91 protein-coding genes, 2 tRNA genes, 1 rRNA gene and 1 riboswitch (1 of these 95 running past the window's edge) are annotated in these 115,343 nt (G+C 48.4%); of the genes, 75 read left to right on the forward strand and 19 right to left on the reverse strand.

Annotated features, from left to right (window positions below; all coding sequences use genetic code 11):
* The first annotated feature begins 64 nt into the window (after nucleotides 1-64).
* The 3 genes from rrf to FYJ65_RS03400 all read left to right on the forward strand — a co-directional run bounded on the left by rrf (nucleotide 65) and on the right by FYJ65_RS03400 (nucleotide 395).
* Nucleotides 65-181 (forward strand): 5S ribosomal RNA (gene rrf / locus FYJ65_RS03390).
* A 7-nt stretch (nucleotides 182-188) separates the two neighbouring features.
* Nucleotides 189-263: transfer RNA gene (locus tag FYJ65_RS03395), tRNA-Glu, on the forward strand.
* Between the two features lie 49 nt (nucleotides 264-312).
* Nucleotides 313-395, forward strand: a tRNA-Leu gene (locus FYJ65_RS03400).
* Nucleotides 396-551: 156 nt separating this feature from the next.
* Here FYJ65_RS03400 and FYJ65_RS03405 read toward each other — a convergent pair.
* The gene (locus tag FYJ65_RS03405; RefSeq protein WP_154553954.1) at nucleotides 552-755 is read right to left on the reverse strand and encodes a hypothetical protein; all 204 of its coding nucleotides are present in this window, start codon (nucleotides 753-755) and stop codon (nucleotides 552-554) included.
* 346 nt (nucleotides 756-1,101) lie between these two features.
* Here FYJ65_RS03405 and FYJ65_RS03410 point away from each other — a divergent pair, with 346 nt between their 5' ends.
* From FYJ65_RS03410 to FYJ65_RS03445, 8 genes are all read left to right on the forward strand, one after another.
* Complete coding sequence (locus tag FYJ65_RS03410; protein WP_154553955.1) at nucleotides 1,102-1,413, forward strand: HIRAN domain-containing protein; 312 nt, start codon at nucleotides 1,102-1,104, stop codon at nucleotides 1,411-1,413.
* A gap of 213 nt (nucleotides 1,414-1,626) precedes the next feature.
* Complete coding sequence (locus FYJ65_RS03415; protein ID WP_154553956.1) at nucleotides 1,627-3,576, forward strand: FAD-dependent oxidoreductase; 1,950 nt, start codon at nucleotides 1,627-1,629, stop codon at nucleotides 3,574-3,576.
* Complete coding sequence (locus FYJ65_RS03420; protein ID WP_154553957.1) at nucleotides 3,569-3,841, forward strand: 4Fe-4S dicluster domain-containing protein; 273 nt, start codon at nucleotides 3,569-3,571, stop codon at nucleotides 3,839-3,841. The genes FYJ65_RS03415 and FYJ65_RS03420 overlap by 8 nt, the downstream gene beginning before the upstream one ends.
* Before the next feature lie 226 nt (nucleotides 3,842-4,067).
* Nucleotides 4,068-4,844 (forward strand): basic amino acid ABC transporter substrate-binding protein, encoded by a 777-nt coding sequence (locus FYJ65_RS03425; protein WP_235898189.1) that lies wholly within the window; start codon nucleotides 4,068-4,070, stop codon nucleotides 4,842-4,844.
* Between the two features lie 100 nt (nucleotides 4,845-4,944).
* Nucleotides 4,945-5,619, forward strand: a complete 675-nt coding sequence (locus FYJ65_RS03430) for an amino acid ABC transporter permease (protein WP_235898190.1) — start codon at nucleotides 4,945-4,947, stop codon at nucleotides 5,617-5,619.
* A complete protein-coding gene (locus FYJ65_RS03435; protein ID WP_277671835.1) occupies nucleotides 5,606-6,328 on the forward strand; it encodes an amino acid ABC transporter ATP-binding protein in 723 nt (240 codons plus the stop codon). The genes FYJ65_RS03430 and FYJ65_RS03435 overlap by 14 nt, the downstream gene beginning before the upstream one ends.
* 36 nt (nucleotides 6,329-6,364) lie before the next feature.
* Nucleotides 6,365-7,660: an L-cysteine desulfidase family protein gene (locus tag FYJ65_RS03440; protein WP_154553960.1), complete on the forward strand. Its 1,296-nt coding sequence runs from the start codon at nucleotides 6,365-6,367 to the stop codon at nucleotides 7,658-7,660.
* Nucleotides 7,661-8,059: 399 nt separating this feature from the next.
* The gene (locus FYJ65_RS03445; protein ID WP_154553961.1) at nucleotides 8,060-9,010 is read left to right on the forward strand and encodes a 2-hydroxyacid dehydrogenase; all 951 of its coding nucleotides are present in this window, start codon (nucleotides 8,060-8,062) and stop codon (nucleotides 9,008-9,010) included.
* Nucleotides 9,011-9,115: 105 nt separating this feature from the next.
* On the opposite strand, the gene FYJ65_RS03450 is transcribed toward FYJ65_RS03445, so the two are convergent.
* Nucleotides 9,116-9,643: a nitroreductase family protein gene (locus FYJ65_RS03450; protein ID WP_206157294.1), complete on the reverse strand. Its 528-nt coding sequence runs from the start codon at nucleotides 9,641-9,643 to the stop codon at nucleotides 9,116-9,118.
* A gap of 121 nt (nucleotides 9,644-9,764) precedes the next feature.
* On the reverse strand, nucleotides 9,765-10,661 hold the full coding sequence (locus FYJ65_RS03455) for an oxamate carbamoyltransferase subunit AllH family protein (RefSeq protein WP_154553963.1): 897 nt from the start codon (nucleotides 10,659-10,661) through the stop codon (nucleotides 9,765-9,767).
* Nucleotides 10,662-11,017: 356 nt separating this feature from the next.
* Here FYJ65_RS03455 and allB (FYJ65_RS03460) point away from each other — a divergent pair, with 356 nt between their 5' ends.
* The 5 genes from allB (FYJ65_RS03460) to FYJ65_RS03480 all read left to right on the forward strand — a co-directional run bounded on the left by allB (FYJ65_RS03460) (nucleotide 11,018) and on the right by FYJ65_RS03480 (nucleotide 18,522).
* The gene (gene allB / locus FYJ65_RS03460; protein WP_154553964.1) at nucleotides 11,018-12,391 is read left to right on the forward strand and encodes an allantoinase AllB; all 1,374 of its coding nucleotides are present in this window, start codon (nucleotides 11,018-11,020) and stop codon (nucleotides 12,389-12,391) included.
* A 33-nt stretch (nucleotides 12,392-12,424) separates the two neighbouring features.
* Nucleotides 12,425-13,786: an NCS1 family transporter gene (locus FYJ65_RS03465; RefSeq protein WP_154553965.1), complete on the forward strand. Its 1,362-nt coding sequence runs from the start codon at nucleotides 12,425-12,427 to the stop codon at nucleotides 13,784-13,786.
* A gap of 332 nt (nucleotides 13,787-14,118) precedes the next feature.
* Nucleotides 14,119-15,522, forward strand: a complete 1,404-nt coding sequence (gene allB / locus FYJ65_RS03470) for an allantoinase AllB (RefSeq protein ID WP_154553966.1) — start codon at nucleotides 14,119-14,121, stop codon at nucleotides 15,520-15,522.
* Between the two features lie 65 nt (nucleotides 15,523-15,587).
* Nucleotides 15,588-16,961 (forward strand): NCS1 family transporter, encoded by a 1,374-nt coding sequence (locus tag FYJ65_RS03475; RefSeq protein WP_154553967.1) that lies wholly within the window; start codon nucleotides 15,588-15,590, stop codon nucleotides 16,959-16,961.
* A gap of 217 nt (nucleotides 16,962-17,178) precedes the next feature.
* The gene (locus tag FYJ65_RS03480; RefSeq protein ID WP_154553968.1) at nucleotides 17,179-18,522 is read left to right on the forward strand and encodes a radical SAM/SPASM domain-containing protein; all 1,344 of its coding nucleotides are present in this window, start codon (nucleotides 17,179-17,181) and stop codon (nucleotides 18,520-18,522) included.
* 67 nt (nucleotides 18,523-18,589) lie between these two features.
* Here the strand turns inward: FYJ65_RS03480 and FYJ65_RS03485 are convergent, their stop codons facing one another.
* On the reverse strand, nucleotides 18,590-19,483 hold the full coding sequence (locus tag FYJ65_RS03485; protein WP_154553969.1) for an alpha/beta hydrolase: 894 nt from the start codon (nucleotides 19,481-19,483) through the stop codon (nucleotides 18,590-18,592).
* A gap of 412 nt (nucleotides 19,484-19,895) precedes the next feature.
* Here FYJ65_RS03485 and allE point away from each other — a divergent pair, with 412 nt between their 5' ends.
* From allE to nudC, 17 genes are all read left to right on the forward strand, one after another.
* A complete protein-coding gene (gene allE, locus FYJ65_RS03490) occupies nucleotides 19,896-20,681 on the forward strand; it encodes a (S)-ureidoglycine aminohydrolase (RefSeq protein WP_154553970.1) in 786 nt (261 codons plus the stop codon).
* Between the two features lie 104 nt (nucleotides 20,682-20,785).
* Nucleotides 20,786-21,838, forward strand: coding sequence for an ureidoglycolate dehydrogenase (gene allD / locus FYJ65_RS03495; protein ID WP_288809591.1), 1,053 nt, complete (start codon nucleotides 20,786-20,788; stop codon nucleotides 21,836-21,838).
* A 54-nt stretch (nucleotides 21,839-21,892) separates the two neighbouring features.
* Nucleotides 21,893-24,904, forward strand: a complete 3,012-nt coding sequence (locus FYJ65_RS03500) for a bifunctional FdrA/YlbE family protein (protein WP_154553971.1) — start codon at nucleotides 21,893-21,895, stop codon at nucleotides 24,902-24,904.
* Between the two features lie 77 nt (nucleotides 24,905-24,981).
* Nucleotides 24,982-25,914, forward strand: a complete 933-nt coding sequence (gene arcC / locus FYJ65_RS03505; RefSeq protein ID WP_154553972.1) for a carbamate kinase — start codon at nucleotides 24,982-24,984, stop codon at nucleotides 25,912-25,914.
* A gap of 51 nt (nucleotides 25,915-25,965) precedes the next feature.
* A complete protein-coding gene (locus tag FYJ65_RS03510; RefSeq protein ID WP_154553973.1) occupies nucleotides 25,966-27,576 on the forward strand; it encodes an L-lactate permease in 1,611 nt (536 codons plus the stop codon).
* Between the two features lie 17 nt (nucleotides 27,577-27,593).
* On the forward strand, nucleotides 27,594-27,791 hold the full coding sequence (locus FYJ65_RS03515; RefSeq protein WP_154553974.1) for a hypothetical protein: 198 nt from the start codon (nucleotides 27,594-27,596) through the stop codon (nucleotides 27,789-27,791).
* Nucleotides 27,792-27,803: 12 nt separating this feature from the next.
* The gene (locus FYJ65_RS03520; RefSeq protein ID WP_154553975.1) at nucleotides 27,804-29,045 is read left to right on the forward strand and encodes a Zn-dependent hydrolase; all 1,242 of its coding nucleotides are present in this window, start codon (nucleotides 27,804-27,806) and stop codon (nucleotides 29,043-29,045) included.
* A gap of 27 nt (nucleotides 29,046-29,072) precedes the next feature.
* Nucleotides 29,073-30,110, forward strand: a complete 1,038-nt coding sequence (locus FYJ65_RS03525; RefSeq protein WP_235898191.1) for a FadR/GntR family transcriptional regulator — start codon at nucleotides 29,073-29,075, stop codon at nucleotides 30,108-30,110.
* Between the two features lie 133 nt (nucleotides 30,111-30,243).
* Complete coding sequence (locus FYJ65_RS03530; RefSeq protein ID WP_206157295.1) at nucleotides 30,244-30,723, forward strand: ribosome maturation factor RimP; 480 nt, start codon at nucleotides 30,244-30,246, stop codon at nucleotides 30,721-30,723.
* A gap of 9 nt (nucleotides 30,724-30,732) precedes the next feature.
* Nucleotides 30,733-31,902 carry a transcription termination factor NusA gene (gene nusA / locus FYJ65_RS03535; protein WP_154553977.1) on the forward strand — a complete coding sequence of 390 codons (1,170 nt, stop codon included), beginning with the start codon at nucleotides 30,733-30,735 and terminating at the stop codon, nucleotides 31,900-31,902.
* 9 nt (nucleotides 31,903-31,911) lie between these two features.
* Nucleotides 31,912-32,208: an RNase P modulator RnpM gene (gene rnpM / locus FYJ65_RS03540; RefSeq protein ID WP_154553978.1), complete on the forward strand. Its 297-nt coding sequence runs from the start codon at nucleotides 31,912-31,914 to the stop codon at nucleotides 32,206-32,208.
* Nucleotides 32,189-34,960 (forward strand): translation initiation factor IF-2, encoded by a 2,772-nt coding sequence (gene infB, locus FYJ65_RS09985; RefSeq protein ID WP_154553979.1) that lies wholly within the window; start codon nucleotides 32,189-32,191, stop codon nucleotides 34,958-34,960. The genes rnpM and infB overlap by 20 nt, the downstream gene beginning before the upstream one ends.
* 2 nt (nucleotides 34,961-34,962) lie before the next feature.
* Nucleotides 34,963-35,334 (forward strand): 30S ribosome-binding factor RbfA, encoded by a 372-nt coding sequence (rbfA, locus tag FYJ65_RS03550; RefSeq protein WP_154553980.1) that lies wholly within the window; start codon nucleotides 34,963-34,965, stop codon nucleotides 35,332-35,334.
* Nucleotide 35,335: 1 nt separating this feature from the next.
* A complete protein-coding gene (locus FYJ65_RS03555; RefSeq protein WP_206157296.1) occupies nucleotides 35,336-36,310 on the forward strand; it encodes a DHH family phosphoesterase in 975 nt (324 codons plus the stop codon).
* Nucleotide 36,311: 1 nt separating this feature from the next.
* Complete coding sequence (gene truB / locus FYJ65_RS03560) at nucleotides 36,312-37,241, forward strand: tRNA pseudouridine(55) synthase TruB (RefSeq protein WP_154553982.1); 930 nt, start codon at nucleotides 36,312-36,314, stop codon at nucleotides 37,239-37,241.
* Nucleotide 37,242: 1 nt separating this feature from the next.
* Nucleotides 37,243-38,166: a bifunctional riboflavin kinase/FAD synthetase gene (locus FYJ65_RS03565; protein WP_154553983.1), complete on the forward strand. Its 924-nt coding sequence runs from the start codon at nucleotides 37,243-37,245 to the stop codon at nucleotides 38,164-38,166.
* A gap of 46 nt (nucleotides 38,167-38,212) precedes the next feature.
* On the forward strand, nucleotides 38,213-39,058 hold the full coding sequence (gene nudC / locus FYJ65_RS03570; RefSeq protein ID WP_154553984.1) for an NAD(+) diphosphatase: 846 nt from the start codon (nucleotides 38,213-38,215) through the stop codon (nucleotides 39,056-39,058).
* 860 nt (nucleotides 39,059-39,918) lie between these two features.
* On the opposite strand, the gene FYJ65_RS03575 is transcribed toward nudC, so the two are convergent.
* From FYJ65_RS03575 to nadA, 3 genes are all read right to left on the reverse strand, one after another.
* The gene (locus tag FYJ65_RS03575; protein WP_154553985.1) at nucleotides 39,919-42,849 is read right to left on the reverse strand and encodes an ABC transporter permease; all 2,931 of its coding nucleotides are present in this window, start codon (nucleotides 42,847-42,849) and stop codon (nucleotides 39,919-39,921) included.
* 9 nt (nucleotides 42,850-42,858) lie between these two features.
* On the reverse strand, nucleotides 42,859-43,563 hold the full coding sequence (locus FYJ65_RS03580; protein WP_154553986.1) for an ABC transporter ATP-binding protein: 705 nt from the start codon (nucleotides 43,561-43,563) through the stop codon (nucleotides 42,859-42,861).
* A gap of 747 nt (nucleotides 43,564-44,310) precedes the next feature.
* Entirely contained in the window at nucleotides 44,311-45,228 is a 918-nt protein-coding gene (gene nadA, locus FYJ65_RS03585) for a quinolinate synthase NadA (protein WP_154553987.1), read from the reverse strand.
* A 190-nt stretch (nucleotides 45,229-45,418) separates the two neighbouring features.
* Between nadA and FYJ65_RS03590 the strand changes: the two genes are divergently transcribed.
* From FYJ65_RS03590 to FYJ65_RS03605, 4 genes are all read left to right on the forward strand, one after another.
* The gene (locus tag FYJ65_RS03590; protein WP_154553988.1) at nucleotides 45,419-46,738 is read left to right on the forward strand and encodes an L-aspartate oxidase; all 1,320 of its coding nucleotides are present in this window, start codon (nucleotides 45,419-45,421) and stop codon (nucleotides 46,736-46,738) included.
* 63 nt (nucleotides 46,739-46,801) lie between these two features.
* Nucleotides 46,802-47,656 (forward strand): carboxylating nicotinate-nucleotide diphosphorylase, encoded by an 855-nt coding sequence (nadC, locus tag FYJ65_RS03595; RefSeq protein ID WP_154553989.1) that lies wholly within the window; start codon nucleotides 46,802-46,804, stop codon nucleotides 47,654-47,656.
* Nucleotides 47,657-47,709: 53 nt separating this feature from the next.
* Nucleotides 47,710-48,261 (forward strand): transcription repressor NadR, encoded by a 552-nt coding sequence (locus tag FYJ65_RS03600; RefSeq protein WP_154553990.1) that lies wholly within the window; start codon nucleotides 47,710-47,712, stop codon nucleotides 48,259-48,261.
* 155 nt (nucleotides 48,262-48,416) lie between these two features.
* Entirely contained in the window at nucleotides 48,417-50,006 is a 1,590-nt protein-coding gene (locus FYJ65_RS03605; RefSeq protein ID WP_154553991.1) for an ABC-F family ATP-binding cassette domain-containing protein, read from the forward strand.
* A gap of 245 nt (nucleotides 50,007-50,251) precedes the next feature.
* Here FYJ65_RS03605 and pepT read toward each other — a convergent pair whose 3' ends face one another.
* Together pepT and FYJ65_RS03615 are read right to left on the reverse strand one after the other, a co-directional pair.
* A complete protein-coding gene (gene pepT, locus FYJ65_RS03610; protein ID WP_154553992.1) occupies nucleotides 50,252-51,463 on the reverse strand; it encodes a peptidase T in 1,212 nt (403 codons plus the stop codon).
* Nucleotides 51,464-51,499: 36 nt separating this feature from the next.
* Entirely contained in the window at nucleotides 51,500-52,516 is a 1,017-nt protein-coding gene (locus FYJ65_RS03615; RefSeq protein WP_154553993.1) for a M42 family metallopeptidase, read from the reverse strand.
* Between the two features lie 230 nt (nucleotides 52,517-52,746).
* On the opposite strand from FYJ65_RS03615, the gene FYJ65_RS03620 reads away from it, so the two are divergent.
* Both FYJ65_RS03620 and FYJ65_RS03625 read left to right on the forward strand, forming a co-directional pair.
* The gene (locus tag FYJ65_RS03620) at nucleotides 52,747-54,237 is read left to right on the forward strand and encodes an MFS transporter (RefSeq protein WP_154553994.1); all 1,491 of its coding nucleotides are present in this window, start codon (nucleotides 52,747-52,749) and stop codon (nucleotides 54,235-54,237) included.
* Nucleotides 54,238-54,305: 68 nt separating this feature from the next.
* Nucleotides 54,306-55,592 (forward strand): Sapep family Mn(2+)-dependent dipeptidase, encoded by a 1,287-nt coding sequence (locus tag FYJ65_RS03625; protein ID WP_154553995.1) that lies wholly within the window; start codon nucleotides 54,306-54,308, stop codon nucleotides 55,590-55,592.
* On the opposite strand, the gene FYJ65_RS03630 is transcribed toward FYJ65_RS03625, so the two are convergent.
* Both FYJ65_RS03630 and FYJ65_RS03635 read right to left on the reverse strand, forming a co-directional pair.
* Nucleotides 55,529-56,200, reverse strand: a complete 672-nt coding sequence (locus FYJ65_RS03630) for a GntR family transcriptional regulator (protein WP_154553996.1) — start codon at nucleotides 56,198-56,200, stop codon at nucleotides 55,529-55,531. The two genes, FYJ65_RS03625 and FYJ65_RS03630, sit on opposite strands and share 64 nt — an antisense overlap.
* Nucleotides 56,201-56,230: 30 nt before the next feature.
* Nucleotides 56,231-56,881 (reverse strand): GntR family transcriptional regulator, encoded by a 651-nt coding sequence (locus FYJ65_RS03635; RefSeq protein WP_154553997.1) that lies wholly within the window; start codon nucleotides 56,879-56,881, stop codon nucleotides 56,231-56,233.
* A 171-nt stretch (nucleotides 56,882-57,052) separates the two neighbouring features.
* Here FYJ65_RS03635 and FYJ65_RS03640 point away from each other — a divergent pair, with 171 nt between their 5' ends.
* Nucleotides 57,053-58,438 carry an MATE family efflux transporter gene (locus tag FYJ65_RS03640; protein WP_154553998.1) on the forward strand — a complete coding sequence of 462 codons (1,386 nt, stop codon included), beginning with the start codon at nucleotides 57,053-57,055 and terminating at the stop codon, nucleotides 58,436-58,438.
* Nucleotides 58,439-58,464: 26 nt separating this feature from the next.
* On the opposite strand, the gene FYJ65_RS03645 is transcribed toward FYJ65_RS03640, so the two are convergent.
* Nucleotides 58,465-60,057: an ATP-binding cassette domain-containing protein gene (locus FYJ65_RS03645; RefSeq protein WP_154553999.1), complete on the reverse strand. Its 1,593-nt coding sequence runs from the start codon at nucleotides 60,055-60,057 to the stop codon at nucleotides 58,465-58,467.
* Nucleotides 60,058-60,197: 140 nt separating this feature from the next.
* Here FYJ65_RS03645 and FYJ65_RS03650 point away from each other — a divergent pair, with 140 nt between their 5' ends.
* A complete protein-coding gene (locus FYJ65_RS03650) occupies nucleotides 60,198-61,352 on the forward strand; it encodes a DUF4317 domain-containing protein (RefSeq protein WP_206157297.1) in 1,155 nt (384 codons plus the stop codon).
* Nucleotides 61,353-61,391: 39 nt separating this feature from the next.
* On the opposite strand, the gene FYJ65_RS03655 is transcribed toward FYJ65_RS03650, so the two are convergent.
* The gene (locus FYJ65_RS03655; RefSeq protein WP_154554001.1) at nucleotides 61,392-63,683 is read right to left on the reverse strand and encodes a cation:proton antiporter domain-containing protein; all 2,292 of its coding nucleotides are present in this window, start codon (nucleotides 63,681-63,683) and stop codon (nucleotides 61,392-61,394) included.
* A gap of 335 nt (nucleotides 63,684-64,018) precedes the next feature.
* Here FYJ65_RS03655 and FYJ65_RS03660 point away from each other — a divergent pair, with 335 nt between their 5' ends.
* Entirely contained in the window at nucleotides 64,019-65,431 is a 1,413-nt protein-coding gene (locus tag FYJ65_RS03660) for an alanine/glycine:cation symporter family protein (protein WP_154554002.1), read from the forward strand.
* A 1,092-nt stretch (nucleotides 65,432-66,523) separates the two neighbouring features.
* Here FYJ65_RS03660 and FYJ65_RS03665 read toward each other — a convergent pair.
* Complete coding sequence (locus FYJ65_RS03665) at nucleotides 66,524-67,333, reverse strand: beta/alpha barrel domain-containing protein (protein ID WP_330679777.1); 810 nt, start codon at nucleotides 67,331-67,333, stop codon at nucleotides 66,524-66,526.
* A 315-nt stretch (nucleotides 67,334-67,648) separates the two neighbouring features.
* On the opposite strand from FYJ65_RS03665, the gene crcB reads away from it, so the two are divergent.
* A complete protein-coding gene (gene crcB / locus FYJ65_RS03670) occupies nucleotides 67,649-68,014 on the forward strand; it encodes a fluoride efflux transporter CrcB (RefSeq protein ID WP_154554003.1) in 366 nt (121 codons plus the stop codon).
* A 108-nt stretch (nucleotides 68,015-68,122) separates the two neighbouring features.
* Nucleotides 68,123-68,695 carry a xanthine phosphoribosyltransferase gene (locus tag FYJ65_RS03675; RefSeq protein ID WP_154554004.1) on the forward strand — a complete coding sequence of 191 codons (573 nt, stop codon included), beginning with the start codon at nucleotides 68,123-68,125 and terminating at the stop codon, nucleotides 68,693-68,695.
* A 68-nt stretch (nucleotides 68,696-68,763) separates the two neighbouring features.
* Here FYJ65_RS03675 and FYJ65_RS03680 read toward each other — a convergent pair whose 3' ends face one another.
* Complete coding sequence (locus tag FYJ65_RS03680; RefSeq protein WP_206157298.1) at nucleotides 68,764-69,738, reverse strand: L,D-transpeptidase; 975 nt, start codon at nucleotides 69,736-69,738, stop codon at nucleotides 68,764-68,766.
* A gap of 181 nt (nucleotides 69,739-69,919) precedes the next feature.
* Nucleotides 69,920-70,086: riboswitch (Lysine riboswitch) on the forward strand.
* Nucleotides 70,087-70,228: 142 nt separating this feature from the next.
* On the opposite strand from FYJ65_RS03680, the gene FYJ65_RS03685 reads away from it, so the two are divergent.
* The 6 genes from FYJ65_RS03685 to FYJ65_RS03710 all read left to right on the forward strand — a co-directional run bounded on the left by FYJ65_RS03685 (nucleotide 70,229) and on the right by FYJ65_RS03710 (nucleotide 76,625).
* Nucleotides 70,229-71,866: a Na+/H+ antiporter NhaC family protein gene (locus FYJ65_RS03685; protein ID WP_154554006.1), complete on the forward strand. Its 1,638-nt coding sequence runs from the start codon at nucleotides 70,229-70,231 to the stop codon at nucleotides 71,864-71,866.
* A gap of 169 nt (nucleotides 71,867-72,035) precedes the next feature.
* Nucleotides 72,036-72,764: a pentapeptide repeat-containing protein gene (locus FYJ65_RS03690; RefSeq protein WP_154554007.1), complete on the forward strand. Its 729-nt coding sequence runs from the start codon at nucleotides 72,036-72,038 to the stop codon at nucleotides 72,762-72,764.
* Between the two features lie 19 nt (nucleotides 72,765-72,783).
* Nucleotides 72,784-73,551 carry a peptidoglycan editing factor PgeF gene (gene pgeF, locus FYJ65_RS03695; RefSeq protein WP_206157299.1) on the forward strand — a complete coding sequence of 256 codons (768 nt, stop codon included), beginning with the start codon at nucleotides 72,784-72,786 and terminating at the stop codon, nucleotides 73,549-73,551.
* A 103-nt stretch (nucleotides 73,552-73,654) separates the two neighbouring features.
* The gene (locus FYJ65_RS03700; RefSeq protein WP_154554009.1) at nucleotides 73,655-74,338 is read left to right on the forward strand and encodes an MBL fold metallo-hydrolase; all 684 of its coding nucleotides are present in this window, start codon (nucleotides 73,655-73,657) and stop codon (nucleotides 74,336-74,338) included.
* Nucleotides 74,339-74,499: 161 nt separating this feature from the next.
* Nucleotides 74,500-75,027 (forward strand): ribosome hibernation-promoting factor, HPF/YfiA family, encoded by a 528-nt coding sequence (gene hpf / locus FYJ65_RS03705; RefSeq protein ID WP_154554010.1) that lies wholly within the window; start codon nucleotides 74,500-74,502, stop codon nucleotides 75,025-75,027.
* A 161-nt stretch (nucleotides 75,028-75,188) separates the two neighbouring features.
* Nucleotides 75,189-76,625, forward strand: a complete 1,437-nt coding sequence (locus FYJ65_RS03710; RefSeq protein WP_154554011.1) for an O-antigen ligase family protein — start codon at nucleotides 75,189-75,191, stop codon at nucleotides 76,623-76,625.
* Between the two features lie 319 nt (nucleotides 76,626-76,944).
* On the opposite strand, the gene FYJ65_RS03715 is transcribed toward FYJ65_RS03710, so the two are convergent.
* The 3 genes from FYJ65_RS03715 to FYJ65_RS03730 all read right to left on the reverse strand — a co-directional run bounded on the left by FYJ65_RS03715 (nucleotide 76,945) and on the right by FYJ65_RS03730 (nucleotide 81,519).
* Entirely contained in the window at nucleotides 76,945-77,991 is a 1,047-nt protein-coding gene (locus FYJ65_RS03715) for a L,D-transpeptidase family protein (RefSeq protein ID WP_154554012.1), read from the reverse strand.
* A 111-nt stretch (nucleotides 77,992-78,102) separates the two neighbouring features.
* Complete coding sequence (locus FYJ65_RS03720; RefSeq protein WP_154554013.1) at nucleotides 78,103-79,815, reverse strand: GH25 family lysozyme; 1,713 nt, start codon at nucleotides 79,813-79,815, stop codon at nucleotides 78,103-78,105.
* A 219-nt stretch (nucleotides 79,816-80,034) separates the two neighbouring features.
* Nucleotides 80,035-81,519, reverse strand: coding sequence for a GH25 family lysozyme (locus tag FYJ65_RS03730; protein WP_154554015.1), 1,485 nt, complete (start codon nucleotides 81,517-81,519; stop codon nucleotides 80,035-80,037).
* A 162-nt stretch (nucleotides 81,520-81,681) separates the two neighbouring features.
* Between FYJ65_RS03730 and FYJ65_RS03735 the strand changes: the two genes are divergently transcribed.
* The 24 genes from FYJ65_RS03735 (at nucleotide 81,682) to FYJ65_RS03850 (ending at nucleotide 114,620) form a co-directional block, all read left to right on the forward strand.
* The gene (locus FYJ65_RS03735) at nucleotides 81,682-82,857 is read left to right on the forward strand and encodes a CDP-glycerol glycerophosphotransferase family protein (RefSeq protein WP_154554016.1); all 1,176 of its coding nucleotides are present in this window, start codon (nucleotides 81,682-81,684) and stop codon (nucleotides 82,855-82,857) included.
* Nucleotides 82,848-84,005 carry a CDP-glycerol glycerophosphotransferase family protein gene (locus FYJ65_RS03740; protein WP_154554017.1) on the forward strand — a complete coding sequence of 386 codons (1,158 nt, stop codon included), beginning with the start codon at nucleotides 82,848-82,850 and terminating at the stop codon, nucleotides 84,003-84,005. Before FYJ65_RS03735 ends, FYJ65_RS03740 begins: the two co-directional genes overlap by 10 nt.
* Nucleotides 84,006-84,068: 63 nt before the next feature.
* Entirely contained in the window at nucleotides 84,069-84,776 is a 708-nt protein-coding gene (locus FYJ65_RS03745) for an IspD/TarI family cytidylyltransferase (RefSeq protein WP_154554018.1), read from the forward strand.
* Nucleotides 84,776-85,801: a ribitol-5-phosphate dehydrogenase gene (locus tag FYJ65_RS03750; protein WP_154554019.1), complete on the forward strand. Its 1,026-nt coding sequence runs from the start codon at nucleotides 84,776-84,778 to the stop codon at nucleotides 85,799-85,801. Before FYJ65_RS03745 ends, FYJ65_RS03750 begins: the two co-directional genes overlap by 1 nt.
* Before the next feature lie 20 nt (nucleotides 85,802-85,821).
* Complete coding sequence (locus FYJ65_RS03755; protein ID WP_154554020.1) at nucleotides 85,822-88,740, forward strand: bifunctional glycosyltransferase/CDP-glycerol:glycerophosphate glycerophosphotransferase; 2,919 nt, start codon at nucleotides 85,822-85,824, stop codon at nucleotides 88,738-88,740.
* 730 nt (nucleotides 88,741-89,470) lie between these two features.
* Entirely contained in the window at nucleotides 89,471-91,369 is a 1,899-nt protein-coding gene (locus tag FYJ65_RS03760) for a CDP-glycerol glycerophosphotransferase family protein (protein WP_206157300.1), read from the forward strand.
* 24 nt (nucleotides 91,370-91,393) lie between these two features.
* Complete coding sequence (locus FYJ65_RS03765) at nucleotides 91,394-92,851, forward strand: MBOAT family O-acyltransferase (RefSeq protein ID WP_154554022.1); 1,458 nt, start codon at nucleotides 91,394-91,396, stop codon at nucleotides 92,849-92,851.
* A 17-nt stretch (nucleotides 92,852-92,868) separates the two neighbouring features.
* Entirely contained in the window at nucleotides 92,869-94,098 is a 1,230-nt protein-coding gene (locus FYJ65_RS03770; RefSeq protein ID WP_154554023.1) for an alginate O-acetyltransferase AlgX-related protein, read from the forward strand.
* 55 nt (nucleotides 94,099-94,153) lie between these two features.
* Nucleotides 94,154-95,713 carry an LTA synthase family protein gene (locus FYJ65_RS03775; protein ID WP_206157301.1) on the forward strand — a complete coding sequence of 520 codons (1,560 nt, stop codon included), beginning with the start codon at nucleotides 94,154-94,156 and terminating at the stop codon, nucleotides 95,711-95,713.
* 36 nt (nucleotides 95,714-95,749) lie between these two features.
* Complete coding sequence (locus FYJ65_RS03780) at nucleotides 95,750-96,940, forward strand: glycosyltransferase (RefSeq protein WP_206157302.1); 1,191 nt, start codon at nucleotides 95,750-95,752, stop codon at nucleotides 96,938-96,940.
* 96 nt (nucleotides 96,941-97,036) lie between these two features.
* Nucleotides 97,037-97,819: an ABC transporter permease gene (locus FYJ65_RS03785; RefSeq protein WP_154554026.1), complete on the forward strand. Its 783-nt coding sequence runs from the start codon at nucleotides 97,037-97,039 to the stop codon at nucleotides 97,817-97,819.
* Between the two features lie 95 nt (nucleotides 97,820-97,914).
* Nucleotides 97,915-98,574 (forward strand): ABC transporter ATP-binding protein, encoded by a 660-nt coding sequence (locus tag FYJ65_RS03790; RefSeq protein ID WP_330650642.1) that lies wholly within the window; start codon nucleotides 97,915-97,917, stop codon nucleotides 98,572-98,574.
* Between the two features lie 150 nt (nucleotides 98,575-98,724).
* On the forward strand, nucleotides 98,725-100,032 hold the full coding sequence (locus FYJ65_RS03795; RefSeq protein WP_288796106.1) for an adenylyltransferase/cytidyltransferase family protein: 1,308 nt from the start codon (nucleotides 98,725-98,727) through the stop codon (nucleotides 100,030-100,032).
* Between the two features lie 22 nt (nucleotides 100,033-100,054).
* On the forward strand, nucleotides 100,055-101,707 hold the full coding sequence (locus tag FYJ65_RS03800; protein ID WP_154554028.1) for a LicD family protein: 1,653 nt from the start codon (nucleotides 100,055-100,057) through the stop codon (nucleotides 101,705-101,707).
* Nucleotides 101,704-102,645 (forward strand): hypothetical protein, encoded by a 942-nt coding sequence (locus FYJ65_RS03805; protein ID WP_154554029.1) that lies wholly within the window; start codon nucleotides 101,704-101,706, stop codon nucleotides 102,643-102,645. Before FYJ65_RS03800 ends, FYJ65_RS03805 begins: the two co-directional genes overlap by 4 nt.
* Nucleotides 102,638-103,711, forward strand: a complete 1,074-nt coding sequence (locus FYJ65_RS03810; RefSeq protein ID WP_154554030.1) for a pyridoxal-phosphate-dependent aminotransferase family protein — start codon at nucleotides 102,638-102,640, stop codon at nucleotides 103,709-103,711. Before FYJ65_RS03805 ends, FYJ65_RS03810 begins: the two co-directional genes overlap by 8 nt.
* A gap of 29 nt (nucleotides 103,712-103,740) precedes the next feature.
* Complete coding sequence (locus FYJ65_RS03815; protein WP_154554031.1) at nucleotides 103,741-105,378, forward strand: LicD family protein; 1,638 nt, start codon at nucleotides 103,741-103,743, stop codon at nucleotides 105,376-105,378.
* 64 nt (nucleotides 105,379-105,442) lie between these two features.
* Entirely contained in the window at nucleotides 105,443-106,591 is a 1,149-nt protein-coding gene (locus tag FYJ65_RS03820) for a LicD family protein (protein WP_154554032.1), read from the forward strand.
* 15 nt (nucleotides 106,592-106,606) lie between these two features.
* Nucleotides 106,607-107,569: an ornithine cyclodeaminase gene (locus tag FYJ65_RS03825; RefSeq protein ID WP_154554033.1), complete on the forward strand. Its 963-nt coding sequence runs from the start codon at nucleotides 106,607-106,609 to the stop codon at nucleotides 107,567-107,569.
* A gap of 108 nt (nucleotides 107,570-107,677) precedes the next feature.
* Nucleotides 107,678-109,240: a L,D-transpeptidase family protein gene (locus FYJ65_RS03830; protein WP_154554034.1), complete on the forward strand. Its 1,563-nt coding sequence runs from the start codon at nucleotides 107,678-107,680 to the stop codon at nucleotides 109,238-109,240.
* Between the two features lie 125 nt (nucleotides 109,241-109,365).
* A complete protein-coding gene (locus FYJ65_RS03835) occupies nucleotides 109,366-110,598 on the forward strand; it encodes an ATP-grasp domain-containing protein (protein ID WP_154554035.1) in 1,233 nt (410 codons plus the stop codon).
* Between the two features lie 13 nt (nucleotides 110,599-110,611).
* Nucleotides 110,612-111,919, forward strand: coding sequence for a phenylacetate--CoA ligase family protein (locus FYJ65_RS03840; RefSeq protein ID WP_154554036.1), 1,308 nt, complete (start codon nucleotides 110,612-110,614; stop codon nucleotides 111,917-111,919).
* Nucleotides 111,906-113,162, forward strand: a complete 1,257-nt coding sequence (locus tag FYJ65_RS03845) for a hypothetical protein (protein WP_154554037.1) — start codon at nucleotides 111,906-111,908, stop codon at nucleotides 113,160-113,162. The genes FYJ65_RS03840 and FYJ65_RS03845 overlap by 14 nt, the downstream gene beginning before the upstream one ends.
* A gap of 147 nt (nucleotides 113,163-113,309) precedes the next feature.
* On the forward strand, nucleotides 113,310-114,620 hold the full coding sequence (locus tag FYJ65_RS03850; protein WP_154554038.1) for a hypothetical protein: 1,311 nt from the start codon (nucleotides 113,310-113,312) through the stop codon (nucleotides 114,618-114,620).
* Between the two features lie 82 nt (nucleotides 114,621-114,702).
* Here FYJ65_RS03850 and FYJ65_RS03855 read toward each other — a convergent pair whose 3' ends face one another.
* A complete protein-coding gene (locus FYJ65_RS03855; protein WP_154554039.1) occupies nucleotides 114,703-114,951 on the reverse strand; it encodes a TM1266 family iron-only hydrogenase system putative regulator in 249 nt (82 codons plus the stop codon).
* 168 nt (nucleotides 114,952-115,119) lie between these two features.
* On the opposite strand from FYJ65_RS03855, the gene FYJ65_RS03860 reads away from it, so the two are divergent.
* Nucleotides 115,120-115,343, forward strand: the start of a protein-coding gene (locus tag FYJ65_RS03860) for a DUF5688 family protein (RefSeq protein ID WP_154554040.1). Its footprint extends 757 nt past the window's final position; only the first 224 of its 981 coding nucleotides appear in the window; it begins with the start codon at nucleotides 115,120-115,122; the stop codon falls past the right edge of the window.

Genomic DNA, 115,343 nt, shown 5'->3' on the forward strand with positions numbered 1-115,343 from the left:
TTAGATGGCCAGTAGATATTATTCAGTTTTGAAGGTACAGCCTTCAAAAAACAAATAAGGAAAATCCGGTGATTATAGCAGAGAGGATACACCTGTTCCCATCCCGAACACAGAAGTTAAGCTCTCCAGCGCTGAAGATACTTGGCGGGAAGCTGCCTGGGAAATTAGGAAGTCGCCGGTTTTTCTAAGGCCCTATGGTCAAGTGGTTAAGACACCACCCTTTCACGGTGGTAACCCGGGTTCGAGTCCCGGTAGGGTCACCACTACCCCGCTTGCAAAAGCGGGGTTACTTTTTACAAAGAATACTTTTGCGCGCGACTGGCGGAATTGGCAGACGCACTAGATTTAGGTTCTAGCGGGAGACCGTGGGGGTTCAAGTCCCTCGTCGCGCACCATAAAAACCTTGAAACAAATGAGTTTCAAGGTTTTTTTTAATACAATTTTCGTTTGTAACGGCGTATTAGCCTCGGATGCCGGATTAGATAAAGAAAGAGAAGCCTGTGCCGGGCTCCCCATAGCCCGGCTGGCTTCTCTCATTTTGGACACGCCCTCTAGAAATTCGTTTTCCAGCATTCATCATATCTTTCCGCAAAGTCAGGGTCAATCTTACAATAGTACTCAAATTGATTGTACTTTTTAGGGTGTTTCCTTTTGCGTTCTTCTTCCAGCTTCTTTACATTAATCCATTTCCCGTCAATATATTGAATATCAGAAAGCCAAATTTCAAACATAATGATTAAAATTAGTAATAACATCGTTTTCACCTTCCTTCCAATAATGAATGGTTTTAAACCATTATATTTCAAGCTTACAAAGGCAAGCCGTTTATCGGCGCTTTAAAGTGGGTGTTTTTACTTTTATACCTTGATTTTCTTTATTATATTACGTATTTCGCAATAGTCAATGTAATTATTTCGATTTAGGAAATACATTCAACGATGCTCTTGCTCATCGTCAAGCTGAGATTGCTTTCCGGAGAATTGGGTAAGTATTTTACCAATAAGGGCACTTTCACACAAAAGTAGTTTAAACACCTTCAATTCGGCGTTACAATATAATCAAGTTAAGGAACGAATACCAGAAGCATTTGGAGGGATTGAAATGGATAAGATTTATTTTACGATTACCGGAACCAACTACCGATACGGAACGGAGCTGTTTGAAAAAGGAGATCGGGTGATGCTGAAAAAAGAACCGGATAACAAATACGATCACGAAGCAATCCAGGTGAAGGTACCGGGATTGGGTGTGATCGGATATGTGGCAAACAGCGTTCCTACCGTTCTGGGGGAATCGTACAGTGCGGGACGCCTGTACGATAAAATCGACGATGAAGCGGAAGGCAAAGTAATTCGCATTCTGCCGGAGGCGCTGCTGTGCGTGCTGTGCGACGAATGGGAAAGTATGAAATAAAAGTACTGTCAACATGTTTGTTCTCATTTTTTTAAACTCTCTTAACGGATGACCTGTCGGAATCCCATTCGGCAGGTCATTTGTTTTTTGCAAAAAGAATAAAAATTATATAATTAAATATTGTATTTTGCAAAATCTGATGATATAATCATAACGTCGAAATCCGGATAAAATATAATTGCGAGAAATATAGTTTTTAGGAGGTTTGCAACGATGAGTTTACATAAATGGCCTTATGCAAATGAAATCGGCCGGGAAGAGCATTTGGAATGCGATGTTCTGGTACTGGGCGGCGGTCTTGCGGGATGCTACGCAGCAATTGCGGCAGCTCGTAAGGGACAGAAGGTAATCCTGATGGAAAAGGGTGCGACGAAGCGTTCCGGTTCGGCGGGAAGCGGATTCGATCACTGGGAATCTGCGTGTACCAATCCGGGGAGTCAGGTGACACCGAAAGAGGTTGCAGAAGCCTATATCGATGAGCAGGATCATTACAGCAACGGAATTGCCCACTACATCGAATGCCGGGAAGGCTGGGATCGCCTGCTGGATATGGAAAGCTTTGGCGGAAAGATTCGCGATACGGAAGATGAGTTCAAGGGTGCGGAGTTCCGTGATGATGAGACGAAGCTGATGTATGCTTACGATTACACGAACCGTTATACTTTGAGAATCTGGGGCTCCGGATTCAAGCCGGCACTCTATAAGGAGTGTCAGAAGCTGGGCGTGAAGGTTCTGGACAGAACGGAGGCCACTTCTCTTCTGACGAAGAAGGAGGGTGATAAAATTATCGGCGCAGGCGCCTGCGGTATGAATGTGCGTACCGGCAAGTTCTACAGCGTTTCGGCGAAATCCACCATTCTGGCGATGTCCCGTCCGGCCAGAGTATGGCTGTTCAATGCGGATCTTCCTGGACTTTGTGAATTCCGTCCGTTCAACAGTATCGGAAGCGGACATGCGATGGGCTATCGTGCCGGCATGGAATTCACTATGATGGAGAAATCCGTTCGGGGGGAATTCTCCGCGGCAGGAAGAAGCTATCCGCCGTACAGCACCGGTAACAATCACAATACCTGGTATGGAGCCACGATGGTGGATGCCAGAGGCGTGGAGATTCCGTATCTGGATAGAGACGGAAATGAACTCAAGAGCGTTTCGGAACGCTTCAACCCGGCAAAGGGACAGAAATTCTTCCTGAAGGGCGGTGTAATCGACGAAGCGAAATACGAATACCGGGGACCGGAAACGATGCCGTTCGAAGAACTGGCGAAAAGAGGATACAAGCTGCCGTTCTATGCCGATCTGAGCAAAATGCCGGAGATGGAAAGAAAAGTTATTTGGGGCATGATGGTTGGTGAAGAAGGAAGAACCAAGATTCCGGTACTCAAGTACTATACCGAGAAGGGATTCGATCCGGAGAAACACATGCTTCAGAGCTACGGAACCGGCTGGCAGTCTGCGAATTTCCTGGGACAGGAGAGACAGCTGTTCGGTGCGCCGGGTGGTGTGATTACCGACTGGAACTTGATGACCAATATCGAAGGTGTGTATGCGGCCGGAGATCAGCTGTACGCAATGGACTGCGGTGGAGCGGCATCCGCTACCGGTTATTATGCCGGACGAAAAGCAGCGGTGCACGCTTCGGAAATCGCTCCTGTTGAGTATGATAGGGCGCAGGCAGAAGCGGAAAAAGAACGCTTGCTGGCACCGCTTTACACCGAAGAAGGATATTCCTGGAAGGAACTGAATTTTGCGATTTCCAAGTGCATGCAGAACTACTGTGCAGAGGTGAAATGCGAAGAGTTGCTGAATGAAGGCCTGGATTTGCTGAATACCTACAGCGAGGACATCGTACCGAAGCTGCACTGTGAGAATCCGCACGATCTCATGAGAACCCACGAAGTGCTGGATATTTTGGATGTATCCAAGATGATTCTGGAAGCATGCAAGATGAGAAAGTCCAGCTCCGCTCCGCTGTGCTTCCAGCGGAGCGATTATCCGGAAATGGATCCGGAAGAGGATAAGAAATTCCTTACCATCCGTCTGGAGAACGGAAAGGCCGTTCGCGGAGAAATTCCGCACGACTATTACGGCGATGTAGAGGAAATGTACGAGAAATATAACCGGGATTATATCGAGGAGGAGGCACCGAAGTATTATGAGTAATAAAGAGTTGTTTGCATCGGAAGTACCGTGCAGTGCAAATCCGATCACATATAATAAAGAACTTTGCATCGGCTGCAATTCCTGCACCAATGCATGCCCGATTGACGTTCTGGTTCCATCGGAGGTAAAAGGACAATCGCCGGTTGTAATGTATCCGGGGGAATGCATTTACTGCGGAGCCTGCGTTATGGAATGCCCGGTGGAGGGCGCCATTCATTTGGAGCATCCGCTGATCAACCGGACGAAATTCGTCCCGGTGAAATAGTATTAATATCAATACCTTTACATATACCTACATTTTCAAAAGGGCGGAATCGAGGAAGATTCCGCTCTTTTTCCTGTGTTTGAAAAAAGAAACATGAAAAATGGCTTTTTCTGTAAAAAAAGCCAAAATAACTATTGCATAATCATGCGAAAACGTTTATAATTATGAAAACGGTTAAGAACATGTTTAAGAACATTTAAGATTATATTTGAGGAGGATGGAAAACATGAAAAAGAAAGTAACTTTGGTGCTGGCGGCACTGCTGTCCGTAGGAATGATTCTGTCGTTGACAGCATGCGGCGGTGGAAGTGATAAGGAAACGGTAAGCTATAAGGTGGGAACCGAACCGACATTCCCGCCGTTTGATACCACCGATGAAGATCAGAACATCGTGGGATTGGATATGGACCTGATTAAGGCCATCGGCAAAGACCAGGGCTTCGAGGTGACCTTTGAGAACCTGTCCTTTGACGGTCTGATTCCGGCACTCAAGGCCGGTAACATCGACATCGTCGCAGCGGGAATGAACAAGGACGATAAGGAAAGACAGAAGCAGGTGGATTTCAGCGATGCATACTATGAATCTCAGCTGTACGTCGTTGTCGCAGAAGACAATAACGATGTCAAGAGCATTGATGATTTGACTCCGGATATGAAGGTTGCGGCTCAGACCGGAACCACCGGTGCGGAGAAGGTGAAGACCCTCAAGAAGGAAGGCAAGATTAAAGAAGCGGTAATCGTTGACGGTCTGGACACCGCCATGATGCAGCTGATTAACGGAGATGTTTCGGCCGTAATTAACGACAAGCCGGTTAACGAAGCGTACATGAAGAAGAAGCCGGATAAGGTAAAAATGGTTGGAAAAGCACTCAACGCAGAGAACTACGGTTTTGCCGTTGCCAAGGGAAATGATGAGCTTCTGGAAAAGATCAATAAGGGTCTTGCCAACATCAAGGAAGACGGCACCTACGACAAGCTGGTAGATGAGTGGTTCAACAAGTAGTCGATGAACTAGACACTCGAATTTTGAAAAAATGCAATTGACCTTCTGGCCCGGAGAACTGTTCGGGGCAGAGGTCAATTTCTGTTCAGGAGGAATTATTTTGGCAGATTATTTACATGGAATTGCGGTCGCGGCCCAGGGCGTGCCCACCACATTGATCATTTCATTAGTAGCGGTGCTGGCCGGATTGATTATCGGTCTTTTCGTCGCTATTGCAAAAATGTCCAAACATCGGATTTTGCGGGGAATAGCAACGGTCTACGTGGACGTGCTGAGAGGTACACCACTGATGGTTCAGGTGCTCATTCTGGCATATGGCTTGCCTCAGCTGCTGAAATCCAACTTTGGATTTCAGTTCAATTGGACCCATTTTATCATCGTTGGTTTCATCGCCTGCGGAATTAACAGTTCCGCGTATATGGCAGAAATCATCCGAAGCGGATTGCAGGCGGTGGATATCGGTCAGACGGAAGCCGCGCGTTCCTTGGGAATGAGCAGCCGTATGACCATGCGGTATGTCATCGTCCCTCAAGCTTTCAAAATCATCGTTCCGGCCATGGGCAACGAATTCATCGCCCTGATTAAGGAAACGTCAATCTTGTCGGTTGTAGGCATCGTAGAAGTGACACGACAGGGCACACTGTGGGCATCTTCCAGTTTCCTGTCGTTCCAAGCGTACTTCGGAGTGGCTGTGATCTATTTAATTATGACATTGACGTTGGCAAGACTGGTATCGTTTGTAGAGAGGAGGCTGGCACAAAGTGATCGAGGTTAAGAATCTTGAAAAATCCTTCGGAAAAAACCACGTGCTGCGAGGGATTAACGAAACAATCAATGAGGGTGAAGTGGTTTGCATCATTGGACCTTCTGGTTCCGGTAAAAGTACGTTTCTTCGCTGTCTGAATCTGCTCGAGCAGCCGACATCCGGCGAGGTGATTCTGGATGGCGAGAAAATCAACGCACCGGATCGAGATATCGACAAAATCCGAGAGAAGCTGGGCATGGTATTCCAGAATTTCAATCTCTTCCCGCATATGAGTGTGCTGGACAACATCACGATGGCCCCGATTAAGGTAAAAGGACAAGCGCGCGGCGAAGCGGAAGCGGAAGCCCGGCGCCTGCTGGATGTGGTGGGTCTGCTGGACAAAGCGGAAGCCTATCCGTCTTCTCTTTCCGGGGGTCAGAAGCAGCGTGTGGCCATTGCCCGGGCGCTGGCGATGAAGCCGGAAATCATGCTGTTCGATGAACCGACTTCTGCACTGGACCCGGAAATGGTGGGCGAAGTTTTGGCCGTTATGAAGCAGCTGGCGGAAGACGGCATGACCATGGTCATCGTTACCCACGAAATGGGATTTGCCAGAGAGGTAGCGGACCGCGTGCTGTTCATCGATGGAGGCGTAATTCTGGAACAGGGAACGCCGGAAGAAATATTTGGAAATCCGCAGAATGAGAGAACACAGACTTTCTTGAGTATGGTATTATAAGGACATACTACCGATATAATCAAGGAGGGAACGTGTATGCATCCATTAACTGAATTGATTCGAAACGACATGAAACCGGCGCTGGGCGTGACGGAGCCGGGCGCCATTGCGTTTGCCGTCTCCACGGCGGCATCCTATCTGACCGGCGACATCCGGGAGGTCACCCTTCGGATGAACAGCGGCATGTACAAAAACGCCTTCACCTGCGGAATCCCCAACAGCAGTCATTACGGGAATCTGTATTCGGCGGCATTGGGAGTGGTGGCCGGTAAGCCGGAGCTTGGGCTGGAAAGCCTGCGCGACGTGACAGAAGAAGACAACCGGAAGGCAGAGAATTTGGTGGCACAGAATCGGGTGCATGCGGAGATGTCCGAAATTTCCAGCCGAATCCATATCGAAGCCACGGTTCAGACGGAATCCGGCACGGCCACGGTAAAAATCCGGGATTCTCACACCAACATCTTGTGGGTGGAGGTGAACGGAGAGGTGGTTTTCGGCCAAAAAGAAGGTTGCCGTGCAGAGGCGCCCGAGGCACCGGAGGAGACCGAAGGGGAAGCGGTTCCGCTGATTCATCGGTATACCCTCCGGGAAATGTTGGAATACGTGGAAACCGTTCCGGCGGAAGAGATTGCATTCATTCGGGATGCTTTTGCCATGAACATGGAGCTGTTCCAAAAGGGGATGGACAGCGACCGGACGCCGTATCTTCACTATTTATTGGAGGCCAACGGGGATGCGCTCTTCTCGGAGAACGAGTCGGCGACGGCATCCCTTCTGTGCAACGGTGCCATTGAATCTCGAGTGATTGGCTTGGATGCACCGGCCATGAGCATTACCGGTTCCGGTGCCCACGGAATTATCGCCACCATGCCGCTGTACGGAGTAGCAAAGATTCGGGGGCTGTCGGAGACCGAGCTGTGTCGGGCGACAGCGCTGAGCTATTTGATTTGCATGTATATCAAAGAATATTCCGGACGACTTTCCGCATTCTGCGGCTGTGCGATCGCAGCCGGAAGCGGGATGGCCTGCGGACTTGTTTTTATGAACGGAGGCGGGGTGTCGGAAATGGACAAATGCCTTCGGAATATGGCGTCCAGCATTACCGGAATGATTTGTGACGGCGGAAATCACGGATGCGCCATGAAGGGAATTGCGGCTTGCGATGCGGCATTTCGATCGGCAGATCTGGCGATGGCCGGGATTTCAATTGAGGATATCCATGGAATTAACGGGAAAACGCCGGAGGAAACCATGAGAAACATGGGGCGGATTGCGTCGCCCGGAATGGTGGGCACCGAGAAGACCATTGTGGAGATTATGAGCGAGAAATAGAGTGCGATAGTGTACGTGTGCGATTGCAGAACGAAACCCGGGACGAATGCGTCCCGGGTGTTTTGTTTTGCGGCAACAACAAAACCCGGGATGTACTGGCATCCCGGGTTTTGTCTGTTAAAAGAAAGGTTGCTTTCGCATGGTTATGTTTCGAAGGTCTTCTACTGGTAAGCCTTCGAGATTCTATCATTAGTATGAAAGGAGAAGTTTCAACTAATTTCGCTATTATAATAACAAATGATTAAAAATAAGTCAACCCATTTTTTATAAAAGATTGTGATTTTTTTCCGCAAATGCATAAGAAGGATTAATAAGTGCAGGACGGCCCAATCGGTTAACCTTTTCGGGGAACTGTGCTATAATGACCCTAGTTTTATTGAAAGCATAAGGAGGCAGATTATGAAAATTGTTCTCATGGAACCCCTCGGAATTTCGCAGGAGACGCTGTCCGCGTTGTCGGAAAAGCTTACTGCAGAGGGACATACTTTTACCGCTTATGACACGGTGACCACGGATACGCAGGAACTGATTGAAAGAGCCGGAGACGCGGAGGTGCTGATTATCGCGAACCATCCGCTGCCGGGAGATGTCATCCGAGCAGACGAGAATCTGAAAATGATTTCGGTGGCGTTCGTGGGTATTGATCACGTGGATGTGGAAGCCTGCAAGGAGAAAGGCGTTCTGATTTCCAACACCGGCGGTTATTGCAACGATGCGGTGGCAGAGCTGGCCGTAGGACTGACGCTGGATTGCCTGAGAAATATTACTGCGGGGGACGCTTCGGTACAGGCCGGAGGCGGCAAAGCGGGACTGCAGGGTCACGAGCTGGCCGGCAAGACCGTGGGCATCGTGGGAACCGGTGCCATCGGCTGCAGAACGGCGGAAATCTTCAAGGTATTCGGATGCAAGCTGATTGGCTACAGCCGGAGTGAAAAGCCGCAGGCAAAGGAAATGGGTATCGAATACATGTCTTTGAAGGATGTTATGGCGAAGGCGGATATCGTATCCGTGCACACGCCGCTGACACCGGAAACTCGCGGTCTGATTGGTGCGGAGGAAATCGGTGCCATGAAGCAGGGCGGAATTTTGATTAACACGTCCAGAGGTCCGGTGGTGGACACAGATGCACTGGCGGCGGCGCTGAAAGAGGGCAGAATAAAGGCGGGAACCGACGTATTTGAGAAGGATCCGCCGCTGCCGGAAGATCATCCGCTGCTGGGCGTTCCGAATCTGGTATGCACACCGCATGTGGGCTTTGATACCAGAGAATCCATCGACCGCCGCGCGGAAATGGTTTTCGAGAACATCACGGAATGGATGAACGGAACCCCGGTTCGGAAAATGCTGTAACCGTTTATAACGTGAAAAGAAAAAATCGCCTGCCGTATGCACAGTTCGGCGGGCGATTTTTTGGCTTGATAAATTCAATGGTTGGCAAAATACTCGATGGAGAAATTACCATCTCTCGGCGTGCACCTTGTCACAAGGCAGCTCCGGCAGCTCGTGTGCAGTCGGGGCCTCGTCGATGTGACCCATGACCAGCAGTGCTTCCACATTCTGGTTGTCCGGTGCACCCAGGCGGCGATTCACGAATTCTTCCGCAGAAACGCCTTCCTCGTTGGACGGACGGAGTCTCAGCTGCAGCCAGCAGCTGCCCAGTCCCAAGTCGGACGCCATCAAATGCATCCACCCCATAACCAAGGAACTGTCCTCGATGAAGGTGTCGGTGACATCACTGTCGGAATATACTGCAATCGCAGCGGTTGCGGTTTCCAGCATCTTGGCGCCGCCCTTTCGGCAGTTTACCAGATCTCTCAGTGTCTTTTCATCCCGAATGGTGACGAAAGACCATGGCTTCAGTCCTTTTCCGTTCGGAGCAAGCATTGCAGCCTGGAGAATTTTGTTGAGTTCCTCGTCGGTAACCGGTTCGCTGTTGAATGCACGGACACTGCGACGATTTTCCATCATTTCAATCAGACTCATAATCCTACTTCCTTTCATTTGAATTTATTTGGTTGATTTATTAGGCAAGTTCATTGTATCACATTTTCTGAAAATCGGTTGACACATTTTCAAAAAAACACAAAGAATTCACATTTCAACTTTAACGGGTAAAGTTGTCCAGTACCCACAGCATTCCGCACAGTGTGTCGATGCCGGAAGAATGGCCGATGTGCAGGAAGGTTTTGGCATAACCGGTAATTTCGCCGATTCCGCGGTCGGCCGCCTGCAGCAGGTGAATCGCCGGCTCGCTGTATTCTCCTCGCAGCGCGGACTGGAGAAATTCGCCGCTGATATCGTTGGTGGCGAACAGATTCTGCTGAATCCGCCGGTGGAGCATCCGTGTAAAAGGAATTTTATCCTGCCCCGTCGTCTGGAGCATGGCCAGCACGCCACAGAGAAAATCATCGCCGGAAGGTGTCAAGCCGGTCCCTAGTCCCAAAATGCGTCCCAGAGAGATAGCGGCCTTTTCCGGTTCTTCGTTCTGAAGAAACTCTTCCGTTTCTTCAATGTACTTCCGGGCACCTTGGAGAATGAAATCTCCTTTTAGGTGAGGGTCATCGTTGAAGATGTAAGCAAATCCGCTTTTGCCGGATTCCTGAATCACCTTGTCGATGCAATCACGAAATGTGCTGCCGATGGCGACGTGGGAAATGGATGCGGAATAATGTGCGGTGGCATTTTCAACATGAATGAGAATCAGGGAATCCTTGCAGTGGATTTCAATGTGATCCGGATATACAAAACAAGGCGCATTCTGTGTCACCGAAAGTGCGTCCATCTGACTTCCGTTCAGAGGTAGGCTCAGGCTGATGGGCGACAAGGGAGAATCCGCACACTGCAATGCCAGCAAAGCGTCCGGAAACTGCAGATTGATGGTGTGCCGATATACGGAATGGACCCGCCCCCGGTAAGGAGAACCGTGGTCCTGAATCTTTTTAAAGCGGCGAAGAATCGAATCTGAAGTTTTCAGCGCATCGATGCGAGTAGGAGTATTCATGTTGCGATTGCCCTTTCAATTTATTTCGTAATGTTAGTTTCTTTTTTGAATAATTCAACTATGCTTATAGTACCATTCCGTAGGGGAAAAATCAAAATATAAAAAAACTTAATGAAATGTGAAGGTGGTATTCATTTTTTGGAATGATTAATATCACAAAAATAACACATTTCTATTGATTAATCGAAATCACTCATGTAAAATATAAACATCAGAAAATTAAAATTTGGTTGACCGAATTTTGAAATTTTTAAATAAGCCGTCAGAAATTTTTATAGGCGGCAAAATCGGATGAGGGAAAAGGACGACCTCATTCAGGTTGAAGATATTGATCTTTTTAGAAGGAGGATTGTATTATGTATGATCTGCTGATTAAGAACGGTAAGCTGGTAACACCGGAGTTGGTGCAGGAAGGAAATGTTGCGGTAAAAGATGGAAAAATCGCCGCAATCCTGGCAGTTGGGGAAGAACCGGAAGCGACTCGAGTAATCGATGCACAGGGAAAATTCGTCTTCCCGGGCGCAATCGACACTCATGCACACTTGAACGATCCGGGATACGAATGGAGAGAAGACTACGAACACGGTACGGCAGCGGCGATTCTGGGAGGATACACCACTGTAATCGATATGCCGCTTCAGAACGAGCCGGCATTGACCACACCGGAGCTTTTCGACAAGAAAGAAGCAAAGGTTAGTCCGAATGCGTTCTCAGACTATTGCTTCTGGGGCGGACTTGTTCCGGATAATTTCGATCAGCTGGAAGCACTGGATGAGAAGGGCGTTGTAGCATTTAAGTCTTTCCTGGGACCGGTATCCCCGGATTATGCTTCCCTGACATACGGACAGGCATACGAAGCAATGAAGATTATCAAGGGTTTTGGCGGAATGGCCGGATTCCATTGTGAAGACTACAGCATGATTAAAGAAGGCGAAAAGGCAATGAAGGAAGCCGGCAGACTGGATTGGCAGGGATTCCTGGATTCCAGAACCGTTGCCGCTGAAATGGTTGCCACCGAAGCGGTCATTGCCATGGCAGAAGAGCTGGAATGCCGTGCGCACATCTGTCACATCAGCCACCCGGCAGTAGCCGAAAAGGTATTTGAAGCTCAGATGGAAGGTTATCCGATTTCTGCAGAAACCTGCGGCCACTACCTGACCTTTGTGGATCAGGATACCCTGGACAACGGACCGATGTTCAAATGCGCACCGCCGCTCCGTTCGGAGGACGCTCGCGAAGGAATGTGGGAATATGTAGAAAACGGAACGTTTGCCGGACTGGCATCCGACCACTCCCCATGCTCTTATGACGAGAAGTACAACGAGATTCTCGGAAACAAAATCGAAAACGTATTCGATGTATGGGGCGGAATCAGCGGAATTCAGAGCTGCGTACAGGCCATCTTCTCCGAAGGTGTTGTAAAGAGAGGAGTGGATCCTTGCTCTCTCGCAAACGCTTGGGCAAAACTTCCGGCAGAGGCATTTGGACTCTACGGCAAGAAGGGTGATATCAAACCGGGATTCGATGCCGACCTGGTAATCATCGATCCGGATAAAGAATGGGAAATCACCGCAGATTCTCTGCTCTATGTGAACCCGATTTCCGCATTCGTTGGTCTGAAGGGACAGGGCCTGCCGGTATGCACCATCCTGAGAGGAAATGTGATGGCAGAGGATGGAAAAGTTGTTGGTGCAAAGGGCACCGGTGAACTGGTTAAGCGAATCCGCTAGGATTTGATGATATTAATTAAGGAGATTTAAAGTATGAGTATTGTAGAAAACAAGAATTTGAACCCGGAGCTGGTTGCAAATGTCCACGAGGATTTGCAGCCGACCAAGGAGAGAATCATGGGTTCCCTGTCCTACACCGCGTCCTTCCTGGGCGGTTGTGTATCCATCGGAACCTTTTCCATGGGTGCCAGCCTGATTGGTGTGCTGACCATTACCCAGGCTATTCTCGCCATGGCAATCGGCTGTCTGGTAATCGCCGTTGCGCTGGTTTTGATCGGTAACTGCGGACACAAATATGGAATTCCGTATATCGTGCAGCTGAGATCTTCTTTCGGTACCGCCGGCGTAAAAATACCGGGCGTGCTGCGTGGCCTTCCGGCAATCGTATGGTTCGGCTTCCAGTCTTGGGTTGGTGCCGGTGCCATCAACAGCTGCTTCAAGATTCTGTGGGGATTCGACAATCTTCCGGTAATCTTTGCACTGTTCACAATCCTGCAGGTTTCCCTGGCAATTAAGGGATTCCACGGAATTAAATGGCTGGAGAACTTCTCCTGCGTATTCATCGTTGCAATTCTTGCGTACATGCTGTACATTGTAAATACGAAGTTCGCGGTAGATATCAGTTCTTCCTTCGCCGGAATTAAGGGAACTTGGGGAATGCCGTTCTGGGCAGCGACCACTTCCTTCCTGGGCATCTATTCCACAATGATTATCAACGCTTCGGACTATTCCAGAAATCTGAAGGATGAAATTCGCCCGGTTAAGACCGGAAGCATTTATGCCATCGCAATTCTGCCGGTAACCCTGTTCATGGGTCTGATTGGATTGCTGGTAACCGCTGCAACCGGAAATTCCGATCCGGTAGTGGTATTTTCCACAACCATGGGAAGCAAGTTCCTGACTGTTGTAACCCTCCTGTTCATTGCATTTGCACAGGTTACGACAAACGTACTGAACAACATCGTTCCGCCGGCATACGTTCTGATGGAGTCCTTCAAGATGAAGTGGACTCACGCAACCATTCTGGTTGGTATCCTTTCCGTATGCGTAATGCCGTGGAAGCTGGTAACTGCGGACTCCGCTGCCGGACTGTCCCTGTTCACCAAGTTCTACTCTGCATTCCTGGGACCAATCTTCGCCGTAATGGTGGTAGACTACTACATTCTCAGAAAGAGTCAGCTGGATATCAACCTGATGTATGATAAGGAAGGTCCGTTCAAGGGCATCAACTGGGCGGCAGTAATCGCTATCGTACTGGGATCTCTGACTTCCGTATTCGTAATGGATCTGTCCTGGTATGTCAGCCTGATTCCGACCGGTGTTATATACTACATTCTGATGAAGGTCATGAAGAGTGCGGCTCCGTTCCGTACCGGAACCATCTTTGACAAATAGACATCCATAGGCATTTGACATATATAAGAAAACGAACCCGATTTGCAGTGATGCGAATCGGGTTCGTTTTTCTATTATTCGCTATTACAAGAACGGCCAAAACCGATGATAGATATTGAAAAAACGAATTATTAAAAGAATTCAACAATTTAACTATTTCTTTAAAAATAGAAAACAAATTGTATGAAAAGGAAAGCTTTTAAGGTGTTGCATTCAATGTGTAATTCATGTATTATTTATGTGAAATATATTAAATATGGGTTGACCTAAATTTTAACCCCTATTAAAAAGATATTAATTCCGATTTCAGAATTAATAGAAGGAGAGATATTATGTATGATCTTTTAATCAAAAACGGTCGTCTCGTAACACCGGACCGCATTTTTGAAGCGGAAATCGCAATTCAGGATGGAAAGTATGCAGCATTCCTGGCACCGGGCACGGAAGTGGACGCAAAAGAAGTAATCGATGCAGAGGGAAACCTGGTATTCCCGGGAATCATCGATTGCCATGCGCATCTGAATGAGCCTGGATTCGAGTACAGAGAAGATTTCGAAACCGGTTCCAGAGCCGCAGTTGTTGCGGGCTGCACCACGTTAATTGATATGCCGCTGAACAACGATCCATCTCTGATGAACAAAGAAATTTTTGATATGAAGATGGGCAAAATCAGCAAGCATTCCTATGTGGACTTCGGCCTTTGGGGCGGTCTGGTTGGAGACTTCGATGATGCTCCGGATTCGGTAAAGAATAATATGGCAGATCTGGAAGATCTTCAGAAGCTGGGCGTTGCTGCTTTTAAGGGATTTACCTGCCCGAACGGACCGCTGTTCCCAACCGTGAATCTGGGAAATGTTCGGAAGGCGCTGGAAATCCTGAAGCCATACAATGCGCTGTGCGGTTTCCACTGTGAAGAGTACGGCCAGGTTCTGGAAATGGAAAAAGAAGCGAAGGCAAAGGAAGGCCTGAGCAGAGATGAAAAGATCCGTGCATTCCTGGATTCTCACGATGTATGGACCGAGTATGTAGCAACAAAAAATGTCATCGATATGGCAAGAGCAACCGGCGGAAGAGTTCATATCTGCCATGTCAGCCATCCGATGGTTGCACAGGTGGTGAAGGATGCGCAGCACGAAGGTCTGCCGATTACCGCAGAGACTTGCCCGCACTACCTGGGACTCACCGAAGATTTTGTTTTTGAAAAAGGAGCTCCGGCAAAGTGCACTCCTCCGATGAGAAAGAAAGAGGATATGGAAAAGCTGTGGGATTACGTTCTGGACGGAACCCTGTCCTGCGTCGGTAGTGACCACTCTCCGGCAGCCGATGAGGAAAAGGACAATGAGACCAGAGACATCTGGAAGGCATGGGGCGGTCTGAACTCCATTCAGTACTTCCTGCCGATGATGTTCGACATGGTAGTTCATCAGAAGAATCTGAGCCCAACGCTGATTGCAAAGGTCATGGACTACAACCCGGCGAAGATTTTCGGATTCTACGGACGCAAGGGTGCATTTGAACTGGGATTCGACGGTGACGTTGTAATTCTGGATCCGGAAAAAGAATGGAAGTGCGAACAGGATAAGCTGTACACAAAGGGTCACGTGAGCTGCTTCGACGGTTTCGAGGGCAAGGGTACACCGACCTGCACCATTATCCGCGGCCGGGTAGTTGCGAAGGATGGCAAGTATCTGGAAGAAGCAAACGGTTACGGCGAGTACGTAACACCGATTCAGTAATTTACCGATTTCCTTTCAGGGGACGGAAATTAAATATGTATGATTTTATTTGAGGAGATTAAGCAATGAGCAACGAAAAGAATCAGGAAGTTGTCCAGAAGAAACAGGACGACAGCATTCGCCCGATTCCTTGGGAAAAGAGAACGATGAATTGGGGATCCAACACCATGCTGTGGCTGGGTGGATGTATTTCCATTGGAACGCTGGCAATGGGATCCGCACAGATGGAGACAGGACTGAACCTCCTGCAGCTCTTCCTGGCAGTGCTGATCGGTTCCACTATTCTGGTAATCGGTATCGCAATGAACGACCAGTTCGGTTACACCACCGGTGCACCGTATTCCGTTCACTTGAAGAGTGCATATGGAACGAAGGGTAACATTCTTCCTTCCATGCTGAGAGGTCTTCCGGCTATCGTATGGTACGGATACCAGACATGGCTGGGTGGTGCCGCAATCAACAACATCGTTAAATTGATTTTCGGTTATGACAATATTTGGCTGTGGTTCATCGTATTCCAGGTGGTACAGATTCTGCTGTCCATCAAGGGATTCCAGGGTGCAAAGTGGGTTGGAAACATCGGCGGAACCGTAATCGTTTTCGCAATGATTTACCTGCTGTACATCTGCCTGACCACACAGTGGGATGTGATTTCCACGAACCTGATGAACAAGTCCGGAACTTGGGGTCTGCCGTTTGTTGCTGCAATCATCGCATTCTTTGGAAACAGTACAACCGTAATGCTGAACGCTTCGGACTACTCCAGAGAGATGAAGCAGGGCTACAGCGCACCGGTAAGAGGTTTCTCTTACTTCATGGCAATGGTACCGGCTACCGTAATGCTGGGAATCATCGGTGCGATGGCTTCCACTGCAACCGGTATTGCAAACCCGATCAACGCTTTTGCGGAAATGGTAGACAACAAAGCCATCCTGGTTGTAACACTGGCATTCATCATCTTTGCACAGCTGTCCACCAACCTGGCAAGTAACGTTATTCCGCCGGCATACGTATTTATGGACGCTTTCAAGATGAAGCATAAGACAGCGGTTATCCTGATCGGTATCCTGGCTGTTGCAACATGCCCATGGATTTTGACCAATGACAGCTCCGCAGCAGGTCTGTCCCTGTTCGTTAAGATTTACTCCGCATTCTTCGCTCCGATTTTTGCCGTTCTGATTGTGGATTTCTTCATTCTTCACAGAAGAAAGTTCACCGAAGAGCAGCTGGAAGATCTGTATGACGACAACGGATCCAAGAAGGGTGTGAATATGGCAGCAATTATCGCTACTGTAATCGGTGCGGTAATCGGACTGCTGAACGTAGACCTGTCCTTCTTCACGGCAACGATTCCGACCGGCATCGTATATTATCTGCTGATGAAGAACATGAAGTCTGTAGAAGGTTTCCGCAAAGGAACTGTCTTGGAGAAAAAATAAGCCATCAAAAATCATTTTTTCATACACCTGCAGAGAAATCTGCAACCTTAAAAAGGCTATCGCATATATGTGCGGTGGCCTTTTTAGGCAATTTAGGTGAAAGTGTTCGAATTCGAACACTTTCACTTTTTTGTCTAGTTAAATTAATGATAAAGTGCGATAGAATCATGACAAGAGATAAGAGAATTATTAAAAGAACTGCTAGGAGGTAGAAATCATGAAACTCGTACATTCATTAGAACAATTTGGTCTGGATCGGGCGATTGATATGGCATATAAGGATCCGGATAAGAATCTTATGAAGATTATGGACTGGGCAGATAAGTTTGCGGGAGACGATTTTGTCGGAGCGAGAAGAGCAATTCGGAAAGAGCTGGAGGACAAAAACAGTCCTTACCAGAAGTATATTACTCATATTATCAACGACATCAATCCGGATGTGGCGAAGACACTTCTGGGAAACTTTTTCCTGAACGCATGTCTGGCCGGATGGAAGAGAGAAGACGAACTCAGAAATAAATTAGACTGCAACATTCCGTGGGCAATTCTGATGGACCCGACCAGTGCCTGCAACTTGCACTGCACCGGTTGCTGGGCGGCGGAATACGGTAACAAGCTGAACCTTTCCCTGGAGGAACTGGACGATATCATGTGTCAGGGGAAGAATATGGGCGTGTACTTCTATCTTCTGACCGGCGGAGAACCGATGGTACGAAAGGAGGATATCATCAAGCTGTGCGAGAAGCACGATGACTGCGTGATTCTTGCTTTTACAAACGGCACGCTGATCGATGATGAATTTGCCGAAGAGATGCTTCGGGTGAAAAATTTTATCCCGTGCATTTCAATTGAAGGTTTCGGTGAGGCGACAGACAGTCGAAGAGGCGTGGGCGTATACGATAAGGTAATGCATGCCTGCGATGTTCTTCGCCGCAACCGGCTTCCGTTTGGATTCTCCTGCTGCTACACCAGTGCCAACTTCGAATCCATTACATCGAAGGAATTTCTGGACAGCTTGAAGGATGTGGGCGCTTTCTTCACCTGGTTCTTCCACTACATGCCGGTGGGAAATGATGCTTCGCCGGAGCTGCTGCCAACACCGGAACAGCGTGTGGAAACCATGAACCGCGTACGGAAGTATCGTGCGGAAAACCCATTATTCATCATCGATTTCCAGAATGACGGTGAATACGTTAACGGATGCATTGCCGGCGGAAGAAGATATCTTCACATCAATGCGAACGGCGACATCGATCCGTGTGCCTTCATTCACTACTCGGATTCGAATATTCGGGAAAAAACATTGCTGGAGGCTATGCAGAGTCCGTTGTTCATGGCATACCACAGAAATATGCCGTTCAACGATAATTACCTGAAACCGTGTCCGATGCTGGAGAATCCGGATAAACTGCCGAAAATGGTAAAGGAATCCGGCGCGCACTCGACGGATTTGGAATCTCCGGAAAGTGCAGAGCATTTCTGCGGAAAGACCGTCGCTTATGCGAAAAACTGGGATCCGGTGGCAGATAAACTCTGGGCAGAAAAATCGAAAATGAAATGAAGTGAGAATACCAAATAAAAAGACCATGCAGGAGCGGTACGGCTGTCCCTGCACGGTCGTTCTTTTTTTACAGATTTTTTTCCATAAATTGTATCGTGGCGTTCAGCAATTCATCGGTGAAAGGACTGTCCTCGTCTCGGTCGAAGTCATGATCCCCGGCGGCGGCGATGTATTTCTCCGGCAGATACTTGGATGAAAGCGCGTTGAATTCCGTGAAGGGCACATCGTTATCTCCGGTACTGTGGGCACAGAACAGGGGAGCCTGAAGCCTGTCCTTGAGCCGGAGGGAGTAGTCGATAAAGAAGAATTTCTCCCGGCCGCTGTAGATTAGATCCTTCCAAAGTCCCTTTTGCCGGGCGTACACGTATACGCTGTAATGGGTTTCCAGCGGACCGGTGCAGTGGGGTTCCGAAGGAATCGCCCGAAGACAGCTTTCCGGCACTTCCGGTAGGGAATTATACCAGAGACTGGAAGCATCATACCACCCGTCCGTCAGGAAGCCGTATCCGTAATAGGACAGAATGCCGGCAGGTTTGACGGCAAGCTTTTCCGAGGCGCCGGTCAAAAGTGCCAGGTAGGCGCCGGCGGAGCGTCCCCACAGAAAATACGGAATCTCTCCCGGCATAAAAGTATTCTGCGTTTCGTCCTCCGTGACCAATCCGGCGGCGGTCAGCACTTCTTCATAGCGGTTGACGGAATCCAGCACATCCTCCAGAATTCCCGGAAGGGTCACCGCCGGAGCGAGAGGGTAATCCATTGCGGCAATCACATATCCTTTCTCGGTAAAAGTACGCAGGTGTTTTTCCGGCAGGTCCTCCCGGTTCCCGTAAAGGAGTCCGCCGCCGTGAAAATACAGCAGAACGGCCTTCGGAGAGACGGAATCCTCGTGATATACGGTGGCTTTTTTTGTGAAATCGTATGACGCGAACTCCGAAAAATCAATAATTTGTTTCTGAAGCATAGAAATGTCCTCCCGATATGCCGAGAATTTGTAAAAAAATCATCAGCGCGTTATTTTTAGTAAACCTATAAATTTTTATGATGTTTCTTCTTCGGAATTTTACTCCATTTCAACGGTAATTGTCAAATAGTTCGAAAAAATGGTTCCGGCAACGAAGAATGGGGGGAAAACTGTAAAACTATACAATATGTTGAAAAACAAGGGGTTTAAAGAGAAAAGAACCTCATATTAAAAATAGGTTGTCCAAATTTTAGTGCAAAAATAATTAAATAATAGCTTGCAAAATGGGTTGAAAGGTGGCACAATTGAATTGTAAAAATTGGTTGACCACTTGCGGTTTGAAAAAAGAAAACCGCGGAAAGGATTCAACGTAACATTTTTTAACAGAGATAATGAAAGAGAGGTTATTTCAATGAGTTATCTGAACAACAACACTGGCTACAGAGAAACACTGCTGTCCACTAGATCCGTATGCAAGAAAGAGAATTACGTCATTCTGGAACCGGACGGCATCGTAAAGAATGCAATCCCGGGATATGAAAACTGTGACACCACAATTCTGGGTTCCCCGGCAATGGGCGCAGATTTCGCAGATTACATTTCCACCGTTCATCCGGGCGGCAAGAACGACGCCATCGGCGGAAACGGCATCGAGTCCTTCCTGTATGTAATTAACGGAAAGCTGACCGTTAAGAATGCAGATGAGGAAGCAGAGCTTACTGAGGGTGGTTACATCTACTCTCCGGCAGATAAGCCATTCAGCTTCGTTAACAACAGCGACGAGGATGCGTTCGTATACATCTACAGAAGAAGATACGCTGCACTGGAAGGTCTCAGCGCACACACCGTTGTTGCCAACATCAACGACACCGAGTGGAAAGAGTATGAAGGCATGGCAAACTGCCACAGCAAGGACTTCCTGCCGGCTGCAGAGGATTTCGGTTTCGATATGAACATGCATCTGCTGAAGTTCAAACCGGGTGCAAGCCACGGATACATGGAAACTCACATCCAGGAGCACGGAATGTACTTCCTGCAGGGTAAGGGAATGTATCGTCTGGACGACGAGTGGATTCCGCTGCAGAAGGGCGACTACGTATTCATGGATTCCTATGTACCGCAGGCTTGCTATGGCGTAGGTACCGAGGACTTCATCTACATCTACTCTAAGGACTGCAACAGAGACGTTGAGCTCTAGTTCAATTCTAAAGACGTTAATCCGGGCTTGCGCAGGCAGGCCCGGATGTCAATAAAAACAAATTGCATTGGGAAGAGATTCCCGAATAATGGGAGGTATCATAAGTGAAATTATCGAGAGAAGAACTGAAAGGCCTGATGAAGGGTAAACTCATGCAGGCAGGTCTGCACGAAGACCATGCGGAAACCACTGCAGAAATTCTGATGTGGGCACATGAGAGAGGTTATTATTCCCACGGCGCGGTTCGTGTAGAGTATTACAGCGAGAGAATCTTCAAGGGTGGCATTACTGTTGAACCAAACATTACCTGGAAGCAGACCGGACCTTGCTCCGGAATTCTGGATGGTGACAACGGCATTGGCTTCGTTGTTGCAAAAGAAGGTATGAAGAAGGCCATCGAGATGGCGAAGGAAAACGGTATTGCAGTAGTGGGAATGAGCAATCTGTCTCACAGCGGTTCCATCGGTTACTACACTGAAATGGCTGCGGATGAGGGCCTGTGCGCAATTTCTTTCTGCCAGTCCGATCCGATGGCAGTTCCTTACGGCGGCGCAGAACCTTACTATGGTACCAACCCGATTTCTTTTGCAGCACCGACTGCAGACGATCGTAAGGTTGTATTCGACATGGCAACAACCGTACAGGCATGGGGAAAGATTCTGGACAAGAGATCCAAGCATCAGGAGATTCCGGCAGATTGGGCAGTAGATGAGCACGGTGCTCCGGTTACCGACCCGCACAAGGTGAACGCTCTGGTTCCAATCGCAGGTGCAAAGGGATATGGTTTGATGATGATGGTAGACATCTTCTCCGGAATTCTGCTGGGTGTTCCGTTCGGCGGTCACGTAAGCTCCATGTATCACGATCTGTCCGAAGGCAGAAGACTGGGTCAGATGCATATCGTTATCGATCCGGAAAGATTCTGCGGCGCAGATCAGTTCATGAAGACCATGTCCGCTTGCCTGGACGAAATCGGCAAAATCAAGCCGGCTCCGGGATTCGATAAGGTAAATTATCCGGGCGAGAGAGCAAAAATGAGAATGGATAAAGCGTACGCAACCGGTGGTGTGGACGTAGCGGATGAACTGGTGGAATACCTGAAGGGGGAACCGGTACATTTTGACAGATACGATCATAAGAATCGTTTTGCGGACTAATTATAGATAACATTGAAGCCGTAACTTTTTTACAGATAAACAAGGAGAGATTTAATGTTAAAGACAATCGTTAAAGCCGGAAGCTATCACGATTCTGTAACTCTGATGCTTCTGACCAATGAAGTTTCCACCGTTGAGGGTGTGAACAAGGTTTCCATCATGATGGCAACTCCTGCGAACAAGGACATCTTCAAGCAGGGCGGCCTGGAAACAGAAGAACTGATGGCAGCTACGCCGAACGACATGGTAGTCGTTGCAGACGTGGAAGAGGAAAGCGTTCTGGACGCACTGATGGAGAGAGTAGACGAGTACTTCGCAAAAGAAGGAAGCGCCGATGCGAAGAAGCAGGGTGCTCAGGCAGCAAAGTCCTGGGATCAGGCTCTGGCTCAGATGCCGGATGCCAACCTGGCAGTTATTTCCATTCCGGGTGCATATGCCGCACTGGAAGCGGAGAGAGCACTGGACGAAGACATGAACGTGTTCATGTTCTCCGACAACGTAACCATCGAAGATGAGAAGAAGATTAAGGATAAGGCGCACGAGAAGGGCCTGGTTGTTATGGGACCGGACTGCGGAACCGGAATCATCCAGAGCGTTCCGATTGCTTTTACCAACACCGTTAACCCGGGTTCCATCGGAATCATCGGTGCATCCGGTACCGGAATTCAGGAACTGACCACCATCATTGACCGTCTGGGCGAGGGCGTTACCAACGCAATCGGAACCGGCGGCAGAGATCTGTCTGCAGAGGTAGGCGGAACCACAATGCTGGATGTAATCGATGCCATGGAAGAGGATCAGACCGTTAAGGTGCTGGTTGTTATCTCCAAACCACCGGCAAAGGAAGTGGCAGATAAGGTTGCTGCAAGACTGAGCGTTTGCAAGAAGCCGGTTGTATGCTTGTTCCTGGGCGAGAAGCCGGAATATTACGAAGAGGGATTCTATCAGACCTATACGCTGGATGAGTGTGCTCGCCTGGCAGTAAGCCTGGTAAGAGGTCAGAAGGTAGAAGAGGGAACTGTTGATTGCGACAGAAGCCGGTTCTTCAAGAAGGAAGACAAGAAGACCATCAAGGCATACTATTCCGGCGGTACTCTGGCCGGAGAATCTGCAATGCTGATTAAAGAAGCACTGGGACTGCAGGATTGCGCTCATCAGGAAGGATTCAAGCTGAACGCAGACGGCAACGTGGTAATCGACCTGGGCGATGACGTTTACACACAGGGTAAGCCGCATCCAATGATCGATCCGAGAACCAGAGTAGAGTGCATGGAAGAGGCTGTGGACGATCCAAGCACCGGTGTCATCCTGTTCGACGTGGTACTGGGATACGGTTCTCACGAAGACATGGCCGGAGCACTGATTCCGGCAGTAAAGAGCCTGCAGGAAAAGGCTGCTGCTCAGAACAGAAATGTATTCTTCGTTGCAGAAGTATGCGGAACCAGAAACGACTTCCAGGGTTACGACGAATCCGTTGCAAAGCTGAAGGAAGCCGGCGTAATTGTGGCGGAAACCAACATGCTGGCTGCAAAGACTGCACTTCAGGCAATCGGATACGATTTCATTCCGGAACAGAAGGAAACTCGTCCGAAGCAGGTAAGAGAGTGCGAAGTATCCGCACCTTCCGAAAAGCTGGTGAAGATGCTCTCCAACAAGCCAAAGGTTATCAACATCGGTTTGAAGAGCTTTGCAGAAGTAACCGAGAAATTCGGCTGCGATGTGGTACAGTACGACTGGATGCCACCGGCAGGCGGAGATATCACTCTGATTAAGGCTCTGAACTTCCTGAGAAATTACGAAGGATTCGATATCGACGAAGCAAACCGCAAGGTAATCGCAAAGGTCGTTGCTGCTCAGCCGGTACTGAAAGACAACGTTCCGGCAAAGACGGTAATTCCGCAGCTGAACGAAAACAACGGAAAGGTAATCCTGCACGCAGGTCCGCCGATTGAATACAAGGATATGCCGGCAACCGTACAGGGTTCCTGCGTTGGTGCAGTGCTCTTCGAGGAGTGGGCAGACAACGAAGCAGATGCTCGTAAGCTCCTGGAGTCCGGTGAGATTCAGTTCGTTCCATGCCACCACTGCAACGCAGTAGGTCCGATGGGCGGAATCACTACACAGAACATGCCGGTATTCGTTGTTCAGAACGAAACCGATGGCAACTACGCATACTGCCAGATGAACGAAGGTATCGGAAAGGTACTGCGTTTCGGTGCATACTCTGAAGAGGTTGTAAACCGCCTGAGATGGATGAGAGATGTACTGGGACCAACACTGGGAAGAGCGATTCGTTCCCTGGATGGAGGTCTGGCAATCAATCCGCTGATTGCAAAGGCAATCGCAATGGGCGACGAGTTCCACCAGAGAAATATTGCTGCGTCCCTGTGCTTCTATAAGGAAATGGCACCGATTATCACCGACATGGATATGCCGCAGGATGAGAAATCTTCTGTAATGAAGTTCTTGGCAGACACCGATCAGTTCTTCCTGAACATCATGATGGCAACCGGTAAGGCAATCATGGACGGTGCGAGAACGCTGACCGACGGAACCGTTGTTACTGCAATGTGCAGAAATGGCGTAAACTTCGGTATCCGTATCGCCGGAATGGGAGACGAATGGTTCACCGGTCCGGTAAATACACCGCAGGGTCTGTACTTCACCGGTTATGACGGCGAGGATGCTTGCCCGGATATCGGCGACAGTGCAATTACCGAAACCGTTGGTGTCGGTGGAATGGCAATGATCGCAGCTCCGGCTGTAACCCGGTTCGTCGGTGCAGGCGGCTATGAAGATGCGCTGAACACCAGCAACGAAATGACCGAAATCACCATCGACAGAAATCCGAACTACATCATTCCGAACTGGAACTTCAGAGGTACCTGCCTGGGTATTGATGCAAGACTGGTTGTGGAAAAGGGAATTACTCCGGTTATCAACACCGGTATCGCCCACAAGATTGCGGGATTCGGTCAGATTGGTGCCGGTACGGTACATCCGCCGATTGAAGCATTCCAGAAGGCCGTTCTGGCTTATGCAAAGAAGTTGGGTTTTGAGGAATAATCTAATTTAAAGAAGCTACTGTGGCGGCCTGAGAAATCAGGCCGCTGCGTATATCAGAGTATATGGAGGACTAAATAATGGGCAAGAAAATTGTCATCGCACTGGGGGGAAATGCACTGGGAAATAACGTAGAAGAGCAGCGGAAAGCGGTTGCTCACACTGCCGGTGTAATTGTGGACCTGATTGAAGAGGGTCATGATCTGATTGTCACTCACGGAAACGGACCACAGGTAGGCATGATTCAGAATGCAATGGATATGCTGGCAAGATCCAATCACCAGTACGGAGAGGTTCCGCTGGCATCCTGCGGCGCAATGAGCCAGGGATATATCGGAATCGATCTGCAGAATGCAATCAAATATGAACTGAAGAAGAGAGGAATCGACAAGAAGGTTTCCACAATTATTTCTCAGACATTGGTGGATGAGAATGACGATGCCTTCAAGAATCCGACCAAGCCGATCGGACGTTTCCTGACCAAAGAAGAAGCGGATGAGCTGGAAGCTCAGGGCGTTGCTGTGGTAGAGGATGCCGGAAGAGGTTACAGAGAGGTGGTTGCTTCTCCAATGCCAAAGAGAATCTGTGAGCTTGGAACCATCAAAACTCTGTTCGAAGCCGGTCACATCGTAATCACCTGCGGCGGCGGCGGTATCCCGGTTGTGGATCGGGACGGTGCACTGGTCGGTGCGCGTGCCGTTATCGATAAGGACAACGCAAGCAGCTTGCTGGCATCCACTTTCGGTGCCGATTATCTGGTAATTCTCACAGCTGTGGAGAAGGTTGCTATTAACTGGGGTAAGGAAAACCAGGAATGGCTGGCAGATTTGACTGTAGATCAGGCAAAGGAGTACATTGCTGAGGAACAGTTTGCAAAGGGCTCCATGCTTCCAAAGGTAGAAGCGGCAATCCGTTTCGCAGAATCCGGAGAAGGCAGAAATGCGTTGATCACACTCCTCGAGAAGGCAAAAGAAGGTATCAATGGAGAGACTGGAACCGTCATCCACAGATAATTCTGCTTTTACCATAATACGAGATTTGAGAAAAAGAGGAGTACTTTCAATATGAATATACCTGTAAATTTCTTGACATGGATAATGGCGTTTCTGCCGATTATCGTATTAATCGTATTAATGATCAAGTTTCACTGGGGCGCCACCGAGGCAGCCCCGGTTGGCTTGCTTATTACGATTTTTTCCGGTCTGCTGGTGTATAAGGCGGACATTACCACCATCGCGGTGGAGAGTGCCAAAGGAATCTGGAGTGCGTTAGTCATCCTCCTGATTATCTGGACGGCGATTCTCATGTACCAGGTGGGCGATGAGGCAAAAGCGTTCATTGTCATCAAAGAAGGCATGAGCAAGCTGCTGCCGAATGAACTGCTGCTGGTACTGGCGATGGGCTGGATTTTCGAAAGTTTCCTGCAGGGCATTACCGGATTCGGTGTACCGGTTGCAGTAGGCGCACCGCTTCTGATTGGTATCGGCGTGGCGCCGATGTATGCTATCGTTATTCCGCTGCTGGGTCAGGCATGGGGAAATACCTTCGGTACCTTGGGTGCCGCATGGGACTCTCTGACGGTATCCGCCGGTGTTCAGGCAGGCAGTCTGGAATATTACAGGGCGGCATTCTGGGCAGCGGTATTCCTGCTGGTATGGGATTTCGTGACCGGCATTATCATCTGCTGGCTGTACGGAAAAGGAAAGGCTGTAAAGAAGGGGCTTCCGGCTGTGCTGGTAATGACGATTATCGGTGGCGGCGGTGAGCTGGTGCTGAGCCAGGTGAACACCACACTGAGCAACTTCGTTCCGGCTGTTATCTGTCTGGTCGTTCTCATGCTAATGGGAAGGATGAAGATGTACCGGGATGAGTGGAGAATCGAAGATTCCAAGATTATGGTTCGCACCGAGAGCACCGGAGAGACCTTGGATGCACCGAAGGATATGACACTGGTACAGGCATTCGTACCGTACGTACTGCTGTCCCTGATGACCATCATCGTGCTGACGGTTGCACCAATCAATGCATTCTTGAGCAAGGTTCAGCTGAGCATTTCCGTTCCGGAAACATCCACCGGATACGGCTTCGTCAATGCGGCCTCCGATGCGTTCTCGCCGATTGTTCCGTTTACCCATGCCAGCATGTTCCTGTTCCTGTCTGCAGTAATCGGATTGGCATACTACAAGAAGCACGGCTGGATTCAGGCCGGCGGAACCAAGGCGATTTTCGGCCGCTCCATTACCATGACCATGCCATCCGGAATGGCAGTAATCGGACTGGTAATCATGTCCAAGATTATGTCCGGAACCGGACAGACCGTCGTTCTGTCTCAGGGAATTGCCGGCGTGCTGGGCAATAAATACCTGATCCTCGCGCCGTTCATCGGACTGCTGGGAACATTTATGACCGGCAGCAACATGAGTTCCAACATTCTGTTCGGAGACTTCCAGATGACTACATCTTCTCTGCTGGGTGTGAATGCACCGGCGGTATTGGGGGCACAGACCGCAGGCGGTGCGATCGGTGCTGCAGTGAGCCCGAGCAAGATTATTCTGGGAACCACCACCGCTGGATGTCTGGGCAAAGAAGGTGAAGTGCTGAAAATTATGCTGACCTTCACCATTCCGGCCACCATTGCAATTGGCCTGTTCTTATTCCTGGTGTTTGGTCTGTAGAAATGGAGATAAATAGAATGGAAAAGAAAAGTTTCTGGAAAACGAATGCAGGGGCATTAACCGTTGCATTTATCATCACCATGATCGGTTTCACTCTGATTCTTCTTGGGGTAAACCATGGAATGAACGGATTGGCAACAGGGGGATTCGCGGCGGTGGTCGTGGCAATGCTTATTTCACCGATTAAGGTTTTTATTATTGATCGAAAAAACTAGGAGGACGTTAAGATGGAAATCGAAAAGATTACAGGAAGAATTGCCCAGGATCTGGAGTATCTGAAGAAATTCACCGCTACCCCGGGAGAAGGCTGCACCCGACTTCCGTTCACCAAGGAAGCGAGAGATGCCGTGAATTATCTGAGAGAAATCATGGAAGAAATTGGTCTGGAAGTGCACGAGGATGAAGCCGGAAACGTAATCGGTATTCTGAGAGGTACGGATCCGGACGCTCCATGCGTAATGTCCGGTTCTCATTACGATTCGGTTATCCACGGCGGTAACTACGATGGCATCGGCGGCGTGGTTTGCTCCATCGAGATGGCTCGTCAGATTGTAGAGAGCGGAATGGAACATAAGAGAGATCTGGTAGTTGTTGGCTTCAACGATGAAGAAGGTATGCGTTTCGGGACCGGATATTTTGGTTCCGGTGCAATACTGGGTCACCGCGATGAGTCATATACCGAGCAGTTCAAGGATGCAAGCGGAATCTCCATTGCAGAAGCGATGAAGGAATACGGCTTGGATCCGGCAAAAGTAGGCGATGCCGCTTGGAAAGAGGGCTCCATCGGTCACTTTGTAGAAGCGCACATCGAGCAGGGTCCGGTACTGGATCAGAAAGAGCTGGAAATCGGTCTGGTAACCGGTATCGTCGGTATTCAGAGATACATGGTTACGGTACACGGAAGAGCCGACCATGCAGGAACCACTCCAATGGATATGAGAATGGATGCCGTAGATACCGCATCGAAGGTAATCTGCAAAATTGCAGACTGGGCACGGGAGAAGGCAGACGGTACGGTTGCTACCGTTGGTTTCATGAACGTAACCCCGGGCGGAATGAACATCGTTGCGGAGAAAGTAGAGTTCACGGTTGACATTCGGTCCATGAATAATGATAATATTAATGATATCGCCAGAAGAATTCGAGCTGCATTGGAGCGTGAGTGCAAGATTATGGGCGGAACCTATGAAATTGACACGAAGCTGGTCATCGAACCGGTTGCTCTGGATGCAGGCATGCTGGACACACTGGAAGATTCCTGCAAGGAGAGAGGATATTCCTACATGCGTCTTCCGAGTGGTGCGGGACACGACTCTCTGGAAATCGGTCAGCAGCTTCCAACAGTTATGTTGTTCGTTTCCAGCAAGGACGGTCGAAGCCATGCACCGGTTGAATTCAGTAAATACAGTGACCTGGCTAAAGCCTCTGTACTGATGACCGACCTGGTTGAAAAACTTCTGAACGAGTAATCGCGAAGTTAAAGATTGAGTGAAAAAATGAGGTACATGATGGTAGAGGGCAAGTACAACTCTGTCTACAAGAAAGACAATATCCGACAGGTTCGCCGGACGTTGAAGATGACCCAAAAGGAATTTTTGGAGTATTTTCTGATGAAAGAGAATGGAAAGACGGCCATGAGCGTGGCGACTCTATCCAACCTGGAATCCAAGGGGGGCGATCGCCTCAATGAGGTAATCAGTGCCGTTTCCGGCCGTTTACAGCTGGACAGCATGATGTTCTCCCTGGAACCGCAGGAATTTCTCCAGAATCTGGAAACCTGTTTGAATTCTCATCAGGCAGACGAGGATTTGTTCTATAAGAGTGAAAAAAAGGGAAATATCAGTCAGTTGGTCAATCGACTGACCATGTATTTCGCCGATGAAATTCTGGAAGGCCGTCTAAAGCGAGGAGATCAGATTGAGTCAGACCGGGAGCTGGCAAAAAAATTAAATGTCGGCCGATCCGCCGTCCGGGAGGCCTTAAAGGTATTGGACGTCTTGGGGATGATTGATATACGCCTGGGACAGGGTACGTATATTACGAGCCGGGAAACCAATTTCTTCTCGGTACCGTTGTCCTGGTCTCTGTTTCTGGACGGCACTCAGGTAAAGAGCATCCTTCAGGTTCGTGGAGCGCTGGAACTCCGGGCGGTTCAGCTGGCGTCTCAGTGCGAGGATAAGAATAAACTGGATAAACTGACGGACATCTATTATCGGATGCAGAAAACCTTCCAGGAAAGCAAGGATACGGACAATCTGCAGCATGCGCTGCAGGAAACCCTGAATGCGGATATTGAATTCCATACCTGCATTGCAGAATGTTCCGGCAATCCGATTATCCTGTCCATGCTGACCACGATTCGAAATTTCCTCAAGCGGGTCAGCGGAACCGGTATGGTGGATTCGGAACAGCTGCAGGCCGTTGTGGAAGAGCATCAGAAATTGTACGGTGCGATTATCAGCGGAAATGTGGATGCGGCAACGCAAACCATGATGAAGCACTTGGCGGCTTCTATGGCACGTTACAAAATCTAAGAATTCCCCGGAATATCAAGAAAAACCCTTGCATATCAAAGGGATTCGTGCTATTATATCCATATACGTTGGAACTTGAAAGAGTGGGCAGAGCCCACTCTTTCGTTTGTATGTGGATTATTCCGGAGGGATGATGGCAAAAGAAGATGTAGTCAGCCGCGTAAAAGAACTTGCAGAAGAGTATATTTGCGGCAGAGATTTGGAAATTTACAATGTAGAGTACCGCAAGGAGGGACCGGAATGGAAACTTCGGGTATATCTTGACAAACCGGCAGATTGTGAGCAGGAATTTGTAAACATTGAAGAATGTGAAGAGGTGAATCGGTATCTGAGCGAGAAACTGGATGAACTGGATCTGATTGCCCGTCAGTACACCATCGAGGTGTCCTCACCGGGAATGGATCGGGAGCTGATTCATGATAAGGACTTCGATCGTTTCGCCGGAAGAATTGTAGACGTCAAGCTGTACGAACCGCTGAACGGTCAGAAGAGCTTTGAGGCCGAGCTGGTGGGACGCACGGAAGAAGATGTAATTCAGTTGGATTTAGATGGGGAGAGATTGGAGATTCCGCACAAGAAGATTTCCAAGATCAACCTTGCAGTTATATTTTAGGAGGGTTAAATGAATAAGGAATTTCTAGATGCACTCAATGAGTTGGAGCGCGAAAAGAACATTTCCAAAGAGGACATTATCGCGGCAATCGAGAAAGCCGTTAAAACCACTTACGAAAGAAACTACAGCAAAGACCAGAAGGTGGATGTCGTAGTAGACCGGGAATCCGGTGAGGTAATGGTGCTTCTCAGCAAGGAAGTTGTGGAAGAAGTAATGGATGATGCCACCGAGGTATCTTTGGAAGAAGCACGGTCTTATGACGAACGTTACGAAATCGGCGATGAGATTCAGTACCGAATCGATCCGAAGGATTTCGGCCGCATTGCCGCACAGACCGCAAAGCAGGTTGTGGTTCAGAGCATCCGTGAAGCGGAACGAAACAACACCTACGACCAGTTCATCGAACTGAAGGAAAAACTGGTGACCGCAAGAGTCGAGAGAGTGAACGAAGGCAGAGTCTACGTATCCATCGGAAACGTGGAATGTTCTTTGTCTAAATCCGAGCAGGTTCGCGGCGAGGAGCTGCGTCCGGGTCAGTATATCAAGGTATACGTAATGGACGTACAGAAGAAGCCGAAGGGAACTCAGATTTTCATTTCCCGTTCCCATCCGGGACTGGTTCGGAAGCTGTTCGAACTGGAAATTCCGGAAATTGCCGACGGTACGGTGGAGATTAAAGGAATTGCCCGTGAGGCCGGTTCCCGCACGAAGATTGCGGTATATTCCAACGATGAGAACGTGGATCCGGTAGGTGCCTGCGTTGGAAACCGGGGATCCCGTGTACAGTCCATCGTGGACGAGCTGAACGATGAGAAAATCGACATCATCGTATGGGATGAGAATCCGACGGTGCTGATCAGCAACGTTCTGCGTCCGGCAGTTGTGGAAGCGGTATATGCCGATGAAAAAGAAAAGAGCGCCATCGCTGTGGTTCCGGAACAGCAGCTTTCCCTGGCCATCGGAAGAGAAGGACAGAACGTTCGTCTGGCAGCCAGAGTCAGCGGATGGAAGATCGATATCAAGAGCAAGGCCCAGCTGGAAGAAAGCGGTTTTGATTTTGATGACTATACCGATGAAGATGAAGAGGCAAATGCTTTTGAAGAAGAAAATGAAATGACAGAAGATGCAGTTGTGGAGGCAGAAGCACCGGAAGCAGAAGAGACCGCTTCGGAAGAGTAGAGGCGTGGTATGAAAGACCGAAGAACACCAATGCGAAGATGCATCGGGTGCAGGGAATCCTTTCCTCAGAATCAGCTGATTCGGCTGACGCTCCACGATGAAGCCATTCATGTGGATCGAGACGGGAAGAGCCCGGGGCGAGGCGTGTATCTCTGCAAGAATCCGGAATGCATCGAGAAAGCAAGAAAAAGCAGAGCATTTCAGCGAAATTATAAGAGAGAAATCAAAATGGAAATAACAGATGCGGCTTTTGACGAAGCCAGTGCATTTGTAAAGGAGGTAGTGAATGGCGAAGAAGGTATCTGATATTATGACCGAGCTGGATATTTCGTATCAGGAACTGAAACGAAATTCCGACAAGTTGGGCATTAAGGTGACCGGCGAGGAAGACAGCATGGAGGATCGGGATGCGGGTAGAATTATCAGCACCATCAATATGCTGAAAGGAAACGATCGTCCGGAAGCCCAGTCCAAGAAACCGAAGATTAAGGCAATTCCGATTATCAGCAAACCGGCACCGATGGCGAAGAAGGAGAAGGAAGAAGCTCCGAAGGATGCACCGGCAAAGGATGAAGCTCCGAAGGAAGAGCCGAAGAAACGGGTTGGACTGAAAATCGTGAAGACCGCAGCCGAGGTTGAAAGCGAAGAAGCGGCGGCAAAGGCTGAGCAGAAAGCCGCAAAAGAAAAAGAAACCGCTGAGAAAAAGGCGGCGAAGAAATCCGAGAAGAAGTCGGAGAAAAAGACGTCCGATAAGCCTGCTGAAAAGAAGGCAGCGGACCACAAGGCAGAAGAAAAGAAGACGGCAAAGAAGGAAGAGTATACCAACGCTCCGAACAAGCCAATGCGCTTCAAGAAGATTTTCGATGCATCCAAAGCACCGCAGCCGGAAGCAAAGGAATCCGGCAAATCTTCCGATGGCAGAAAGAAGAGAAACGACCGCAATGACCGCAGAGGAAAAGATGGTCAGGGCCGTAAGGACGGCGGAAACCGCCGGAACAACAATGAAGGCCGGAACGATCATTCCCCGCGCCGCAGCACCGGCGCATCCGCACCGGAAATGGCAGCGGTAGAAACCGGAAAGGGCGGAAAGGGAAAGAGCAAGAAGTTCTTTGACCACAACAAGGATAAGAATGAAGACCGCAGCAGAGGTGATCGTCACAACAAGCACGGTCGTCACGAAGGAAACGGCGGCGGAAAAAATTCCCGTTACTTCGACGAGAATTCTCTGGAAAAACAGACCAGACATAAGAAAAAGAAAGCACCGAAGAACGTGGAGCCGGAAGTGGATATTGAAGAGCTTCTGCCGGAAGGCACCATTGCGGTAACCGTTCCGATTACCGTTGCGGGTCTGGCAGAACAGGCAGAGATCTCGCCGACATCCATCATCATGTCTCTGATGAAGATGGGCATCATGGCTACATTGAACCAGACCATCGATAAGGACGTGGTGGAGATGCTGGCAGAGGATCTGGGTATCAGCGTCGTGGTTACCGAAGAAGTGGAAGAAGAGCCGGAAGAAGGCCTGGATCTTCACGAAGATGCGGAAAGCGAACTGAAGCCGAGAGCTCCAATCATCACCGTAATGGGTCACGTTGACCACGGTAAAACATCCCTGCTGGATGCGATTCGAAACACCAACGTCACCGCAGGAGAATCCGGCGGAATTACACAGCATATCGGTGCATCTGAAGTTACCATCAACGGCAAGAAAATCGTATTCCTGGATACTCCGGGACACGAAGCGTTTACCACCATGCGTGCCCGCGGTGCACAGATTACGGATATCGCCGTATTGGTTGTTGCGGCAGATGACAGTGTTAAGCCGCAGACCATCGAGTCCATCAGCCACGCAAAGGCGGCAAACGTTCCGATTATCGTTGCCATCAACAAGATGGATAAGCCGGGCGCAAATCCGGACAAGGTAAAGAAGGACCTGGCCGACAACGGCATCCTGGTAGAAGACTGGGGTGGAGACGTAATCAGTGTACCGGTATCCGCAAAGAAGGGCGAAGGCATTACCGACCTGCTGGAGATGATTCTTCTGGAGGCAGAAATGCTGGAGCTGAAGGCGAACCCGGACAGACTGGCACTGGGTACGGTAATCGAGGCCAGACTGGACAAGGCAAGAGGTCCGATTGCCACACTGCTGGTAATGAACGGTACTCTGAAGACCGGTCAGAGTGTGGTAGCCGGAACATGCTCCGGAAAGATCCGTGTAATGACCAACTTCAAGGGTGATAAGATCCGTAAGGCCGGTCCGGCAACGGCAGTGGAAATTCTGGGTCTGTCGGATGTACCGATGGCCGGTGATGCCTTCAATGCCGTGAAGGACGATAAGGTTGCCAGAGAAATCGCAAACAGCCGTGCCGAGAAGATGAGAGAGGATGTATTGGCAAAGAATGCCAGCATGACGCTGGACAAGCTCTTCTCCCAGATTCAGGAAGGCGAGACCAAGGAACTGAACCTGATTATCAAGGCGGACGTACAGGGTTCCGTCGGTGCTATCATCTCCTCTCTGGAGAAGCTGGATACACCGGATGTTCGAATCAACGTGGTTCATTCCGGCGTAGGTACCGTCACCGAGTCCGACGTAATGCTGGCGGAGACATCCAATGCCATCATTATCGGATTTAACGTTCGTCCGACCACGGCCGTAACCAACCAGGCGGCGGATGCGGATGTTGAAATCAGAACATACCGTGTCATCTACGATATCATCGACGAAATTTCCGACGCGATGAAGGGTATGCTGGATCCGGAATTCCGGGAAGAAATTCTGGGTAAGGCAGAAATCCGTGACACCTTCCGCGTACCGAACGTGGGAACTGTCGGCGGTGCCTATGTTACAGAAGGAAAGATTCAGCGGAATGCACAGATTCGTCTGGTACGGGATGGCATCGTAATCCACGAAGGCACCATCTCCTCTCTGAAGAGATACAAGGACGATGCCAAGGAAGTGGCAACCGGTTACGAATGCGGTCTGGGAATCGAGAACTACAACGATATCAAACCGGGCGATACGCTGGAATGCTTCACAATGGTAGAGGTTGAAAGATAATTATGGGTAGAAATCATCGAATTGGACGGGTTTCGGAAGAGATTAAAAAGAGCATCAGCAAGCTGCTGGTGAACGGAATCAAGGATCCGAGACTGAACTCGAGAATTATCACCATTTCCGGTGTGGATGTCACTGCGGACGGCAGTTTCGCCACGGTGTACATCACACCGCTGACCCTCGCAGATGAGGACAAAGAAGCAGTGAACAAGGAAGTTCTGGAAGCCTTTAATCGGGCAAAGGGAACCTTCAAGAAGAACATCGGAAAGGACATCAAGATGCGCCACGTGCCGGAATTGATTTTCAAAATCGATTCCTCCATGGATTACGGACGGCACATCGATGCGCTGATTGATGAAATTCACAACGAGAACTAATATGAAGAATTCATACAAAGAGATAGCAGAAAAATTGGCAGGATTGGATCACATCGTGATTCTTCCGCACGTAAACATGGATGGCGATGCCTTGGGCTCGTCATCCGCTCTTTGCGTTGCGCTGAAATCCATGGGTAAGAATGCGGTAATCGTCACCGACGAGGCGACACCGGCGAATCTGGACTTTCTGGCGAGGAATTTGATTGTTTCCCAGCCGGACTTCCGGCCGGAAATGGCCATCATGGTGGATTGCAGCGGAATGAACCGCATTCCGGGGCGAGAGGAAATCTTTGAGACGGCCCCGGTAAAAGCAGTGATTGACCATCATGGGGTGACCGGAGAACAACCGAATTTTGATTTTGGCCGAATCGAACCGGACTCGGCGGCAACGGGAGAGATGATTGAGCTTTTGATTGAAGCGATGAATGTGGAAATCGATCTTCCGATGGCGGAGGGTATTTTTACCGCAATCACCACGGATACCGGGAATTTTCAGCATGCCAATACCACTGCGCGTACCCACGAAATGGCGGCGCAGCTGCACCGGGTGTCGGGGTTCAATTGCAAGAAAATCAGCAACCTGATTTATAACCGCAATTCCCTGCGGTCCATTCGGCTGCATTCCCTGGTGATGAGCAGTATTCAGCTGTTCGGTGAGGACAAGGTGGCCGTGGCCGCCGTGACACAGGAAATGCTCCGGGAGACCGGGTGCGAATTGAGCGAAGCGGAAGGTTTTGTGCAGGACATTATGAGCGTGGACGGCATCGAGGTGGGATGCCTGCTGAAGGAAGCGGAACCGGCGGTGATTCGATGCAGTCTCCGTTCCCGGTCCCATATCAACGTGGCGGAAGTGGCCGGTGCTTTGGGCGGCGGCGGACACGTTCTGGCGGCGGGCTGCCGAATCCGGAAACCGTTGGATGAGGCGAAGTCGATTATTACAGAGAAGTTAGTGGAGCAAGTGGAGAAAGATCAATAATATGATTGAAAACGGAATCCTGAATATCAATAAGCCGGAGGGCTGGACCTCCCAGGATGTGGTGGCAAAACTTCGGGGACGGCTTCACATTCGACGTGTGGGGCATACCGGAACGCTGGATCCCATGGCGACGGGAGTGCTTCCGGTGTGTTTTGGGAAGGCGACTCGGATTATCGAATATTACGATGACGATTTTAAGACCTACGAAGCGGAAATGAAGCTGGGAATGGTGACAGATACTCTGGACATCACCGGCACGGTACTGGAGACGAAACCGGTGGATGTGTCGGAAGATGATGTAATTCAGACGATTGATTCTTTTAGGGGATGGATCACCCAGATTCCGCCGAAGTATTCCGCACTGAAGGTGAACGGGAAGCCGCTGTACAAATACGCCCGAGAAGGGGTAGAGGTGGAAATCAAATCCCGGAAAATCTATGTGGAGGACATTCAGCCGGTGGAAGTGAATTTGAGAGAGAACCGGATTCTCTTTCGGGTGACCTGCTCCAAGGGAACATATATCCGCACCATCTGCGACGACATCGGGAAAAAATTGGGTTGCGGAGGCACCATGACCTCCCTTCAGCGAACCCAATCCGGTTGTTTTCGGGTGGAAGACGCGCGGACGCTTCCGGAGATTTTGGAGATGACCGATGAGGAGCTGGAGCGCTGCGTGATTCCCATGGATGAAACGTTGGTGCACTTGGGCAGAATCGAACTGAAGAGCATGGAGTCCGTGCCGTTCTATTACAATGGTCGGGAGATTGATACCGGATACGTGAACGTGCTTGCATCGCCTGCAGTTCCGGAGGCGATGCAGGAGGAGTCCCGCTTGGGGGATAAATACCGGGTGTACGACCCGGAAGGAAAGTTCCTGGGAATTTCTTCCCTTCGGGAGAATACGTTATATCCGGAGAAGGTGATACGATAAGATGAAAGTAATACGTTCATTAGACGATGTTAAGATAGATGGGCAGACGGTGGTAGCACTGGGCAATTTCGACGGGGTTCATATCGGCCACCGGGAGATTCTCCTGAGTGCGGTACGAAAAGCAAAGCGGAACAACTGGACGCCGGTATGCTTTACCTTTTCCACGCATACCCGCAAAGAGGTGAGCCTCATCTGTACCGAGATGGAGAAAATGGCACTGCTTCAGTCCCTGGGGATTGAGGTTGTGGTGGATATTCCATTTGACGAGAGAATTCGAAATACCTCCGCAGAGGATTTTATCCGGCGCATTCTGGGAGAGACCCTGCATGCGGCAGCAGTGTGCTGCGGATTCAATTTTCGGTTCGGAAAGAAAGCGGCCGGGGATGTGGATTTGATGCAAAGCCTGGGCCGGGACCTGGGAATGGAGGTTTTGGTAAATGAGCCGGTGTATGTTGATGATATGGTGGTCAGCTCCACCTTGGTTCGCCGATTGATTACGGAAGGGGATATGGAACGGGCATCGGTTTGCCTGGGCCGGAACTTCTACTGCACCGGAAAGGTGATTCCCGGCAAGCAGCTGGGGGGCCGAATCGGTTTCCCGACGGCCAACGTGGTGTTCGAAGCCTACCGAATCGCGCCGCCCAACGGGGTCTATTACACATTGGCGGAAATCGACGGCGTCAAATATCCGGGGATTACCGATGTGGGGGTAAAACCAACAGTCGGGGAGTTTGAGAAATCCATCGAGACCCACGTGTACGGACTGAATCGGGATTTGTACGGTAAAAATATCCGGATTGAGTTCTTGAAGTGGGAGCGGCCGGAGATGAAATTCGGTTCCGTAGAAGAGCTGCGGGAGCGGATTGCGTCGGATTGTGAAAAGGGGCGGCAGTACCATCGGGCGCACGGATTCCCGGAACTGTAAGCATGGAGAGATCCCGAAAATACTTTTAGCAGGAGTTAAATTATAGATGATACAGGAAATCGGCGATAGAATATTTGATAATCACTACAGACCGGACATTCGGATGCGGGCAGAGGATGAGCTGTTTCTCTTCGATGAGAAGAGCGGCGAAATCGGCATGAGGGAGTCCGAGGACGGAATGCTGGAGATTCCAAAAGCGGGAGATGCAGGTCTTACGGAAGAGGAGTGCGTCTACCTGTTCTCCATTGACGATACCCGGTTCTTTATGCCAAAGAGCGAATGCAGCGTTTCCCTGCCGGCGGGCTACGAGTATCGGTCTCCTCGGGTTCTCCGAAAGGGAAAACCGAAAGACCTGTGCTTTGCAGCCATGACGGCGGGGCACCTGAATGCGTGGTACAAAAACAATCGGATGTGCGGAAGATGCGGAACCCGGACGGAATACGGCGAGAAGGAACGCTTGATGCGCTGTCCGAAGTGCGGAAATCTTATTTTTCCCCGAATTAACCCGGCGGTAACGGTGGCGGTAACCCATGAGGATAAGCTGCTGGTATCCCGTTACAACGGCAGAAAGCAGACCAACTTGTATGCACTGATTGCCGGCTTCGTGGAAATCGGGGAGTCCGCAGAGGAATGCGTGGCCCGGGAGGTCATGGAAGAAGTGGGACTTAAGGTCAAGAACATCCGATACTACGGATCCCAGCCGTGGGGTTTTGCGGGAAACTTGCAAATCGGCTACACCGCAGAGGTGGACGGGGACGACCGCATCGTCCTGGACCGCGAGGAGCTGGAAACCGCTTTCTTCATTTCCCGAGAGGAACTGGAAATGAACCCGGTTCGGCCGGCGCTGACACAGGAAATGATCGAAGCGTTCCGGTTGGGGAAGATTCGGTAGAGGAAAGGAGGAGTAATTACAAAGTATAGGTAATTGCACGATAACGTGACTAAGCGGAATCTATTGATAGCTCTGGTAATGTTTGGATGCCTTATCCCAATTCTATGTATCCTTGGATGCACCGGGGTTATACAAAACGGAAGACTATTGTCATCTTTAATAAAAGTACTTTTAGTTTGTATTTTTGTTTGTATTTTTGTTGTTGCAGGAATTTATTTTTTCAAATTTAAAAATTGTAGTTGTCCCATGCTTGCGGCAATAGTTGCTGCATTCGCTTGTGCGTTTGCACTTGTTGTAAAGTGAAGAGCTTTTTTCTCCGTCATGTCCCGCCAATACGACCCAGATGTTCGGTCTGTCGACGCCAAAGACTGAAAGACCCTGCATCCGTAATGCAATCACATCTTCAAGATTGCATTACGGATGCAGGGTCTTACCTTTTGCCCCAGAAGCGACCAAGTCCCCCGGGAGAATTTCCTCGGAAGCGACCAAGACTTGGTGCAAGAAAGTCGGGAAACGCATTGATTGCGTCGGCGATGCACCAAGTCCATCGAGGAAAATGCCTCGGAACCGGCTGAGACTTGGTGCAAGAAAGCCTGGAAAGGCATTGACTGCGTCGACAATGCACCAAGTCCCTCGGGAGAATTTCCTCGGAAGCGACCAAGACTTGGTGCAAGAAAGCCGGGAAACGCATTGACTGCGTCGACAATGCACCAAGTCCATCGAGGAAAATGCCTCGGAATCGGCGGGGACTTGGTGCAAGAAAGTCGGAAAACGCATTGATTGCGTTGGCGATGCACCAAGTCCCCCGGGAGAATTTCCCCGGAAGCGATCAAGACTTGGTGCAAGAAAGCCTGGAAAGGCTATTCGATGCTCTTCAAGGACTCCGTCATGCTGATGTTCTCCAGCCGTCGGGACATGGCAATGCTCACGATGAAGGCAAAGACGAAGGTGAGAATCACTGCCAGAGCGTAGCTGAATCCGGTGATCCGAGTATCGAAGGAAATCAGATCTATGTTAATCCGGCTGATGATGAATCCCAGAAGAATCCGCCCCAGTCCCAAGCCCAGCAGAGCACTGATTCCGGTGAGAAAAATGTTCTCCCGGAAGACGTAGGCGGCGGTTTCGCCTTTTCGGAAGCCCAGCACCTTGATGGTGGCAATCTCCCGGATTCGCTCGGTGATGTTGATATTGGTCAGGTTGTACAGCACGATGAAGGCCAGTGCGCCGGCGGAGAGAACCACCACCAGAACGATAGCATTCAAACTCTTCATCATGTTGTTGACCCGGTCCCTCATATCTATGTTGATGGATACCGCGGCCACCTCATCCCGCTTGAGAAGTTTGGTGGCGGATTGGTGCACGGACTTGTCGCTGCCGGTGGCAGTGCGAACCATGGCGGATTTGATGGATGCCGCGGTTCCGAACAGGTCTCGGTAGGTATCCGGTGTGATGTACACGTAGTTGTAGATGTAGTTTTCGCAGATTCCGCTGATTTTCACCTTGCCTTGGTGATAATCATCGTCCCGGAGGGTGATTTCATCTCCCACGGAGAGATTGTAGTTGCGTGCCAGCTTCTTACAGATGACCGCCTGACCTTTACCCGGATAGGAAATGGATTTGCCGGCGTGGTTGTGGAGATCCACGAACTGCCGGAAGCCCTTGGATTCCGCTGCAATCAGGATGATGGATTTTACCTGATCGCCGTGGAGGATGTCGGCACTGTTTTTATGGACAAAGAGAATATCCTTGTAGGCGCCGTCGTTATTCTTGCGGAATGTTTTTTGCTTTTCGGCGGTCATGTTTTTATCGAACGTCACATCGTAATCGTATTTCTGAATTTCGTCGAACTGGAAATTCACCACATTCTGGATGGAATCCCGAATGCCCAGACCGGCCACCAGAAGGGCGGTGCAGCCGCTGATGCCGATGAGCATCATGAGAAAACGTTTTTTGTAGCGGAAGATATTCCGGAAGGTGACTTTCTGAAGGAAGCTGAACCGGTTCCACAGAAATCCGATTCGTTCCAAAAGAATTCGTTTTCCGTTCTTCGGTGCCCGAGGCCGAATCAGCTGTGCCGGGACTTCCCGGAAATCCCCCAGACAAGGAAGCAGAGTGGCACTGACGGCGCAAAGCAGGGAAACCCCCACCGCCGCAGCGGACAGCTTCGGGCTGAGTACGTATTTAAGGTTGGCATTGAAGTCGTACATCATGCCGTAGGCTTTCCAGATCACCCTCGGGAAAATATAAGCGCCGGCGAAAAGTCCGGTAACGGCGCCCAATAGGGAAGCACTGCAGGAATAGAACAGGTATTTTCCGATGATGGAAGAATTGCTGTACCCCAGTGCCTTCAGCACACCGATTTCCGTCCGCTGGGCATCCACCATTCGGGTCATGGTGGTCATGCACACCAGGGCGGCGACCAGGAAAAAGAAAATCGGGAAGACCTTGCAGATTCCGTCTACGATGGAGGAATCGCTGTCGAAACATGCGTATCCTGTATTGGTATTTCGGTCTAGCACGTAGGTATCCGCTTTATCGATTTCGGCAATTTTCTTCTTACCGTCGTCCAGCTTCTCCTTGGCATCCGCCAACTGATCTTCTGCCTCGCGGAATTCCTTGTTGACCGTGGCAACGGCTTCGTTATATTTCGTGAAGCCTTTTTTCAGTTCCTGATTGCCCGCCTTGATTTTCCCTTTGCCTTTCTTCACCAGTAGAAGACCATCTTGGATCTTCCGCTTCTGCCCCTGAAGCTGCTGCTTCTGCGCCAGAAGCCGATCCACCGGCGCGCCTGCCGCCTTGCTCTGTTCGATAGCGGCGTTCACCTGCCGAATTCCGCTGTCTACCTTCTTCAGATTGGATTTCAGAGATTTTTCCTTGCTGTTCAGCTCCTTGCTCTTCTTCTGAAGCTTCGCCTTGCTGTTCGTCAGTTTCTGATGGCTGTCCCGGAGCTTCTGTTGGGTGTCCGCCTTTTCTTTTAGGAAATCGTTATAATTCTTCTCGTACTTGGCTTTGTTCTTTTCCCATTTTCGAGTGGCTTTGGCCACAATATCCTTGTATCGAATTTCCGCCCGCTCTTCAAGAATATCCTCCATTCCGGCGTTGTTGGCATCGATATAATTCTTGTACTTCTTGGAGTAAATCGGGTAGTTCTTCTTCAGCTTCACGTCAATCCGGGTGAAAACATCCGTATCGAAGGCATCCCGGTTCATGTATACGAAGCCGGAAACCTTTCCATCGCCCAAGGAGGTGGTACCCCGCTCAAAGTTCAGGTACACCGGCGAGGTGACGGTGCCCACCACCTTCAACTCCTTCCGATAAAACAAATTTCGGGTACTCTTGCTGTTCCGGGGGGAGATCACGATTTTCTTTCCAATCAGGTCATTTCCAAGATTGTGATCCACCACGCATTCATCCTTTGTCTTCGGCAGGCGTCCCTTCATCAGGTGGATGGTATTGACCTTTGAGGTGATGGAATGGAAGCGGAGCACCTTATCGGATGCTTGCCCTTCGTAGTGAAAGAGTACGTCTTCCGTGACGGAACCTTCCGCCGCTTCCACCTCATTCTGCCGGGCGACGGCATCTACATCCTTTTCCGTTAACCCAAGGGTGGACTGAAGCTGATAGTCGTACATCTTGTTTTTTTTCAAGTATTCATTGGCAGTAGCCACCATGGCCGGTTTGGTGGATTTCAGACCGCAGAAAAACCCCACGCCAAGCATGACGATTGCCAGGATGGCCAGATATCTTCCCAGACTGGAACGTATTTCTCGCAATGTTGATTTTTTCAGCATTTTTCTGTCCTACCATTCTATGTCTTCCACCGGGGTGATGTGCTCGTTCTTCTCTACCGAAGAGATGTGCCCATTTTTGATGTGGATAATTCGATCGGCCATAGCGGTGAGGGCGGTGTTGTGGGTGATGATGACCACCGTCATGCCCTGCTGCCGGCTGGTATCCTGAAGCAGTTTCAGGATGGACTTTCCCGTGTTGTAATCCAGCGCACCGGTAGGTTCATCGCACAGCAGAAGTTTCGGATTCTTCGCCAGCGCCCGGGCGATGGCCACCCGCTGCTGCTCGCCGCCGGAGAGCTGGGCCGGAAAGTTCCCCAGGCGGTCCTTCAGTCCCACCTTGGTCAGTGTTTCTTCCGCATCCAAAGGATCCCGGCAAATCTGAGTGGCCAGGGATACATTCTCCAGAGCAGTGAGGTTTGGAATCAAATTATAGAATTGGAAGACGAAACCGATTTCGTATCGGCGGTAGTCCGTCAGTTCCCGCCGGCTGTACCGGGAAATATCCTTTCCGTCCAGAAGAACCTGTCCGTCGGACAGGGTATCCATACCTCCCAGGATGTTCAGCAAGGTGGTTTTGCCGGCGCCGGATGCCCCTACAATCACACAAACTTCGCCTTTCTCTATTTCAAATGTGGCGTCGTGGAGGGCTTCAATCAGCACCTCCCCCATGCGGTACACCTTCTTTACATTTTTGAATTCAACATAGGATCCCATAGGCGATCTCCTTCCTTTGTACGTATATGGTAGCATAGCGCGGTGGTCATCGCTACCGGAAATCGATGACGGACGAATGATTTTTTTATTCGGCTTTCCGGGGCAGCGAGCGCGAACTTTTCCGGAGCGCGGGCCGGCCGGTGATGATTTCCGGGGCGGTGGTTCGCGCTCGGAAACGGAAAACAAAGGGTTAGGGGGGAGGCGAGCGCGAACTTTTCTGGAGCGCGGGCCGGCCGGTGATGATTTCCGGGGCAGTGGTTCGCGCCCGGAAACGGAAAACAAAGGGTTAGGGGGGAGGCGAGCGCGAACTTTTCCAGAGCCCGGGCTGGCCGTTCCTGATTTCCGGGGCAGTGGTTCGCGCCCGGAAACGGAAAACAAAGGGTTAGGGGGGAGGCGAGCGCGAACTTTTTCGGAACCTGGGCCGGCCGGTGATGATTTCCGGGGCGGTGGTTCGCGCTCGGAAACGGAAAATAAAGGCTTAGGGGGGAGGCGAGCGCGAACTTTTCCGGAGCGCGGGCCGGCCGGTGATGATTTCCGGGGTAGTGGTTCGCGCTCGGAAACGGAAAACAAAGGCTTAGAGGAGAGGCGAGCGCGAACCATGCCGGAAGGAGTCACTGATATAGGAAATTTAAAAAGGAAAAAACATTGCAAAAAAAGTGAAGAACCAAAAAAGTGAAGAACCAAAATAATCCCTGCGGAGCGAGTCCACAGGGATGGTTCGTGCCTTCAAACGGGTCCAATCGGAATTTATTTGCCCAGTTCAATCATGCGGTCAATCGGTCTCTTGGCATCCCGAATCAATTCGTCGGAAAGCAGAATCTCTTCGCCGCCTTCACCCAGCAGTGCGTTGTATATGTCGTACAAGGTGGTAATCTTCATGTTATGACATACGCAGCGGTCGGAGAGAAGGTAGAACTTCTTATCCGGACATTCGAACTGGAGGTGCTGTACGATGCTGCTCTCCGTGCCGATGATGAATTCCTTGCAATCGCTTTCCTTCGCGTAGTTCATGATTCCGGTGGTGCTTCCGGCATAATCCGCCTGTTCGGTGACCGATGCGCGGCATTCCGGATGAACCAGAACCTTGGCTTCCGGATGCTTCTCCCGAGCAATCCGAACATCGGTCGGGGTGATGTTCATATGAGTGGAGCAGCCGCCCTGGAAGAACTTGAAATTTTTCTCCGGGAGCTGTTTTGCGACCCATGCGCCCAGGTTGCAGTCCGGGATGAACAGGATGTCCTTCTCCGGCATATTCTTCAGAATCTTAACGGCAGAGGAAGAGGTGACCACAACGTCCACGGCGGTCTTCAGCTCCGAGGTGGTGTTGATGTAAGCGACGGTGGCATATCCCGGATTTTCTTTCTGCATCTCCAGAACCTTATCCCGGTCCATCTGCAGCGCCATGGTGCATCCCGCCAGGTCGTTGGCCAGGAGAACCTTCTTCTCCGGGGAAAGAACCTTAACGGTTTCTGCCATGAAGCGAACGCCGGCCATGATGACGGTCTTCTGAGGTGCTTTCGCTGCCTGTACGCTGAGGCCGTAGGAATCGCCGACGTAGTCCGCAACTTCCCAAATATCGTGGCTCTGGTAGGCGTGGGCCAGGATGCAGACATCCTTCTCCTTCTTCAGTTCAATAATTCGATCCTGTAATTCTCTTGTATTCATAACCTTATTTCCTTTCAGATTGTCCTATTCATTATAGTTACTGTATATTTACATGTCAAGACAACAGTAAATTTTTTTATTTACAACTGTCTTGTCACCTGAAAGAATATGTGTTATACTTCATCACTGATAAAGGTTTGTTGTTAATGGAAGGTTGAAAACAACGGAACATAAGGAAGAAGGTTTAATAATGAAGACAGAAGTATTAATCGTCGGCAGCGGCTGCTCCGGACTGTACTGTGCACTGCAGCTCCCTCGAGACAAGGAAATCACACTGATTACCAAAGCCGATCTGGAAAGCAACGATTCCTACCTGGCACAGGGCGGAATCTGCATGTTGAAGGACGACGAGGACTACGACAGCTATTTTGAAGATACCATGAAAGCCGGACACTACGAGAATGACCGGGAGTCCGTGGACATCATGATTCGTTCCTCGCAGGACGTGGTTCAGGATCTCCTGGAATACGGCGTTCGTTTCCACCGGGACGAGAACGGCGAATTGGATTTCACCCGGGAGGGCGCCCACTCGGATAAAAGAATCCTCTTTCACGAGGACATCACCGGCAAGGAAATTACCAGCAAGCTTCTGGCGCAGGTAAAAAAGCTTCCGAACGTAAAGCTGATGGAATACACCACCATGGAAGATCTGATTACAAAGGACAACACCTGCTACGGCGCGGTGGTTCGGAAGAAGGACGGCACGCTGGAGACCATTCAGGCGGATTGCACCGTACTGGCCACCGGTGGAATCGGCGGAATTTATCGCCATTCCACCAACTTCCGTCATCTCACCGGCGATGCATTGGCCATCGCCATTCGCCACGGAATTGAACTGCAGGACATCAACTACGTGCAGATTCACCCGACCACATTCTATTCCAAGGATGATAAGACCAGAAGCTTCCTGATTTCGGAATCCGTTCGAGGAGAGGGCGCAAAGCTCTACGGAAAGAACATGGAGCGTTTCGCCAACGAGCTTCTGCCGAGAGATCTGCTGTCCCAGAAAATTCACGAACAGATGGAGAAGGACGGAACAGAACACGTATGGGAAGACCTGCGACCGATTCCCCACGACGTGCTGGAAAACCACTTCCCGAACATCGTGGAGCACTGCAGAGAAGCGGGATATGACGTGTTCAAGGAGTGCATCCCGGTGGTTCCGGCGCAGCACTATTTCATGGGCGGAATCAAGGTAGATCACGAGAGCAGAACCACCATGAACCAGCTGTATGCCGTGGGCGAAACCGCTTGTAACGGCGTGCACGGAAAGAATCGTCTGGCCAGCAATTCCCTGTTGGAGAGCCTGGTGTTCTCCAAGAGAGCGGCTCAGGATCTGGTGGAGCACTATTCTGAGTTCAAGGGAAATGATGAAGTGGTGACCAACACGGATCTGAAGAAGTATGAGGATCGGGAGACCATGGAGAAGGAGAACATCCGCCTGGTGGCAGCGGCCATTGAGAAGGCAAACGGCGGAACGCCGATGAATTCCGAGTACCGCCACGTATAATGGCGGAAGCGTCGGAAACGTATGGAGAGCGAAATTTGTTTTTACCGGAAGAGAGGAAATAAAATGTTTGATAGAGCGACAATGGAGCTGAACGTGGAGCCGCTGATTCTCGGCGCGCTGCGGGAGGATATTACCAGTGAAGATGTGTCCACCAACTGCATCATGCGGGACCAGTGCCCGGGGAACGTGGAGCTGATCTGCAAGCAGGACGGCGTGATCTGCGGTCTGCAGGTTTTTGAGCGGGTGTTCACCCTGCTGGATCCGGAGACGGAGGTTGTCACTTACGTGAAGGATGGCGATAAGGTGGAGAAGGGTCAGAAGCTGGCGGACATTCGGGGGGATATCCGGGTGCTGTTGTCCGGCGAGCGGACGGCGCTGAACTATCTGCAGCGCATGAGCGGCGTGGCGACCCATACCCGTCAGATTGCGGACCTGCTGGAGGGAACCGGCATTCGTCTGTTGGATACGCGGAAGACTACTCCGAACAACCGGGTTTTTGAGAAGTATGCGGTGCGAATCGGCGGCGGATGCAACCATCGGTACAACCTTTCCGACGGCGTGATGCTGAAGGATAACCATATCGAGGCGGCCGGCGGCGTGGCGAAGGCGATTGCAATGGCCAAGGAGTATGCGCCTTTCGTTCGGAAAATCGAAGTGGAAGTGGAGAATCTGGAGATGACCCGGGAGGCGGTAAATGCCGGAGCGGATATCATCATGCTGGATAACATGAACCACGATACGATGGCAGAGGCCATTGGAATCATCGACGGCAGAGCGGAAATCGAGATTTCCGGCAATGTGGATGAGGCGAAGGTGGAGATGATTCGGGACCTGAAGGTGGATTACGTATCCAGCGGTGCACTGACTCATTCGTCCCCGATTCTGGATCTATCGCTGAAGAATATGAGAAGAATATAGGAACCGGAAAACGTGGGAAGAATGAATTGGAGAACAGGGGGTAAAAAATCGGAATGAAAGCGGCGGAACGAAGAGATGCAATCATTAAAAAACTAAAAAACAGTGCGGAACCCCTGTCCGGAGCGGCGTTGGCGCAGGAACTGGGCGTCAGCCGGCAGGTCATCGTTCAGGATATTTCCATCCTTCGGGCCCAGGGAAATGAGGTGCTGTCCACCAATCGGGGATATGTGCTTCAGCACTCGGAGGAAGCCAGCCGGGTGTTCAAGGTGATTCACACGGAGGAGGAGATTCGGAAGGAATTCTCCATCATCGTGGATTGCGGCGGACGAATCCGGGATGAGTTTGTATACCATAAGGTGTACGGAACCATGCGGGGGGAATTGAATATTCGCTCTCGGCTGGATATCGAGAACTACCTAAAACAAATTCGGGAAGGTCAGTCCCGTCCGCTGATGCGGGCGACCTCCGGGTATCACTATCATACCGTTACGGCGGAAAGCCGGGAGATTCTGGATATGATTCAGAATAAGCTGGAAGAGTGCGGTTTTCTGGCGCCGCTGCAGGATTATGAGCCGGTGAACTTCCGGAGCCAGTCGTCGTTGTAGGGGAGACTTCTTGATTCCGGACAAGCTGGATTTGGCGATTGCATGAATGCTGCTTTTATGGTAAAATCAGGCAGTACTATGTAAGTCGAAGCGTTGTGAATGTTCTATTTGCAACGCTTTTAATATGTTTGCATTCACGAGAGAAAGGAACACACATGTTAGACGTAATAAATGTAAGCGTGAATTTCAGCGGACAGCCGCTGTTCAAGGATGTTAATCTGAAATTCACACCGGGAAATTGCTACGGCGTCATCGGCGCCAACGGTGCGGGCAAATCCACCTTCCTGAGAGTCCTCTCCGGAAATCTGGAGCCGACCACCGGAGATGTGGCCATCAAGAAGGGGGCCAGAATGTCGGTTCTGAAGCAGGACCACTTTGCCTATGATGAATACACCGTTCTGGACACCGTAATTATGGGAAACAAGCATCTTTATGATGTTATGAAGGAAAAGGATGCCCTGTACATGAAGCCGGATTTCTCCGATGAGGACGGAATCCGTGCGGCAGAGCTGGAAGGGGAGTTCGCTGAGATGGACGGCTGGGAAGCGGAGTCCAACGTGAGCCGCCTGATTCAGGGGCTGGGACTCTCCAACGATATTCTCTATTCTCAGATGAGCACGCTCACCGGTAAGGAGAAGGTGAAGGTTCTCCTGGCGCAGGCGCTGTTCGGCAATCCGGATATCATCCTCTTGGACGAGCCGACCAACCACCTGGACATCAAGGCCATCAACTGGCTGGAGGACTTCCTGCTGGATTACGAGGGTACGGTCATCGTGGTTTCCCACGACCGTCACTTCCTGAATACGGTCTGCACCAACATCGTGGACGTGGACTACGGCAAAATCAAAATGTACGTGGGCAACTACGAGTTCTGGTACGAATCCAGCCAGATGGTTCAGAAGATGATTCGGGATCAGAATAAGAAGAATGAAGATAAAATCAAAGAACTGCAGACCTTTATTCAGCGGTTCTCCGCCAATAAGTCCAAATCCAAGCAGGCCACTTCCCGCCGGAAGCTGCTGGACAAGCTGTCCGTAGAGGAAATGCCGGCATCCTCCAGACGGTATCCGTTCGTTGGTTTTACCATGGATCGAGAAGCGGGTAAAGACATCCTGACGGTAGACGGAATCAGCAAGACCATCGACGGCGTAAAAGTACTGGACAACGTATCCTTCATGGTGGGCCGGGAGGATAAAATCGCTTTCGTCGGTGAGAACGAAATTGCCAACACCACCCTGTTCAAGATCCTCATGGGCGAGATGGAGCCGGACGAAGGTTCCTTTAAATGGGGTGTAACCATCACAAAGTCCTACTTCCCGATGGACAACTCGGAGTTCTTCAACGACTGCGAGCTGAACATGATTGACTGGCTGGGTCAGTACACTTCCGAGACCACCGAAACCTTTATGAGAAGTTTCTTAGGCAAGATGCTGTTCTCCGGGGATGATGTGTACAAGCAGGTAAAAGTACTCTCCGGAGGAGAGAAGGTGCGGTGCATGCTGTCCCGGATGATGCTCTTCGGATCCAACTTCCTGGTGCTGGATCAGCCAACCAACCATTTGGATCTGGAATCCATCACTGCCGTGAACGATGGGTTGAAGGCGTTCAAGGGAAATATTATCTTTGCGTCCCATGACCACGAGTTCATCAGCACGGTTGCCAACCGGATTATGGAAATCGACGGGGAAGGCCACCTTGCGGATAAGCTGTGCACCTACGATGAGTATGTGGAAATGCAGGCATAGAGGATATAAAAGGATATAGCAGAGGAATAAAGAAATAGAGAAACCCCTGCAGCGGTTCGGAACCGCTGCAGGGGTTTTTGCTCCCCGAAACGAGGGCATAAGGATTTGCGGGCAGGGGGGAGCAAAGAGACCGGCCCGGCCGCCGGCGGAGTTTGCGTACGCCTGCCTGCAAAGTCAATAAACTCGGTTTTCGTACGCAAACCCCGGGCTGGGAAAAGCAGAACAGCCTGCCCGGTCGCCTTTTCCTATTCCGCGAAAATCCGCAGGATTTCCAGCACGATTTCCACCATTTTATCCATTCCCTCCACGGTGAGGTGCTCATACGGTCCGTGGAAAGCATAGCCGCCGGTTCCCAGGTTTGGGCAAGGGAGTCCCCGGAAGCTGAGAATGGCACCGTCCGTTGCGCCCCGAATGGGAACGGAAATCGGCGAAACGCCGCAGCTTCGGCAGGCCTTCCGAGCCACTTCCATGACCACCGGATAATCTTTCAGGATTTCCGCCATGTTTTGGTACTGATCCTGAATGACAAGTTCCACGGTTCCCGCACCGTATTTTTCGTTCATTCGCTGGGCCGCCAGCTCCAACCCGGCCTTCATGGCCGCGAGCATGTTCCGGTCGTGGTCCCGAAGGATGTACTTGAGCCGAGCTTCCGCCACGGAACCGGTCATGTCGGTAAGATGGACGAAGCCCTGATAATTCTCCGTGTACTCCGGGCGCTGGGCGGAATTCAGCATCTCGTTGAATTCCATAGCCACCAAAGCGGCGTTTACCATCACGTTCTTCGCGGAGCCGGGATGTACGTTATTGCCTCGGAAGTAAACTTCCGCCCCGGCGGCGTTGAAGCTTTCGTATTGCACTTCACCTTCCGCCTCACCGTCCAGGGTAAAAGCATATTTCGCCCCGAACACATCCGTCCGAAAATCATCGGTACCGCGGCCGATTTCTTCATCCGGCGTAAAAGCAATGGACACCGGTCCGTGGGACATTCCGGCAAGCTGCTCCACCACTGTCATAATTTCCGCGATTCCGGATTTATCGTCGGAACCCAGAATGGTGGTACCGTCGGTGGTAACCAGGGTGCGTCCCTTGAGCTGAGACAGGTGAGGGAAATCGGTCACCCGAAGCACCCGGCCGCTCGTTCCCAGCGGGACATCCCTTCCGTCGTAGTTTTCAATAATATGAGGATTCGGCGCGGCATCGCAGAAATCCGATACCGTATCCATATGGGCAATCAAGCCGATTGCCGGCATTTCCTCCTTCCCCGGCGTTGGGGGAATGTGTCCGTATACGTAACAGTTTTCATCTACAAAAGCATCGGATACGCCAAGTGCCTGCAGCTCCTTGACCAATTCATGGGCAAGATTGAACTCGCAGGCACTTGAAGGATGATTTTGGGAATTTTCATCACTGGGCGTCAGGATGCCGATGTAGCGAAAGAATCGTTCCATTCCTTTCATCGGTAACTTCCTTTCAATATACAATTGTTTTTATTTCTACCATTCCTCTTCGAAAATGAATTCCCGTGCGGAGTATTTGTCCACCAGCTCAATCGCGCACTCCACGTCGTGTTTGGAGATGACGGAGCTCTGGCTGTGCGGATAACGATCGACGATGGAAATTCCGGCCACGCGGGTTCCGTAGTAGGCCTGGTTCATGCTGGAAGCGTCCGTGCCGCCTCGGTCCATGACATCCCGCTGATAGTCGATTTCGTTCTCTTCGCAGGTTTTTACCATTTCATCCACAAGGTATTCATCCAGCATTGCGGATGGGTTTCCGAAGGTGACACCTACGCCTTTGCCCACTTCGTTGCAGCCCTTCAGATCGCAAGGGTAGTAGTGATCCGGGGTAACGTCCACGGAGACACCGATATCCGGCTTGATTCGCTCTGCGGCAACCACAGAACCGCGGCAGCCCACTTCTTCCTGCACGGTGAATACGTAGTAGATGTCGTTCGGATACTGTCCCTGATTCTTCTTGATGGCTTCAATCAGCACGTAGCAAGCCACTCGGTCATCCAGGGATTTGGCGCTGATGCGGTCATTCTGCAGCTCATAGTACTTACCGATAAATCCGCAATAGTCTCCCGGCTGTACATACTTCATGGTTTCTTCCTTGCTGGTGCAGCCGATATCGATGTAGAGTGCCTGCGCCTTGTTCTGGGCTTCTTCCACCGGACCGTCGCAACCCACGACGCCGATGACGCCGTTCTGGAAAATCACCTTGTCGTTGTAGATGGCGCTGGTCCAAGTCCAACCCACACTGTAGACTTTGATTCTTCCGTCGCCTTCAATATGAGTAACCTGGAAACCGATTTCGTCCATGTGGGCGGTGTACATAATCTTCTTATTGTTTTCCGAATCCGTACCTTTCTTATAGGCAATCAGGTTACCCATGGCATCGGTATAGCATTCATCCACATAATCCCGGATTTCTCTCCGGATGATGGCCCGGACGTTCTTCTCTCTGCCGGATACGCCCCAGGCCTGTGTCAGTTCTTCTAATAATTTCATTTTGAAACCCCTTTCACGTTCAAAAATGCAGGTGATTCAGTTCAACTGTCTGAATCTTATCACATGAACAATGATTTTGCAACAAAAAATAAAATATTACAAAATTATCGAATAATATTGACAAGATATTGCAAATTATATAAAATGAATGCAACAATTCAGTTCGACTAACAAAAACTATATGCAAAATTTGTTATTAAGATGAAAGGTGTTAAAGAAAACACATATTCATGAGAGGTAAAGATATGGAAAACAGTCAAAAATTACCGATTCGAATTAAGTTTGCCATGGCCTATGGAGACTTCGGAAAGAGCACATTGAACATCCTGAATGCATTCTTCCTTCTGTGGTTCTACACCGATGTGGCAAAGATTCCGGCAGCGGCTGCTACCGTAATCATGGTCATCGCAAAGGTATGGGATGCGATTAACGACCCGATGATGGGTGTCATATTGGATAAGACCGTTTCAAAAGAAGGAAAATGTCGTGCATGGCTGAAGTATCTGTCCGTTCCGGCCGGCATATGCGTGGCGCTCAGCTACTGGGCACCGCACCTGAAGCAGAGCCATCTGATCATCTTTGTTGCCATCACCTACCTGTTCCAGGGCATGGCACAGACCGCCACCAACGTGCCGTTCAACACATTGCTGGCAAGAATTACAACGGATAAGGACGAGAGAGTGAAGCTGGGACAGTGGAGAGGATACGGAAATACCATCGCCAGCGTACTGGTTACCGCAACCGCGCTGCCGTTCGTAAAGCTGATCGGCGGAGGAGACCAGACCAAGGGATTCTTCATCTTCGCCATCATCTGCGGCGTAATCTATGCGACTTCTTTCCTCACCGTATACGCAGCCAGCAAGGGCTTTGAAGAACCTTCCTATAAGCTGGACAAGAACAGCGGGGATGAAAGAATTAAAGAAGAGGCGGAGAAGCAGAGCGTGAGCGCCATCCTCAAGGCACTGATTACCAACAAATACGCCCTGTTCGTATGCGTGGTAAACATCATGTTCATGATCTACAACGCGCTGAACGGTGCGTCTATGGTATACTACCTGCAGTACGACCTGCACAATACCAACCTGATGGGGGTGTATTCCACCATGTCGTCGATCATCAGCTTTATCGCCATCGTGGGAATGGGATATATGGGCAAAAAATTCGGAAATGCCATGTCCTGCTCCATCTCCAGTATTGTGCTGGTCATCAGCTTTGGGCTCCGTTTCATCACCCACGATGCCAGCCTGCCGATTCTGTTCTTCTGCTGGGGCTGTGAGGGAATCGGTGTAGGTCTGTTCGCACAGATGATCTACCAGTGCGCACTGGACTCAATGACTTACGGCGAATGGAAGAGCGGCGTGGACAACGGCGGAACCATCATGTCCATCTTCACCTTTGCGCAGAAAGCCGGACTGGCCGGCGGTGGAATTCTGGCAAGCTCCCTGCTCACCGCATTCCACTATCAGGCATCCGCTTCCGAACAGAGCCAGGCGATTCAGAACCTGTTCTTTGCTGAAATCGTTACCATTCCGCTGATAATTTTCATCATTCTGGTGTTCGCATTCTATCGTCTGTCCAAGCTGGAGAAGCAGCTGCCGGAAATGCAGGCGGAAATCGATGCTCGCAAAGCAGCGGAAGAAAAGCTCATCGAGGCAGTTGCGACGGAAGAAGCTCTTGCCGAAACCGCAGCAGCCGAAACACCGGAAGTTCCGGAAAAGTAAGAAATCATATTTTTTCAAGACACAGGGCGGCGGAATTTGCCGCTCTGTTTTGCTAACAGGAGGAAAAAATGAACGAGATGATTGAGGCACTGCAGAAGCTGGTGTCGTTTCAAAGCATTGCAAAGGAAGAGGGAACGGAATATCCCTACGGGAAAAAGGTCCATGACGCCAAGGAATACGTGCTGGCGCTGGCAAAATCTTTCGGGATGCGGGTGACGGACGTACCGGGAAAGTACGCGTACATCGAAATCGGGGAGGGTCCTCGGCTGATCGGAATCCTGTCCCACCTGGATGTGGTGCCGGCGGGGGATGGCTGGACGCAGGATCCCTTCGGCGGTGAAATCGTGGATGGAAAAATTTACGGCCGGGGCACCACCGACGACAAAGGCCCTACCATCGCCGTGCTGTACGCCATGAAGGCCCTAAAAGAAAAAACCACTCTTCCGGCACGTATCCGGCTGATTCTGGGGCAGACGGAGGAAAACGGGGAGTGGCGAGATATTGAAGCCTATACGGACGCGGAAGAAATTCCGGAATGTGGTTTTACCCCCGATGGTGATTTCCCGGCCATTCAAAATGAACTGGGGGCCATGGTTTTTCGGGTTCAGATGCCGCAGTCCGGGTTCCTTCAGGGCGAAGGGGGGACTGCACCCAATATGGTGCCGGAACGTGCTTGGGTAAAAACAGAATTCGGTACCTATGAGGCGTCCGGAAAGGCGTGCCACGGATGTGCGCCCTGGCTGGGTCTCAACGGGATTTCGGAATTGATGGAGAAGGTGTATCAGGCGGAACCGGAGAACCGGTTCCTTCGGATGTATGCGGATTTGATTGGGAAAACCATTTACGGAGAGAAACTGGGAATCGCGGCAGAAGACGAGAGCGGAAAGCTCACGCTGAATGTGGGGCTCTTCGAAGTTCGGGATGAAACGGCGACTTTGATGGTGGATATCCGTTATCCGGCAAAGAAAAATCCGGATGAAATATCCGGATCCTTGGTTCGTCAATTCAGTTCGTATGGGGCATCCTGCGAATGCGTCTATCATGTTCGTCCGCTGTACACGCCGTCGGACAGCCCGGTGTTGGGCGCCCTGCTGTCCGCTTACCGGGAAGTGACCGGAGACGACAGCCGCCCGATTTCCATCGGCGGAGGGACTTATGCCAAAGCCATGCCCAATATGGTGGCCTTTGGGCCGAATTTTCCGGGGCATGAGAATCGAGAACACATGGACGATGAATACATCTTGGTGGAGGATTTCCTGAAATTGGAGGAAATCTACGAACGGGCATTGGCTTATTTGCTGGATTCTTCCGATGCTGCTTCTTCCTCATCCAGAATCGACAGCGCTTTTGCGTAGGAAGATCCCACGTGTGTTCGCATCAGGTCCTCCGCCCGGTCCAATCGATTGTCCCGAATGGCACTTAGAATATCCTCGTGCTGCTTTAGAATTTCCCGGCGATTTTCTTCCTTAATTTCGTACTGATTTGAGAAGATGGTGGACTGGATGCGAATCTTCCGAGCTGCATCGGTGAGCCGGCCGTTCTGCGCTTCTTCGTACAGAATGCTGTGGAAGGCATCGCTGTAATAATTCCAGTAATTGTTTTCAATGGAAGCCCGGGCTCTTTCCATGCACAGTTCCAGTGCCGCCAGGGTGCTGAGACGGCGGGTCGGGGTGGTGGCCGCCCGGAGGGCAATCACATCGAATTCGGTGAGGAGCATGTAGATTTCTGCCAGGTCCTGGCGGGTGAATTCAATGACCCTCATGCCCGCATTGGAACGGTATTCAATCAATCCATCCTGCTGCAGGCGGAACAGGGCCTCTCGAATGGGCGAGGAACTGACACCGTACATTTCATGGAGTTTCTTGATGGTAAGTTTCTCCCCCGAAACCAGGGTTTTGTTCAAAATATCGTTTCGGATGGCGGTATATATTCTCTCGCTGACGGTTGAACTGTTGGCATTCATTTGTGTTATTCCTTTCTTCGCGGTCGTGTACTAGCGGTTCTTTTTGTAGGAATCCAGAACCGACATCATGCTGAACTGGAGGTGTGCTCGAATCCGCTCGGCCGCCAGATCGAAATCCCGCTGCAGTACGGCATTGCAGATTCCTACATGGCGCCGATAGATCTGTTCCTCCGTTCCTTCGTGGGAATACATATGGGACATGAGCTCCATGCGGGCGCTCATGCGTTCCGCCGTCTCATCCAGATACCGGTTATCCGAGAACTTGTAGAACACGTCGTGGAAGGTTCCCGATATCGCGCCCCAAGCTTCAAGATCTCCCTTTTCCAGCGCTTCCGCTTCTCGGTCCACAATGGATTGGAGCCGTTCCATTAACGGCGCCAGGGTGAAGGCACCGCTGCAGAAGCGAAGGGCCAGCACTTCCAGTTCGGCGGTGAACTGGAAAATTTCCCGGATTTCACTTTCGGAGAAGTCCGTCACCTTCATGCCTTTGTTGGGATGGTAGGTAACCAGTCCATCGGCGCTGAGGCGGGTGAGGGCTTCTCGAATCGGAGTATGGCTCACGTTGAATTGCTTCTTCAGCATGGTGAGGGTGAGGTTCTGTCCCGGCTTTAGCTCCTGGTGGGTGATGGCCCGGTACAGCTCGTTGTAGATTTCATTGGTTAAAGTACTGTCTGTTCCCATTTTTTGAACCCTTTCTTTTCGGAATTATCTTCGTAAATTTTATAATATTTGATGAAATATTACAATAGATTTGATAAAATAGTGAAGGCTTCCCGGAAATGCGGGGAGTTGGGGAGAAAATATTTTTACTTTATAATAAAAAATCGCGGTTTTGATGGGGATAGCAGATAGATGGAACATAAAGATACGGTGAAAAACCTGACCCGGGGCAGTATTTCGAAGGCATTGATTCAAATGTCGCTACCGCTGATTGCTTCTCAGTTCGTTCAGATGGCATACAATTTAATCGATACTTTGTGGGTGAGCCGGCTGGGGATTGAAGCGGTGACGGCGGTGTCCACCGCGGGGCTGCTTCTTTTTCTGGCACAGGGAATTTGCATGATCGTGCAGACCGGGGCCCAGGTGCGTATCGGGATGCTGCTGGGAAAGAACGACCTGACGCAAGCACAGGTCGCTTCCGGGACGTCCATTACGCTGAACTGGATTATCATGCTGTTGTACGTTCTTCCGGTTCTGATATTTCGGCATTCCATCGTGGGGTTCTACCATATTCAGAATGAGGTCATCGTTTCCTATACCGTCAGCTATCTCACCATCACCATCATCAGCGTGCTGTTCATGGGATACAATTACGTGCTGCTGGGAATCTATACTGCGGCGGGGGACAGTCAGACGCCGTTTAAATACAATTTGGTGGGAATGATTCTCAACGTTATTCTGGACCCGGTTCTGATCTTCGGGCTGCTGGGTTCTCCGGCGCTGGGATCCGATGGCGCGGGTTATGCGACCCTGTTCTCTCAGATGGTGGTCAGCCTTTTGTATGCCCTGCGGGTGCATCGGGATCGGCATCTCTTTCGTGAGGGCAGTTTCCGCAGCCGCTATCGGATGAGCTGGGAAGAATGCAAAATCATTCTACGCTACGGTTTTCCCGCTGCCATCCAGACGATTATCTTTGCCATGATTTCCAGCGTGCTGGGGAAGATGATCACGGTGTACGGCAATACCTATATCGGCATCCAGAGGGTGGCGACGCAGATTGAATCCGTCGCCTACATGACCGCCAACGCGTTTCAGGTGGCCATGACCTCTTTCGTGGCTCAGAACTTCGGTGCCGGAAAGGATAAGCGGATCCGCGACGGGTACCGTGTGGGTATCTATCTGATGCTGGTGCTGGGCGTGTTCACTACCTTACTGTTCATCTGTGAGGGACGGCCGCTGATTAAATTGTTCTTTACGGATTCGCTGGCGATTGAAACCGGTACGGATTATCTTCGGATCATCGGATACTCGCAGATTTTCTACTGCCTGGAGGTGGTCGCTACCGGAACTTACCGTGGTATCGGCAAACCGATCGTACCGGCGGCCTGCAGCATTATCGGGAGCCTGCTCCGAATTCCGATGGCGGCAGCCTTCGGATGCGTCACCGGATTCTGGTGGGCAATCTGCATTTCCACCGTTATCAAGGGATTGGCGGTGCCGATTCTCCTGCATTTTGAGATGAAGAAGGAATCGTTGGTTGATTCACCGCATAAGAAAAAGACCGGTATCCGAATTTGAAAGGACTCGGATATCGGTCTTTTTGCCTAGACACCCAGCACTTCCCGGGCTTCGTCGAATTTGTTCTTCAGAATCAGGCGGTTCACCTTTCGCTCGGTGTCGATGCGGTTCCGTTCCTGTTCGAAGATATCACTGCCAAAATACTTCTTGTAGATGGATTTCCGGTACGCTCGGCCGCTCATCTCCCGCAGGGTACCGTTCTCCAGAATGAAGATTCGCTGCGCGCAGTCGGTGACGGTGAAAAAGTCGTGGGAGACCATGAGCACCGTTCCCCGGTATTCCGTCAGCGCCTGTTCCAGGGCAATTTGGGCGTCGCAGTCCAGGTGGCTGGTGGGTTCATCCAGCAGCAGGGTATCGTAATCGCCTCCGCAGATTTCCTCCAGCTGCGCCATGTTTCGTTCGCCTCCGGACAGCTGCAGCGTGTCGTCGGATTCGGTAATCTGTCGGAAATAGCCCACCTTGCCGCCGTTTTCTTTTTCCGAAAGCATGCGGTAAATGTCCCGCAGGATACTGGATTTGCCGGTGCCGTTGGCGCCCACGATGGCGATTTTGTCCCCCTTGTTCACGGTAAAGGAGACGTCCCGCAGCAGTTCGTCCTCATAGGAGAGGGAATAGTTCTCTACGGTAAAAGCAATTCCGTCTTCCGGAGAGACTTCCGGGAAGGCAAAGGAATGATTCGGAATCTCCAGGAACGGATCCTCGCCCCGCAGGTTTTTCATCCGCTCCACCAGTTTCTTTCGAGCCTGCAGCTGCTTGCCCTTCTTCGGGTCGGAGGTGAATTCCGCGCCCTTCCGAAGGCGGTTCACCAGTTGCTGCTGAGCTTCGATGTAATCGTCGAAATCTTTGGTCACTTCAAAAACATCGATTCGGGTTTCCAGCAGCCAGCGGCTGTATTCCGGATAGGAACCGGCGTATTCCTGGAGCTGCATGTTCTCGATGTGAAGGACCTTGTCGAAGCACTGACTGAGAAGCAGGCGGCTGTGGGTGATGGTGAGAACGGTTCCGTCGTAGCTGTTGATCAGATGCACCAGCCCAATCAGGTTCTCGAAATCCAGGAACACGTCCGGCTCGTCCATGATCAGGAGCTGCGGCTTCAGCAGCATATTTCGGATGATGTACAGCAGCTTGTATTCGCCGCCACTGACGGAACCTACGGAATTCTCCGCGATGGCGGAAAGTCCGGCGGTATGAAGCTGCTTCCGGATGTTGGCATCGTAGTTGTATCCGTCCACCGCATCGATGCGGTCCATCAGGACCTGAAATTCTTCGTACAGCTTGTCCGGGTTCTCCGCTTCGCCCATCTTCTGAGCCATCGCATCGGATTCCCCCAGCAGTTCCACAAATGGTTTTGCCAGAAATTCAAAGACGGTGGCATCGCCGGTTTCATGCTCCACAAACTGGCCCACATAGCCCGTTCGGAAATCACCGCTGCGGCGAATCAGCCCTTCGTAGGTGTATTTTTCCTCATCCATCAGAAGATGTACCAGAGAACTCTTGCCGCAGCCGTTGCTTCCGATGAGCACGGCATGTTCCCCGGGTTCAATGGTAAAGGAAATATTTTCGTATAGATCTTTCTCCGGATAACCGAAGGATACTTTTTCAAATTCGATGAGTGCCATGATGTTCCTTTCGTTGTGAAAATAGTCTGTTTCATTATATCAGATTCTATGGAAATTGCGTACACCAAATTATCATGTGGAATGGGCGGAAATCTGTTATAATAGGGAAGTTGTTAAAAAAAAGAAGGGGTTACTATAGAATGAATCGGAAAGAAATCAGGGAAATCAAGAAGCGGATTCGTCCGGAGATGGATAATTTCGGCCATGTGTACGGCTGTTACGTGAATGCGGCACGGGAAATCGTGTCGGACATGGATATGCAGGTGATTCAAATGGATCGGGAGGAAAAGGAGATGTATTCTCAACTGTTCCGAAAGACCCTGTCCGGTGGCCTGGGGCGGAATCTGATGAATATCGATTTCACTACGGCGCAGGTAGAAAGCAGCGATGAGCATCGGCTGCTGCAGGGTCTGCGCATGAGCGGGTTGAAGGATGAGAACCTGCGGCAGGTGCTGTATCGGAGAATTATCGATTCCCTGACTCCGGAGGAGACCGGCTACGTGATTCTGCTTCTGGCGGATACCTACGATGTGCCGTACAAATCCGGAAACGATGAGGAATGGGATGAGGATTCCACGGATCAGTTCGATTATTTCATCTGCACCATCTGTCCGGTGAAGGATTCCAAAGCGGCTCTTCGGTACATGGCGGAGGACAAGCAGTTCCGAGGCGCGGCGACGGGAAGCATTCTGTCCAATCCGCAGATGGGATTTATGTTCCCGTGTTTCGATGACCGAACCACCAATATCTACGGAGCCCTGTATTACAGCAGAAGTTCCTCGGAGATTCACGAAGAGCTGATTCAGGCGCTCTTCAATGCGGCTCAACCGCCGATTGCGCCGGAGAAGCAGAAGAATGCCTTCGGCGGTGCCCTGAGCGAGGCGTTGGAGGAGGAGTGCAGCCTGGAAGTGGTTCAGGCGGTGACCAATTCTCTCCGTCAGCGAATCGAGGAGCACAAGGAAAGCCGGGATCCCAACGTGCCGGTGATTCTCATCGATGAGGTGAATGAAATCCTGAAGGACAGCGGGGTTTCGGAGGAACGGATTGAAACCTTCGGCGAGACCTGTCGGAAGTATTTTGGCGAGGAAGAGGCGCTGAATCCCAATAATATCATCGAAAAAAGAAAATTCCGAGTGCACACTCCGGAGGCGGATATCGCGGTGGATCCGGAGCAGATCTATTCGGTGAAAACTCAGGTTATCGACGGTCGGGAGTACCTGTTGATTCCGCTGTGCGAAGGGGTCACGGTGAACGGCGTGGATGTGAGTGTGGTAGAATCGGAAGCGCAGGAATAAAAAAAGAAGTGTTTTGCAGCGGCAAAACACTTCTTTTTTTTATGAAATAATTTCCGGCTCTTCCTCGGCCCCCAAGCTGTAGGATGCCAGACGGCCCACGTTGTTGTTGGAGCCCATGACCCACAGCACGTCCCCCTTCTGGATTTTGAGGTAAGCGCTTGGCATCAGCACCGGATAACCGTCCTTCTGAATGCCCAGAATCATGCAGTGGGCTTTGCTGAGGATTTTGGAGTTGATGATGGCCTGACCGCAGTACGGCTCGGAACCGTTCACTTCGATGGCCAGACAGGCCAGGGCATGCTGGGTGTCCGGGTAATCACTTTCCATGAACTGCTCCAGAGTGCGGATTCGGCGGTCCACATCCGGGAAAAGAATTCCCTTAATCTGCAGGATGTCATTCATTTGACCCACCAGGTACAGCTTATCTCCGGCCTGGATTTTGAAGCCGCTGTGAGGCAAGGTGTAGGTGTGCTTGCCCCGGCGGATTTTCGTTACCAAGATGTTGTTGTACTTACCCCACGCCAGTTGTTCCAGCGTCTGACCGATGTACTCCGCATCCTTCGGTACGTAGTAGGACACGATGTGAATGTCTTCGTCCAGCCATTCCTGGGGCCCCTGACTCTGGGCCACGTGGGTCAGAGTTTTTTCGTTCAGGTTCCGTAAGAATCGGGTTTCCAGCTGGAGATAGAAGGTCGCCACCACGTCCGTCTTGCTCATGGTGAGGATGGCGATGAGGGCAACGCCCAGCAGCAGCATTCTCCGAGCCCCGAAGATGTGATGAATCGGGATAAAAGCAATATACGCGATGGTCAGCACGTTCAGCAGGGCCAGAATGACCAGCGGCGGCCGGTTCGCCTTGCGGTCCAGCCACAGCTTGGTAAAGGTGGTGTCCCGAAGGCGCAGCATCGGCCGGGCAAAAATCGCGATGATAATGTACACCAGCAGGCAGGTGGCGATGCCGGAGAATTTCTCCGGCATAACTTGAAGCAGGGACGGATACAGCAAGCGCACTCCTGCAATGGCGGTCACCAGCATGATGATGCCGTACAGGAGAAGGCTGGAAAAGAAGTTTCGAATCATCACCAGCCAGTCGTGGGTGTGGTCCGTCTCGTCCTGCTCGCTGGAGGTGTACCGGTCGATTTTCTCCAGGAGCTTTTTCGGCAGGTGCTTTCGCATAAACGCCGCTACCTTGGAGGAATTCCGGATGAGCACCGGGGTGGCCAAGGTTGTGAGCACGGAAGCCGCTACAATAACCGGGTAGAGGTATTCATCCATCACCTCCAGGGAAATTCCCAGCGCCGCGATGATGTAGGAAAATTCTCCGATCGGAGCCAGACTGAATCCACTCTTCAAGGAGGTTTCCATCCGCTGACCGGAAAGGATCATACCCAGTGTGGCAAAAATCAGCTTGGCAATCACCGAAATAATCGCAATCGGGATGATGGAGGTCCAGTGTTCCGCAATCACGGACGGATCCACCTTCATGCCCACGGAAACGAAGAAAATCACGGCGAACATATCCTTGATGCTCTCGGATGCGTGCTCCACTTCCTTCGCATGGTTGGTTCCCGCAAAGAAGGATCCCGCCAGGAATGCTCCCAGCTCCACGGAGAATCCCAGCTCTTTCGCCAGGAGAGCCAGGGTGAAGCAGATTCCCAAAGACAGAGCGATGAGCATCTCCCGGTTGAGAAGGTGCATGACGCGGTTCAGCAGGGTCGGGAGGAAGTAAATTCCAACAACTAGCCATACCAGCAAGTAGCATCCCATGAGGAGCAGCTTGCTGACAACGCTCTCGCCACCGCTCTGGCCCACGGACAGGGAGGCCAGGATGACCATCATGAACACGCCGATCAGGTCTTCCATAATCAGCTCTCCCATAACCAGGGATGTGTATCTCTCCCCGGTGACCTTTAGATCCTCAAAACACTTCTGAATAACCACGGTGGAACTGATGGCCAGCATGGTTCCCAGGAAAATACAGTTCATCTGGGACAGCCCAATCAGGTCCCCGAACAGGTATCCCACCACCAGCACGCCGCTCATCTTTACCAGGGCGGTGACGATGGCGGTACTTCCCACGCTGAGCAGCTTGTGAAAATCAAATTCCAGACCGATATGAAACAGAATGATAATTACGCCGATTTCGCTGAGGGTGTCGATGGCGGGCACATCTTCCACGTTGAAAAACATGGGAAAGTACGGGCTGATCAGAAAACCCACGGCGATATAGCCCAGGATGACCGGAAGGTGTATTTTGCGGAAAATCACGCTGACAATTCCGGCGGCCAAAAGCATCATGGCCAGGTCGATTACGAGAGATGGTATGTGCATAGGACTCCTTTCGTCATTCAAGGATATAGCGAATACTTGTATACATTATATCAAAAATATACGGTTGTTGGAAAGTAGAAGTGACAACAAAGTTGCCACATTAAATAAAAAAAGAATTGCCACTTTGCTTGGGTTGCCGAGCAACTTAGAATTCTGTGCTTATTTTTATAATGCAATTCCAAATTATAAAATCTTGTATAAAAAACATAAATAATTCGATAAAATATTATTATTGATTCATAAAAAACTATTGAAAAAGTGTATGAATTTCGGTACAATAAATTCCGTTGTTACTTTTTACAAGGTTTTGGTTAATAAGTTATTGGAGGAAAACAATGCTACATATTATTGAAGAGGTGAATAATTCGGTGAATGCTTTCATCTGGGGTGTTCCATCGATGGTGTGCATCATCGGTGTGGGACTTCTCCTGACGATTCGAACCAAGGGATTGCAATTCCGGAAGTTCGGATACGTTCTCAAGCATACTTTTGGCACGATATTCGATAAGAAAGAGGCGGAAGAAGGTGCGCTGACGCCGTTCCAGTCCGTATGTACCGCGCTGGCGGGCACCGTGGGAACCGGTAATATCGCCGGTGTGGCCGGTGCGATTGCCCTGGGCGGTCCGGGTGCCGTTTTCTGGATGTGGTGTTCCGCACTTCTGGGAATGTGCACGAAATTTGCAGAGGTAACCCTGGCGGTGCACTTCCGAGAGAGAAACGATAAGGGAGATTGGGTTGGCGGACCGATGTACTACATCAAGAACGGTCTGGGCAAAAAATGGCAGTTCCTGGCGGTGCTCTATTCCATCCTGGGCATACTGACGGTATTCGGGACGGGAAATGCGACGCAGGTCAATACCATCGTGGCATCCATTGATTCCGCACTGTTCAACTTCAATGTGTTCAATGAAGATAATGTGGGAAATGTGAACCTGGGAATCGGCATTCTGATTGCAGTTCTGGTTCTTCTGATTCTTCTGGGCGGTATTAAGAGAATCGGAAACGTTACGTCGAAACTGGTTCCTTTTATGGCCGTGTTCTATATTGTAATGGGACTGATTCTGGTAGCCGTTAATTACGAACGGGTGCCGGAAGTGTTCAAATCCATCTTTGAAGGAGCGTTCAATCCTCGTTCCGTTACCGGCGGTGTGGTAGGTTCCCTCTTTATCAGTATGAGAAGAGGTGTGTCTCGGGGAATCTTCTCCAACGAGGCTGGTCTGGGTACCGGATCCATCGCCCACGCCAGCTCCGATGTAGCCCACCCGATTCAGCAGGGCATGTGGGGAATCTTTGAGGTTTTCGCCGACACCATCGTAATCTGCACGTTGACCGCACTGGCCATTCTCTGCAGCGGAATCAACATCAATTACGGAAAAGCTGCCGGTGCAGAACTCACTATCAGCGGTTTCACCACCACCTTCGGGGGATGGATTTCCATCCTGCTGGCGGTAGCGCTTTGCTGCTTTGCCTTCTCCACCATCCTGGGTTGGGGACTGTACGGCTCCCGCTGCATCGAATACCTCTTCGGACCGAAGGTCGTAAAACCCTTCATTATTGTCTACGCGCTGGTGGCAATCATCGGTGCCACCATGGACCTGGGCCTGCTCTGGTCTCTGGCGGATACCTTCAACGGTTTGATGATTATCCCGAACTTGATTGCGGTATTCCTGCTTTCCGGCACGGTAATCCACCTGGTAAAGGACTATTTTCGGAATCCGGAATCCCAGCGACTGGAAATGGATAAATAGAGGAAGATAAAAGTAAAGGAAAAATCCCCGAAGCAGAATGTGCTTCGGGGATTTTTGGATGGGCGGCGCGGGCCGCCCGCGACAGAGCCGCGGGAATTGTGTGAAGATTTTGCTCCCCGAAACGGAGCTGCAAGGGTTTGCGGGGAACGGGGAGCAAACCGCACCTCGAAAAAGCCGGCCGGCCCCGAGTGGCGGCGCGGAAATTGTGTGAAGATTTTGCTCCCCGGAATAGAGCTGCAAGGGTTTGCGGGGAACGGGGAGCAAACCGCGCCTTGAAAAAGCCGGCGGGTCTCGAGTGCCGGCGCGGGAATTGTGTGAAGAATTTGCTCCCCGGAACGGAGCCGCAAGGGTTTGCGGGGAGCGGGGAGCAAACCGCGCCTCGAAAAAGCCGGCCGGCCTCGGGCGGCGGCGCGGGAATTGTGTGAAGATTTTGCTCCCCGGAATAGAGCTGCAAGGGTTTGCAGGGAGCGGGGAGCAAATCGCGCCTCGGAAAAGCCGGCCGGCCTCGAGTGGTCATCAAATTAAAAGGGCGTGGATTCCGCCGGTGCTCGGAATCCACGCCTTTTATCTCCTATTTTTGGCTCTTAGTCAAATGGTGTTGGTGAAGAATAAAAGCAATACATATCGAGTAGCCGTTACGCTGCTCGATATTCTTTTTTCGGTTCTTTCCAGCCGGTACGTCATACGTTTAGAAATTAGAGATGATGTTAAAATGTAAATTCAATATGCCTAGAATTTCGGAGCGAGTTCACGCAAATCCTTTAGATTTTGGAAATCAGCGTGAACGATTTTCTACTTTTTCTCGTCTTACTCGGATGATGTTCTGTATAGAGACGTAAGTCTTGAGGATCGTTCACGCTTTTTGAAGGCAAATTGGCTTATTAGCGTGAATAAGAATTAGAATCCTGAAAACTTTGCAAAAACCGTTCACGCTTAATCTCGTTTTTCGGACAAAAAGCGTGAACTCATATCGAAATTCTAGGCGTATGCGATTCTACGCACGCGATAAAGACAATAGTAATAGACTTTTTTGAAAAAATGGCGCTGATGATGAAATCCATTTCCATCACCAACACCAAAAGGTATAGAACCCTACTTTTTCTCTTCCTCTGGATTTTTCACCGTCGGTTCCGTATTCAAGTTCAGATCCAAATCCGTCTGCTGATGCAGCAGGCCGATCAAATCTACCAGCTCGTCTTTCTTGGAATCCAGGGTTTTGAAAGTGAGTTCCGGATTCCGGTTCTTCTCTGTCCGGTATTCGTCCATCATGCTGGAGAAGATTGCGGAAGAGGAAATCGGTGTGTAGACGATGGCATTGGCACCGGCCTCAATGGTGCGGCGGATGGATTCGTCGGTCTTGCCGCCGCTGGCGATAATCGGCACCTTCGGGAAGTCCTTCCGAATTTCCCGAACCACATCTGCGGTATTCTTTCCGGCTGCCACGTTGAGAATGGTGACGCCGGCATCCAGCCGTTCCTGAATTCCGGTGGAATCAATCACTGTGGAAACCACCGGGATATCGATAACCCGCTTGATGAAGCGGATATTGCTGTTGCTCATGGGATTGTTTACCACAACGCCGAAAGCTCCCTGCGCTTCCGCATCCTGAGCCATGTACACGGAGCGAAGTCCTTTGGTGGTGCCGCCGCCCACACCGACGAAAACAGGAATGGAGGAAGCGTTGATGATGGCCTCGGAAATAACCTGCTGCGGAGTAAACGGGTACACGGCCAGAACCGCATCCGCATCACAGTTTCGAATAATGGCAATATCCGTGGAGAAAATTAAAGATCGAATTTTTCGACCCAGCACGATGATGCCCGAAGCTTCTCGAATTACTTCCGGCATTTCAATGGTATGGGCACGAAGTGTGCCGGTTATTCTTGGAATTGATTCCTGCATTGCGAACCCTCCTCTTACTTTCAACAAAAACTGTCAGAATATAACATGAGGAACTGCATTTCTCGGCGAAGCACAGTTCTGTATGTTCATAAAATCACCGAATAATTATACACGATTGCGCCGAATACGAACATATCCATTTGTGTATTTTTGATAAAAAAATATTAAAAAAAAATATTACACTCCCCGGCGACTTCCGTCCTAGGCAGAATAGTCCGAAGACTATTGAAAAGGTTTCATCCAGATACTATAATAAGTACATTCAGGAGGCTTTCCGCTGGGAGGCCTCCTTTTAGTCGGAAAGGAGAGAGATCAATGATTGAATGCCTGGTAGTGGGCGCCGGCGGCTTCGTGGGGGCGGTGCTCCGATATCTCGTGGGACTTCTGGATATGAACCCGGAAAGCGGTTTTCCGATAAAAACATTTATCATCAATATTGCGGGAGCGTTCCTCATCGGTGTGGTGGCGGCGCTGGCGTCCCGGGAGGCCTTGAATCCTCGGACGGTGCTTTTTCTGAAGGTGGGAATCTGCGGGGGGTTTACCACGTTCTCTTCCTTCGCACTGGAAAACCACGATTTGATGATGAACGGCGCTTCCGGCATAGCACTCACGTACATGGGGGTGAGCCTGGTATTGGGAATTCTGGCGGTGTACATCGCTCAGCGCATGTTCGGCGCCTAAGGGGCAAAAAACCGAAAGAAATCCGAAAACAATATCCCATCGCTTATGGGAATGTGGTACAATGATAACAATTTATGAAATAAGGCAAGACAAGGAGATTAGGTCGATATGGAATTTATGGAAGAACGGATTCGCAGAGACGGCAGAGTGGCACCGGGGGAAATCCTCAAAGTAGATACCTTTCTGAATCATCAGATCGATGTCAGTCTGATTCGTCAGATTGCAAAAGCACTGAAAGAACATTTTGGAAATCGGGAGATTACCAAGGTGGTGACCATAGAAGCGTCCGGAATTGCCATTGCAAGCATCACGGCAGAGGAGCTCGGCGTGCCGATGGTGTTCGCCAAGAAGTCCAAGAGCCGGAACCTGAATTCGGATACCTATAAGTCCCGGGTATATTCCTATACCCACGACCGCTATTACGATATTGTGGTGAACGAGAATGCCCTGAACGACAACGACAAGGTGCTTCTCGTGGACGATTTCCTGGCGAACGGACAGGCCATGCAGGGATTGCTGGACATCTGCCGGCAGGCCGGAGCGGATGTTGCCGGAATCGGCATCTGCATTGAGAAATCCTTCCAGCCGGGCGGAAAAGCACTTCGGGAAGAAGGATACGATGTTCTGAGCATGGCAAAGATTAAGAGCCTGGAGAACGGAACCGTCGAATTTGAACAATAAAAAAACGAATCGTCAAAAGGAGCTGCGCAGTAGGCACACTGCAGCAGCTCCTTTTTCAAATCCGAATTTTAATCTCCTACAATTACCGGTGTACCGATGTCAACCTTTTGGAACAGTTCTCCGGCGGCGTAGACCGGCATATTGACGCAGCCGTGAGAGCCGCCGTACTGATAGATATTTCCGCCGAAGGCACCTCGCCACTGGGCGCTGTGGATTCCGAAGGATCCGCCGATAAAGGCCATCCAGTATTGAACGGTGACATCGTAACCCTGCCCCTTGAGGCGGGTGCCGGTGCTCATGGAATTGATATAGTAACTTCCCCGAGGCGTATCGTGAACTCCTTGGGTGCCGGTAACCACCGGCGAGGACATATTGATTTTACCGTCTACGAAATAGGTCAGTCTTTGTTTCGGGATGCTGACGTAGACGTAGGTGCCCATGGCGCCGTATTCCGCTTTTTGAACGTGGAAAGTGGCCTTGGCCTGGGAAACGTTGCCGTAGGGGTCGGTGGCGGTGGCGTGTACGATGTAGTTCCGAACCTTGTGAACGTTGATTTGCTCATGGGAGAGCTTCAGCTTCACCTTGCCGGAATTGTCGGTGGCCTTGAACATTCCTTTTAGCAAATCCTGAAGTTCGTAGTCCGTCAGCTCCGTATCTTTGAAAATATAGACATCTTTCGCCTTCTTGAATTTCGGCTTTTCCAGATCCTTGATGGTCACCTGATATTTCCGGTAGACCTGATCCTCGTAGTAGATGGTGAGGGGATAGGTGCCGGGACGGTCGTATTTGTGCCCGGAAACTTTATTTCCATGATAGACGACGGAAGAGTTCTTCTTTACGTATTTCTGTTCTTCTTTGGACAAGGTATCCATGTTCACGTATTCGGATATGTCCGTAGATACCGCGGTGCCGTAGTTGACATAAATTTCCGGGTGGGCGTATTTCTGATTCAGCTCCAGCAGCGGACCGCAGCCGGTGAGGGCGAAAACCGCCATCAGGCAGAGCAGCAGCGGAATCACCCGCCGACGTATTTTGCTTGGCATAAAATATCCTCCATTAATGTGCATATGCCTTGAGATTATACTATAGAAATCATTTTGCCGCAAATAACAATACCGCAGATTGTACGAAAAAAAGTGTTTGTAGAAAACAACAAAAAAATTGAAAAATTTGTTGACAACCTCATGAAAAAAGTTATAATAAGGTAAGTCAACTGAATAGACCTGATTCGATAGAGGTTGCGGAAATCAAGAGTACGGAGTTACGGACGCAGAGGATGCGGTAACTCGGGAAAGGGAAATCCGCCGAAGGCTGAAGCATCCTACAGCGGAGGCCTGGGACATCGCAGAATATGCGATGGACTGTCACACATGTGGAGCGCTATCAATGGTATATATTTGTGCAGAGAGAGTTTTTTTTGAGTACTTAGCCATGGATACGTTTCAGACGTTATTCAGGGCTTTTTTATTTACACTTTACGAGAAGTCTGCAACAGAAGGGTATTGCAGAGAAAAGAACAATGGGAGGATTAAAATGACACATTCAATTCGAACAAGGCTGAATTACATCTTCGGCCTAGCGATTCTGATAATCGCTTCTATTCCGGCACTTTGTTTCGCAGCAGAGGAAACGGCAAAGAAGCCGGCACTGTACGCAACCGGATTTTCGGTTCTGCCACCGCTGATTGCCATCGTGCTGGCGCTGATTACAAAGGAAGTATACAGTTCCCTGTTCATCGGCGTTTTCGCAGGTGCGGTGCTGTATGCCGGTGCCAACTTCAGCGGCATCATGAACCACCTGCTGCAGGACGGCATCATCGCATCCCTGTCCAGCGCCGGTAACGTCGGAATCCTGATTTTCCTGGTAATCCTGGGCATGTTCGTTGCCATGATGAACCTGAGCGGCGGATCCGCCGCCTTCGGAGAATGGGCTTCCACCAAGGTAAAGAGCAGAAAGCATGCGCAGTTCACCACCATCCTGCTGGGAATCCTGATTTTCGTGGATGACTATTTCAACTGCCTGACCGTAGGAAGCGTTATGAAGCCGCTGTCCGACAAGTTCAATATTTCCAGAGCAAAGCTGGCATATCTGATCGACGCAACGGCAGCTCCGGTCTGCATCATCGCTCCAATCTCTTCCTGGGCGGCTGCAGTATCCGGCTTCGTTCAGGGTCAGAACGGACTGACCATCTTTATCCGCGCGATTCCGTACAACTTCTATGCGCTGTTCACCATCGTGATGATGTTCGCCATTGTTGCAATGAACTTTGATTACAGCAAGATGGCAATCTATGAAAAGAACGCTATTGAGAACGGCGACCTGCTCACCGTTCACGAGAACCTGTCCTCTCAGGACGAAGAGATTTCTCAGAATCATAACGGTCACGTCGCAGACCTGATTGTTCCGGTAATCGTGCTGATTATCTGCTGCCTGATGGGAATGATCTACACCGGTGGATTCTTCAGCGGAACATCCTTTGTAGACGCTTTTGCCGGCTGTGATGCCGCTGCCAGCCTGTCGCTGGGCAGCTTGGTTGCACTGATTATTACCATTGTATACTACTGTGCGCGCCGCGTCCTGACATTCCGTGAATGCATGGGCTGCGTTCCGGAAGGATTCAAGCAGATGGTATCCCCAATCCTGGTTCTGACACTGGCATGGTCCTTGAAGTGCATGACCGACAGCTTGGGCCTGGCTCCGTTCGTTGCAGGAATGGTTGAAAAGATGCCGGCTAGCTGGATGGCACTGATTCCGGCCGTTCTCTTCGTCATCTCCTGTGCACTGGGCTTTGCATCCGGTACATCTTGGGGAACTTTCGGAATCCTGATTCCGATTGCGCTGGCAATTACCGCATCCCGTCCGGATATGATGATTCCGGTAATCTCCGCTTGCATGGCCGGCGGCGTGTGCGGCGACCACTGCTCGCCGATTTCCGACACCACCATCATGGCTTCAGCCGGTGCCGGATGCAACCACATCAGCCACGTGGAGACACAGCTGCCATATGCGCTTACCGTATTGGTTATCTCCACCATTTCCTACGTCGTTGTGGGATTCACCAAGTCCGCAATTCCGGGACTGATTGTCGGTGTGGTTCTGCTCTTCCTCTTCCTGAACATGATGAAGAAGAGACAGGCACGCATGAACATGGTGGCCAACGCAGAAGCGTAGGAACATCGCATTGCGAGATATCGAGGTAACCTAAAAAAACATTTTGCAAGCCGGGGCTTCCGAGGAAGCTCCGGTTTTTCGCTGGGCGAAATGGGTGGACTTATCTCCTCAAACAGAATATACTTTACGTGTAATATTCCGGTGCACGGATGAAGAGGGGAGGAAAACGATGAATTCATGGGAACAGAGTTATACCACTAATGAAATTCTGGAGATGATTCGAAATCACGACGGAAAAGAAACGTTGAATCTTCGGAAATGCGAAATCCAAAATGCGGATATTTCCGGCTGGGACATTCCGGAGAACATTGACTTCGAGTGGAGTGTTTTTACCAATGTAAACATGACCGGAACCACCTTTCGAAAATGCAATCTGAATCACGTATGGTTCAAGGAGTGCAGTACGGAGAGCATTCGGTTTCTGTACTGTGACGTGCAGGAGGCGAATTTCCGGTGGATGAATTTCCGGGGAGCGGATTTCTCCGGTTCCAATTTCCACCATACTTTGTTTGAATATGCCAATACCGAGGATATAACGGATAACGAGGACACGAAATTTTTCCGGATGGTATGTCCGGCAACCGGGCCGTTCATCGCCTGGAAGTGCTGCACGGAGCTTCGGGTGGTGCAGCTTCTGGTGCCGGCGGATGCCAAGCGGGTGTCGGCCACGGCGGAAACCTGCCGGTGCAATAAGGCGAAGGTGCTGTCCATCAAGAGCATTGATGAGACAAAATCCTATGATTGGGCCCAGTCCACGGTGGATCCGGATTTCTACTACGAAGTGGGGAAGTGGGTGGAGCCGGCCAACGGGTTTGAAGAGAACCGTTGGCGGGATTCCTCTCAGGGAATTCACTTCTTTATGGAACGGCAGCAGGCCGTGGATTATCAATCGAAATAGGAAAGGATTATTGTTTTTTATGAATTTTAACGATTACAGCGATGATATCGTATTTGGTTTTAACACCCGTACCGGCGGTGTCAGCACCGGGGTGTACGATTCCATGAATCTGAGCCTCACCCTTCCGGACGATCCGGAAGATGTCATGAAGAATTACGAAATATGGTGCCGAGACCTGGGAGTCCGTATGCAGGATCTGGTCATCGGTCTCCAGACCCATACCAACAACGTGGTTCGGGTGGATGAGCGCAACAAGGGGCAGGGGCTTTTCCGAACCCGAATGAAGGATGTGGACGGAATGGTGACCAATGTGCCCGGTGTGGCGCTGGTAACTTATCATGCGGACTGCACGCCCGTGTACCTGTACGATCCGGTGAAAAAAGCCATCGGTATGGTGCACGCCGGATGGCGAGGCACGGTAAAGGAAATTGCCGGAGCAGCGGTTCGAAAACTTCAGACGGAGTTCGGAACGGAACCGGCAGACCTGGTGGCCATGATCGGTCCGTGCATTTCCAAAGAATACTTTGAATGCGACCGGGATGTGGTGGATGCGGTACGGGCCATGAATATTCCGGCAGAGGAAATGATTTCCTACGACACGGTCAAAAATAAATATCACGTCTCCATCGCCGGGGTGAACCGGCTGGTGCTGGAAGCGGCCGGCGTTCCCGGGGATCATATCGACATGCAGGACCGGTGTACCTACGGAAATCCAAGCTTGTTTTTCTCCCATCGCCGGGATGGATTGAAGAGAGGCGGTCACTGCGCATTGCTGATGCTTCGGTAGATTTTGCGCCAACCCCATAAAGGCAGAGAATTCGGTTGAAAAAAAGCGCTGAATAGGTTATTCTAATATGAGTGTTGAAAATTGAAGTAAAGGGAGTGTTATTATGAAAATTACATGGATTGGACATTCGTGTTTCAAAATTGAAGAGGGTGGATATTCCATCATTATCGATCCGTATCAGGACGATTGCATCCCGGGACTGGCTCCGGTTCGAGAGAAGGCCAACGAGGTTCTGAAGAGTCATGAGCATGACGACCACAATGCTGTAGACAATGTGGAAATCGTAAAGACCGTGGCTTCTCCGTTTAAGATTACCACCATCGATACGTTCCACGATGAAAAGAACGGCACCGAGCGCGGTAAGAATAAAATTCATATCATCGAGACAAAGAATCAGCGGGTGGCACACCTGGGCGACCTGGGCTGTGAGCTGACAGATGAGCAGATGGGACAGTTGTATCAGGTAGATGCACTGCTGATTCCGGTAGGCGGCGTCTACACATTGGATGCGGCACAGGCGGCACAACTCACCGTGGATCTGGATGCCAGACATACCATTCCGATGCACTACAAGAGCGTAGAAAGCGAATTCGATCTGCCGGAGCTGGGCACCGTATACGATTACACCCTGCGTCTTTCCGGTGTGTGGGTGAATTCCCTGAACACCCTGGACCTGGACGAGAATTATCCGGCAAAGGTAGTGGTTCTCCAGCCGCAGAACATGACCAAGAAGTTCATGAGCATCGGCGAGATGGAGAAAATGAGCAATACAAAGAATGCGAAGTAGCCCCATTCGGATGCGGCAAAAACAAATTTAATGAAGCCAAAGGTGACCGGTGGGAACACAAAAAGTTCTCCGCCGCGTCACCTTTTTTATTTGGAAATGACAACACATTTTCGGAGAGATGTGGTATAATTCAATTAACCCAATTAAAGGAGGTCACAACTATGAAGGTTATGATTACAGCGAAGAATTATAAGCCGAGTGAGCGTCTGCAGGACAACATCGAGAAGAAATTTTCGAAATTAGAGAAGTTCTTCGATGAAGATGTTACCGCGAATGTGATTGTTTCGAAGTTTAAGGACAAGACGAAGTTGGAAGCAACGATCAATACCAAGCAGACACTGTTTCGTGCCGAAGAGATTTCGGACAACGTGTATGAGGCAATGGATCTCATCATCGACCGACTGTCCAGCCAGATGAAGAAATTCAAAGGCAAGCTGGAATCCCGGTACAAGGAGAACAAAGCGCTGAAGTTCGAGTTCATTCCGAACGATGAAGAGGAAGAAGATAATCTCACTGTTGTGAAGAGAAAACAGTTCGAGTTGCAGCCGATGAATTATGAAGAAGCCATTCTTCAGATGGAGATGCTGGGACACAATTTCTTCGTATACTTCGATATGGATACGGAATCCACCAACGTGGTATACAAACGGAAGGGCGATGCATACGGTTTAATTGAAACATACAGATAGAAGGCAATCCGATCCCTATCCGGACGTGACCGGACAACTGAATATTGATTTTATGGGGCTGTCATCGAGGCAGCCCTGTTTTTATGAAGTAAAAATAGGTAATTCCCCGGCCTTGCGCCCATTTTCTTGACACCGCAAAAACCCTACGGTAATATATTGACATGAGTAGAAGAACTCCGAGGAGACAGGGCGCATCGGTGTCGAGACGAACATCTCAGCACGGAAATGCCGGCCGGACCCGGGCGGGTTCCAGGGCATCCCGGAATGCGTCTCGGAAGAACGGCGGCGGCCGAAGACATGCAACGAAACAAAGGGCATATACCACCTCCGAGAGTCGGATACTGGACTTCCTGGCCACCATACCGGCCATGATTGTGATTCTTATTACCCTCCGGGAGATTTTTCTGGCGGTAACGAATTCCGCAATGGGGAAGGAACAGTACACGAAATTCCCGGAGCTTTTTCAATTTGGCAATTTTATTATCATTATTGTAGGAATTCTCTATGTCGTGCTGTCCAACATGGTTCCGGTGAAAAAGAAGCCTCTCCTGCAGCGGAATCCGGAGTTCCTGTTTTTCGGTATCTTTATGATCTGCATGGCGCTTTCCACCTTGGTGAACGGCATCGATGGGAAGGCCATCCACGGAATCCCGTATCGGAATCAGGGCATCTTCCATTTTGCCTTTTACATATTGATTTATTACTTCGTTTCTTCCAAAGTCAAGCTGCAGCAGCTTCGGAAGTTTGTGCTGCTGTCCTTTCTTTTTACCGCGGATGTGCTGGGCGTTACCGCAATTGGGCATCAATTCTTCCTGAACATTTCGGCTTATTCCGGGAAAAAAGGCCTGAGTGCGATCTTCTTTAACAGCAATCACTACGGATATTTTCTGGCCATGGCTTTGATGGTGGCGGTAACTGCTTTTATCGTGGGCGATAAAGTGTGGGTGCGGGAATTCGGCTTCCTGTCCGGGATGCTGAACTTAATCGTGTTGTTCATGAACAACACCTTCGGAGCGATTCTGGCTTCTTTCATCAGCTTGCTGGTGGTGCTGTTCCTGTCGCTGATCAAGCTGCCGAAGAGCAAGTGGCGGGCGGTATCGGTGGCGTCCCTGATCATCGCTATTCCGCTGGCGGGGGGCGTGCTGCTGAACGCCCAGTTCGACAATTTCGTGGTGTTGCTGCAAGATATTGGAAAAATCATGTCCGGAAGTTCCGATGCGGCATCGGCCGGAACCAATCGGTGGGGTCAGTGGGTCAAAGCCGTGCAGTACATTCAAGAGCATCCGCTTCTGGGATATGGCTGCGAGGGGATGGCAGACCGGATGATGAACGATATCGGCATTTCCAATCCCCACAACGAGCTGCTGACCTATGCGCTGTTCTTCGGCGTCCCGGCGGCGGTGTGCTATACCGTGGCGGTGCTGATGATTTTCTTGAGGCACCTTGTGAGCGGTGCCTGGAAAGATCCCTATGCACTGATGGCGTTTTCCGCCGCATTGGCGTATTTTATCTCTTCATTTTTCGGAGTGGCCATGTTCTATACCACACCGTTTTTCTTTATCATGCTGGGGTACAGCTCCGGGAAGGGGAAACGGTGAGGAGTTAACGAAAGTCGAGTGAATTTATGAAAAAAGCGAACTTATTCTTTCTGATTACAATGATTGTTATCGCTTGTGTTTTATCGGGATGCGCCGGAAATGATAATGCAGAAATAGTGTAGGAATCTATCAATGCAATCAAGATCTTAATTCGTATTTTAAATCCATCGCGGACCTCTAGTTCGGGTCCCCGGTGCCTATGCCGGCGCCCAAGAATGAAAAAAACCTGCACCTGGAAAGCTTCGCTAAGCTGCTGCTGACCGGTGCAGGTTTTTGCTTTGTTAAATCCCAAAGAGCAGAAGGAAAATCATAATCGGACTTACTTCCGGATGATGACCCGTGTGCCGTTCGGAACCATCTTGTACAGCTTGCTGACCTTGGAGCGCGGCATATTCACGCATCCGTGGGAGCCGTTGTATTTGTAGATGGAACCGCCGAATTGGGAACGCCAGGAGGCATCGTGCATTCCGTAGGATTGTCCGATGAAAGGCATCCAGTAGCTTACGTGACTTACGTATCCCGGACCGGTGAGATTTACGTTCCGAGCTTTGTGATGCAGTTTGAATCGACCGGTAGGCGTTCCGCATCCTCGGCCGCCGGTGACCACATTGCTCTTTAGTTTTACCTTGCCCTTGACGTAGTACTTCAGCGTCTGGTTGCTGATGTCGATCAGAATATAATTTTTGTAATTGTACGGACCGTAGCTTGCCCGGCGGTATTGCTTCTTGGTGATGGCACCGGTCTTCTTGTTGGGACGGATCGTGACATCGTGGTATTTAAACGCCTTGGTTTTCGCCTTAGCGGCGGAATCGAAATAGTAGTAATGCTTTCCGGACTTCACCATCTTCTTGGTGGTGAGCTTTCCGCCTTTATTGCAATAATAGGTGTTGCTCTTCCACCGGAAACGACCTTTCGCCGTGCGAATCACTCCTTTTTCATCGGCGTAATAATACGCCTTGCCGATTTTCAGAATTCCGCTTTGCAGGATACCGTCGTTATTGAAATAATACTTTTTTCCCTTGATGGTATTCATTCCGGTGACAAAATGATTCTCCGTATCGTAATAGCGGGTCTCATTGTTGTCCGAAACCCAGCCCAAGTTCTTTGGGGATTCCGGGGTGGTCGGGTTTTCCGGAGATGCAGAATTTTCCGGTTTCTGTTCTTGCTTTTGTTCCGGATTCTGCTCCGAAACCGCTGAATCCGACTCTTTCGAAGCCGGTGGTTCGCCGGATTCTTGCTGCACCGCGGAATCGGTACCGGTCGCAGCGGTGTCTGCTGCGAAGACGCTGTTCATGCTCAGCGCCAGGGTTAGGACGAGCAGCAGCGCGAAAAATGAAATAAACCGATTCTTACCAAAATGTTTCATCAGTCTGAATTCCTTCCTTTGATTTTCTGATAATTATTCCCATTCAGTGTAGCCCTTTTCGTAACAGAAAGCTATAACCGAATGGTTCAATTTTGGGGACTGCATTGGAAACTACAATGCCCAATAATTTAGATCCACTCGTCCGCTGATTCCCGGAACTTTCCCGGAGCTGGTGTATTGCCAGCATCGGTATGAGCCCTTGTAGGTGACGGTGTCGTTGTACTGCGCCACCCATACCCGATAGCCGGACAGTTTCTTCATGTCCAGGTTGTTGTTGAGCCAGCTGGTGCTGGCATAAATCATCGGGGTATAGCCCTTGGATTTCACATAGTCGCAAAAAGCTTTTACCGCCGCGGTTCGCTTGGTCCGGTTCAGCTTTGAGGAGGATGCTCGTCCGCCCGGGTAATTCTCGGTATCGATAACCAGCGGCAAATTGAGTTTGCAGCCGGATTCCTTCACCTGCTTGACGGCGAAGGCGGCTTCCGCCTGAGCTTCTTTTACCGTGCGTGCCTGCGAGAAGTAGTAGGCTCCTACGTCCACTCCGGCGGCGGTGGCCCGCTGTATGTTTCCCTTGTGTTTTTTATCTCCATTGAATGTGCTGTCCGGATGGCATTTTCCATCCTTCGTTCCGGAGTAGCCGCACCGCAGAAAGGCGAAACTGATGCCGCCGGATTTCACCTTTGCCCAGTCGATATCCTTCCCTTGATAATAGGAAACGTCGATGCCTCTCATATATTTCCGATTCGAAGAGATAATGGATCCGGATGCGTTCGCAGTGTAGGTGTATTTTCCCACCTTAAAGGTGCCGGTGAGGGCAGCGGCCTTCGGCCCGGCGTAGTAAATGTTGCTTCCGCTAAAATAAAAACGGTTGGTATACAGGGTGCCGCTCTTTCGGCTGTAGTAGGACTTTCCCTTCCAGGTAATCCGGCCGGCCTTCTTCCGCAGTTTTCCGCTGGAAGTGGAGTAGTAATAGTACTTTCCCCATTTGTGCACGCCCACCTTGATGCGCCCGTCGGAACCGGCCCGGTAGGTGTACTTTCCGATTCGGAAGGCTTTGCTCTTCTGAATCTTCCCGCCTTTTCGAATGTAGTAACGGTTCTTCTTCCAAGTGATAAAGCCCTTGGACTTCCGAAGCCGCCCCTTGCTGCTGGAGTAATAATAGCTTTTTCCCCATTTGTATACGCCGACTTTTATTTGACCTTTTTTGTTCGCCCGATAGGTGTATTTACCCACCTTGAACGTCTTTCCGGTCTGAATTCGGCCGCCTTTTCGAACGTAATACTTATTTCCGTTCCAGGTGACAAATCCGGCTTTCTTGCGAATCTTTCCCTTGCTGTCCCGGTAAAAATAATATTTTCCTTTGCGAAGGACCCCGGCTTTGCTCTTGGGTTTGGACGGTTTCTCGGACGGCGGTTGGATCGCGTTCGATTCTTTTACCGTAAAACGCATCCGGACGCTGTCTTCATATAGGATTTCCCAGCTGCCGATTTCATCGGTGTTCAGAAGATAGAGACCTTCCGAATCCGGCTGAAGGAGGATTTCCTTAGAAGTATCCGCAGAACGCTGCCGGAGAACCGGTGCAGTGCCGGAGTCTTCCTGCGAAGAGGTGCCGGATTCAGTGGATTCGGCAGCTGAAAAACGCAGGTATATTTTCTTATTCTGCTCAAAAGTGACCGATTGATTCGAATCGCAGCTTTGCCAGCTTTCCGCATTGGTCGGATCCGCAGTGTATTGCAGGACATCCGTTTCCCCGAAACAGGGAAGGGGAGCGAGCATCATTACAAGTGTAATGACTGCGGATAAAATAATTCGATTGTATTTCATGAAAAAATCCTTTCATTTGATGGTTGATGACGGAATAAAATCTGCATTGTTATTCCTTAATTATAATATAGGAGCTTCCGGAAGGAAAGAATATAAGGGAAAACAAAAAAGAGATGAGGGAAAATCTCATCTCTTTCTTCGGGAAAGTGATACGGTATGTGTAGGTTGTACCGAAATCAAATTCTCATGTGTATAGGTGTGTAAATTTATGATGGCGATTTAATAATACCAGTAGTCCATATCTACGCGGGTGCTGATTCCGTTTACTTTGCCGGAACTGGTGTACTGCCAGCATTTATAGGAGCCGCCGTAAGTGACCTTCTTGTAATACTGAGCAACCCATACATAGTAGTCAGACAGCTTGCTCATATTGAGCTGATTGTTGAGCCAACTGGTGCTGGCATAGATCATCGGCGTATATCCCTTGGCTTTTACCTGCTTGCAGAACGCCTGAACCGCTTCGGTTCTCTTGGTCTTGGAAAGTCTGCTGCTGGATGCCCGTGCACCGGACAGGTTCTCGGTGTCGATGACAACCGGATAGGTGACATTTACACCGGATTTCTTAATCTGCTTGATGCAGAAATCGGCTTCTTCCTTGCCTTCCTTCGCATTGATCGCTTCCGTAAAGAAGTAGACGCCCACATCGATTCCGGCTGCTTTCGCGCCCTTGATGTTTCTCATAAAAGTACTGTCGGTGTACAGCTTGCCGTTGGTGCTTCCGCGGTAACCGCAGCGAATGATGGCAAACTTCACGCCGGAGGCTTTCACCTTCTTCCAGTTGATTTCGTACTGGAAATAGGATACATCGATTCCGATGGCTTTGCCGGTATTCAGCTCGATAATCCGGCCAGTAGATGTGGTCTTGTAGTTCTTTCCATCCACTTTGAAGGAGCCGGTTTGAATGGCACCGGTGGAGGAGGCGTAGTACCGGTCTCCGCTTACGGTGATGAACTGATCCTGATAGATTTTTCCACCGGATGCGGCATAGTAACGCTTTCCGTTGTAATTAATCCAACCCTTGGTGGTCTTCACCCGGCAGTTGGAATCACCGTAATAGTACTTGGATCCGTATTTGAAGATTCCTTTTCCCAGGCGGCCGGTGGCATACGCCTTATAGGTGTAGCCGGAAACCTTGAAGGTGTGACCCCATTCAATCTTTCCTTCGGAGTTCACATAGTAGCGGTTTCCGTTGTAATTGACAAATCCCGGGGTGGTTTTTACCACGCCGTTGCTGTCCGCGTAGAAGCGGGAAACGGTTCCGTATTTGAAGACGCCGGTTCCCAGTCTTCCGGTTGCGTAAGCCTTATATCTCTTTCCTTTAAACTTCAAGGTGTGGCCGGTATAGATGGTGCCGCCTTTGGTGACGTAGTAGCGATTGCCGTCGTATTTCACGAATCCCGCGGTGGTCTTCACCTTGCCGGAAGAGGCATCGGAGTAGTAGTAATTATCTTCATGAGAAAAATGTCCTTTAACAAGGCGACCTTTCTCATCAAAAAAATACTTGCTTCCCTTGATGGTGGCAAAGCGGTTCTTGTAGTATTTGCCGCTCTTGTAGTAGTAGTACGTATAGGAACCGGACTTCTTCCAGCCGGTCTTGCTCTTCTTGGTTGCTCCCTGAGCCGGAACCATGGCCAGCGCAAAAATAAGAAGCACCGCCAGAATTGCGATTCCGATATTGATTTTCTTCGTGTGTTTCTGAATCATAACGCTTTCGTCATTGCCCTTTCTTAAATACCTGTAAGGATAATATCATTGTTGGGAATAAAATGCAATAATATTATTTGTAAACTGGCGGAAATATTTTATCGGTTAACTTGTGACAGGGGCGGTTATGTGCTAAAATCGCACTATATTGAGGTGATACCAATGAGATATATCAGATATTGTATAAATCTTATGACTGCCGGCGTTTTTATTCTGTTGAACCGGATTATCGGCATCTTCTGTCCGGTGCGAAAGAACAAAGCGGTATTTATTTCCGACGTTCGCGCAGAGAACGGCGGAAATTTAAAGTGCGTATATGACGCCATGGGCGAAGACTACGAGAGAGCCACGTATTTCAAAGCAGATCGGCGGAATTGGAGTTCCTTCGGAAAGTTCTGCAAATTAGTCTATGACATGACCACGGCAGAAGTTGTTTTTCTGGAGGATTATTTCCGTTACACATCGTATTACAAGGTGCGAGAAGGTCAGAAAATCTGCCAGCTGTGGCACGGTGCCGGCGCCTTCAAGAAATTCGGATACAGCCGGGCGGAAGGAAATGAGAATATTCGCATCCATAAAGGATACCGGAAGTATACCCACGTGATTACCAGCAGTGAAGCCATTAATTCTTGCTATGCAGAGGCATTCGGCGTAACTCCGGATAAAGTGCGGGCCACCGGTGTTCCCCGGACGGATATTTTTTTCGATGAGGAATATCTGAAGGAAACGAAGACACGGCTGCACGAGACGTATCCGCAGCTGCGGGGAAAGAAACTGATTCTCTTTGCACCGACGTATCGAGGTCTTCGGGCGGATGATGCAAGCTATGATTTCAACCGGATTCCGCTGGATGAAATCTACGAAGCACTTCACGAGGAATATGTGTGGGCCTTTAAATGGCATCCGGCACTGTACAACAATCTTGCAAACGGCAAAGTCCGGATGCCGGATTTCGCAAAGTATCCGGATTTCTTTCTGGACCTTTCGGAAGAACGGGAAATTAACGATATCCTGACGGTTACGGATGTGATGATTACGGATTATTCTTCCGTTATTTTCGATTACTATTTGACCGGCGGCAGGGTGGTGTATTATCCGTATGATTTCGACACCTACTATAACGGCCGGAGTTTCTATTTTGATTACGAGGAATACCTCTTTGGCCCGGTGGCAAAAACACCGCAAGAACTCATTTCGGCAATTCAGGCGTCGGCGGAGGACGAGTCGGAGATTCGCCGGAAGTTCGGGGAGAAATACATGTCCGCATGCGACGGCCGCGCCACGGAACGGGTTATCCAATGGGTATTTGAGAAGAACGGGAGTGAAGAATGCAGATAATGCTGAAAATTGCCATTGCCATCTGTAACGGCATCTACGGAATTCACAAGCTGTTCCCGGTTCGGAATCGCATCGCCATGGTGAGCCGGCAGAGCAGCACCTTGACACTGGATATGCGCCTCCTGAAGGAAGAACTGGAACGTCAGAATCCGGAGGTAGAAATTCTAACCTTGAACCGGATGATTCCACCGGGATTGGCGGGTAAAATTAAATATCTTTGGTACATGGTAACCCGGGAGATGCACGTCTTCGCTACATCCAGAGTCGTGCTTCTGGAAGGGTATTGCATCAATGCCAGCATTCTCCATCATCGGAAGGAGCTTTCCATTATCCAGCTGTGGCACGCACTGGGTGTGCTGAAACAGTTCGGGTACTATGCGGTAGGAACGGAAGAAGGACACAGCGAGGCCTTGGCAAAGGCGATGCACATGCACGAAAATTACGAATATGCTATCTGCAGCAGTGAATTCTGTCGGCCCTACTATGCGAAGGCCTTTCGTATGCCGGAATCTCGGGTAAAAGTATGCCCGCTGCCGCGGACAGATTTGCTGACGGACCGGGAATACCGCCGCCGAAAGCGGGAAGAAATTATTCGGAGGTATCCGGAATTGGGCAAACGCCCCAATGTCCTCTATGCTCCCACATTTCGAAATGGAGAGGATATCACAGAACATTTAGATTCTTTATTCGAAGCGTTCAATTATGAAGAGTATAATCTGATAGTGAAACTCCATCCGGTGGACCGAACCGGCATCCATCGAGATGAGATTTTTGAATGTCCGGAATTTACGGCGATGGAGCTGTTCAGCCTAACGGATGCGTTGATTACGGACTATTCATCCATTATCTATGAAGCGGCGGCAGCGGAAATTCCAATCTATCTATACACGTTCGATTTGGATCGGTATCTGGAGCGGAGAGGTTTTATCATCGATTTCATGAAGGATATTCCGCTGGAGAAATATCGGGAGCCGACCGAGTTGCTGGAACGGGTGTATGAAGATGTTAAAAGAAGGGCGGAAGGAGCCGATATGTGTCCGGATGAAAATCGGTCTTTCATTGAGAAATACGTACAGCCGGGGACCGGAAATACCCGTCGGTTGGCGGAATGGGTGCTTCAGGAACTGGCGAAGTCCGGCAATTCTTGAATATTATACAAATATAAGATATAATTACATGATTTAACTCTGATACATGAGGGAGGAAGAAAAATGGTATACGGCGTTGTTCTGGCAGGTGGCATCGGAAGTCGAATGGGAAATGTGGATCGTCCGAAGCAGTACCTGCACATTGGAAAGAAACCGATTATTGTTCATACAGTAGAGAAATTTATCATCAATGACAATTTTGAGAAGGTGATCGTTCTGTGCCCGGCACAGTGGATTACCTATACGAAGGATTTGTTTCGGAAACACCTTCCGGAGAACAGCAATGTGGTTGTGATTGAAGGCGGAAAAGATCGAAACGGCACTATCATGAATGCCATTCGCTACATTGAAGAAACCGACGGATTGAATGAAGAGACCTCTTTGGTAACGCACGATGCGGTTCGTCCTTTCGTGACGCATCGAATTCTGGAAGAGAATGTGGAATCCGTTCGAAAGGGAATCGCTTGCGATACGGTAATTCCGGCAACGGATACCATCGTGGAAAGCGTCGATGGAGAGACCATTGCTAGCATTCCGAACCGGGCGAACTACTATCAGGGACAGACCCCGCAGAGTTTCCGGGCGAAGAGATTCAAGGATTTGTATGAAACCTTGAGCGAGGATGAACGGAAGATTCTGACCGATGCGGCGAAGGTGTTTGTTGTAAAGGGTGATAAGGTGGCATTGATTAAGGGAGAGACCTTTAATATCAAAGTAACCTATCCGTATGATCTTCAGTTGGCAGAAACGCTGCTGGGAGGAGAGAAGTAATGCTGAATACAGTATATCGGTTGGTAGAGCCGCGACGAATTGAGTCGGAGTTTTCCGACATTGATGTAAATGGAGATTCGGTGCTGGTTCGACCGACACATCTTTCCATTTGCAATGCGGATCAGCGCTATTTTCAGGGAACCAGGCCGCCGGAAGTGCTGAAGAAAAAATTGCCGATGGCATTGATTCACGAAGCAATCGGTAAAGTAATCTACGATCCGGCAGGAGATTTTGAACCGGGACAGAAGGTGGTAATGGTACCGAATACTCCGATGGAGGAAGATGACATCGTTGCGGAGAACTATTTGCGCAGCAGCAAATTCCGTGCCAGCGGATTTGACGGTTTTATGCAGGATATCGTAGCCATGAGACGGGATCGAGTTGTGGCCGTGCCGGACGGAATCGACGATTACGTTGCTGCTTTTACCGAACTGGTATCCGTAAGCTATCACGCCATCAATCGCTTTGACCGGAAAGCACATGGAAGAAGAAATGTGCTGGGCGTATGGGGCGATGGAAATCTTGCTTTTATCACATCATTGCTTTTGAAGAAGAGATTCCCGGAGAGCAAGGTGTACATCTTCGGAAAGCATGAATACAAGATGGACGACTTCGCTTTTGCGGACGAGACTTTCTTCATCGATGCCATTCCGGAAGATTTGAGAATCGATCACGGGTTTGAATGCGTAGGTAAAGCCGGTTCCGGTACATCCATCAATCAGATTATCGATTACATCAATCCGGAAGGATGCATTGCGGCTTTGGGCGTTTCCGAAGATCCGGTACCGATTAACACTCGAATGATTTTGGAGAAGGGATTGACGCTCTACGGAAGCAGCCGAAGCAGCGCGGATGATTTCCGCCATTTGCTGCAGTTCTACAAGGAACATCCGGAAGTAGTGGATTATCTGTCCAGCATTATCGGCGAAATCGTAGAGGTCCGCACCATCAAGGATATGACCCATGCGTTCGATGCGGATATCCAGAAACACGGCGGAAAGACCGTTATGGTGTGGAAGAAATAACGAAAGGATTATAGATATTAATGTCACCAAAGGTATCGGTTATTATTCCGGCATACAACGCAGCGGCAACATTGCCGCGAATGCTGGATGCAATCAAGGCACAGACATTTGAAAACTTTGAAGTTGTTGTAATTAACGATGGATCCAAAGATGATACTCAGAGTGTTTTAGAGCAGTATCAATCGGAGGATTCCAGAATTCGGGTATTCCGTCAGAAAAATCAAGGTGTTAGCGCAGCCAGAAATCATGGTCTGGATGTTGCTCAAGGAGATTATATCGCCTTTTTTGATGCCGATGACGAAGTGCCGGAGAATGCGTTGAATGACCTCTACCATGCGGCCAGAGAACATATGGCGGATTTGGTAATCGGGCGTCATACTATACAGTACATGACGGAAGATTATATGCCGAAATCCTCTAGAAATCTCTCGAATGAAACGGATATTCCGAAGTATCACAAATCTCTCTGTTGGAACTTCACTCTGTGCAACAAATTATTCCGACGGGATATAATTGAGAAATTCCGGTTACGCTTCAACGGAACGAAGCATGCCGAGGATGGACTGTTTATTTTCCGATATATTCAAAAAGTGGAGAAGATTACAGGTTGTCCGTCTATCGTGTACAAATATGTGAAGAATTCCTTTTGGGAGGATGCCTCTTTAAGTCAGAAGGCAAATTCTTCCGCATTCAAAGACCTTCGTCGAAATTTGATGGAAATAATTCAGGCAATTGATGAAGAAACGACAGAAAGCTTGAACGAGGTGAACGCTTCTGATGCCACTCAGGCGGCGAAAGACGAAATGTTCTGGAATTGGAAATTGATTCGGTCGACCATGTGGAAGCGGTTCGCTCAAATTTCTATTCTGGATGAGTATTATCGGCTGCTTTGGAACAGTGACGAGGAACTCTATTTGCTTCTTCAGAAATCATTGGAAGAATGCAGAGAGAATATGTTCCCGAGTCAATGGAAAGCTTTATTGGAAGACAATTCGGACCTTCAGATGGATGTGGGACTGATGAATCGGGAGGAGCTTGCGGAGAATCCACTTCTTTCGGTCTTGGTAACAGCAGAACTTCCCAAAGAATCTGTAGAGAAGATGTTGGAAGCGTATTACGGGCAAATTTTCGTTTCATTCGAAATCCTTTTGGATGAAGCCTTGATAGATGCCGTTCCGGAAACTTATCTGAAAAAGGAAAACTTTCACGTGCGGCCGCATGCCAATTTGGCGAAATGGAAAAAGACGGCGCTGCAGGAAGCAAAGGGCACTCATTGCATTATAGTGGAGGAGCCGGTATATCCGTCGACTCGAACTGTTGCACAGATGATGAAGCGGATTCATGACAAAACGTTTATCACTGCGCCGATTTGTAAAATTGACGGAGAGCGTTTTCATAAACTGGAGGCACAGTCCACTGTATTTACAAACGAATTCTCGGTAATAAAGAAGCGTTCCAAATACAATCAATTGGATGCAATATGGAGCAATAAGATTTTCAGCATAAAAAATCTCCTGGCAAAGAAGCGATTGTTTGAATCGGATTCCACGAAGGACTTGAATCGATTATACGGAAATTCTTCTTACATTAAGTTCGAAGATAACTCCTTTGTTACAAATATGAGTGACAGTGATATTCTGCGAAAGGTCAAGAACGTTGGGGTCAAGCTTGGGTACAAGCGAAAGCTCCGCAAGGAGGAAAAACGCCTGAATCGAATTGAGAAGGAAAGCACTGAAGTGGAAACCATATCCCTTCGTTTGAAGAAGTGGCGAAATTGTAAGCTGCGAGAAGGATATAAATTCTTGACGTTAAAAGTATTGTTTCCGGTATATTACAAGTGGCATGCACGGAAACCGATTGAGAAGAACAAAGTTCTTTTTATCGTCAATCGAAAGCCGGCATTGCCGAATTCCATGACTTACGTTCACAATCTGCTGGAAAAATCCGGTAAGTTTAACATTCATAATAAATTCCTGTTGAACCTATCGCTTCGCTATCGACAGAAATTTAAGGTGGATTTGGATTTAATCAAGGACTTGGCAACTGCAAATTACGTATTCTTGGATGAGGCGACGGTGACCACTTGCGGAATCAATAAGCGACCGGAAACAAAAATCGTTCAGCTTTGGCATGGATGCGGTGCATTTAAGAAGTTCGGATTTAGCACAGCGGACAAGATTTTTGGCGGAAATGCAAAAGAGCAGAAACGGTATCCGATGTATCGCAATTTCGATTTGGTGTGCGTCAGCAGCCCGGAAGTGGTATGGGCTTACGAGGAGGCCATGCAGCTGAAAGGTGTGGGTAATGTTAAGCCGGTAGGAGTCAGTCGGACGGATGTGTTTTTCCAAGATGATTATATTCATGCGGCAAAGCAGCGAATTCTCGAACAAATTCCTGCGGCGGCGGATAAAAAGATTATTCTTTACGCCCCGACCTTCCGAGGAAGAGTCGCAAGTGCGTATGGACCGGATCACTTTGACTACGAGAAATTGTATGAATCCTTGGGGGATGAATATATTATCCTGATAAAGCATCACCCGTTGGTAAAGCGTCTGCCGGAAATTCCGCTGGAATATCGAGATTCCTTTGTGTACGATGTATCCCATACGATGGAAATTGAAGACTTAATCTGCGCTTCGGATATTTGTATTTCAGATTATTCTTCTCTGATTTTTGAATATTCCTTATTTGAGAAGCCGATTATTCTCTTCGCCTATGATTTGGATGTGTATTTCGATTGGCGAGGTTTCTATTACGATTATTTCGAAATGGCACCGGGACCGGTATTAATCAGTACAGAAGAGATTATCGATTATATTACCCATATTGATACGGAATTCGATCGGGAGAAGATGCATGCTTTCCGTGAAAAGTTTATGCGTTCCTGTGATGGGCACTCCACAGAGCGGATTTTGGATGAAGTAGGATTAAAGCTGTAGAATTGAAGTGAGCATGATGCGTGGAGTCATGCTCATTTTATTATTTCGAAAGTAGGGTTATATGGAAAAACTTCTGAGCATAATTATTCCAATTGACGATTGGAGAAGCGACGACGAAAAAGACCTTCAAGCAGGTGTGGAATGCTTGCTGAATCAAAATATTCCCAAAGAAGAGTTGGAATTGGTATTTGCAGTCGGACAGAATGATTCAAAGATTAGTGACATTCTTCAGTCGTATTCCAACACATATTTGAACATGGTTCGAGTAACTGATTCAGATGCGAGTAGTATGGTTAACACTGTATCCGGGAAGTATGCCCTTTTTTACGATTTCTCAAATCGATGGGAAGAAGGGGCGCTGGGAGAAGCGTGTCGATATATGAATCAGTGTGCTGTGCCGCCGAGTTTCTTTATGTGCCGGGAGATTTTTCAGAAAAAGACTTCCGCGAAAAGCACGTTCCGATTTCTTTACAAAAATGGAAACCATATCGTTAACGTGAAAGAAAAACCTCGGAGCATTTCGGTTTCTTTAAACAATGTAATTTTCCTTACGGAGGCCTTAAAGGAAGGGATTAAGGAACTGTCGAACGGGAAGAAGCTTCTGTATGGCCGTGAATTATATTTGCTTTCTCGGATGCTGATGAATAATCCCAATGTCGGAATTATATCATCTGCAAGTTTCATTTATCGGAATTCGGAACGGCTTAGCAGTCAGCAGTCGAATGCCGGAATGGAATATGTCCGAAATCTCAATATTCTGTTCCGTCGACTGGAACTGTTAGCTTCAGATGAAGCAAGTCAATATTACATCTGGAACGTAATGCTGTACGTGATGAAGCAATACATGGAAGGGGCGGACACACCGCAGGCGTTTACCGATGAAGAACAGAATGCATATCTCTCATTGCTTCGAGAGGAACTGCACCGGATACCGGATGATATTATTGATAGTGCACCCGGCACAGTTCAAACCCAGCGAATGGGATTGTATGCGGCAAAATACGGTCACGATATTTTCCGGAATTCCACGGCGGAAAAAAGCGCTGTTACGTGGAAGGGACACCGCTTAGTCAATTTGAAGCACGACGCTTTTCGGATTTATACACTGAATGTGCAAGGTGAAATGCTGTGTATTACCGGAACCATTGATGCCGGGACATTGAATCAGGAGATGAAACTGACAGCACGAGATGAAATCGGAAAAGAATGGTCTGCAGAATTGCACCCCTATTCAAAGGGTGATATTAAAAATCGGTTTGATGAAGTATTGCTGGCCGGTCGGTGGTTCCGTCTATCGGTACCTCTTCACATGGCACAAACAATAAATTTCTATCTTGATATTAATAACAGTAAAATAAAAATATATCCGAAATTGATGGGAGATACCGGGTTAAAGCACCAGTATCGTTATTCTTATGTAGAAATCGCCGGGTGGCTTATTCGATATGATAGCGGAGCACTGATTGCAATACCGAAAACGGTTTTAAGACTTTTTAAACTTCATCACAATTATCTTAAAGAACTTCATCGAAAAAAGGATGCAGCGGGAGAAGCGGACTACCGAAAAAAACTTCGTTGGAGTAAAAAAATTCGCAAGCTGAAGCTGAAAAATCAAATTGCTTTTGTGACGGCCCGGAGTAACGATGGATTGCTTCCAAACATTCGAAACGTGTACAATAGGACGACGGCAGAGAAAGTGGTATTTGTTCACATGATGCCTTATACCGACGAACAAATGGAACGAGCAATCGAGGCGGTGTATTCCAGCAAGGTGGTTGTAACAGACGACTATTTCTATCTGTTCCGAAAATTCGGAAAGAAGCCGGGTCAGAAATTTGTACAGCTGTGGCATGCCACCGGCGCGTTTAAGAAATTCGGTCTGGACGGTACCGATCTATTTCCGGAAGTAGATCGACTGTATCATAAGGATTATGATTTGGTATCGGTGAGCGGAGAGAATTTGAGGGAAATATATGCAAGTGCATTCGGAATTGAACCGGAGAAAGTGAAAGCGTACGGAGCACCGCGCACCGATGAAATTCTTCAGTCACAATACACGGATGAAAGAAAGAAAGAGATTCTGGACAAATATCCGAATTTAAAGGAAAAACAAGTGATTCTGTATGCCCCGACTTTCCGGGATTCCAATGGAAAGGATAAACACATCTTTCATCCGGTGATGGACTTCGAATCATTAAGTCATTCATTGAAACGGAATCAGGTGTTCATAATTTGCCCGCATCCGGTGATGCAGAATCGCATTCCGGACAGAGAATATCACAATATTATTCAGGTAGATGATTTTACTACCAATGAAATGATGTGCATTGCCGATTTGTTGGTTACAGATTATTCCTCGGTCATCTTTGAATATTCTCTCTTGAATAAGCCGATGGTATTCTATTGTTACGATTACGATGAGTACAATCGAGATTTTTATTTGGATTATGAAAAGGATCTGCCGGGAAAAATGTTCCGAAATTATGGAGACTTAGAGCAATACATTTGCAATGGTGAGTTTAGAGACGTTGCGACAGTGCAAGATTTCAGAAATCGCTACATGTCTGCATGTGACGGAAAAAGCGGTGAGCGGTTAGCTCATGCAGTAGAGGAATTGCTGGAAGAATAGTGGAAAGGAACAAAGAACACTAAGTTGTTATTCTCAAGTAATGTATTTATATTTGTCTACCTTCCGGTAGTTTTGTTTGTAAATTACGCACTCAAATTCAATCGCCGGGCGCAGAATATTTTTCTGTGCCTGGCCAGTTTGCTTTTCTACGCCTGGGGAGAGCCACGGTTCGTGTTGGTGATGATGGCATCCATTCTGGTGAACTGGTTTTTTGGCCTGCTGGTAGGAAAACTTAAAGAGAATAAAAATGTACGGTGGCTGATTGCACTGGATGTTTTTATTAATTTAGCGATTATTTTCATATACAAATACCTGGCGTTTACGGTGAAAAACCTGAACTTGGTGCTTCACGCACACTGGAAGGTGCCGGAAATCGCATTGCCAATCGGAATTTCTTTTTTCACGTTTCAGGCAATCTCCTACGTAATCGACGTGTACCGGGGACGGGGCGAGGCCCAGAAGAACCTTTTGAATGTGGGACTGTACATTTCATTTTTCCCGCAGCTCATCGCCGGACCGATTGTGCGGTATGAAACCATTGCGGATCAGATTAATAATCGGAAGGAGAACCTGCAGGACTTTTCCGACGGTGTGGTACGCTTTATCATCGGATTGGGAAAGAAGGTGCTGCTGGCCAATAACATGGCGCTGATTGCGGATCACGCTTTTGGTTTCGGAAACGGAACGGTGCAGTGGTTCGGTGCGGACATGCCGCTGACGGCAGGGATGGCCTGGCTGGGGGCGTTGGCCTATACCTTCCAGATTTACTTCGATTTCAGCGGATATTCGGATATGGCCATCGGACTGGGAAAAATGTTCGGATTCCACTTCGACGAAAACTTCAATTATCCGTACGTTTCCCGTTCCATTACGGAATTCTGGCGACGCTGGCACATCTCTCTGTCCAGCTGGTTCCGGGATTATGTCTATATTCCGTTGGGCGGAAACCGAGTGAAGACGGAGGCAAGGCATATCTTCAACCTCTTCGTGGTATGGCTCCTGACGGGAATCTGGCACGGAGCGAATTGGACCTTCATCCTGTGGGGACTGACCTATTTCGTGCTTCTGGTGACAGAGAAGAAGCTGGGACTCCATAAGGAGGCAAAATACCGCTGGATGAATCCGCTGAAGTATATCGCAACCATGTTCTTTGTCATCATGGAGTGGGTGCTCTTCAGGGCGGACAGTCTGGGAGATGCTGTACACTATATGAGCTGCATGTTCGGTGCCGACGGATGGGGACTTTCCGCACCGGGAATCTTCTATCTAACCCAGTACCGATACTTCTGGCTGGCGGCGATTGTAGGTTCTTTACCACTGGTTCCGTGGATTGGAAAACGCTTGAAACAAGAAGACGTTTCTGCTAAAAGAAAATGGGCCGCGGATGTGATTTCCGGTGTATTCATCGTCAGCATCCTGTTGGTGTCGGTATCGTATATTGTCATCGGAAGCTACAATCCGTTCATTTATTTTAACTTTTAGAGAAGAAAGGAGAAATCATGAGAAATCGAATCATTACGGTGATATTTCTTTGTTTTCTGCTGTTCTTCGGGGTTCGCACCGGAATGAATGTATGGGATTCCATCAATGGTACGGAAAATAATCATCAGCCTCAGACGGAGGCATTGGGCAGCGGCGGTCAAATAACCGGTTTCAACAAGGCGTCCTTGGAAGAAATCTCTAACACGATTACGCTGAACTTGGCAAATCGAAATCAATGGATTAATCTAAACGGTTTGTTTCAAAAAGGAATGGGGAAAACCGGTGATTTGGAGAAGGACTGGTATCTTTTGAAAAACGGAATGCTGATGTACAGCCAAAACAAAGATTCTGATGAAGAATTGAAAAAGTATGCCAATAATGTAGTGAATCTTTCTCAATTTGCAGAAAGTTATGGAATGAAATTTCTCTATGTGGAGCTTCCGTACAAGGTGCAGAGAGATGGAGAATATCCGACAGGAGTTCCGGATTACGGAAATCGTAACGCGGATGGAATCATGGAAATTCTTTTATCAAAATCCGTGCAAACAATGGATTTTCGGGATATAATGAAGGATAAGAATATAGAAACTGAGGAAAGTTTTTTTAGAACCGATCAACACTGGAAGCCGGAGACCGCACTGTGGGCGGCGGGAGAACTTTCCAAGAAATTATCTCAAGTGGATTCGGAGTGGAAAGATTATCCGGAGTATCGAAATTCGAACAATTATCGGATGGAGTATCATTCGAATCTATTTCTTGGTGCCATTGGGAAGAAAATTGGCAGTGCATATGCGGGAAAAGATGATTTTAATACGCCGATTCCGATATTTGAAAATACGATTCGCTACAGGGTTCCGCGACAAGAAGATTCCATCGATCGAACCGGAGATTTTGAAACTGCTTTTATCGAATCCAATAATTTGAAAAATGATCCTTTCAAGGTGAACACCTATGCAGCGTATTGCGATGGAGATCATAACAAGGAACAGGTAACGAATGAAAGTGCACCGAATCGGAGAAACATCCTGTTAATTCGGGATTCTTTTTCATGTACACTGATGCCGTACTTGGCGCTTTATACGAAAAATATCACAACATTGGATTTGAGGTTGTACAAGACAAAATCAGTATATGATTATATCCGGAGACATCCGGATATTGATACGGTGATAGTGGCCTACAATCCAAGCAGCATTACCGAGGAACAATACACTTTCGACAAGGTTGTAAATGAAGAAAATAATTAGGACGACAATAAAATCATTTTTTTATGCTCTCTACTACGGAATTATAGCGTTATTGTTGTATTTTGTTGTAGCAGGCCGGACATTGACGGATTGGTATGATGTTACATTCGGTACGAGATTCCGTGAAATCGTGTACACCTTTAACCTAGGGCTGACCGGAGCTGACACTAGCTTTATGAGCGAGGCGCTTCAGGAATGCCGACCGGATTTGATTAAGGCAACAATCATTGTGCTTCTGCTTATCACGGCAGACTTGATTTTGTTCCGAAGAGTGGGACTAAGAAAAGTTCGGGTGGATGAATCCAAGGGACGACACGATGTTCAAGGGGAAACGTCAAGGCATGAAACAAAAGAAACAAAGCTGAAGTACCGATGGGTGCGAAGCAAGTGGGGGGTTGCACTGCAATGCGTTTATCACGCTACGATTCTGCTGATTTGTATTTTTTTAGCAAAACCGGTGTACCTGTATGCAGATCAGGTATTGGAGGTGTCGGACTTTCTCCGCTCCAAACTGATGTACACAAATATATACGATGAAAAGTACGTGGATCCCACATCTGTTCAGATTGAGAACACACGGAAGCAAAAGCGAAATGTTATCATCATATATATGGAAAGTATGGAAACTACTTATGCCTCAAAAGATTTGGGCGGTTATCAAGAGCGGAATTTAATGCCGAATCTGTATAATCTCCAGAGGCAGAACATCACTTTCGGGGATCGTAAGGGAATGGCCGGAACTCATAATCCATACGGAACTACTTGGACAACGGCATCCTTGTTAGCCTCTTCTTCCGGAATTCCATTTGCTTTTAATATTGGAATGAATAAAAATATTGGGAACGATTCGGATAAAGGAAAATTTGCAAAGGGTGTCACCACCTTAGGGGATATCCTGGAAAAGAAGGGCTACAACCAGGAATTTATTTGCGGCTCGGACTCTGCTTTCGGTCGGAAAAAGAAGCTGTTCCAAGAGCATGGAAATTATAAAATCTTCGATTACTATTCAGCCATCGATGCCGGCTATATTGATAAGGATTACAAAGTATGGTGGGGAATGGAAGATTATCGGACATATGAAGCAGCAAAAGACGAAATCCGTAAGCTTGCGGATAAAGGTAAACCGTTTAACTGCACTCTCTTGACGGTAGATACGCATCATGTTGGAGGTTATCGATGTTCAAAGTGTCCGCGGGGGAACGGAAGCAAAACGGCGAATGTGGTCGCCTGTGCGGATCAACAAGTACAGAATTTCGTAGATTGGTGTAAGATGCAAGATTTCTACAAAAACACCACTATCGTCATCGTAGGGGATCATCCACGAATGGATAAAAAGCTTGTAGAAGATGTGGATAAGGTGAATCGGGAAGCGATTGATGTATTCATCAATTCGGTATCGCCATATCGAAAAATTGATCGAAAGCGAACCGCTGTAACGATGGATCTTTTTCCAACAATTCTGTCCTCTATGGGTTATTCCATAGAAGGGGAACGACTGGGGTTGGGGACAAATTTGTTCTCGAAAAAGAAAACTCTGTCAGAAGAGATGGGATACGAAGCATTCAATCTGGAAATGGGAAAGAATTCTCGGTTTTATCATGAGAATTTCGAATAGGATGTTTTGTCAGATTATCTGAAAAAGGAGAATGAAGTGAACAAGGAATACGATGTAAGTGTAATTATTCCGATATACAATAGTGAGGAATACATTGAGCAAGGGATTCAAAGTGTTCTGAATCAATCGAGAATTGAAGTGGAATTGATTCTTGTGAATGATGGTTCTACAGATGGATCTGCCGGCATTATCGATGAATATGCGAAAAAATACGATTCGGTTAAAGCAATTCATCAAGAAAATGCCGGAGTGGGCGCTGCAAGAAACAGGGGAATTCGGGAGGCAACCGGGGAATACATTGCATATTTGGACAGTGATGATTTTTATGAACCGGAGGTATTATCTGAATTAATTGAAAAATGTAGAGAACAGAAATTGGACGTGTTGTTCGCCACATACATGAACTTTTTTGAAGATGAGATTGCTGCAGAAAAATGGCACAAGAATCGAACGGAAGAAGTAATGAGAAGAGGTGACTATACGGCTGTTCCTGTTACAGGGATAGAGTTGATGAGGCAGTTTAAAAGCCAGAAAGAATACAATGTTAATGTCTTTGCTCAGGTTGCAAATCGGGATTTCTTAAGGCGCAACAATATCCTCTTCCCGGAAGATATTGTTTTTGAGGATGCTCCATATACCTTTGCGGTTTTGCTGCATGCAAAAAGAGCCATTGCTTGTAAAGAAGTGTTAGCTCAGCGACGGATTCGCGATAATTCCATCGAACACCGTCCGCCAACTGTAGAGCGTTGTTATGGTGCATTTAAGGGAATAGAACCGATGATACAGAGAATCGAACAAGCAATGAACGATGTGTCGGAAGAGGAAGATCGAAGTGTTGTCAGTCACGAGCTTCGTCGACGGTATCTCTTTGCATCAAAAGCGTTTCGACAGTTACCGGAGGTGGAACAGGAGGAATTTCTGAAGAGACTTTCACCGGTGGAAGAAATATTATTTAGAGCACTTGTGGAACCGTACGCAGCAAAATATCTGCAGTGCGAAGGATTAAAGGAAAGGGTAAGAACACAAAAGGATAAAGCATTAGAGCTTGAAAAGGAGCTGAGTGTTCAAAGCCGTGAACTGGAAAACGTTCGGAAAACGGTACAAGAAAAAAACCAACAAATAAAGAAGCGAAATCAGGAGATTGAAAGCATAAAAAAATCAATCACCTTCCGCATTGGAAAGGTAATTGTGGGACCGTTTTCATTCTTAAAAAAACAATTTAAATAAGCATTCAGCTGACGAATTATAAATGATGGTTGAAAAAACTGCTATTATAGGATAGAATTAAATGGTTTATTATGAAATTATTTAAAAGGTGGACGTATGAATAAATTCTTTTCTAATATCAGAAAGTATCATAAATATGCGATTCGAAGTGCAAAGGCAGAATTGAAAAGTGAGGTAGCAGATTCGTACCTGAATTGGCTTTGGTGGATTATTGAACCGGTATGTTTCATGCTGATTTATACCTTTATTTTCGGCTACGTATTTCATAACAAAACGCCGTATTTTGCTTCATTCGTGTTCATTGGATTAACCGCATGGGACTTCTTTAACAGAATGGTAAAGGGCAGCGTTCGATTGATTGTAAGTAATCGGGATTTGGTGAAGAAAGTATATATTCCAAAATACATTTTATTGTTAGCGAAATCCTATACTTATTTATTTAAAATGGGAATTTCCATGGTAATTACGTTTTGTTTAATGTTTGCACAAGGTGTTCATTTATCGTGGCACATTCTGTTTTTCATTCCGATTACGATTATCTTGTATGTATTGACCTTCGGCATCGGTATGATATTGATGAACTACGGTGTTACGGTGAATGACCTTTCCAACTTGATTAACGTATTTCTGAGAATGGTATTTTACTTATCCGGTGTGTTCTATAATATCAATGAACGTTTGGCAGGTACGTTGTGCTTTGTGCTTCTTCGAGTAAACCCAATTGCCATGATAATGAATGAGTTTCGGCGGACGATGCTGTACAACCAGCTTCCAAGTTTTAAATGGCTGGCTGCTTGGTTAATTATCGCATTGATTCTTAATGCGATTGGTATCCATTTGATTCACAAGAACGAAAACAGTTATGCGAAGGTGATTTAACTATGAGTAGTAACGAGAAAAAAATTGCTTTATCCGTAAGGAATTTACATATCTTCTACAGGGGACTAAAGAAAACTTCCATTCGATCCAGTTGGATGCGCTTGAAAGATAAGGTAGAAATCTTCGAAGCACTAAAGGGTGTTAGTTTTGATTTGGAAGAAGGAAAAATCCTTGGAATTATCGGAAAGAACGGAAGCGGAAAGTCTACAATGCTCCGTGCAATTGCCGGAATCTTTTCTCCGGATGAGGGTACCATTGACTTACACGGAAGACGAGTGTCATTACTCTCCATTGGTGTTGGTTTCAATAAAAAGCTGACCGGTCGTGAGAATATCTATCTTTCCGGAATGCTGCTGGGATTTTCAGAAGAACAGATTGCAGAGAAGGAAAAAGAAATTACTGATTTTGCAGATATCGGCAAGTTCATCGATCGTCCGGTAAAAACTTATTCTTCCGGCATGTATTCGAAACTGGCATTTGCAATTACGGCGATTCTGGAAACAGACATCATGCTTATTGATGAAGTGTTGAGTGTCGGCGATCAGCGGTTTAAAGAGAAGAGTTACAACAAAATGAAAGAACTCATCTCGGATGAGACTCGGACGGTTGTTATTGTTTCCCACAGTTTAAGTACTATTGAGGAATTGTGCGACGAAGTTCTGTGGTTAAATGACGGCGAAGTAATCGAGCAGGGAGACCCGGAAGAAATACTGCCAAGATATATGGAGTTTATGAAGTCCAAAAAAAAGAAATAGGATTTTCAGGGAGGTGGCAGATTGCCACCTCCTTTTGATAAAAAAAAGACAGTATTATTAATGATTTATTTAGATTGAACATATAAAAATAAGATGGTAAAATTATTATGACTTTGTATATCGGTTTCTGAGAATGAGGAGGAAACTACAGTGAAAACAGTGATAACGTACGGTACTTTCGATTTATTCCACGAAGGTCATTACAACATATTAAAGAGAGCAAAAGAATTGGGAGACTATCTGATTGTCGGGGTGACGGGAGAAACCTACGATGCGGAACGAGGCAAGCTGTCCGTTCAGGATAGTTTGGCAACGCGTATTGAAAATGTTCGGAAAACCGGTTTTGCCGATAAGATTATTGTAGAGGAGTATTTGGGACAAAAGATTCCGGATATCATTAAATATCACGTGGATATTTTTGCAATCGGTTCCGATTGGAAAGGCAAATTCGATCATATCGGCAAATATTGTCAAATCTGTTATTTAGAGCGAACGAAAAATATATCCAGCACTCAGCTTCGAGAGAAGACTTTGAGTATTTATCGCTACGGTATTGCTACGGATGAAATGTACGACAATGAGGCGGTAATTGAACCGAAAGTTGTAAGTGGCATTCACGTAGAAAGTGTTTTTGCAGAGGATGAAGCATTAGCACAGCGGTTTGCAGAGTATCATGAATTAAATGGTGGGTTCAGTGACTACGAGAAGTTTCTGGAAGATGTGAACATTGTTTACATTAAGTTGCCACGAGAGAAACGTTACGATTACGTTAAACAGGCGGTGCAGAACGGCAAACATGTAATTGTGGATATGCCGTACACGATGGATAAGCGTCAGGAAGAAGAAATCCGTAAGCTTTCCGCGCAGAACGAGACAGTCGTTATGGAGAACGTACTGACCTTATATCAACACGCCTTTGGGCAACTGCTCTGGATGGCGAAAGGAAATGAAATTGGAGATTTGATCAGCATCAAATGCTCTATCTCCAGGAGCATGTTTGACCATAAATGCGGATATGACTTCGTTGATTTGGCATACTATCCGGTCTGTGCGATTACGAAGATATTAGGCGCAGATATTGAATCGATAAACGTTAAAACCATAAAAGATACCGAAGGAAACATCAATTATGGATTGATTACGTTGAATTATGAGAACACCGTAGCCACCGCAGAAGTGGGGATGGATATGGAGTTGGATTGCGGCCTGAAGATTCTTGGAACAAAGGGCGAAATCTTTGTTCCGGATGATTGGTGGAGAATGGGATATTTCAAGTACAAGAACCAAGGAGACGATCGTACAAAACATTACAGCTCCAATTTCGAAGGAAACGGATTCCGGTATCTCATTCAGGCTATTCTTCAAGAAATTAAATCCAAGAATTCTGATGTTGCGCGAATTCTTCCGAATGAATCAGAAGTGGTACTTGATGTTTTGAATAGAATAGAGTTACAATAATTATTCACAGGATGTTTTTAAAATGCACGGTGGTAAGAGTATGCATAACAGTTTTTTAGAAAAACCGCATCAACGGAACGAGGGGCAGGATAAGCTCTTGGAATTATTAAAGAAGTTCGACGAACGATGTGAGGAATTTAATATAACGTACTATCTTGGTGGCGGAACTGCGCTGGGCGCAATTCGACACAAGGGTTTTCTTCCTTGGGATGATGATGTAGATCTCTACATAACCCGAAGAGAATATCAGAAACTGTGTAGCGTGCAGAAAGCATTTTTTTCTGATGATTTCGTATTGGCCAACAATGAAAACTTTTCCCGATATCGAAATCCGTACGCACGATGTATCGACACATCTTCAACTGCGGTAACTTTGACGCGTTTGGCAGACGACGCACCGAAAGGTCAATTCTTGGAGCTTTTTATCTTGGATCCGATACCGACGGATGCAGAGGAAAAGAATTCGTGGCTGACTCTTTTTTGGATATATTGTGAATTGCTGTGCCTTACCTATCGCAATGCATCCGAAAAGAACGGAAAGTGGATAGATTTCGATCTCTATGACAAATATTTGAAGCGGTGCGATAAGATTGGCTGTGAGCAGGTGCTGCATGAATTGGAAGAAACGTTGTTTTCCATCGAAGAGGAAAATGCAGAAGACTATATCTTGAGTTGGGGCGGAGAGTTCTTTATCTACCCGATTCAAGCTTTTGGAAAACCTAGAAGGGTGGAGTTTGAAAAAACGTTGCTGCCGGTTGCGAGCAAGGCGGAGAATATTTTCAGGATTGCCTTCGGAGACGACTGGGCAATTATCCCGCAGAACGAAAACCAGATTCAGCATAATGTGAAATTAGACATGAACCACTCCTATTTGGAATATATGGAGAGTGAAGACGAATTCGAGAATTTGTGGCCTCTTTATCCGGAACGAAAAAGGGCAGCTCTGGCGATGTTTTATTCTGAAATGAATCTCGTCAAGTTGTCTCAGATGAGAATGATAAATTCGCTGAAGCATTATTTTGAGAGTAAGAATGCGATGAGCGAGTTGATGGAACTAGAACGAGAAGAAAAATATAATGAGATGCTGGAAATTCTCAATCCTTGGTTAGATGCACAGTTCTCGGATCTGTTTCGTCGATGGAATCGGTATTTAGATATCGGCGATGAATATTTGGAGAGAATCCTATGTACATTGCTGAATACCGGTGATTTCAAACGTTTTTCCAAGATTTTGGATTGGACAAAAGATTTAAAGCAAGCAGAAAGTTCAGAAAGTTCGAGGATATCGGAGTACCGAGCATTTGCAACCGCAATTCGAAACGCCAATGCATATATGGATGTAAAAGATTTCCAATCGGCAAAAAAAGAACTTGAATGTGCTGTAATGTACAGGTATGCGGTCGATCAAGAATGTTACCGGCTTGCGGACATAAGATGGTGTGTGGGAACTTATGAAGTGCAGGATTTGAATGCGTTGCTGCAGCGTGTTATAAATTTGCAGGATGAGTATCCGCAACAATCCGATTTTCTGTTTTATCGCGGAAGGGTGGAATACTTATTGGGGGATACGGATTCTGCAACGAAGCATTTGGAAGAATTCTACAAAAATAGTCGAAATGGAATGATGCGCCTTGCAATCAGAGAGATGCTTGAGGAGGATGGAGAGATAGCGTGAGATGTAATAGAGATGTGGTGTTGGAACTCCTATGTGAAATTTTCAGAATTTGCAATGAAAAAAAATTGCGGTGCTGCCTTTCCGGAGAGTTCTTAATAATGCCTGCCGTACAAAAGGAAATTCGTCGAGAGGCTCCTCGTGGTGAAGTGTCAATGCCTTTTTACGATTTGTGCATCCTGGCAGAGGAACTTAAAAAACAGGTATCCGAAAATCGGAACGCCGAATGGTTTTTCGATAACGAAAACATAAAAGATATTTGTTTTTCCTATGTTGCAACGGATACGATGTATTATGACATAAGGTACGACAAAAATTGCAAATATCACGGAGTGAGAGTTCTTATTAAACCGGTATTCGATCAGACGCGATTCACAAAAATAAGCAATTTCTTAATGAACGGATGGATTCAGCAGATTGGGTCAAAGGCGAAAAAACAGAATTTGGAAAATAGAATTCTGCGATTTGTCTTTAAGAAAAAACCAAAGATGATTTTGAATTATTTAAAGCGTCGATTGATGAAGGAACAAAGAAATTCATCCGGAAATAAATGCTTTACCTGGTCTTTTAATTTCAGGAAGAAGCTCAAATTCGATACAAATTTCTGGGATGATTTAGTTACTGTTGATCTCGATGGAATTTCGGTATGCGTACCGAAGAACCTCGATGAATACGCCAATGTATTGCATGGACGTAACTGGAAAGACAAGAATTACAATAAAGATTATCTAAATTATTTGAGTAATTCCGGAATTTCATACAAAATGTTTTTCGATGAAGCGGATATGAATACGCTTGGGAATGAATTATCTGAGGCAGTTGATTCCAGAAGAAAGAAAAAGAATGACTATAACAAAGTAAATGCGCCATTCAAAAGTTCTTGGGAGAATTTTTACACGAGAGAGATTGGTTGGCGTGGAAAGGAAGAGGAAAATGATTAATTTTACAGTAGGTCCGGTACAGTCCAGTGAAAAGGTCAGAAGTATTGGTGCAGAACAAGTACCGTACTTCCGCACACCGGAATTTTCTGATTTGATGAAAGAAAATGAGAAGCTGATGAAGAAATTCGCTAAAGCTTCCGATGACAGCCGTGTCGTATTCATAACCGGTTCCGGAACTGCATCCATGGAGGCCTGTGTGATGAATCTTTTTACATCGGAAGATAAGGTGTTGGTTGTAAACGGAGGAAGTTTCGGAAATCGTTTTGTGCAGCTTTGCGAAATTCATGATGTTCCGCATGAAGTAATTGCTTTGGAAAAAGGAAAGACCCTTACAAGGGAGGAACTCTATAAATATGACGGAATGGGATTCACCGGATTTTTGGTGAATATGCACGAAACATCGACGGGAGTGCTGTACGATATTGATATGATCAGCGAATTCTGCAAGAAGAACGATATCTTCTTACTGGTAGATGCGATCAGTGCATTTTTGGCAAATCCGATTAACGTAAAAGAACAGCATGTGGGGGCGATGATTACCGGCTCGCAGAAAGCGTTAGCGTGCCCTCCGGGTATTTCGGTAATCGTTCTTTCGCCGGAAGCCATTGAGCGAATTGAGAGAAATAAGGTTAAGTCCATGTATTTTGATTTGCAGGATGCATTGAAAAACGGAGAACGCGGGCAGACACCGTTCACTCCGGCGGTTGCAATTCTTATTCAAATCAATGAACGACTGAAGGAAATCGAGGCACAGGGAGGCGTAGAGAGCGAAATTAAGCGAATCGCGACGCTTGCAGAAGATTTCAGAACGAAGATCAAAGAATTGCCGTTTGAAATCATGTCGGAATCCTTATCCAATGCGGTAACTCCGCTTCATCCAACCACAGCATCGGCGTATGATATTTTTACAACACTTAAGGATGAATACGAAATCTGGGTTTGCCCGAATGGCGGTGATCTTGCGGACACATTATTCCGTGTGGGACATATCGGATATCTCACTGAAGCGGACAACGATGCATTGATTCATGCACTGGAGGATATGAAGAAAAGAGGACTTATTTAACCAAGCATACGAAAGGATGGGAGTAACTTTTGAATACAATACAAAAAAATCTTTATCAACTTCTTTGCGAAATTGACGAGCTCTGTAAAAGTCAGGATATTCAATATTTCTTGGCCGGCGGCACAGCACTGGGGGTTGTGAGAAATCATCGTTTCCTCCCGTGGGACGATGATATGGATTTATATATTACAAGGGATAACTGGGCGAAGCTTCGGGATGCGGTAGAGTCCGGAAAAGTTGAGTTGCCACCGAATCGGGAACTGGTGTATGCAGAGAATACGCCGTACTATTCCAATCCGATTCCAAGATATGTGGATACTTCTACAACGGCGATATACTCTTCTCAGATGCTGCCTGGTCGTGCGTGCGGTCAGCATGTGGAGTTCCTTATTATGGATCCGATGCCGAACGAAGAGCAGGAAAAAGCAGAATTCTTGAAGAATCTTCGTATGTATACGGAATTAATCTCCCCTTATTTTGTTGTAAACAAAAGCTTATCCATCGAAGATTTCAGAGAGCATGCAAAGGAATATAAGAAATTATATGCTGTCGCAGAAAAAGAGAGTTTGAACGCGGTTCTGAAGGATTTGGATGCTAAATTGCACAGCTGTGTTGAATCCGAGTCCAAAGAGATGTGCATGCGTTGGGGTATTCAGACATTGATCTATCAGCATGCGGATTTCGGAAAAAGTCGTCCGGAGTTATTTGAAGGAAGAATGTTTCCCGTTGGCGAACACGCGGAAGGAATTCTGAGAGATGCATACGGGGACAGTTGGATGTATGTTCCGGAAGTGGAAGATCAGGTCGTTCACAATGCTTTGCAGGATATTGAAATTCCGTATGAAGAATATACGAAACGCTACCAGCCGTATGTGGACAAGGAAAAAATGTTGCAGTCGTACCGAAAGAATAAGAACAACAGTTTGAGTGTTTTTTGCCTTCGAAGAGAGCGAGAGAAGCTGGCTGTGGAAGCGCAAGCTCTGATTATTCGAGATACAATAAAGAATGAGCTGGAAGAAAAACTGGACGACATTCGAGATAACTATAACGCAAAGGCTTATGGTGCGGTAAGAAATATTTATCGGGATTATACTCAGAACCAGATGAATCAGTATGCCAGAAAATATAATGTGTATTACAATATTTCGGACGAATGTATGTACTACATTTTGATGACGGCCATTCAACAGGGTCGATATTTCGAAGCACAGAAGTATTTAAATATACGAAAGCAGAATGAACCTCTTTCCGAAAAGCTGCTGGAAGTACAGGAATTAATAGATTATTGCAGAGATCTTTCGATTGCGATATACGATTATGATGATGTAGATCGCATTAAAGAACTCCTTCGCGAAGCGAAATCGGAATGGAAGGAGCTGCTGGATTACGGTCGTGCCGAGCTGTGGTTGAATGACCGGCTTGCCGAAAGCGAGTTGGACTGGCAGCAACAGAAGACCCGTGCGGAGAAATGGAATCAGATTTATCCGGAAGACGGTGAGGTTATGGCATATCTGGCAGAGTCGGAATTAAAGTTGGGAGAAAAAGAAAAGGCAGAAGACTTATATAATCGTGCAATCCATTTAACCAGAAACGGTATTATTTGGGAGAAGGCAAAGGAAAGCGTTGGGTTGGAACGAATTGAAGAAGAATATGATCTTCGAAAATAAATAGAGATGTTGTAAAGACAGAGGTAAAGCAGTGAAAAATATATATGATGTGCAGAAACAGCTATTGAAGGAAATTGATGAAATTTGCAGAGATAAAGGCTTTCAATACTTTCTCGTGGGTTTTTCTGCAATGAATGCGTATAAGAACCACACATTAAAAGATGGTCCGTGGACGCTTTCTCTTGCGATGGTTCAGGGAGAAGCGGAACAACTGGCGACAGAGTTGATCGGACAGAAAAACTCGAAACGATATGTTGAATGGGTAATCAACAATCCGATCTACAGTGAGAATCATTTTACCTATGGCGCAATAGATACAACATCGATTCGTTTGGGCCACGAGGAAAAGTTATACAATCACGGAATTCATTTGAACGTATACTATATTGATGCCTATGCAACGATTGAAAAGAAAATGATACCGGAAAAAACGAAATCGTATAGAATTGTTCGGAAATTCTTCAAGGGCGTAAATGAGCGAAATGCAAAAGAACACATTTCCGGCAATCCCGTTAAGCGGATTGCGAAATCAGTGGTATATGGGCCTGCAAGTTTGATTGGTGCTGAGCGAATTGCGAAAAAAATGTATGATGAACGGTATAAAATCCGTGGAATTGATACATGGAAGGACCTATGCAAGTACAGTGAGGTAGCAATAAATAAGTATGTTGTTCCGGTGAAATGGATTGACAATTGTCGGAAATATGAATTGGAAGAAGGTGTAAGTGTTTTCCTGCCAAACGAAACTGAACAGTATTTGATGAGCGTGGTAGGTGAAGATTGGAAAGAGAAGGAGTGCAGCCATCCTTTGAAACACATCATCTCCACAGAGAAACCTTTTGAGGAATCCTTAAGGTTGCTGAAGGCGTCAGGCGTTGAAAAAGAATATAACCAACGTGTGGATAAGATTCAGTATGAACGAGCGAAGGTAAAAGATGAATATGCGAATATTGAATCGTTGAAACAGTTGGTATTCATGACCAAAGAGCAGGTGTACTATGAACGACTGCTCTCAAAACAGAAAAATGCAAGTGATTCTTTGATAAAACAGGTCGTGAAGTCTTTAAAGAAGTATGAAGAAATGAATTTGACTTTCCGATTAAACGAACAAGCCGAAAGAGAAATCGATTCGTATCTTGAACGCGAGGGAGAGGTTGAACTTCTGGCAAGACTTCAGGAGCTGAGAAAAGTGGATATTTTTGCGGGAAAGTAACAGAAAGGGGTCAAAATGATTAAGATTTTTGATTTTGAGACATGTAAAGCATTGGGAAATGAGCTTCCGTCGGAGCTATTCTATCAGTGGGTAGATTTTGCCTTAAAGGAAAAAGAGCAGTTTGTTATGCCTGTTAAAACAAGAATCGGGCAGGATCATGGGGATTATTATGCGAGTATGCCGTGCATGTACGAAAAAGACAATTTGGTAATGGCAAAGATGATCGGCCGCCACCTATTGAAGGAAGGTGAGCAGCGTTCTACGATGATGAGCGATTTGATGCTGTATGAAGCAGACACCGGTGTACTTAAGGCATTGATGGATTGCGAATATATCACTACACTTCGTACCGGTGCCGCAGCCGCTCATTCTGCAATGATGTACGCAAAGAAAGATTTCAAAACCGTCGGATTATTGGGACTTGGAAACATCATGTTTGCATGCATCGATGTGCTGATGTCTCAGATTCAGGACAGAGAGGTTACTTTTAAGCTGTATAAATATCACGATCACGAAAAACGGTTCATGGAACGTTTCTCGAAGTTTACCAATATCACTTTTGAGCTTTGCGATACATATGAGGAAACAATTCGCGATTCCGATCTGATTATTTCTGCAGTGACACGCGTAACGGAAAATTTCGTGTCCGATGATTGTTACAAAGAGGGCTGTACCGTAATTCCAATTATGACTCTGGGTTTCCAGAACTGTGATCTGTTCTTCGATAAGGTGTTTGCGGATGATATTGACCAGATTAGAGGGTTTAAATACTTCGATCAGTTCAAGAGTATTGAAAACACGACGGACGTCTTAAACGGAACGGCTCCGGGAAGAGAGAATGATACGGAACGGATATTGGTGTATAATTACGGATTGGCAATCCATGACTTGTACTTCGCCGCACAGCTGTATAATCATGCAAACGGCACAGAACAGAACATTGAGTATCATTATTGTAAAGAAAAGTTCTTTATGTAATAAGAGTTTTCTTTAATAATACATGGAAGAGACTGTTGAATATGATGTAAAAAAGTGTTATCATAACTTGGTATATATTAAGATTATTCAATAGGAAAGGAAAGATGTATGTTTAAAAAGAACGGAAAGAAAGCCGTAGCGTACGTAGCCTTACTGTTAACGTTGATAATGTGTTTGGGTACGTTGCTGGAAGGTGCAATCGCATTTGCGGATGTGGATACACAGGTAGCGAACAACACATCTGAAGCCAGTGAAACGATAAAGGATGATACTACGAATGCAGATGTACCTTCTGCGGATGACTCGAAGAATACAGCATCGGAGCCGTCAAAAGAAGATGAAAGTACCGGCGCTGTGGAAGCCGCTAAGGTTATTCAAACCGAAGACTTTGATATGAAAGTTTCTGCGGTAAGCAAGAGCTTTTATTTGAATATCTCCGGCGAAAAGCAGGTATTGGTTTCTGCAGTTTTGGATGCAAAGGCAGGATATACTTTCAGTGCATTCGACGTGTACGACAAGACTGCAAATAAGGTGATTGCGAAGAATGTTGCAAAGGATAAGTCTACGACGATTACCGTTGAAGACGAACATCAGTACTGTGTTCAGGCAGAGGCGGAAGGTAAAGAGGTCATTCTCGAATCTAAGGAGATGTACACGGTAAATTTCCCGGAAAAAGTCACCGACTTGAAGGCAACTTGCGCTAAGAAGGACAATTTAATTAAAGTAACTTGGGACAAGGTGGATGGTGCAAATCGATACTACGTGTATCGGAATACAAAGGCCACTCGCCCGAGCAAGCCGATTAAGACGGTGACCGGCAACTCCTTCTCCGAACGGAGAAAGGGTGGATCCTATTACTACTGGGTTCAGGCGGCGAATACTACGGATGCAGCTGCATCGGACTTCGTGAAGAGCGGAAAGGTGACTGCAGGAAATTATCTTGCAATTCCGGTACGGAATTACTGGTTTACCGCTACTGCAAAGAAGCGCATTCCGATTTACAAATCCGCAAAGAGCAAGAAGGTAATCGGGTACCTTCCAAAGGGAAAGACCGTAGTAATTAAGAAGAAGAGCCCAAAGGTGGTTCCGCAGTACGGCGTAGTAAAGCGGGTGTATTTTGATGACAAGAACCTGAAGAAAAAGGGCTGGGTAAGCTTTAGATCCGTTAAGCTGAAAAATCACGTTGCCGGAAAGTCCAATGACTGGAGCAGAAGCGTAAAGGAGAACTACGTGAACAAGAAGAAGTTCAAGAGTTCAACTAATTACCTGATTTGGCTCAGTAAATACACCCAGAAGGTGTACGTGTTCAAAAGAGCCAATAAGCACAGTAAGTGGGTTCTCAAGAAGACTTATCGCTGTTCGTCCGGTACGTTTGCGCATCCGACACCGACCAATATGAACTATATCCTAGTTCGCAAGCAATACGATCGCCATCGTGTTACCAATAAGGGACTGAGATATTACTACAAGTATCTGTCCGCATTTGGAAAGAAGGGATCTTCCGGAAGAGGAAACGCATTCCATACGGTATGTTGGAGAGAAGGAACTCATAAGATGCTGAAGCCGGTAAAAGATAAGCCGAACACCAAGGGCTGTGCCAGAATGTTCACCGGTGAGGCAAAGTGGATTTATAAGCATGTTCCGACTAAGACCCGAGTAGTCAGTTATTAGTTGAATTGCATAAAGAATTTAATAATCGCATAGGACATCGTCCTATGCGATTTCGCTGTGTTCGCCTTTTCCAAAATGTGATACAATAAACCCAGTGACATTAAAAAAAAGAAAGAATTGGAATAATGAGAAGAAAAAAGATTGCAATCGTGGGAGCCGGTGATTTCCAGCTTCCATTGGTTCAGGAGGCGTCAAAAGAAAACGACGTGGTGCTGATTGCACCGGTAATAGGCAAAGCATTTGAACCCTACATCAAGGAGCGCTGTCTCATCGATGTAAGAGATCAGGATGCAGCGCTGAACTTCTGCCGAGAACAGAAAATTGACGGAATCATTACGGATCAAACGGACATCTCCGTTCGCACCGTGGCTTACGTGGCGGAACAGATGGGACTACCGGGAATCAGTTACGAGACGGGACTTCTTTTTACCGACAAGGCGAGGATGCGAGACGTGATGGAGGAAGCAGGAATTCCGTGTCTCCCAAACCGCACGGTAACTTCCGTGGAAGATGCGGTGTCCTTTTGGCGAGAATTGGAGGGAACGACGGTCATCATCAAACCGCTGGACTCCCAGGGAAGCCGGGGAATCTATTCTTGCGATTCGGAGGAGGATATCCGAAAGTATTTTGACGAGAGTGCCGGTTTTTCTTCCAACGGAGAAGTAATCGTCGAAAAGATGGCCACGGGAATGGAATTCTTCGTAGAAGGGATGGCTTTTGGCGGAACGTTCCGGAATCTGATTATCGGAGATACCCATTACTTTGATATTGAGAACGCTTACGCAGCGGAAAGCCGCCGCACACCGTCGGTACGGAATCCAGAGACAGTGCGGCGCGTGCTGGAACGAAACCGGGAAATCATCGAAGCCTTTGGGCTGAAGCAGGGACTGACGCACAGCGAATTTATCATGGACGGCGACGAAATCTATCTGCTGGAGACGGCGGCCAGAGGCGGTGGCGTGTACATTTCATCGGATTTAATTTCGTTGGAAACCGGTATCAATGTGGAGAAGTTCCTGGTAGACATCGCTTTGGGACAACTTCAAGAAATGCCGCAATCGAGATCTACCGGGAAGTATTCCGGATACAAGGCCTTCTACGTGCCCTTTGGAACAGTGAAGAGCGTCTCGGGTTTGGAAGAAGTGAAAGCACTGCCGTATGTCCACCGCAATCAATTGGATAATTTACACATCGGAATGGAAGTTCCGGTGGAGAAGCTGAACAAGACCAATCGGCTGGCCCTGATTGTGGAGGCGGAGTCGGAGAAGCAATGGCAGGAGAGAGTCGCACATATCCGGGATATTCTGCATGTGGAATGCGAATCGGATGGCACAACCCGCGACCTGGTGTGGAAATAGGAGGAAAAATTAAATGCTGGATAAGTTGCAGAAAAAAATGGTAAACGTATTTCTGTTCTTTGACCTGATGAAACTGAACAGAAAGTATCCGAAGGGAGATGACTACATTCGCCTGAAGAAGATTCAGGAGAAGCGTCTTCACAAGCTCATGAAAAAGGCATATCAGATTCCATTCTATCGGGAGCGTTTCGACAGAGCCGGCGTGAAGCCGGAGGATATTCGTACTGCGGAGGATTTGGTGAAGCTGCCGCCTCTCACCAAGGATGAGCTTCGCGCTTGGATGAACGAGGAAGCGGAAAAGCCGAAATACAAGGATTGGTTCCATGACACCACCAGCGGTTCTTCCGGAAAGCCGCTGATGCTCCTGTATTCTCCAAAGGAGAAGGCGTTCATGATGGCGGACTGGTTCCGAGTAATGCGTATGGCGGGATACAACCCGTTCCGCGGAAAGACCATGAGCCGAAAGAGTGCTCACAGTACTTCCGCCGGTGCGGATACGTTCCTGCAGAAATTCGGCATCCTCCGAAGAGGTTTTCTGAATCAGTATGCACCGGAAGAGGATATGATTAAGCAGGTGAACGAATACAAACCGGATTTCCTGTACATGAACAAGACGGAATTGATGCGTCTCTGTCTGTACTGCAAGGAGAATCACAGCGATATTTGGCAGCCGAAATTCTTCTGCGCCTCCGGCGAGATGACGGATCCGGCAGCCAGAAAGCTATTCAAGGAGATTCTGGGAGATGGCATTATCGATGCGTACGGCAGCGCCGAAACCGGTTCCTGCATGCTGAAGCTTTTCGACAGCCCGGAGCACATCATTCACTACGATGCGTATGTAATCAATATTTATGACGAAAACGATCGGCTGGCCGATGCGGGTTCTGTGGTAATCACCCCGCTGTTCAAGACGGATATTCCGCTGATTAACTATAAGATCGGCGATAAGGCCATTTCCGAAGTGCGGGACGGCGTTCGTTACGTTACCAGTCTTCAGGGACGAATGAACGACTTCTTCCGCTACGACACCGGTGAGGTGACCACCTTCTTTGAAATTGCCCCGATCATCGCTCATTGCGAGGACGTGGTTCAGATTCGTTTCGTGCAGGATTCCTACACCCATATCGTGGTTCAGTGCGTCCAGAGCAAGGAATCCCTGAAGACATTGGAACAGATCGAAAAAGAATTGGATGAGGCATTGAACAAAAAGTTCAAACATCATATGGATATCGACTTCGAATGGTCCAACTCCATTCCGCCGGACAGCAACGGCAAACTGCGAATGATTGTATGCAAGGTGGACGAGAATGGAAAAAAATAAATTAGAACGGCTGCAGCGTCCGGCAGATATCGTGTTCGGCATCTGTCTGGCGCTGACATTTGCGATGGAAACTCTGCTGGCATATCGGCAGAGTATTCTGTATAACGGAAAATATTTTTCGGATATGGCACTTCACCTGAACATTGCCCGACGCGACCAGTATACCTATCGGATGATTGGATTTCTGGTGAAATACATGGACAAGGTGACTGCCAGCCCTTGGGGCATCGCCGCGGTAATCGGCTTGCTGGTGTTCTTTACGGTGGTAGGGAACTACCTTTTGATACGATTCTTCACGAAAGGAATCACCAAGACCCGGATTCCGGCAGAAGTGCTTTCCCTGGTGGCGTTGTACACCGGACCGATTTACATCCCGAAGTTCATGCCGTATTTCTATGCAAAGACCCAGAGCAAATATGCATGGCAGAATCCGACTCAGATTATGGTAACGGTCTTCTCCATCTTTGCACTGTTGGTTTTCTATAAGGTATACGAGAACTACATGGAGGGGATTTCCATGAAATCCTGGATTCTTCTGGCGGTGACTTTTTTGCTGTCCGCCTGGGCGAAACCAAGCTTTATCATGGCCTTCTTCCCGGCGGCAGCGATGGTACTGCTGGCGGATGTATTCCGTACCGTCGATATATCGGAGATAAGGGATTGCTTAATCGTATCCAAGGCGTACCGCTTCCGACAAGTAGTGATTATGGGGCTTACCATGCTTCCGTCCTGCATTTACTTCCTAATGCTGAATCAGACCCTGTTCGGAAAGGATACTCAGCAGGCCTCCGTGGAAGCGGGGAAAGAAGCCTCCAAGGTGGTCATAGATCTGGGGCGGGCCTACTTCAATCAGGATTTCTCCATTACGCTGAGCATTATTGCCGGACTGGCGTTTCCGCTGTTCGTACTTGCTTTTAACCTGAAGTCGTTAAAGAAACCGGAATACGCGGTTGGCTGGCTGACGGTGCTGTGGGGATATGCGGAACACTTTACCTTTTCGGAAAGCGGTCCGAGAGCGACTCACGGTAATTTTGCCTGGGGAAAGAAGGTTGCGGTATATCTGATGTTCGTCATCAGCATGGCAAAGTTCATCGAGAACCTGTACGATCCGGAATTCTGCAAGGGAAAGAAGAATCTGAAAATCGCCTACGGTGTCGTCGGCATCGGGCTCTTGGTTCTCCATATGGGATCCCAGCTGGTGTACCTGAACCATATCGGTCATGGCGGACGGTATATGATATAACATTTGCCATTAAGAAACGGAATAATGAAATTAGAAGGCGTTGTCTTGACAACGCCTTTTAATATGCTAAAATAAATTTATCGGTTAAGTTAACAAATAATTTTATTTTGGCGCTCTTTATACATATTCAGAAAGGACAGAAACCAAATGGAAGAAAAAACATGTGGGGGAGAATCCCGGGGAATGCAGACCGGGGTGCGGCAGCTCCTGCGGTGGTTTGGCATTGCCCTGATCGTTATCAGCATGCTGGGACCGGCGTTTGCACCGGTGAGCTACGGCGCAGAAGATTCGCAGGTAAAGACGGTAAAGATTACCACAAAGCCGGCTTCCGGACAGATTAATCGCCGGACGGGCGCTGTGGTGCGGAAAAGTGCCTCTTCTCGTTCCAAGAAGGTGGCCCGACTTCCGAACAACAAGAAGATTATCATGGGACACATGACATTCACCACTACCAAGAAATATTCCAGAAAGCAGCGGTGGTTCTACATTAAATGCGGCAGTGTGAAGGGATATGTACCGGTGAATCAGGTAGATCACGTGCGGTATCAGTATCGGAAGGTAAAAGCGAAGCGAAACCTGACATACCGTTACGGAGCCGGCTACAAGATGCGGAAGAAGGGAACCTTGAAGAAGGGAACCACACTCTCCTTGTGTCTGGAAACCAAGGCGAAGGGGTCCAAGACCCTGTGGTATCGTTTCCGTTACGGCAAGAAATTCTACTTCGTCAGCTCCAAGGATTTGAATCTGACGGAGACCGTGCGAATCGAGCCGGATCGTGACAACGGCAGCAGCCCGGCAAAACCCTCCGACAACGGAAGTTCCGGAACTCAGACGGATAATAAAGGTAACGAGACAAAGCCGGATACAGAGAATATAGTCACACCGCCGAAAACCAATCCATCGGTGAATGCGACGGTGCTTCAGAGCAATAAGAAACCGATGACGGCGCAGATGCCGAAGTCCACTCTTACTGCGTGGTACAATTCGCTGCTCAAGATGGCGAATTTAATTGAGACAAACAATCTGAAGTACAATACGAGCGGCGGCGGAACGACTTACAAAAAAGGTCTGGCGGCCAAGAAGGTGAATTGCGCTACCTATATTTCCTGGTCCTTGCAGGATGCGGGTTTTGAGCCTTCCGGATTCTGTTTTTACCTGGGATACGGAAAGATTTACGACCAGAAGATTCCGAAGAATTATTTCATCAAGTCGCCGAATTACCTGGTGCAGACCAATCTGAACATGTCCTTGGCGGATTGCGTGAAGAAGGGATACTTAAAGCCGGGGGATATCGTGGGCTGGCAGAACGGATACCACACCATGGTGTACAAGCATACGAAAAACGGAAAGTACTATTTCTTCTCCGTGGGACCGACGAGTGTGGCTAATAAGGTGGTTCACGAGAACACGTACAAGGCGAGCTATCGCATCGGGGTAATCATTCGGCGGATTGCCTAATTTGGAATGAGCAGAATGGAGATGAATCTCCCACGAACAACAGAAGAGGGACGACACGGCGTGTTGTCCCTCTTTTCGCATCTTACTCTCTGGAATAGGTCACCTTGCAGCTGATTCCGCTGAGACGCCCGATTCGGCCAGACAGGGTGCTGATGATCTGCTGGGGTGCATCCAGGACGATGCTGATGATATTGATTCCCCTTTCCCGGTAGGGAAGTCCCATTCGTCCGATGATATAGGGACTGTTTTCGTGCAGCAGCGCGTTTACCGGTTCGACAGAATCCATGTCGGAAATGATGATGCCGAGAATGGCTACCCGTGTGTTTTCCATTGTTCCTTCCTCCTGTTGAATCTTCTTGAATTGTATCACAAAGGGTTTCTTTTTTCTGTGCAAATTGAACAAATTTCTCGATTTTTCTCGAACGATGTGTACTGAAGGGGAATTTTTTTTCTGCCATAATGGAGTCAGAAGCAATGCTGATTATTTAGGAGGTATGAAATGAAAAGAAAAAAGGAAAAAATGAGCAAGAAGCAGTTTGCGGAGACGATGGCGCAGGAACTGAACCGGTATTTCGAGGAGAATCTGACGATGGAAGTGCACGCTGCCATTCGGGAATTCGTGAAGACCAACGATTACACCCACTACGCCATCGTGCTGGAACGGCCGGGCGTGTATGCCCTTCCGGCGCTGAACGTGGATATTTTTTATGAAGAGTACAAGCA

The organism is Mogibacterium kristiansenii (genome assembly GCF_009695905.1).
In the GTDB taxonomy this organism is placed as follows: Bacteria; Bacillota; Clostridia; order Peptostreptococcales; family Anaerovoracaceae; genus Mogibacterium_A; species Mogibacterium_A kristiansenii.

Coding starts and splice junctions, on each gene's coding strand:
- FYJ65_RS03405 (WP_154553954.1), bottom strand. CDS start 755: ATGTTATTACTAATTTTAATCATTATGTTTGAAATTTGGCTTTCTGAT.
- FYJ65_RS03410 (WP_154553955.1), top strand. CDS start 1,102: ATGGATAAGATTTATTTTACGATTACCGGAACCAACTACCGATACGGA.
- FYJ65_RS03415 (WP_154553956.1), top strand. CDS start 1,627: ATGAGTTTACATAAATGGCCTTATGCAAATGAAATCGGCCGGGAAGAG.
- FYJ65_RS03420 (WP_154553957.1), top strand. CDS start 3,569: ATGAGTAATAAAGAGTTGTTTGCATCGGAAGTACCGTGCAGTGCAAAT.
- FYJ65_RS03425 (WP_235898189.1), top strand. CDS start 4,068: ATGAAAAAGAAAGTAACTTTGGTGCTGGCGGCACTGCTGTCCGTAGGA.
- FYJ65_RS03440 (WP_154553960.1), top strand. CDS start 6,365: ATGCATCCATTAACTGAATTGATTCGAAACGACATGAAACCGGCGCTG.
- FYJ65_RS03445 (WP_154553961.1), top strand. CDS start 8,060: ATGAAAATTGTTCTCATGGAACCCCTCGGAATTTCGCAGGAGACGCTG.
- FYJ65_RS03450 (WP_206157294.1), bottom strand. CDS start 9,643: ATGAGTCTGATTGAAATGATGGAAAATCGTCGCAGTGTCCGTGCATTC.
- FYJ65_RS03455 (WP_154553963.1), bottom strand. CDS start 10,661: ATGAATACTCCTACTCGCATCGATGCGCTGAAAACTTCAGATTCGATT.
- allB (WP_154553964.1), top strand. CDS start 11,018: ATGTATGATCTGCTGATTAAGAACGGTAAGCTGGTAACACCGGAGTTG.
- FYJ65_RS03465 (WP_154553965.1), top strand. CDS start 12,425: ATGAGTATTGTAGAAAACAAGAATTTGAACCCGGAGCTGGTTGCAAAT.
- allB (WP_154553966.1), top strand. CDS start 14,119: ATGTATGATCTTTTAATCAAAAACGGTCGTCTCGTAACACCGGACCGC.
- FYJ65_RS03475 (WP_154553967.1), top strand. CDS start 15,588: ATGAGCAACGAAAAGAATCAGGAAGTTGTCCAGAAGAAACAGGACGAC.
- FYJ65_RS03480 (WP_154553968.1), top strand. CDS start 17,179: ATGAAACTCGTACATTCATTAGAACAATTTGGTCTGGATCGGGCGATT.
- FYJ65_RS03485 (WP_154553969.1), bottom strand. CDS start 19,483: ATGCTTCAGAAACAAATTATTGATTTTTCGGAGTTCGCGTCATACGAT.
- allE (WP_154553970.1), top strand. CDS start 19,896: ATGAGTTATCTGAACAACAACACTGGCTACAGAGAAACACTGCTGTCC.
- FYJ65_RS03500 (WP_154553971.1), top strand. CDS start 21,893: ATGTTAAAGACAATCGTTAAAGCCGGAAGCTATCACGATTCTGTAACT.
- arcC (WP_154553972.1), top strand. CDS start 24,982: ATGGGCAAGAAAATTGTCATCGCACTGGGGGGAAATGCACTGGGAAAT.
- FYJ65_RS03510 (WP_154553973.1), top strand. CDS start 25,966: ATGAATATACCTGTAAATTTCTTGACATGGATAATGGCGTTTCTGCCG.
- FYJ65_RS03515 (WP_154553974.1), top strand. CDS start 27,594: ATGGAAAAGAAAAGTTTCTGGAAAACGAATGCAGGGGCATTAACCGTT.
- FYJ65_RS03520 (WP_154553975.1), top strand. CDS start 27,804: ATGGAAATCGAAAAGATTACAGGAAGAATTGCCCAGGATCTGGAGTAT.
- FYJ65_RS03525 (WP_235898191.1), top strand. CDS start 29,073: ATGAGGTACATGATGGTAGAGGGCAAGTACAACTCTGTCTACAAGAAA.
- FYJ65_RS03530 (WP_206157295.1), top strand. CDS start 30,244: ATGGCAAAAGAAGATGTAGTCAGCCGCGTAAAAGAACTTGCAGAAGAG.
- nusA (WP_154553977.1), top strand. CDS start 30,733: ATGAATAAGGAATTTCTAGATGCACTCAATGAGTTGGAGCGCGAAAAG.
- rnpM (WP_154553978.1), top strand. CDS start 31,912: ATGAAAGACCGAAGAACACCAATGCGAAGATGCATCGGGTGCAGGGAA.
- infB (WP_154553979.1), top strand. CDS start 32,189: ATGGCGAAGAAGGTATCTGATATTATGACCGAGCTGGATATTTCGTAT.
- rbfA (WP_154553980.1), top strand. CDS start 34,963: ATGGGTAGAAATCATCGAATTGGACGGGTTTCGGAAGAGATTAAAAAG.
- FYJ65_RS03555 (WP_206157296.1), top strand. CDS start 35,336: ATGAAGAATTCATACAAAGAGATAGCAGAAAAATTGGCAGGATTGGAT.
- truB (WP_154553982.1), top strand. CDS start 36,312: ATGATTGAAAACGGAATCCTGAATATCAATAAGCCGGAGGGCTGGACC.
- FYJ65_RS03565 (WP_154553983.1), top strand. CDS start 37,243: ATGAAAGTAATACGTTCATTAGACGATGTTAAGATAGATGGGCAGACG.
- nudC (WP_154553984.1), top strand. CDS start 38,213: ATGATACAGGAAATCGGCGATAGAATATTTGATAATCACTACAGACCG.
- FYJ65_RS03575 (WP_154553985.1), bottom strand. CDS start 42,849: ATGCTGAAAAAATCAACATTGCGAGAAATACGTTCCAGTCTGGGAAGA.
- FYJ65_RS03580 (WP_154553986.1), bottom strand. CDS start 43,563: ATGGGATCCTATGTTGAATTCAAAAATGTAAAGAAGGTGTACCGCATG.
- nadA (WP_154553987.1), bottom strand. CDS start 45,228: ATGAATACAAGAGAATTACAGGATCGAATTATTGAACTGAAGAAGGAG.
- FYJ65_RS03590 (WP_154553988.1), top strand. CDS start 45,419: ATGAAGACAGAAGTATTAATCGTCGGCAGCGGCTGCTCCGGACTGTAC.
- nadC (WP_154553989.1), top strand. CDS start 46,802: ATGTTTGATAGAGCGACAATGGAGCTGAACGTGGAGCCGCTGATTCTC.
- FYJ65_RS03600 (WP_154553990.1), top strand. CDS start 47,710: ATGAAAGCGGCGGAACGAAGAGATGCAATCATTAAAAAACTAAAAAAC.
- FYJ65_RS03605 (WP_154553991.1), top strand. CDS start 48,417: ATGTTAGACGTAATAAATGTAAGCGTGAATTTCAGCGGACAGCCGCTG.
- pepT (WP_154553992.1), bottom strand. CDS start 51,463: ATGAAAGGAATGGAACGATTCTTTCGCTACATCGGCATCCTGACGCCC.
- FYJ65_RS03615 (WP_154553993.1), bottom strand. CDS start 52,516: ATGAAATTATTAGAAGAACTGACACAGGCCTGGGGCGTATCCGGCAGA.
- FYJ65_RS03620 (WP_154553994.1), top strand. CDS start 52,747: ATGAGAGGTAAAGATATGGAAAACAGTCAAAAATTACCGATTCGAATT.
- FYJ65_RS03625 (WP_154553995.1), top strand. CDS start 54,306: ATGAACGAGATGATTGAGGCACTGCAGAAGCTGGTGTCGTTTCAAAGC.
- FYJ65_RS03630 (WP_154553996.1), bottom strand. CDS start 56,200: ATGAATGCCAACAGTTCAACCGTCAGCGAGAGAATATATACCGCCATC.
- FYJ65_RS03635 (WP_154553997.1), bottom strand. CDS start 56,881: ATGGGAACAGACAGTACTTTAACCAATGAAATCTACAACGAGCTGTAC.
- FYJ65_RS03640 (WP_154553998.1), top strand. CDS start 57,053: ATGGAACATAAAGATACGGTGAAAAACCTGACCCGGGGCAGTATTTCG.
- FYJ65_RS03645 (WP_154553999.1), bottom strand. CDS start 60,057: ATGGCACTCATCGAATTTGAAAAAGTATCCTTCGGTTATCCGGAGAAA.
- FYJ65_RS03650 (WP_206157297.1), top strand. CDS start 60,198: ATGAATCGGAAAGAAATCAGGGAAATCAAGAAGCGGATTCGTCCGGAG.
- FYJ65_RS03655 (WP_154554001.1), bottom strand. CDS start 63,683: ATGCACATACCATCTCTCGTAATCGACCTGGCCATGATGCTTTTGGCC.
- FYJ65_RS03660 (WP_154554002.1), top strand. CDS start 64,019: ATGCTACATATTATTGAAGAGGTGAATAATTCGGTGAATGCTTTCATC.
- FYJ65_RS03665 (WP_330679777.1), bottom strand. CDS start 67,333: ATGCAGGAATCAATTCCAAGAATAACCGGCACACTTCGTGCCCATACC.
- crcB (WP_154554003.1), top strand. CDS start 67,649: ATGATTGAATGCCTGGTAGTGGGCGCCGGCGGCTTCGTGGGGGCGGTG.
- FYJ65_RS03675 (WP_154554004.1), top strand. CDS start 68,123: ATGGAATTTATGGAAGAACGGATTCGCAGAGACGGCAGAGTGGCACCG.
- FYJ65_RS03680 (WP_206157298.1), bottom strand. CDS start 69,738: ATGCCAAGCAAAATACGTCGGCGGGTGATTCCGCTGCTGCTCTGCCTG.
- FYJ65_RS03685 (WP_154554006.1), top strand. CDS start 70,229: ATGACACATTCAATTCGAACAAGGCTGAATTACATCTTCGGCCTAGCG.
- FYJ65_RS03690 (WP_154554007.1), top strand. CDS start 72,036: ATGAATTCATGGGAACAGAGTTATACCACTAATGAAATTCTGGAGATG.
- pgeF (WP_206157299.1), top strand. CDS start 72,784: ATGAATTTTAACGATTACAGCGATGATATCGTATTTGGTTTTAACACC.
- FYJ65_RS03700 (WP_154554009.1), top strand. CDS start 73,655: ATGAAAATTACATGGATTGGACATTCGTGTTTCAAAATTGAAGAGGGT.
- hpf (WP_154554010.1), top strand. CDS start 74,500: ATGAAGGTTATGATTACAGCGAAGAATTATAAGCCGAGTGAGCGTCTG.
- FYJ65_RS03710 (WP_154554011.1), top strand. CDS start 75,189: ATGAGTAGAAGAACTCCGAGGAGACAGGGCGCATCGGTGTCGAGACGA.
- FYJ65_RS03715 (WP_154554012.1), bottom strand. CDS start 77,991: ATGAAACATTTTGGTAAGAATCGGTTTATTTCATTTTTCGCGCTGCTG.
- FYJ65_RS03720 (WP_154554013.1), bottom strand. CDS start 79,815: ATGAAATACAATCGAATTATTTTATCCGCAGTCATTACACTTGTAATG.
- FYJ65_RS03730 (WP_154554015.1), bottom strand. CDS start 81,519: ATGATTCAGAAACACACGAAGAAAATCAATATCGGAATCGCAATTCTG.
- FYJ65_RS03735 (WP_154554016.1), top strand. CDS start 81,682: ATGAGATATATCAGATATTGTATAAATCTTATGACTGCCGGCGTTTTT.
- FYJ65_RS03740 (WP_154554017.1), top strand. CDS start 82,848: ATGCAGATAATGCTGAAAATTGCCATTGCCATCTGTAACGGCATCTAC.
- FYJ65_RS03745 (WP_154554018.1), top strand. CDS start 84,069: ATGGTATACGGCGTTGTTCTGGCAGGTGGCATCGGAAGTCGAATGGGA.
- FYJ65_RS03750 (WP_154554019.1), top strand. CDS start 84,776: ATGCTGAATACAGTATATCGGTTGGTAGAGCCGCGACGAATTGAGTCG.
- FYJ65_RS03755 (WP_154554020.1), top strand. CDS start 85,822: ATGTCACCAAAGGTATCGGTTATTATTCCGGCATACAACGCAGCGGCA.
- FYJ65_RS03760 (WP_206157300.1), top strand. CDS start 89,471: ATGGAATATGTCCGAAATCTCAATATTCTGTTCCGTCGACTGGAACTG.
- FYJ65_RS03770 (WP_154554023.1), top strand. CDS start 92,869: ATGAGAAATCGAATCATTACGGTGATATTTCTTTGTTTTCTGCTGTTC.
- FYJ65_RS03785 (WP_154554026.1), top strand. CDS start 97,037: ATGAATAAATTCTTTTCTAATATCAGAAAGTATCATAAATATGCGATT.
- FYJ65_RS03790 (WP_330650642.1), top strand. CDS start 97,915: ATGCGCTTGAAAGATAAGGTAGAAATCTTCGAAGCACTAAAGGGTGTT.
- FYJ65_RS03800 (WP_154554028.1), top strand. CDS start 100,055: ATGCACGGTGGTAAGAGTATGCATAACAGTTTTTTAGAAAAACCGCAT.
- FYJ65_RS03810 (WP_154554030.1), top strand. CDS start 102,638: ATGATTAATTTTACAGTAGGTCCGGTACAGTCCAGTGAAAAGGTCAGA.
- FYJ65_RS03825 (WP_154554033.1), top strand. CDS start 106,607: ATGATTAAGATTTTTGATTTTGAGACATGTAAAGCATTGGGAAATGAG.
- FYJ65_RS03830 (WP_154554034.1), top strand. CDS start 107,678: ATGTTTAAAAAGAACGGAAAGAAAGCCGTAGCGTACGTAGCCTTACTG.
- FYJ65_RS03835 (WP_154554035.1), top strand. CDS start 109,366: ATGAGAAGAAAAAAGATTGCAATCGTGGGAGCCGGTGATTTCCAGCTT.
- FYJ65_RS03840 (WP_154554036.1), top strand. CDS start 110,612: ATGCTGGATAAGTTGCAGAAAAAAATGGTAAACGTATTTCTGTTCTTT.
- FYJ65_RS03845 (WP_154554037.1), top strand. CDS start 111,906: ATGGAAAAAAATAAATTAGAACGGCTGCAGCGTCCGGCAGATATCGTG.
- FYJ65_RS03850 (WP_154554038.1), top strand. CDS start 113,310: ATGGAAGAAAAAACATGTGGGGGAGAATCCCGGGGAATGCAGACCGGG.
- FYJ65_RS03855 (WP_154554039.1), bottom strand. CDS start 114,951: ATGGAAAACACACGGGTAGCCATTCTCGGCATCATCATTTCCGACATG.